This is a genomic window from Mesorhizobium sp. LNHC229A00 (genome assembly GCF_000502415.1).
Classification (GTDB): Bacteria; Pseudomonadota; Alphaproteobacteria; order Rhizobiales; family Rhizobiaceae; genus Mesorhizobium.
Genome location: NZ_AYWQ01000007.1, coordinates 115,344 through 230,686 on the forward strand (window position 1 = coordinate 115,344; position 115,343 = coordinate 230,686).

96 protein-coding genes, 3 tRNA genes and 2 pseudogenes (2 of these 101 cut by a window edge) are annotated in these 115,343 nt (G+C 61.7%); 55 read left to right on the top strand and 46 right to left on the bottom strand.

Features of this window, described 5'->3' with window-relative positions:
- Positions 1-172, top strand: the final stretch of a protein-coding gene (gene ugpC / locus X742_RS153015; protein WP_023772768.1) for a sn-glycerol-3-phosphate ABC transporter ATP-binding protein UgpC. Its footprint begins 908 nt before the window's first position; the window shows 172 of its 1,080 coding nt (coding positions 909-1,080); the start codon falls outside the window, past its left edge; the stop codon is at positions 170-172.
- Between the two features lie 36 nt (positions 173-208).
- Positions 209-2,236: an aldo/keto reductase gene (locus X742_RS153010; RefSeq protein ID WP_023772769.1), complete on the top strand. Its 2,028-nt coding sequence runs from the start codon at positions 209-211 to the stop codon at positions 2,234-2,236.
- Positions 2,237-2,253: 17 nt separating this feature from the next.
- Here the strand turns inward: X742_RS153010 and X742_RS153005 are convergent, their stop codons facing one another.
- Entirely contained in the window at positions 2,254-3,129 is an 876-nt protein-coding gene (locus X742_RS153005; RefSeq protein ID WP_084056461.1) for an AraC family transcriptional regulator, read from the bottom strand.
- 249 nt (positions 3,130-3,378) lie between these two features.
- Between X742_RS153005 and X742_RS153000 the strand changes: the two genes are divergently transcribed.
- From X742_RS153000 to X742_RS152975, 6 genes are all read left to right on the top strand, one after another.
- A complete protein-coding gene (locus tag X742_RS153000) occupies positions 3,379-4,845 on the top strand; it encodes an alpha-glucosidase/alpha-galactosidase (protein WP_023772771.1) in 1,467 nt (488 codons plus the stop codon).
- A gap of 103 nt (positions 4,846-4,948) precedes the next feature.
- Positions 4,949-7,030, top strand: coding sequence for an ABC transporter substrate-binding protein (locus X742_RS152995; protein WP_023772772.1), 2,082 nt, complete (start codon positions 4,949-4,951; stop codon positions 7,028-7,030).
- A 133-nt stretch (positions 7,031-7,163) separates the two neighbouring features.
- Complete coding sequence (locus tag X742_RS152990) at positions 7,164-8,171, top strand: ABC transporter permease (RefSeq protein ID WP_023772773.1); 1,008 nt, start codon at positions 7,164-7,166, stop codon at positions 8,169-8,171.
- Positions 8,172-9,308 (top strand): ABC transporter permease, encoded by a 1,137-nt coding sequence (locus X742_RS152985; protein WP_023772774.1) that lies wholly within the window; start codon positions 8,172-8,174, stop codon positions 9,306-9,308.
- A gap of 9 nt (positions 9,309-9,317) precedes the next feature.
- Positions 9,318-10,985 carry an ABC transporter ATP-binding protein gene (locus X742_RS152980; RefSeq protein ID WP_023772775.1) on the top strand — a complete coding sequence of 556 codons (1,668 nt, stop codon included), beginning with the start codon at positions 9,318-9,320 and terminating at the stop codon, positions 10,983-10,985.
- Between the two features lie 19 nt (positions 10,986-11,004).
- On the top strand, positions 11,005-12,375 hold the full coding sequence (locus X742_RS152975; protein ID WP_023772776.1) for an alpha-glucosidase/alpha-galactosidase: 1,371 nt from the start codon (positions 11,005-11,007) through the stop codon (positions 12,373-12,375).
- An 11-nt stretch (positions 12,376-12,386) separates the two neighbouring features.
- Here X742_RS152975 and yacG read toward each other — a convergent pair whose 3' ends face one another.
- From yacG to X742_RS0137155, 9 genes are all read right to left on the bottom strand, one after another.
- Positions 12,387-12,584: a DNA gyrase inhibitor YacG gene (yacG, locus tag X742_RS152970; RefSeq protein WP_023772777.1), complete on the bottom strand. Its 198-nt coding sequence runs from the start codon at positions 12,582-12,584 to the stop codon at positions 12,387-12,389.
- Positions 12,581-13,207, bottom strand: coding sequence for a Maf-like protein (locus tag X742_RS152965; RefSeq protein WP_015316264.1), 627 nt, complete (start codon positions 13,205-13,207; stop codon positions 12,581-12,583). The genes yacG and X742_RS152965 overlap by 4 nt, the downstream gene beginning before the upstream one ends.
- A gap of 24 nt (positions 13,208-13,231) precedes the next feature.
- Entirely contained in the window at positions 13,232-13,450 is a 219-nt protein-coding gene (infA, locus tag X742_RS152960; protein ID WP_006329283.1) for a translation initiation factor IF-1, read from the bottom strand.
- Between the two features lie 87 nt (positions 13,451-13,537).
- On the bottom strand, positions 13,538-13,999 hold the full coding sequence (locus X742_RS152955; RefSeq protein WP_084056455.1) for a low molecular weight phosphatase family protein: 462 nt from the start codon (positions 13,997-13,999) through the stop codon (positions 13,538-13,540).
- Positions 13,987-14,472 carry a UPF0262 family protein gene (locus X742_RS152950; RefSeq protein ID WP_023772779.1) on the bottom strand — a complete coding sequence of 162 codons (486 nt, stop codon included), beginning with the start codon at positions 14,470-14,472 and terminating at the stop codon, positions 13,987-13,989. Before X742_RS152950 ends, X742_RS152955 begins: the two co-directional genes overlap by 13 nt.
- A gap of 6 nt (positions 14,473-14,478) precedes the next feature.
- Entirely contained in the window at positions 14,479-15,771 is a 1,293-nt protein-coding gene (gene hisD / locus X742_RS152945) for a histidinol dehydrogenase (protein WP_023772780.1), read from the bottom strand.
- A gap of 7 nt (positions 15,772-15,778) precedes the next feature.
- Positions 15,779-16,213, bottom strand: a complete 435-nt coding sequence (locus X742_RS152940) for a DUF2948 family protein (protein WP_023772781.1) — start codon at positions 16,211-16,213, stop codon at positions 15,779-15,781.
- A 167-nt stretch (positions 16,214-16,380) separates the two neighbouring features.
- Positions 16,381-17,673: a UDP-N-acetylglucosamine 1-carboxyvinyltransferase gene (gene murA / locus X742_RS152935; protein WP_023772782.1), complete on the bottom strand. Its 1,293-nt coding sequence runs from the start codon at positions 17,671-17,673 to the stop codon at positions 16,381-16,383.
- 130 nt (positions 17,674-17,803) lie between these two features.
- On the bottom strand, positions 17,804-17,980 hold the full coding sequence (locus tag X742_RS0137155) for a hypothetical protein (RefSeq protein WP_023772783.1): 177 nt from the start codon (positions 17,978-17,980) through the stop codon (positions 17,804-17,806).
- Positions 17,981-18,140: 160 nt separating this feature from the next.
- Between X742_RS0137155 and X742_RS152930 the strand changes: the two genes are divergently transcribed.
- Positions 18,141-18,215: transfer RNA gene (locus X742_RS152930), tRNA-Thr, on the top strand.
- Between the two features lie 311 nt (positions 18,216-18,526).
- A complete protein-coding gene (locus X742_RS152925; protein WP_156939390.1) occupies positions 18,527-19,285 on the top strand; it encodes a hypothetical protein in 759 nt (252 codons plus the stop codon).
- Between the two features lie 1,605 nt (positions 19,286-20,890).
- On the opposite strand, the gene X742_RS152915 is transcribed toward X742_RS152925, so the two are convergent.
- Positions 20,891-21,592 (bottom strand): hypothetical protein, encoded by a 702-nt coding sequence (locus X742_RS152915; RefSeq protein WP_156939391.1) that lies wholly within the window; start codon positions 21,590-21,592, stop codon positions 20,891-20,893.
- Positions 21,593-21,778: 186 nt separating this feature from the next.
- Between X742_RS152915 and X742_RS152910 the strand changes: the two genes are divergently transcribed.
- From X742_RS152910 to X742_RS152905, 3 genes are all read left to right on the top strand, one after another.
- Positions 21,779-22,855, top strand: a complete 1,077-nt coding sequence (locus tag X742_RS152910; protein WP_023772788.1) for a hypothetical protein — start codon at positions 21,779-21,781, stop codon at positions 22,853-22,855.
- 630 nt (positions 22,856-23,485) lie between these two features.
- A complete protein-coding gene (locus tag X742_RS1000000175730; protein WP_245275561.1) occupies positions 23,486-23,818 on the top strand; it encodes a tyrosine-type recombinase/integrase in 333 nt (110 codons plus the stop codon).
- 129 nt (positions 23,819-23,947) lie between these two features.
- Positions 23,948-24,454, top strand: a complete 507-nt coding sequence (locus X742_RS152905) for a hypothetical protein (protein WP_156939392.1) — start codon at positions 23,948-23,950, stop codon at positions 24,452-24,454.
- A gap of 229 nt (positions 24,455-24,683) precedes the next feature.
- Here the strand turns inward: X742_RS152905 and X742_RS152900 are convergent, their stop codons facing one another.
- Positions 24,684-25,535 (bottom strand): hypothetical protein, encoded by an 852-nt coding sequence (locus X742_RS152900; RefSeq protein WP_198019213.1) that lies wholly within the window; start codon positions 25,533-25,535, stop codon positions 24,684-24,686.
- A gap of 365 nt (positions 25,536-25,900) precedes the next feature.
- Here X742_RS152900 and X742_RS1000000172540 point away from each other — a divergent pair, with 365 nt between their 5' ends.
- The 6 genes from X742_RS1000000172540 to X742_RS152875 all read left to right on the top strand — a co-directional run bounded on the left by X742_RS1000000172540 (position 25,901) and on the right by X742_RS152875 (position 34,357).
- The gene (locus tag X742_RS1000000172540; protein WP_084569538.1) at positions 25,901-26,938 is read left to right on the top strand and encodes a protein phosphatase 2C domain-containing protein; all 1,038 of its coding nucleotides are present in this window, start codon (positions 25,901-25,903) and stop codon (positions 26,936-26,938) included.
- Positions 26,939-28,021, top strand: coding sequence for a serine/threonine-protein kinase (locus X742_RS152895; RefSeq protein ID WP_023772792.1), 1,083 nt, complete (start codon positions 26,939-26,941; stop codon positions 28,019-28,021).
- Positions 28,018-29,094 (top strand): protein kinase, encoded by a 1,077-nt coding sequence (locus tag X742_RS152890; RefSeq protein ID WP_023772793.1) that lies wholly within the window; start codon positions 28,018-28,020, stop codon positions 29,092-29,094. Before X742_RS152895 ends, X742_RS152890 begins: the two co-directional genes overlap by 4 nt.
- Positions 29,095-29,298: 204 nt before the next feature.
- A complete protein-coding gene (locus tag X742_RS152885) occupies positions 29,299-32,946 on the top strand; it encodes a DNA methyltransferase (RefSeq protein ID WP_023772794.1) in 3,648 nt (1,215 codons plus the stop codon).
- A 27-nt stretch (positions 32,947-32,973) separates the two neighbouring features.
- Positions 32,974-33,897: an HNH endonuclease gene (locus tag X742_RS152880; RefSeq protein WP_023772795.1), complete on the top strand. Its 924-nt coding sequence runs from the start codon at positions 32,974-32,976 to the stop codon at positions 33,895-33,897.
- Positions 33,898-33,955: 58 nt separating this feature from the next.
- A complete protein-coding gene (locus tag X742_RS152875; RefSeq protein WP_031248032.1) occupies positions 33,956-34,357 on the top strand; it encodes a hypothetical protein in 402 nt (133 codons plus the stop codon).
- A 29-nt stretch (positions 34,358-34,386) separates the two neighbouring features.
- On the opposite strand, the gene X742_RS152870 is transcribed toward X742_RS152875, so the two are convergent.
- Complete coding sequence (locus tag X742_RS152870; RefSeq protein ID WP_031248033.1) at positions 34,387-34,722, bottom strand: helix-turn-helix transcriptional regulator; 336 nt, start codon at positions 34,720-34,722, stop codon at positions 34,387-34,389.
- 156 nt (positions 34,723-34,878) lie between these two features.
- On the opposite strand from X742_RS152870, the gene X742_RS152865 reads away from it, so the two are divergent.
- Positions 34,879-35,508 carry a hypothetical protein gene (locus X742_RS152865; protein ID WP_156939394.1) on the top strand — a complete coding sequence of 210 codons (630 nt, stop codon included), beginning with the start codon at positions 34,879-34,881 and terminating at the stop codon, positions 35,506-35,508.
- Between the two features lie 159 nt (positions 35,509-35,667).
- Here the strand turns inward: X742_RS152865 and X742_RS152860 are convergent, their stop codons facing one another.
- Positions 35,668-36,006 carry a hypothetical protein gene (locus tag X742_RS152860; RefSeq protein ID WP_031248034.1) on the bottom strand — a complete coding sequence of 113 codons (339 nt, stop codon included), beginning with the start codon at positions 36,004-36,006 and terminating at the stop codon, positions 35,668-35,670.
- 108 nt (positions 36,007-36,114) lie between these two features.
- Here X742_RS152860 and X742_RS152855 point away from each other — a divergent pair, with 108 nt between their 5' ends.
- The 8 genes and pseudogenes from X742_RS152855 to X742_RS1000000175740 all read left to right on the top strand — a co-directional run.
- Positions 36,115-36,756 (top strand): DUF3102 domain-containing protein, encoded by a 642-nt coding sequence (locus tag X742_RS152855; protein WP_023772800.1) that lies wholly within the window; start codon positions 36,115-36,117, stop codon positions 36,754-36,756.
- 177 nt (positions 36,757-36,933) lie between these two features.
- Positions 36,934-38,022: a site-specific integrase gene (locus tag X742_RS152850; RefSeq protein WP_023772801.1), complete on the top strand. Its 1,089-nt coding sequence runs from the start codon at positions 36,934-36,936 to the stop codon at positions 38,020-38,022.
- Positions 38,023-38,025: 3 nt separating this feature from the next.
- Positions 38,026-38,097, top strand: a tRNA-Thr gene (locus X742_RS152845).
- 177 nt (positions 38,098-38,274) lie between these two features.
- Positions 38,275-38,820 carry a serine acetyltransferase gene (locus tag X742_RS152840; RefSeq protein ID WP_023772802.1) on the top strand — a complete coding sequence of 182 codons (546 nt, stop codon included), beginning with the start codon at positions 38,275-38,277 and terminating at the stop codon, positions 38,818-38,820.
- A 472-nt stretch (positions 38,821-39,292) separates the two neighbouring features.
- A complete protein-coding gene (locus X742_RS152835; RefSeq protein ID WP_023772804.1) occupies positions 39,293-40,687 on the top strand; it encodes a multicopper oxidase family protein in 1,395 nt (464 codons plus the stop codon).
- A gap of 337 nt (positions 40,688-41,024) precedes the next feature.
- Positions 41,025-42,359, top strand: a complete 1,335-nt coding sequence (locus tag X742_RS152825; protein WP_023772806.1) for an NAD(P)H-dependent oxidoreductase — start codon at positions 41,025-41,027, stop codon at positions 42,357-42,359.
- A 45-nt stretch (positions 42,360-42,404) separates the two neighbouring features.
- Positions 42,405-42,506, top strand: coding sequence for a type II toxin-antitoxin system VapB family antitoxin (locus X742_RS1000000175735; RefSeq protein WP_245275562.1), 102 nt, complete (start codon positions 42,405-42,407; stop codon positions 42,504-42,506).
- A 141-nt stretch (positions 42,507-42,647) separates the two neighbouring features.
- A pseudogene (locus X742_RS1000000175740) lies at positions 42,648-42,851 on the top strand (type II toxin-antitoxin system VapC family toxin); the annotation flags it as partial.
- Positions 42,852-43,054: 203 nt separating this feature from the next.
- Here X742_RS1000000175740 and proC read toward each other — a convergent pair.
- The 3 genes from proC to X742_RS152810 are packed head-to-tail and all read right to left on the bottom strand — an operon-like array spanning position 43,055 to position 46,226.
- The gene (proC, locus tag X742_RS152820; RefSeq protein ID WP_023772808.1) at positions 43,055-43,870 is read right to left on the bottom strand and encodes a pyrroline-5-carboxylate reductase; all 816 of its coding nucleotides are present in this window, start codon (positions 43,868-43,870) and stop codon (positions 43,055-43,057) included.
- Between the two features lie 60 nt (positions 43,871-43,930).
- Positions 43,931-45,259, bottom strand: coding sequence for an O-antigen ligase (locus tag X742_RS152815; RefSeq protein WP_023772809.1), 1,329 nt, complete (start codon positions 45,257-45,259; stop codon positions 43,931-43,933).
- Positions 45,228-46,226 (bottom strand): glycosyltransferase, encoded by a 999-nt coding sequence (locus X742_RS152810; protein WP_023772810.1) that lies wholly within the window; start codon positions 46,224-46,226, stop codon positions 45,228-45,230. The genes X742_RS152815 and X742_RS152810 overlap by 32 nt, the downstream gene beginning before the upstream one ends.
- Positions 46,227-46,397: 171 nt before the next feature.
- Between X742_RS152810 and X742_RS152805 the strand changes: the two genes are divergently transcribed.
- The 3 genes from X742_RS152805 to X742_RS152795 are packed head-to-tail and all read left to right on the top strand — an operon-like array spanning position 46,398 to position 49,296.
- Positions 46,398-47,570, top strand: coding sequence for a glycosyltransferase family 4 protein (locus tag X742_RS152805; protein ID WP_023772811.1), 1,173 nt, complete (start codon positions 46,398-46,400; stop codon positions 47,568-47,570).
- Positions 47,567-48,373 carry a WecB/TagA/CpsF family glycosyltransferase gene (locus X742_RS152800; protein ID WP_023772812.1) on the top strand — a complete coding sequence of 269 codons (807 nt, stop codon included), beginning with the start codon at positions 47,567-47,569 and terminating at the stop codon, positions 48,371-48,373. Before X742_RS152805 ends, X742_RS152800 begins: the two co-directional genes overlap by 4 nt.
- Positions 48,370-49,296 (top strand): DUF6492 family protein, encoded by a 927-nt coding sequence (locus tag X742_RS152795; RefSeq protein WP_023772813.1) that lies wholly within the window; start codon positions 48,370-48,372, stop codon positions 49,294-49,296. Before X742_RS152800 ends, X742_RS152795 begins: the two co-directional genes overlap by 4 nt.
- Before the next feature lie 5 nt (positions 49,297-49,301).
- Here the strand turns inward: X742_RS152795 and X742_RS152790 are convergent, their stop codons facing one another.
- Positions 49,302-50,597, bottom strand: coding sequence for a lipopolysaccharide biosynthesis protein (locus X742_RS152790; protein ID WP_023772814.1), 1,296 nt, complete (start codon positions 50,595-50,597; stop codon positions 49,302-49,304).
- Between the two features lie 200 nt (positions 50,598-50,797).
- On the opposite strand from X742_RS152790, the gene X742_RS152785 reads away from it, so the two are divergent.
- From X742_RS152785 to X742_RS152770, 4 genes are all read left to right on the top strand, one after another.
- Complete coding sequence (locus tag X742_RS152785; protein WP_023772815.1) at positions 50,798-53,455, top strand: GumC family protein; 2,658 nt, start codon at positions 50,798-50,800, stop codon at positions 53,453-53,455.
- A 179-nt stretch (positions 53,456-53,634) separates the two neighbouring features.
- Entirely contained in the window at positions 53,635-54,534 is a 900-nt protein-coding gene (folD, locus tag X742_RS152780) for a bifunctional methylenetetrahydrofolate dehydrogenase/methenyltetrahydrofolate cyclohydrolase FolD (protein WP_023772816.1), read from the top strand.
- Between the two features lie 28 nt (positions 54,535-54,562).
- Entirely contained in the window at positions 54,563-55,561 is a 999-nt protein-coding gene (locus tag X742_RS152775) for a GlxA family transcriptional regulator (RefSeq protein ID WP_032924849.1), read from the top strand.
- Positions 55,562-55,673: 112 nt separating this feature from the next.
- The gene (locus X742_RS152770; protein WP_023772818.1) at positions 55,674-57,338 is read left to right on the top strand and encodes a VWA domain-containing protein; all 1,665 of its coding nucleotides are present in this window, start codon (positions 55,674-55,676) and stop codon (positions 57,336-57,338) included.
- A gap of 69 nt (positions 57,339-57,407) precedes the next feature.
- Here X742_RS152770 and edd read toward each other — a convergent pair whose 3' ends face one another.
- From edd to zwf, 3 genes are all read right to left on the bottom strand, one after another.
- Positions 57,408-59,231, bottom strand: coding sequence for a phosphogluconate dehydratase (gene edd / locus X742_RS152765; RefSeq protein ID WP_023772819.1), 1,824 nt, complete (start codon positions 59,229-59,231; stop codon positions 57,408-57,410).
- A 73-nt stretch (positions 59,232-59,304) separates the two neighbouring features.
- Positions 59,305-60,021, bottom strand: a complete 717-nt coding sequence (gene pgl / locus X742_RS152760; protein WP_023772820.1) for a 6-phosphogluconolactonase — start codon at positions 60,019-60,021, stop codon at positions 59,305-59,307.
- Complete coding sequence (gene zwf, locus X742_RS152755) at positions 60,003-61,472, bottom strand: glucose-6-phosphate dehydrogenase (protein WP_023772821.1); 1,470 nt, start codon at positions 61,470-61,472, stop codon at positions 60,003-60,005. The genes pgl and zwf overlap by 19 nt, the downstream gene beginning before the upstream one ends.
- A 309-nt stretch (positions 61,473-61,781) precedes the next feature.
- Here zwf and X742_RS152750 point away from each other — a divergent pair, with 309 nt between their 5' ends.
- Both X742_RS152750 and X742_RS152745 read left to right on the top strand, forming a co-directional pair.
- Positions 61,782-62,528, top strand: coding sequence for an SDR family oxidoreductase (locus X742_RS152750; protein WP_031241153.1), 747 nt, complete (start codon positions 61,782-61,784; stop codon positions 62,526-62,528).
- 92 nt (positions 62,529-62,620) lie between these two features.
- A complete protein-coding gene (locus X742_RS152745; RefSeq protein WP_023772823.1) occupies positions 62,621-63,925 on the top strand; it encodes a Mur ligase family protein in 1,305 nt (434 codons plus the stop codon).
- 42 nt (positions 63,926-63,967) lie between these two features.
- Here X742_RS152745 and X742_RS152740 read toward each other — a convergent pair whose 3' ends face one another.
- The 3 genes from X742_RS152740 to X742_RS152730 all read right to left on the bottom strand — a co-directional run bounded on the left by X742_RS152740 (position 63,968) and on the right by X742_RS152730 (position 67,860).
- Complete coding sequence (locus X742_RS152740) at positions 63,968-64,846, bottom strand: SH3 domain-containing protein (protein WP_023772824.1); 879 nt, start codon at positions 64,844-64,846, stop codon at positions 63,968-63,970.
- A 284-nt stretch (positions 64,847-65,130) separates the two neighbouring features.
- Positions 65,131-66,417 (bottom strand): FAD-binding oxidoreductase, encoded by a 1,287-nt coding sequence (locus X742_RS152735; RefSeq protein ID WP_023772825.1) that lies wholly within the window; start codon positions 66,415-66,417, stop codon positions 65,131-65,133.
- A 6-nt stretch (positions 66,418-66,423) separates the two neighbouring features.
- Positions 66,424-67,860 carry a glutamine synthetase family protein gene (locus tag X742_RS152730; RefSeq protein WP_023772826.1) on the bottom strand — a complete coding sequence of 479 codons (1,437 nt, stop codon included), beginning with the start codon at positions 67,858-67,860 and terminating at the stop codon, positions 66,424-66,426.
- 148 nt (positions 67,861-68,008) lie between these two features.
- On the opposite strand from X742_RS152730, the gene X742_RS152725 reads away from it, so the two are divergent.
- Positions 68,009-68,725, top strand: coding sequence for an HAD family hydrolase (locus X742_RS152725; protein WP_023772827.1), 717 nt, complete (start codon positions 68,009-68,011; stop codon positions 68,723-68,725).
- 70 nt (positions 68,726-68,795) lie between these two features.
- Here X742_RS152725 and X742_RS0137170 read toward each other — a convergent pair whose 3' ends face one another.
- The 3 genes from X742_RS0137170 to aceA all read right to left on the bottom strand — a co-directional run bounded on the left by X742_RS0137170 (position 68,796) and on the right by aceA (position 71,068).
- Entirely contained in the window at positions 68,796-69,239 is a 444-nt protein-coding gene (locus tag X742_RS0137170) for a response regulator (protein ID WP_031241151.1), read from the bottom strand.
- 239 nt (positions 69,240-69,478) lie between these two features.
- Positions 69,479-69,721 (bottom strand): hypothetical protein, encoded by a 243-nt coding sequence (locus X742_RS152720; RefSeq protein ID WP_006202762.1) that lies wholly within the window; start codon positions 69,719-69,721, stop codon positions 69,479-69,481.
- A 57-nt stretch (positions 69,722-69,778) separates the two neighbouring features.
- Positions 69,779-71,068, bottom strand: a complete 1,290-nt coding sequence (aceA, locus tag X742_RS152715) for an isocitrate lyase (RefSeq protein WP_023772829.1) — start codon at positions 71,066-71,068, stop codon at positions 69,779-69,781.
- 227 nt (positions 71,069-71,295) lie between these two features.
- Here aceA and X742_RS152710 point away from each other — a divergent pair, with 227 nt between their 5' ends.
- The 6 genes from X742_RS152710 (at position 71,296) to X742_RS152685 (ending at position 78,288) form a co-directional block, all read left to right on the top strand.
- Complete coding sequence (locus X742_RS152710) at positions 71,296-72,744, top strand: helix-turn-helix domain-containing protein (RefSeq protein ID WP_023772830.1); 1,449 nt, start codon at positions 71,296-71,298, stop codon at positions 72,742-72,744.
- A gap of 136 nt (positions 72,745-72,880) precedes the next feature.
- Positions 72,881-73,852, top strand: coding sequence for a DMT family transporter (locus tag X742_RS152705; protein WP_023772831.1), 972 nt, complete (start codon positions 72,881-72,883; stop codon positions 73,850-73,852).
- A 328-nt stretch (positions 73,853-74,180) separates the two neighbouring features.
- Positions 74,181-75,278, top strand: a complete 1,098-nt coding sequence (locus tag X742_RS152700; RefSeq protein ID WP_023772832.1) for a polyamine ABC transporter substrate-binding protein — start codon at positions 74,181-74,183, stop codon at positions 75,276-75,278.
- 74 nt (positions 75,279-75,352) lie between these two features.
- Entirely contained in the window at positions 75,353-76,495 is a 1,143-nt protein-coding gene (locus X742_RS152695) for an ABC transporter ATP-binding protein (RefSeq protein ID WP_023772833.1), read from the top strand.
- 9 nt (positions 76,496-76,504) lie between these two features.
- Positions 76,505-77,473 carry an ABC transporter permease subunit gene (locus X742_RS152690; protein ID WP_015316314.1) on the top strand — a complete coding sequence of 323 codons (969 nt, stop codon included), beginning with the start codon at positions 76,505-76,507 and terminating at the stop codon, positions 77,471-77,473.
- Positions 77,470-78,288 (top strand): ABC transporter permease subunit, encoded by an 819-nt coding sequence (locus X742_RS152685; RefSeq protein ID WP_023772835.1) that lies wholly within the window; start codon positions 77,470-77,472, stop codon positions 78,286-78,288. The genes X742_RS152690 and X742_RS152685 overlap by 4 nt, the downstream gene beginning before the upstream one ends.
- A 25-nt stretch (positions 78,289-78,313) precedes the next feature.
- On the opposite strand, the gene X742_RS152680 is transcribed toward X742_RS152685, so the two are convergent.
- Positions 78,314-80,167 carry an AsmA family protein gene (locus X742_RS152680; RefSeq protein WP_023772836.1) on the bottom strand — a complete coding sequence of 618 codons (1,854 nt, stop codon included), beginning with the start codon at positions 80,165-80,167 and terminating at the stop codon, positions 78,314-78,316.
- A 204-nt stretch (positions 80,168-80,371) separates the two neighbouring features.
- Between X742_RS152680 and X742_RS152675 the strand changes: the two genes are divergently transcribed.
- A complete protein-coding gene (locus X742_RS152675; RefSeq protein ID WP_023772837.1) occupies positions 80,372-82,330 on the top strand; it encodes an acetoacetate--CoA ligase in 1,959 nt (652 codons plus the stop codon).
- A gap of 245 nt (positions 82,331-82,575) precedes the next feature.
- Here X742_RS152675 and X742_RS152670 read toward each other — a convergent pair whose 3' ends face one another.
- Positions 82,576-86,472: a PAS domain S-box protein gene (locus X742_RS152670; RefSeq protein WP_023772838.1), complete on the bottom strand. Its 3,897-nt coding sequence runs from the start codon at positions 86,470-86,472 to the stop codon at positions 82,576-82,578.
- Positions 86,473-86,714: 242 nt separating this feature from the next.
- Here X742_RS152670 and X742_RS152665 point away from each other — a divergent pair, with 242 nt between their 5' ends.
- From X742_RS152665 to X742_RS152650, 5 genes are all read left to right on the top strand, one after another.
- Positions 86,715-87,173, top strand: a complete 459-nt coding sequence (locus X742_RS152665) for a phasin (protein ID WP_023772839.1) — start codon at positions 86,715-86,717, stop codon at positions 87,171-87,173.
- A 350-nt stretch (positions 87,174-87,523) separates the two neighbouring features.
- Positions 87,524-87,600 (top strand) — tRNA-His (locus X742_RS152660).
- A 173-nt stretch (positions 87,601-87,773) separates the two neighbouring features.
- Positions 87,774-87,941 carry a hypothetical protein gene (locus X742_RS1000000175745; RefSeq protein ID WP_023772840.1) on the top strand — a complete coding sequence of 56 codons (168 nt, stop codon included), beginning with the start codon at positions 87,774-87,776 and terminating at the stop codon, positions 87,939-87,941.
- Positions 87,942-87,968: 27 nt separating this feature from the next.
- Positions 87,969-89,048, top strand: coding sequence for an OmpA family protein (locus X742_RS152655; protein ID WP_023772841.1), 1,080 nt, complete (start codon positions 87,969-87,971; stop codon positions 89,046-89,048).
- A 7-nt stretch (positions 89,049-89,055) separates the two neighbouring features.
- Positions 89,056-90,300, top strand: coding sequence for a caspase domain-containing protein (locus tag X742_RS152650; RefSeq protein ID WP_023772842.1), 1,245 nt, complete (start codon positions 89,056-89,058; stop codon positions 90,298-90,300).
- A 6-nt stretch (positions 90,301-90,306) separates the two neighbouring features.
- On the opposite strand, the gene X742_RS152645 is transcribed toward X742_RS152650, so the two are convergent.
- On the bottom strand, positions 90,307-90,879 hold the full coding sequence (locus X742_RS152645) for a hypothetical protein (protein ID WP_031248036.1): 573 nt from the start codon (positions 90,877-90,879) through the stop codon (positions 90,307-90,309).
- 188 nt (positions 90,880-91,067) lie between these two features.
- Between X742_RS152645 and X742_RS152640 the strand changes: the two genes are divergently transcribed.
- The gene (locus X742_RS152640; protein ID WP_023772844.1) at positions 91,068-91,604 is read left to right on the top strand and encodes an OmpA family protein; all 537 of its coding nucleotides are present in this window, start codon (positions 91,068-91,070) and stop codon (positions 91,602-91,604) included.
- A gap of 10 nt (positions 91,605-91,614) precedes the next feature.
- On the opposite strand, the gene X742_RS152635 is transcribed toward X742_RS152640, so the two are convergent.
- The 3 genes from X742_RS152635 to X742_RS1000000175755 are packed head-to-tail and all read right to left on the bottom strand — an operon-like array spanning position 91,615 to position 92,614.
- Complete coding sequence (locus tag X742_RS152635; RefSeq protein ID WP_023772845.1) at positions 91,615-91,908, bottom strand: hypothetical protein; 294 nt, start codon at positions 91,906-91,908, stop codon at positions 91,615-91,617.
- 11 nt (positions 91,909-91,919) lie between these two features.
- On the bottom strand, positions 91,920-92,498 hold the full coding sequence (locus tag X742_RS1000000175750; RefSeq protein WP_348524175.1) for a caspase family protein: 579 nt from the start codon (positions 92,496-92,498) through the stop codon (positions 91,920-91,922).
- Positions 92,414-92,614, bottom strand: a complete 201-nt coding sequence (locus X742_RS1000000175755) for a hypothetical protein (protein WP_023772847.1) — start codon at positions 92,612-92,614, stop codon at positions 92,414-92,416. The genes X742_RS1000000175750 and X742_RS1000000175755 overlap by 85 nt, the downstream gene beginning before the upstream one ends.
- A gap of 253 nt (positions 92,615-92,867) precedes the next feature.
- Here X742_RS1000000175755 and X742_RS1000000175760 point away from each other — a divergent pair.
- Positions 92,868-93,023: pseudogene (locus tag X742_RS1000000175760) on the top strand (IS630 family transposase); the annotation flags it as partial.
- A gap of 164 nt (positions 93,024-93,187) precedes the next feature.
- Here X742_RS1000000175760 and X742_RS152625 read toward each other — a convergent pair.
- The 7 genes from X742_RS152625 to tagH all read right to left on the bottom strand — a co-directional run bounded on the left by X742_RS152625 (position 93,188) and on the right by tagH (position 106,046).
- Complete coding sequence (locus X742_RS152625; RefSeq protein WP_023772849.1) at positions 93,188-95,605, bottom strand: M23 family metallopeptidase; 2,418 nt, start codon at positions 95,603-95,605, stop codon at positions 93,188-93,190.
- Positions 95,602-96,012 carry a DUF1036 domain-containing protein gene (locus tag X742_RS152620; protein WP_023772850.1) on the bottom strand — a complete coding sequence of 137 codons (411 nt, stop codon included), beginning with the start codon at positions 96,010-96,012 and terminating at the stop codon, positions 95,602-95,604. The genes X742_RS152625 and X742_RS152620 overlap by 4 nt, the downstream gene beginning before the upstream one ends.
- Positions 96,013-96,120: 108 nt before the next feature.
- On the bottom strand, positions 96,121-98,694 hold the full coding sequence (locus X742_RS152615; protein ID WP_023772851.1) for a serine/threonine-protein kinase: 2,574 nt from the start codon (positions 98,692-98,694) through the stop codon (positions 96,121-96,123).
- Positions 98,681-99,436 carry a protein phosphatase 2C domain-containing protein gene (locus X742_RS152610; protein ID WP_245273969.1) on the bottom strand — a complete coding sequence of 252 codons (756 nt, stop codon included), beginning with the start codon at positions 99,434-99,436 and terminating at the stop codon, positions 98,681-98,683. Before X742_RS152610 ends, X742_RS152615 begins: the two co-directional genes overlap by 14 nt.
- A gap of 195 nt (positions 99,437-99,631) precedes the next feature.
- Positions 99,632-103,195, bottom strand: coding sequence for a type VI secretion system membrane subunit TssM (tssM, locus tag X742_RS152605; RefSeq protein WP_023772854.1), 3,564 nt, complete (start codon positions 103,193-103,195; stop codon positions 99,632-99,634).
- Between the two features lie 22 nt (positions 103,196-103,217).
- The gene (gene tssL / locus X742_RS152600; RefSeq protein WP_023772855.1) at positions 103,218-104,702 is read right to left on the bottom strand and encodes a type VI secretion system protein TssL, long form; all 1,485 of its coding nucleotides are present in this window, start codon (positions 104,700-104,702) and stop codon (positions 103,218-103,220) included.
- Positions 104,703-104,996: 294 nt separating this feature from the next.
- A complete protein-coding gene (gene tagH, locus X742_RS152595) occupies positions 104,997-106,046 on the bottom strand; it encodes a type VI secretion system-associated FHA domain protein TagH (RefSeq protein ID WP_023772856.1) in 1,050 nt (349 codons plus the stop codon).
- Between the two features lie 250 nt (positions 106,047-106,296).
- Between tagH and tssI the strand changes: the two genes are divergently transcribed.
- From tssI to X742_RS152580, 3 genes are read left to right on the top strand one after another with little or no spacing between them, the layout of a single operon-like run.
- Entirely contained in the window at positions 106,297-108,624 is a 2,328-nt protein-coding gene (gene tssI, locus X742_RS152590) for a type VI secretion system tip protein TssI/VgrG (protein ID WP_023772857.1), read from the top strand.
- 9 nt (positions 108,625-108,633) lie between these two features.
- A complete protein-coding gene (locus X742_RS152585) occupies positions 108,634-109,062 on the top strand; it encodes a DUF6484 domain-containing protein (RefSeq protein WP_023772858.1) in 429 nt (142 codons plus the stop codon).
- Positions 109,062-109,397, top strand: a complete 336-nt coding sequence (locus X742_RS152580) for a hypothetical protein (RefSeq protein WP_023772859.1) — start codon at positions 109,062-109,064, stop codon at positions 109,395-109,397. The genes X742_RS152585 and X742_RS152580 overlap by 1 nt, the downstream gene beginning before the upstream one ends.
- Before the next feature lie 66 nt (positions 109,398-109,463).
- On the opposite strand, the gene X742_RS152575 is transcribed toward X742_RS152580, so the two are convergent.
- The 6 genes in view from X742_RS152575 to tssM (X742_RS152555) are tightly spaced (at most 53 nt apart) and all read right to left on the bottom strand, a layout consistent with a single transcriptional unit that may run on beyond the window.
- On the bottom strand, positions 109,464-110,369 hold the full coding sequence (locus X742_RS152575; protein WP_023783688.1) for a hypothetical protein: 906 nt from the start codon (positions 110,367-110,369) through the stop codon (positions 109,464-109,466).
- Positions 110,370-110,422: 53 nt separating this feature from the next.
- Complete coding sequence (locus X742_RS1000000172560) at positions 110,423-111,490, bottom strand: PAAR-like domain-containing protein (RefSeq protein ID WP_023772861.1); 1,068 nt, start codon at positions 111,488-111,490, stop codon at positions 110,423-110,425.
- Positions 111,487-112,512, bottom strand: coding sequence for a beta-ketoacyl synthase N-terminal-like domain-containing protein (locus X742_RS152570; protein ID WP_023772862.1), 1,026 nt, complete (start codon positions 112,510-112,512; stop codon positions 111,487-111,489). Before X742_RS152570 ends, X742_RS1000000172560 begins: the two co-directional genes overlap by 4 nt.
- Complete coding sequence (locus X742_RS152565) at positions 112,509-113,606, bottom strand: DUF2169 domain-containing protein (RefSeq protein WP_023772863.1); 1,098 nt, start codon at positions 113,604-113,606, stop codon at positions 112,509-112,511. Before X742_RS152565 ends, X742_RS152570 begins: the two co-directional genes overlap by 4 nt.
- The gene (gene tagF / locus X742_RS152560) at positions 113,606-114,133 is read right to left on the bottom strand and encodes a type VI secretion system-associated protein TagF (protein ID WP_032924851.1); all 528 of its coding nucleotides are present in this window, start codon (positions 114,131-114,133) and stop codon (positions 113,606-113,608) included. The genes X742_RS152565 and tagF overlap by 1 nt, the downstream gene beginning before the upstream one ends.
- Positions 114,130-115,343, bottom strand: the 3' end of a protein-coding gene (gene tssM / locus X742_RS152555; RefSeq protein WP_023772865.1) for a type VI secretion system membrane subunit TssM. The gene runs 2,323 nt beyond the window's last position; only the last 1,214 of its 3,537 coding nucleotides appear in the window; its start codon lies off the right edge, out of view; the stop codon is at positions 114,130-114,132. The genes tagF and tssM (X742_RS152555) overlap by 4 nt, the downstream gene beginning before the upstream one ends.

Genomic DNA, 115,343 nt, shown 5'->3' on the forward strand with positions numbered 1-115,343 from the left:
CATCGACGTGGTCGAGCATTTGGGCGGCACGAGCTTCCTCTATGCCCGAACGACCCATGGCGAGGATGTGGTGATCCAGCGCGACGCGGCAAAGGTTCCCGACACCTCCGAGGTCACCGTTTCCATCCGCAAATCATACCTGTTCGACGAAAAGGGGCTGCGGCTGCGCTGACCGGCCGCCCCTTTCCAAGCCCGCAAGGAGAATGACATGACTGTATCAACGCCCATTCGCTGGGGGATTCTTGGGCCGGGCGGCATTGCCAAGGCCTTTGCCGATGGCGTCGCCGGTTCGCGCACCGGGAAAGTGGTTGCCATCGGCGCGCGCAACCCCGGCAAACCGGGTCTGGCCGAGAGCTTTCCCGGCGCCCGCATCCTCGACGGTTATGACGCTCTTCTCGCCGATCCGGAAATCGACGCGATCTATATCGCGGTTCCGCATCCCGGCCACGCGCAATGGGCGATCAGGGCGGCGGAAGCCGGAAAACACGTGCTTTGCGAAAAGCCGCTCGGGCTGACCGCGTTCGAGGCCGACGCCATGATGCATGCGGCGCGCAAGGCCGGCACCTTTCTCGGCGAAGCCTTCATGTACCGGCTGCATCCGCAGACGCTGCAACTGGTGGATCTGATCAAGTCTGGCGTCATCGGCGAGATCAGGATGATCAAGTCGAGCTTCGGCTTCGCCATGCCTGATTTCATGCCGGAGCACCGGCTCTACGCCAACGACCTCGCCGGCGGCGGCATCCTCGACGTCGGCGGCTATCCCGTGTCGATGGTGCGCCTCATTGCCGGCGCTGCCGCGGGAGAGCCATTCGCCGAACCCGACAAGGTGGTGGGCGCCGCCCACCTTGGCCAGTCCGGCGTCGACGAATGGGCCTCCGCTGTCCTGCATTTCCCCGGTGGCATCGTCGCCGAGGTTTCCTGCAGTATCTCGCTAAACCAGGACAACGTCCTGCGCATCTTCGGCACCAGGGGCCGCATCGAGGTGCCGGACTTCTGGTTCGCCGGCGGCGACCGCGATGTCGGCCTCGGGCGGATCAACGTGATCGGCGCCGACGACGCCGAAGAGACCATCAGCGTCAACGAGCAGCGCCATGTCTATTCCTTCGAGGTCGATGCCGCCGGTGAGGCGATCCGCGCCGGGCGGCAGGAATTCGCCTGGCCGGGCATGGGCTGGGCCGACAGCCTCGGCACCTTGCGCGTGCTCGACAGATGGCGCGCGGCGGTGGGGCTGGAGTACGAGATCGAGAAGGCCTCGCTGCGCACCGACACCATCTCCGGCCGACCTCTGCGGCACGGCGGCACCGCGATCGGCAAGCGCACCATTCCGGGCCTGCCGAAACCGACCTCCGTGGTGGCGCTCGGCTTCGAGGATTTCCGCACCTTCTCTTCCGGGTCTATCCTGCTCGATGCCTTTTTCGAGGCTGGCGGCAATCTGTTCGACACCGGCTACGTCTATGGCGGAGGCTACACCGAGACGTTGCTCGGCCAATGGCTGGGGAACCGTGGCGTGCGCGAGCAGTCGGTGATCATCGCCAAAGGCGCGCACTCGCCGCTCTGCTATCCCGACGTAATCGCAAAGCAGCTTGCTCAGTCGCTCGACCGCCTGCAGACCGACCATGTCGACATCTATTTCATGCATCGCGACAATCCGGACGTGCCGGTCGGCGAGTTCGTCGACGCCATGGACCGCGAGGTGAAGGCCGGGCGCATTCGCGGTCCCTTCGGCGGCTCCAACTGGACGATGCAGCGCATGGACGAGGCCATCGCCTATGCCGAGCGAACCGGCAAGCAGAAGCCCGGCGCGCTCTCCAACAATTTTTCGCTGGCCGAAATGCTGGAGCCGATCTGGGCCGGCTGCATCACCTCCTCCACCGACGACTGGAAAGCCTGGCTGACATCCAGGCAGATGCCGAACTTCGCCTGGTCGAGCCAGGGGCGCGGCTTCTTCACCGACCGCGCCGGGCGCGACAGGCTGGACAGCGAGGAACTGGTGCGGGTCTGGTACTCCGAGCGCAATTTCGGCCGCCGCGACCGGGCGATCGAACTCGCCGCCAGGCTGCGCAAGAGCCCGATCCATATTGCGCTGGCCTATGTCCTCAACCAGCCTTTCCCATCGGTCCCGTTGATCGGGCCGCGCACGCTGGGCGAACTGGACGACAGCCTGCGGGCGCTGGACATTGCGCTTTCGCCGGCCGAACTCGAGTGGCTGGACGGCGGCAGCCTGCACGCGGCCTGATTAGGTCTCAAGCGGCGTCAGGTCTCGTCGTCCGACACCCTGGCGCCGCGCCTGGCTGGCGTTCGCAAGCTGGCATACATGCCGGTGGTGCGGAACTGGCTGGGCGTCGTGCCATAGAGGCGGCGAAAGACCTTGGAAAAATAATTCGCGTCCTCGAAACCGCACAGGATGGCCACTTCCTTCACCGGCAGGAAGTCCGCCTTGGTCAGCAGTTTCGCCGCCCGCTGCAGCCGCTGCTGCAGAACGAACTCGGCGGGCGGCAAGCCTTCGCTTTCGGCGAAGCAGCGCGAAAAATGAGCCCGGCTCAGCCCGCTGATCTGGACCAGGTCCGCCACCGGCAGGGCTTTGTCGAGATTAGCGTTGATATGATTGATGACCGGCTGCATGGCGCTCTGTTTTTCGGCAAAGGCGTGCGAGCCGAACACATCGTCGTAGAGCGCCATCGCCGCCTCGTAGGCGATGGCCGAAGCAGCGCCTGGGGAAGCGGCCCCTTTGATAAGACGCAGACTGCAATCGGCGAGATGATCGATCGTCGCCGGCTGCAGCCGAAAGACCGGTCCGGACACGTCGAGGATCGACTTGTGGACGCGCAACGCCTCCTCGCCGTTCATCGAGATCCAGAAATATTCCCAGCGCTCGCCCCTGGCCAGCCAGTAGCGGTGGTTGTGCGGCACCAGCACCAGCAGCGTGTCGTTCGTCTGCAGGCGGTAATCGCGGTTTTCGTAGCGCAACCGGCCGGTACCGCCGATCGTATGCTGCAGGACGGTGAACGGTGTCTGACCGCGCTTTCGGCCGTCCCAATCATAGGTCACGTCCTCGCGCACCTCATAGCCCGTGCTCGTCGGCATGGCATGCAGGCGCTGGCGGCCGCGCGGCAGCGACACCGTCCGCATCGACTCTCCGTTGGCGATCAAATCCCGCAGCACAAAATTACCCCTGAAAGCATAATCCTTCTCTGGTCGCGCCCGCGAATAAGCGCATAATCGCGCCTGGAAGAACGCGAATAACCCGCGAACGAGGAGCGGGCGGGAGGAGAGAAAAGCCGGATTCCGGCTTGAACGGCATGCGCCCAAAAGGCGTGTGGCCAATTTTCTTCCCTTGCTGCTCCCTGCCTAGCATTCGATTGGACCGAGGTGAAGGTGATGAGTTTCAAAATCGCTATTATCGGCGCCGGCAGCGTCGGTTTCACCAAGAAGCTGTTCACTGACATTCTGTGCGTGCCGGAATTCAAGGGCATTGAATTCGCGCTGACCGATGTCAGCGAGCACAATCTTGCGATGATCAAGGCGATCCTCGACAGGATCGTCAAGGCGAACAAACTGCCAACGCGGGTGACCGCGACGACCGACCGCCGCGAGGCACTCGAGGGCGCGCGCTACATCATCAGCTGCGTGCGGGTCGGCGGCCTCGAAGCCTATGCCGATGATATCCGCATTCCCTTGAAATACGGCATCGACCAATGCGTCGGCGACACGATCTGCGCCGGCGGTATTCTTTATGGTCAGCGCAACATTCCGGTGATCCTGGATTTCTGCAAGGATATCCGCGAAGTCGCCGACACCAACGCCAAATTCCTCAACTATGCCAACCCGATGGCGATGAACACCTGGGCGGCGATCGAATACGGTAAGGTCGACACGGTCGGTCTCTGCCATGGCGTCCAGCACGGCGCCGAACAGATCGCCGAGGTGCTGGGCGCGAAATCGCCGCGGGAACTCGACTATGTCTGTTCCGGCATCAACCACCAGACCTGGTTTATCGATTTGCGGCTGAACGGCCGCAAGATCGATAGGGATGAGCTAATTGCCGCCTTCGAGGCACATCCGGTCTATTCCCAGCAGGAAAAGCTGCGCATCGATGTGCTGAAGCGCTTCGGCGTCTATTCGACCGAAAGCAACGGCCATCTCTCCGAATATCTGCCTTGGTACCGCAAGCGCCCCGACGAGATCACGCGCTGGATCGACATGTCCGACTGGATCCATGGCGAGACGGGCGGCTACCTCCGCTATTCCACGGAAACCCGCAACTGGTTCGAGACCGAGTATCCGCAATTCCTCGAAGCGGCGTCGAAACCGATCGACGCGTCAAAGCGCTCCAACGAGCATGCCAGCCACATATTGGAGGCGCTGGAAACCAACCGCGTCTATCGTGGCCACTTCAACGTCAGGAATGAGGGCGTGATCACCAATCTGCCACGGGACGCCATCATCGAGTCACCCGGTTTCGTCGACCGTTTCGGCATCAACATGGCCGCCGGCATCACCTTGCCGGAAGCCTGTGCCGCTACTTGCATGGCCTCGATCAACGTCCAGCGCATGTCGGTCCACGCCGCTATATCTGGCGACATCGATCTTCTGAAGCTTGCCGTGCTGCATGACCCGCTGGTCGGCGCGGTGTCGACGCCGGAGGAGGTCTGGCAGATGGTCGACGAAATGGTCGTCGCCCAGGCGCAATGGCTGCCGCAATATGCCCACGCGGTTCCGGCAGCCAAGGAGAGGCTGTCGAAATCCACCGTCAAGACGCGGGAATGGGCCGGTGCCGCTCGGCGAAGCGTGCGCTCGATCGAGGAACTGCGCGCCGAAAAAGCCGCGCTGAAACAGGCCGTCTGAGAACCGGGTGCGGCGGCGGATCCACGGGAGGCAGATCCACCGCAGTCTGCCGTCCAGGCAAGATACGAGCAGCAGCAAACGTCTGAACACGAGGGAGGAGATAATGAGGTACCTACGCAGCATTGGCATCGCCGCCGGACTGGCGCTGAGCGTGTCCGTTCCGGCGCTCAACGCTTTCGCTTCCGAGCCGACAGTCCCACCGGTTCCGGCGACGTTTCCGGCCGAGGGCAAGATCAAGTACGTGCCGCGCGACTCCATCCTGGAGTTCAAGGCGCTTCCCGACTATCACGAGCCCGATTGGGTCACGGAAAAATACGTCAAGGTCGGCAAGCTGCCGCCGGTGAAAGATCGGCTGCCGAAAGAGCCGCTTGTCTTCAAGACCGCCAACATGCCGGACGGCGTCGGCGTCTATGGCGATACGATGCGCCATGTCATCGGCGGAAGGCCCGAAGGCTGGAACTACGGCGCCGGCCAGACCCAGGGGTGGGGCGGCATCGACATCGGCCTTTCCGAGTGCCTGACGCGCACCGCGCCGCTGTTCCAGGTCGAGGCGAAGGACACCGAGCCGCTGCCCAATCTCGCCAAAAGCTGGGATTGGTCGGCCGATGGCCACAAGCTGACCATGCACCTCGTCGAAGGCGCCAAATGGTCCGACGGCGTGCCATTCAACGCCGACGACGTCATGTTCTACTGGGACGACGAGGTCATGGATCCCAACGTCTCGCCGCTCAATGGCGCCACTCAGGAAACCTTCGGCGTCGGCACGACGCTGAAGAAGATAGACGACTACACCGTCGAGTGGACCTTCAAGGACGCCTTCCCGAAGCAGCACCTCTACGCAATGGCCTATGGCACCTTCTGCCCCGGCCCCGCGCATATCTTGAAGCCGCGGCACCCGAAATATTCGAAGAACACCTACGACCAGTTCAAGAACGCCTTCCCGCCGGAATATATGAACATGCCTGTCATGGGCGCCTGGGTGCCGGTCGAATATCGGGCGGACGACATCATCGTCATGCGCCGCAATCCCTATTATTGGAAGGTGGACGAGAAGGGCAACCAACTGCCCTATCTCAACGAGCTGCATTACAAACTGTCGACCTGGGCCGACCGCGACGTTCAGGCGGTCGCAGGCGCGGGCGACTTCTCCAACCTCGAGCAGCCGGAAAACTTCGTCGCCTCGCTGAAGCGCGCGGCGGAGGCGAACGCGCCGGCGCGCCTGGCCTTCGGCCCGCGGCTGATAGGCTACAATCTGCGCCTGAACTTTTCCGCCAACGGCTGGGGCAACCCGGACGAGCGCGGCCAAGCGATCCGCGAACTGAACCGCAACGAGGATTTCCGCAAGGCCGTCACCATGGCGCTTGACCGCAAGGCGCTGGGCGATTCCCTCGTCAAGGGGCCGTTCACCGCGATCTATCCAGGCGGCCTCTCCTCGGGCACCAGCTTCTACGACCGTAAATCCACCGTCTACTATCCTTTCGACCTCGAGGGTGCCAAGGCCGAACTCGCCAAGGCCGGTTTGAAGGACACAGACGGTGACGGCATCGTCAACTTTCCTGCCGGTACCGCCGGTGGCAAGAACGTCGAAATCGTGATGCTGGTCAACAACGACTACACGACCGACAAGAGCCTTGCCGAAGGCGTGGTCGCGCAGATGGAAAAGCTTGGCCTCCGGATCGTGCTCAACGGGCTTAACGGCACCCAGCGCGATGCCACGCAATATTCAGGCCGCTTCGACTGGCTGATCCGGCGCAATGAGCAGGAGCTGACCTCCGTGGTGCAGAACACCGTGCAGCTCGCTCCGGTCGGCCCCAAGACCAGCTGGGATCACCGCGCGCCGGAAAGCGGCGAGGTCGATCTGATGCCTTTCGAGAAGGACCTCGTCGACATCGTCAACAAGTTCGTCTCGTCGGCGGATAACAACCAGCGCGCCAGTCTGATGCGGGACTTCCAGAAGATCTCGACCGAGCACGTCTACAATGTCGGCCTGACGGAATATCCCGGCGCCCTGATCGTCAGCAAACGCTTCTCCAACATCCCGCAAGGCACGCCGATCTTCATGTTCAACTGGGCGGAGGATTCGATTATCCGCGAACGGGTCTTCGTCGCGGCCGACAAACAGGCGAAATACGAATTGTTCCCCGAAGAGCTTCCCGGCAAGCCTGGAGACAAGGGTCCGATGTAAGTCTAAGGGCCGATGCAAGTTTACCTCCCCTGACTGAGAGAGACCCGGCCGCGTCGATGGCGCGGCCGGGACAAACCAACCCTCCGGGCGCCTTTAAAGCGAGCGTCCGGCGAGATGAGGAAGCGGACCGTCCATGCTGCGATTCCTGCTCATGCGCATAGCGTCGGCAATCCCGGTTCTCGCTATTTTGAGCCTCGTCACCTTTGCCATTATCCAGGCGCCGCCTGGCGATTATGCCGACTACATCCGCTCGCAGCTGATCAACCAGGGCGGAGCCTCCTTCGCGGAGGCCGACGCGCAGGCCCAGGCCTATCGCGTCGAACACGGCCTCGATAAGCCGCTGCCCGTCCAGTACCTCAACTGGATCGGCGGCATCGTCACCCGTGGCGATTTCGGCTACAGCCTCTATTACAACAAGCCAGTGGCCGAGGTCGTCGGCGAGCGGCTGCCGCGCACGCTGCTGCTCGCGCTGGTCTGCCATCTGCTCGCCTCGGTGCTCGGCATCACCTTCGGCATCTGGGCCGCGACCCGGCAATACACCTGGATCGATTCCACGCTGTCGGCCATCGCCTTCCTCGGCATGACGGTGCCGCGCTTCCTGATGGCGCTGATCATCGTCTATCTCCTGGTCTTCCAGTTCAACGTATCGGAGATCGGCTCGTTCTTCTCGCCGCAATATGGCGGCGCGCCATGGTCGTGGGCCAAATTCGTCGACCTGGTCAAGCATGTCTGGCCGGTGGTGGCGATCGCCACCTTCGGCGGTCTCGCCTACAATATGCGTGTCATGCGCGGCAATCTGCTCGACACGCTCAACGCGCAATATGTCGAGACAGCCAAGGCCAAGGGCCTGACGGGCAGCGCCGTCGTCATGCGCCACGCCGTGCCCAATGCCTTGCATCCGCTCGTCATGTATCAGGGCGTGGTGCTGCCCTACATGCTGACCGGCGAGATCGAGACGGCGATCATCTTCGCGCTGCCGACCGTCGGTCCGGCGATCGTCGGTTCGATGGCGGTCGGCGATGTCTATGTCACCGCCACCTTCATGATGGTGCTGTCGGCGACGCTGATCGTCGGCAACATCATTGCCGACATGCTGCTCGTCCTGCTCGATCCGCGCGTGCGTCAGTTCGGGGAGGGCTAGATGCTGGCTCGAGAGCCTTCACCACCGCCACTGCCGGCCGAGCGATCCACAGTGGCGCCCGCACGCGGCAATGAGAGCTACATGGCGCTGGTTTGGCGCCGGCTGAAGCGCTCCTGGACCGGAATGGCGGGGCTTTGGCTGGTCGTGCTGCTGCTGGTGATGGCCGTGTTCGCCGAATTCCTGGCGCCGATGGACCCGAAGGCGACCGATGTCGGCTTCGCCCCGCCGCAACTGCCGTCCTTCCACGACAAGGACGGCAATTTCGTCGCGCGGCCGAGGGTCTATGCACTGTCGGATTCGGCCGATCTCGATCCGGTCACCTTCCAGCCCATCGTCGGCCCCGACTACGACCACCCGAGGCTGCTTGGTTTTTTCGTCGAGGGCGCGCCTTACAAGCTCTTCGGGCTGATCCCGGCGGACCGGCACTTATTCGCCTCGACGGACGGCCAGCCCGTGCATTTCCTCGGCACCGACAAATTCGGGCGTGATGTGCTGTCGCGCGCTATCCATGGCTCGCGCGTCTCCCTGATGATCGCGCTGACGGTGGTCTTCATCATCACGGTCATCGGTACCACGGTGGGCATGGTATCGGGCTATTTCGGCGGCCGGTTCGACGTCTGGATGCAGCGCTTCGTCGAACTGGTGCTCGCCTTCCCGCAACTGCCGCTCTATCTGGCGTTGACGACGCTGATCCCTGTCACCGCGCCGACCAATGTGTTCCTCGGCTTTGTCATCATCGTCATGTCGGCGTTGGGCTGGGCGCAGATGTCGCGCGAAGTGCGCGGCAAGACACTGGCGCTTGCGCGCATCGAATATGTGCGCGCCGCCATGGCGGTCGGCGCCACCGACCGGCGCATCATCCTGCAGCACATCTTCCCCAATGTGATGAGCCACGTGATCGTCGCCGTGACGCTGGCGATCCCGACGGTGGTGCTGCTCGAATCCTTCCTCGGTTTCCTCGGTTTTGCCGTCAAGCCGCCGCTGATCTCCTGGGGGCTGATGCTTCAGGACACCGCGACCTATTCCGTCATCGGTACCTATCCCTGGATCCTGACGCCGGTCGGTTTCGTGCTGGTCACCGTCTTTGCCTTCAACGCGCTCGGCGACGGCCTGCGCGATGCCGTCGATCCATATTGAGGGACTGGGATGACCATCGTACTCGCCGAGCCCTTCGCACCAGCCTTCCGCCTCGATCATCATGGGCGCCAGGGAGAGCCCGTCATCGACGCCCGCAACATCGAGGTCGCGTTCAAGGTCGAGCACGGTGTCGTCGAGGCGGTCAAGGACATCTCATTCCAGCTCTATCGCGGCGAGACGATCGCGATCGTCGGCGAATCCGGTTCCGGCAAGTCGGTGACGGCGCGCACCGTCATGGGCCTGCTGTCGCGCCGCGCAACGGTGTCACCGAAATCGAGCGTCTGTTATGACGGACAGGACATTCTGAAATTCCCCGAGAGCGCCCGGCGCAAGCTGCGCGGCAACCGCATCTCCATGATCTTCCAGGAGCCGATGAGCTCACTCAACCCGATTTACACGGTCGGTAGCCAGATCGTCGAAGCAATCCGGGTGCATCGCAAGGTGAGCCGCAAGCAAGCCTGGGCGCGCGCTCTCGAGCTGCTGCGGCATGTCCAGATACCCGAGCCCGAGGCGCGGCTCAAACAATATCCGCACCAGCTGTCGGGTGGGCAACGGCAGCGCGTGATGATCGCCATGGCGCTCGCCAACGATCCGGACGTGCTGATCGCCGATGAGCCGACGACCGCGCTCGACGTCACGGTGCAGGCGCAGATCCTCAACCTGATCCGCAATCTGCAGAAAGAGCTGCGGATGGCGGTGATCCTGATCACCCACGACCTCACCGTGGTGCGCAAGTTTTCCGACTACGTATATGTGATGCAGCATGGCGAAATGTGCGAGCACAACGTCACCGAACGGCTGTTCGCCGATCCGCGGCATCCCTACACGCAGCGATTGCTTGCCTCCGAACCAAGAGGACGGCCGCAACCGTTGCCCGAGGGCTCTGGCACCATCCTCGAAGCGAATGGCGTGCGCGTCTGCTTCATGCTGCGCCACGGCACGTTCCTGAAGCCGGACTGGCGTGAACTGGTCGCCGTCGACGACCTCGACCTCAAGCTTTGCCGCCATGAGACGCTTGGGCTGGTCGGCGAATCCGGCTCCGGCAAGACCACGTTCGGCCAGGCGCTGCTCCGGCTGACCGACGCGAAACGCGGTGAGATCCGCTTCGATGGCCAGCCGATCCATGGCCTGTCGCGAGCGCAGATGCGGCCGCTGCGCTCGCGCATGCAGATCGTCTTCCAGGACCCGTTCTCCTCGCTCAACCCACGCATGACGATCGGCCAGATCATCGAGGAAGGGCTGGTCGTCAACAGCATTGGCGCGACACGGCGCGAGCGGGTCGAGCGGGTGCGCGAGGCGCTGGTCAGCGCGGGCATGCCGGGCGATATCCTGTCGCGGTTTCCGCATGAATTCTCCGGCGGCCAGCGGCAGCGCATCGCCATCGCCCGGGCCATCGCTCTGGAGCCCGAATTCATCCTGCTCGACGAGCCGACATCGGCGCTGGATCTCTCCGTCCAGGCGCAGATCATCGATCTGCTGCGCAAGCTGCAGGACGAGCGTGGTCTGAGCTATCTCTTCATCTCGCACGACCTCAAGGTGGTGCGGGCGCTGTGCCACCGCGTCATCGTCATGCAGCACGGCAAGATCGTCGAGCAAGGACCCGTCGACCAGGTCCTCACCAATCCCAAGACCGCCTACACCGAACGGCTCGTCAGGGCCGCTTTCGAGGTGGCCTGAATATATGCCGGAGGTTAACGTGGCAAGACATCCCAGGATCACTTTCATCGGCGCCGGCTCGACGGTGTTCATGAAGAACATCGTCGGCGACGTGCTGCAGCGCCCGGCGCTTTCGGGCGCAACGATCGCGCTGATGGACATCAATCCGCAGCGGCTGGAAGAAAGCGCCGTCGTCGTCAACAAACTGATCGCCACGCTCGGCGTCAAGGCGAGCGCCGAGACCTACACGGACCAGCGCAAGGCGCTGGCGGACGCCGATTTCGTCGTCGTCGCCTTCCAGATCGGCGGCTATGAGCCCTGCACCGTCACGGATTTCGAGGTGCCGAAGACATATGGCCTGCGCCAGACCATCGCCGATACGCTCGGCGTCGGCGGCATCATGCGCGGCCTCAGGACCGTGCCGCATCTGTGGAAGATTTGCGAGGACATGCTTGCCGTCTGCCCGCGGGCCATCATGCTGCAATATGTCAACCCGATGGCGATCAACACCTGGGCGATCTCGGAGAAATATCCCGAGATCAGGCAGGTCGGGCTGTGCCACTCGGTGCAAGGCACGGCGATGGAGCTGGCACACGATCTCGACCTTCCCTATGACGAGATCCGCTATCGCTCGGCTGGCATTAACCACATGGCCTTCTACCTGCAATTCGAGCATCGCCAGCCGGATGGATCCTATCGCGACCTCTATCCCGATCTCGTGCGTGCCTATCGCGAAGGCCGCGCGCCGAAACCCGGCTGGAATCCGCGCTGCCCGAACAAGGTGCGCTATGAGATGCTGACGCGGCTGGGCTATTTCGTCACCGAGAGCTCGGAACATTTCGCGGAATACACGCCCTATTTCATCAAGGACGGCCGCCCCGATTTGATCGAGAAATACGGCATTCCTCTCGACGAATACCCCAAGCGTTGCGTCGAGCAGATCGAGCGTTGGAAGGACCAGGCGCAGGCCTACCGCTCGGCCCAGCGCATCGAGGTCGAAGAGTCCAAGGAATATGCCTCCTCGATCATGAATTCGGTCTGGACCGGCGAACCGTCGGTCATCTACGGCAATGTGCGCAACAATGGCTGCATCACCTCGCTGCCGCGTGATTGCGCCGCCGAAGTGCCGTGCCTGGTCGATGCATCCGGCATCCAGCCAACCTATATAGGCGACCTGCCGCCGCAATTGACGGCGCTGATCCGCACCAACATCAACGTGCAGGAACTGACGGTGCGGGCGCTGATGAGCGAAAACCGCGAACACATCTATCACGCGGCGATGATGGATCCGCACACCGCGGCCGAACTCGATCTCGACCAGATCTGGTCACTGGTCGACGATCTCCTGGCCGCACATGGCGACTGGCTGCCGGCTTGGGCGCGCGTCAAACGCAAGAACGAAGCCGCCTGACCGGCGCTCGTCTACTTCGGCTCGTCGGCGTCCGGTTCTTCCTCGTCGTCGCGGGCCGAGATGACATACGCACCCTTCAGCCAGCGGTTGAGGTCGATGTCCTTGCAGCGCGTCGAGCAGAATGGATAGGTTTCGCGCGCCGATGGCTTGCCGCATTCCGGGCACGGGCGCTTGGGCCGCAGGGGCGTGACCTTGTCGTCGAGGCTCATGGTCGCGCGGACAACCAGTTTTGATGCGTCTTGAAACCTTCGCCCGACAGCAGCGCCACCGTCTCGTAGAGCGGCAGGCCGACAATGTTGGTATAGGAGCCGACGAGCTTGACGACGAAAGCGCCGGCCAGCCCTTGCACGGCATAGCCGCCGGCCTTTCCGCGCCATTCGCCGGACGCGACATAGGCGTCGATCTCCTCGCGCGGCAGCCGCTTGAAACGCACCCGCGTCTCGACCAGCCGCTGGCGCAGTTTGCCGCCCGGCGTGATCAGGCAGATGCCGGAATAGACCCGGTGCGAACGTCCGGACAACAGCCCGAGGCAGTTGGCGGCGTCGTCTAGCGTCTCGGCCTTGGGCAGGATGCGCCGCCCGACGGCGACCACCGTGTCGGCCGCCAGCACGAAGCTCGGCGCATGGTCCGTCTCGGACTTCAGCGATGCGAACGCCTTCTCGGCCTTTTCCTTCGACAGCCGTTTGGCCAGCGAGCGCGGATGCTCCGCACGCAGCGGCGTTTCGTCGATATCGGCTGGCAGGATGCGGTCCGGCTCGATGCCGGCCTGCTGCAAAAGTTCGATGCGGCGCGGCGAACCCGAGGCAAGCACCAGCTTTTGCAAAATGCTCATCGCTTTACCGGCCGGGTCTTGATCTTACTTGAAGCGGTAGGTGATGCGGCCCTTGGTCAGGTCGTATGGTGTCATCTCGACCAGAACCTTGTCGCCGGTCAGCACGCGGATGCGGTTCTTGCGCATGCGGCCGGCAGTATGGGCGATGATCTCGTGTTCGTTTTCGAGCTTCACCCTGAACATCGCGTTGGGCAACAATTCCGTGACGATACCCGGAAACTCGAGGACTTCTTCCTTCGGCATTCGATACCTTTGCTTGGATGGCGGTTCCAGCGCCCCGGCTGGAATTTCGGCGGAACCTATATGATAATCTGTCGCTTGTGAACACGCTTAATCGCCAGGCCTCGGAACGGTGAACCGGCTGTGGATCCGGGCTTTCAGCCGCTCGCGCACGTCGCGATAGCTGGCCATGATGTGTTCGCGCGTGCCGCCGGCATCGGCCGGATCCGGCGTCGGCCAGTATTCCACCTCGACGGCAAGCGCGCGCGTGAGTTCGAGCGCGGCATGGTGGGCCTCCGGCGCCAGTGTCACGATCAGGTCGAAATAGTCGTCCTCGAGATCGTTCAGCGTCCTTGGATGACGCTCGCCCAGCGACAGCCCGTCCTCGGCAAGCACGGCATCGACGAACGGGTCGCGCTCGCCGGCGCGCACGCCGGCCGAGGCGACGAAGACGGTGGCGGGCAGCATCCGGCGCGCCAGCTGCTCGGCCATCGGCGAGCGCACGGCATTCATGCCGCACAGGAACAGAACCGAGCGGGGCAGGGCGCCGGGGGCCAGGATCAGCCCCGCCAGTGCAGCACGCAGACCAGCGTGAACAGCCGCCGCGCCGTGTCGAAGTCGATGTCGATCTTGCCGGAGAGCCGATCCATCAGCGTCTGCGAGCCCTCATTGTGCAGGCCACGGCGGCCCATGTCGATCGCCTCGATATGACTCGGCGTCGAGGAGCGGATGGCGTCGTAATAGCTCTCGCAGATCATGTAGTAATCCTTGACGATACGCCTGAGCGGCGTCAGCGACAGGATGTGGGTGACGACGGCGGTGCCGTCCTCGCGTGCCACGGCAAAGACCAGGCGGGACTCGGCCAGCGACAGCTTCAGCCGGTAAGGACCTGCACCGCTGTCATTGACAGGCTGAAAACTATTCTCTTCGATCAGGTCGAAGATCGCCACCGCCCGCTCATGCTCGACATCGGGCGTCGAACGGCCGATCGACTCATCGAGTTCGACATCGATCAGTTTTGCGCGGGTTTGATCGGAGCCCGTCATACCGGCCTACATGTTCAGCCGTATGGCGACAGAGCGGCCATGCGCTTCAAGCCCTTCCGCCCGCGCTAGTGCGATCGCCGCCGGTGCCAGCACGCGCAACTGCTCCGGTCCGAGTTTGAGGACCGAGGTGCGCTTGACGAAGTCGAGCACGGACAGGCCCGACGAGAAGCGCGCCGAGCGCGCCGTCGGCAGCACGTGGTTGGAGCCGCCGACATAGTCGCCGATGACCTCGGGCGTGTGGCGGCCGAGAAAAACCGCGCCCGCGTTGCGCATCTTCGCCAGGAAGCCTTCGGCATCCTCGATGGCTAGCTCGACATGTTCGGCGGCGATGCGGTCGACCAGCGGCAGCGCGGCCTCGACCGTCGCAACCAGGATGACGGCGCCGAAATCGCGCCAGCTCTGGGCCGCCGTTTCCGCGCGCGGCAGGCTCCGCAGCTGGCGTTCGACCGCCCGTTCGACCGCCTTGCCGAATGCCGGGTCGTCGGTGATCAGGATCGACTGCGCCGACACGTCATGTTCGGCCTGGGCGAGCAGATCGGCGGCGATCCAGTCCGGATCGTTGTCGCCGTCCGCCACGACCAGCACTTCGGAAGGGCCGGCGATCATGTCGATGCCGACCGTGCCGAACACCTGCCGCTTGGCCGCGGCGACATAGGCATTGCCAGGACCGACGATCTTGGCGACGGGCTTTATCGTCTGCGTACCATAGGCGAGTGCCGCGATCGCCTGCGCGCCGCCGACGCGGTAGATTTCGGAGACACCCGATATATCCGCGGCCACCAGCACCAGCGGGTTGACGACGCCGTGCGGTGCCGGCACGACCATGACGATGCGCTCGACGCCGGCTACCTTGGCTGGCACCGCGTTCATCAGCACCGAGCTTGGATAGCTTGCCGTGCCGCCCGGCACATAGAGCCCGACCGCCTCGATCGCCGTCCAGCGCGAGCCGAGCTCGACGCCGGCGGCATCCGTGTAGCGTTCGTCCTGGGGCTTTTGCCGCTGGTGATGGGACCGGATGCGGTCGCGTGCGAATTTCAGCGCCTCGACCGTGGCCGGATCGGCCTCGGCATAGGCGCCGGCAATGTCTTCCGCCGAGACGGCAATGCCGAGCTTGGCGAGGTCGCCTCCGCCGAATTTCCGCGTGTAGTCGATCAGTGCCGCATCGCCCTCGGCACGCACGCGCGCGATGATGTCTCGCACCACGGCGTCGACATCGGCCGATACCTCGCGCTTGGTCGTGAGAAACGCGGCGAAACGCTGCTCGAAATCGGCGTCGGACTGGGCAAGCGTGATGGCCATCGTATGCTCAAGCCCTGTGTATGGGGCGCGACGTGGCTTCCCACGCGCCGCCAATATCGGCAAGGCGGGCCTCGATGCATTCGACATCGAGCATGATCGTGCCGCCGCCCGAAAAGATCAGTTCGACGATGCCCGCGGGCTTGCTGATCTCGATAAAGCTGATCGCCAGCAAGGAGAGAATTTCGGCCGGCTTGTCGCGGGCGATGCCGCTGGTCTTGGCGCCCAGCACCCGGTCGAAATGCAGCACTGCCTGCCGTCGTTCATTGTGCTGGCGAAACAGGCCGGATTTGGCCTCCCACACGAAGCGGTTCATGGTCAGCACGAACCGTTTGGCCTTGGGCAGGAATTCGAGATCCGAGACCTTCATCACGGCGTCCTGGAGATGGGCCGAGACGATGCCCAGATCCTGGTCGTCGAGCGCGATAAGCTTGAGGGCGGTCATCCGGATTTTCGACCTACAGGTTGGTTTCAGCCTCTGTTAGGCGGTCTTTCCGGTCGGTGCAACCACCCCACGACGTCCGCCCGAGGCATTGCCTCGGGTTTGCGGTGCGGGCGGACGGGCGGAGGCGCTACGAGCCGCCGTTGCTAGAAGCTGCTGCCGTCCGACCGTCAGGCGGAAATACGTTCGATCACCGCGCCGCAGTTGGACAGCTTTTCCTCCAACCGCTCGAAACCGCGGTCGAGATGGTAGACACGGTTGACCGTGGTTTCGCCTTCGGCCGCCAAGCCGGCGATGACCAGCGAGACGGAAGCGCGAAGATCGGTCGCCATGACTGGCGCGCCCTTCAGCTTCGCCACGCCGTCGACGATGGCCGTCTGCCCAGAAAGCGTGATGTGGGCGCCGAGCCGAGCCAGTTCCTGGACGTGCATGAAGCGGTTTTCGAAGATCGTCTCGGTGATGCGCGATTTGCCCTTGGCCATGGTCATCAGGCCCATGAACTGCGCCTGCAGATCGGTCGGGAAGGCCGGGAAGGGAGCCGTCGTCACGTCGACGGGTGAAATGCCGGCGCCATTGCGCTTCACGCGGATGCCGGAATTGGTCTGGGTGATCTCCGCGCCCGTCTGGGAAATCACGTCGAGCGCCGTCTGCAGCAGCTCCGGCCGTGCGCCTTCCAGCACGACGTCGCCGCCGGTCATCGCCACCGCCATGGCATAGGTGCCGGTCTCGATGCGGTCGGGGATGACACGCACGCGCGCGCCCGACAGCGCTTCGACGCCGTCGATGGTGACGGTCGGCGTGCCGGCGCCGGAAATTCTGGCGCCCATCGCGTTGAGGCATTCGGCGAGATTGACGATCTCGGGCTCGCAGGCGGCGTTTTCAAGCACCGTCTCGCCCTTGGCCAGCGACGCCGCCATCATCAACACATGGGTGGCGCCGACGGAGACTTTCGGGAAGACATAGCGGTTGCCGACGAGGCGGCCGTTCCGGGTCTTGGCGATGACATAGCCGGTATCGACATCGATGTCGGCGCCCAGTGCCTGCAGGCCTTCGAGGAACAGATCGACCGGGCGCGTGCCGATGGCGCAGCCGCCGGGCAGCGACACCTTGGCCTCGCCCATGCGGGCCAGCAGCGGGCCGATCACCCAGAACGAGGCGCGCATCTTCGACACCAGTTCGTAAGGCGCCGTCGTGTCGACGATGTTGCGGGCGGAGAAATTGATGGTGCGCGAATAGCCCTCATTCTGCTTCTCGCGGCGGCCGTTGACCGAATAGTCGACGCCATGATTGCCGAGGATGCGGATCAACTGCTCGACATCGGCCAGATGCGGCACGTTTTCCAGCGTCAGCGTGTCGTCGGTCAGAAGCGAGGCGATCATCAGCGGCAGGGCGGCGTTTTTCGCGCCCGAGATCGGAATGCTTCCGGCAAGCTTGTTGCCGCCGACAATTCTGATGCGATCCATTGGAGACTGTCCCTCTCGGCCAGAAAAGGGCCGGTTCAATCGTTTGAGTATCGGCCCGTCTAGACCATTGACCAATTTGGTTCAAGAAATAGGATTTCGCCCACTCCGGCCCAAGAGTGGCCGATTTGAGTTAATCTTTCTTCATTTCCTTGGCCGCGCCGAGCCCGTCGGGCCGCTGGTCGGCCTCACCTGTCCGGCGCGAACGCGACTGCGCCTTGCGCTTCTGCAGATTGGCGCGCAACTGCTCGGCGAGCCGGTTCTTGCGGGTTGTTCCGCTGTTCCTTGGTGGATTTGTCTTGTCGTTCATTGTCCCGCCACGGCTGGCGACCAGCCAACCCGCTTTCAGGGATAGCCAACATTGTGGCGCCGCCATGTCAATAAAAGCTATCCGGCAAAGCCATTCACAGAAGCGTTGTTCTTGGCCTTGCGCTTGCCGGTTCGATATGGCAGAAGCCCCGCCATCAGCGGCTGCGGTAGCTCAGTGGTAGAGCACTCCCTTGGTAAGGGAGAGGTCGAGAGTTCAATCCTCTCTCGCAGCACCAGTTTTCCCTTATTTATCAATTGGCTGGCAGTTGACCGCTCCCTTTTCCCCAGGGATCGGAAGACGAACATTCCCCGCCTTTTCCCCAACCATTGGGGGAAAATCGGGGGAGAGTGTTCATCAATCGTTCTGAACAACTCGGTCCGAGGGGACAGCGAAAGTTCGCAGCCTGACTTTCCCCCACAACTGAAATCATGTTCATAGGGGTAGGTCGTAATGACCCAAAGCCCAAATGTGATAGCCCTCAAAGAGCTGATTGCTTACAGCATAGCGAATGACCCATTTCAGTTTGACGGGTCCGTTTGGTGCAGAATGTCCCATCACGAACGAGGGCAGGCCATCGGCGTGGATGAGAGGACCATTCGCAGGCTGATAAAGCAGCCGCCGTTCGTGTTTGACACGACCCGCAACATAACTTTGGTTCGGATCGCGGAACCGGGAGAGAAACCGACGCCGCGTACGTATGCCAAGAAGATGGCTGCGTTCGTTCGCCGGTATCTTGCGAAGCATGTGGCCGAGCAGCGCGCCAAACTAGTCGCCGAAAAGAAGGCGCTCAGTGATGCCCTGGGCATCCCCGTAAACTCTGCCAAGTTGAACAAAGCGCTGAGCCTATCTCTTACCCCCGAAGTGCTTCACGACTTGCCAGACGACGAGAAGTCGGAGACGGCCAAGACCAGATTGCTCAAGGTGCTCAAATGGCTTTCCAATCTCCGGGAACGCGAAACCGAGCGTGATTTCGGTTGCCTAATCGGACTGGCGAAAGTCTGGCCCGACGGCGTGCAGGTGGAGATTTTGAAAATCGTCTTCGACGGATGGACGGAATTTATGAGCGGAGTGAAGCTGGTGCAGCACATCGAACGTGAAGCTAACCGAAAGGCTAAGAAGGCAGACCCAACGGCGCAAGTGACGGAGGTTCGGGCGCTGTTCTTCGACTATCCCCACATCCCGACCATACGAAAATACTGGAAGGTCGCGCTGGACATGATGACCACCCACTATCAGACCACCGAGAAGAACCCGCCGCCAAGCTTCAAGGCTCTCAATCCGGGCCTTTGGAAGCACTTAAAATGAGACCGGGCTGCCAATGTCCGTTTCTTTCTTCACCAGTATGTAGAATGGTTAAATAGGTAAATTAGATCATTACATATCATTCAGGGGACAAGAAAAAGAAACGGACATATGTGATGATCTAGGTTCCCGTATCGCGCAAGGCTCACGGAAACCAATCATCACCTGATCAAAACCCGGTTTCCGGAAGAAGGTCGCTACGCTCCCTGCCTCCCCGTTGGGTCGGCCTTCCTCACCCCCTAACCCCCTAGGTTTCGCTTTGAGGCAGCACAGCTGCCACCTCGCTGCACACCACCTCAAGGTGCTCATCCGACCAGCTTGCCCCATTTGCAAAATGCTGGCGGCGCAAGGGACGGAATGATGAACACTAAGGTCTTACCCACGATGGCCATTAATGTATCGCGCCCCGACAAGATGCTCTCTATGACCTAGCCAGGCCATCTATCCAAAGGTGTCCAACCGAACTCGCCCTCAATCCTTCGCCGGTAGGCGGTGTCTATCTGGCGGGGGGCGAGCCGAATATACCGTTCAGCGTTTTCACGGCTATTCCCGCTGAGTTCCCGGAGGTGAACCAGCACTTCATCGATTGTGGGCACCCTTCTATCCTCGCGCTGGTACTTGGAAGGTAGAGCCGTCCAGATGGCACTTTGCACACCGTGCGCATTCGCCCACTCTGCAAGATGGGGTATGGCCGATGGCGACGCTTCCCTGGTGGTCCAATGGGCTATGTGCTGTTGCTGAGGCTTGCCCTCTCTTTGCCGCAAAGCTTCTTTGGCGACAGTTAAGTCAGTGGTATCCATCACCGCCCATAGGGTGCGCACGGGCGCGGCGTTCTCTGTGATCACAAGCGTAATCCGGTCGTCACTGGACTGACGGGTGAACTCGACCTTCACAAAGGGGCCGTCGTCAAACCAGCGCCTTTGAATGGGCAATTCTCTCGGGTCCCAAATTAATGATCCCCAACCGAGACAAGCAATAGTCATTGGGTGCGTTCCCGCGAGTTCATCGGTTTACATTCTCTTCCCCGATAGCTCGTTTGGCCAGAGCGAGGTTGATTTCTGCAAGCCTTTTTGGAGAAATACCTTCTGATCGCTCAAATCCTTGGGTGGCCGCCGTCGAGGGGATGTAGCGGAGACATTGAAACGTCCCGAGGGTGGTTCTGGGGACATGTCAGCGAAAGCAGGTTTGACCTCACGGCGAATAGCAGCGACCCCAAACAGGTAAGGTAATCATCCCATCGGAGGTAACCGAACCGTCCTATGTCCCGGAGTGCATAATCGGAGGCAGCGATGCGAGGGACACTGAGGACAAACGCCATGTCGAATGAGATGGTCGTTGCAGTGTGAAATCAATTTCACACAATGATCACCGGCTCGGCCGAATTGCGCGGCTGATTTCCATACGTGCTCACTCCTCGCTTTCCGCGTCCACCAGAAGAAGCGCTCGGTTAAGTTCTCCGAGCGCGGCGCGCACGTCGGTTGCGTTGTCTCGGGCGAAGTCGTGGCGAGCAGCGGAGTGACGGCGCGGAGCATTCTTGGCCCGAAAAGTCTATGCCGGTAAGGATGATCAGACCGTTGGCAGATCAAGTGCGCGTGAGTATCGATGCAGTCAATCTGAGGGCCAGACCCCAAACCGCAGAAAGTCAATGTACTGATCGATTTCGCTCCTGCCATGGAGCCACGCATCTACCGATTGGGGGCGAGCCTCGGTGATGCTCAGCCTTCCCGAGGCGATGTGATCTTTGACCGTGCAGGATATAGAATTGGCCATTTTAACGAAGATATCCTTGTTTTCGAGGTCACGTCTAACGAATGACGCATAGCGCCTCGATTTGAGGCAGTTTGTAAATTTCTGCTTTGTCATCGGCACGTGCGCTTCTCTTAGGCGCTGCCTGACGATGCTCCAGGTGATGTCCAAAGCGCTCTCATCGAAAAGCGTATGCTCGGGATAACCCGCTGCTCTCTGTCTGTTGACGAAGGTAGCGTATTTGAGCGCGAACTCTCGGCCCTCGTGCGTTATCGATAATATCTTGCCAGTCGGGGGAGAAACTATTTCGGTGTAAGTGGAACGGTATATGCCGACGTCGTTGTCCATTCGATCCGTGGCGTTTTGCACGATCTGGTGGAACATCGGTGCCCCGCTTCGCGTGTCGCTTGGTCTTTGATCCTCGTCGCCCATCTTACGATAATCGGGGAAGCACTCCTTCAGTTCACTCGCGGTCATTTGTCCTTTCTTGGCCTCTAGCAATATCCTCACAATGACCAAGCGGGCTTCCTCCTCTCCCAGCTTGGGAATGTAAGCCCCGGACATCATATCCCCCACTAAACGAGGTCGCCTTCCACTTTACTCCAGCAAGCCACAAATCTTCGTATTTTGGAACTGCCGAATTTGGCGATGTTAGCGTGGTCGAATTTGTTTGCATGCTAGGCATATGTCCTACATGCCTGATGGTGGGCGGCAGGTTCTTTGCTCCTCTTTCAAAAAGGGGAGTTAGCCATGTTCCAGTCTCTATTCGACACAGCCGACCCGACGTTCCGGGTGCTTGCGTCCGATCACAATGTTCCATCCATCGAGCCGCTGCGCGTTTCACCATGGGTGGCGATGTCCGCCTTGCAGAAAGGCATCAGGCGCGGCGATGTCGATCTTGCCACCCGCGCCGCCGCTGCCCTCTTGAAGGACGATCCGGCGAAGCTGTGGCGCAGGCTCGCGGGAATGGTGGTCGAGGACGTTGGGCTGGCATCGGTCGAGACGATGCGCCTCGTCATGACAGCGACGTCGAGCAAGTCCTTGCGGAGGGAGTTTGGCGGCGAGTGGGCCGTGGCGTCACTGCTGGTCGAGCGCATGTCCGCCGCCCCGAAGTGCAGAGCAAGCGATGATCTGTTCTGGGCTGTCAGTCAACACCACGAGCTTAGCGAGCTACGAGCCTTATTGGCTGGCGCAAACATCACCGAGCACCTTTCCCGCATCCGGGAGCGCGGCGCGCTTCTGGGGGCCTCTCTGGCCGCGCTACATGCATCTGGTGTCAGGTGGACCGGGCAGGTTTCTGGTCGATGTGCCAATGCGGAGGCTTTATTCGCGGCGATGCGGCACGTGGGTATCAACCCCGACACGGTGGCGCTAGCCGAGCAGGGGTGGCGTCGGACGAGAGAAGCATTACCGGTGCTCTTGCCGCTCCTGACCCTCACCCTTCCATCCGGTGAGCTTTCCGTCGCAGATGACGATCTGCCTCCGGTTGTGACCGGACGTAGCGGTCTACCGACTTATGTCTACGATGCGTTCAGCCACGAGGGAAAAATGGCACTCGCTCGGTTCCTGAAACGGAGTACAACAACAGGGCGCTGGATGCGTCAGCATATGCCTGCTGAACGTCGTCTGGCGGTCCTCGCCGGTGGGATTTTCAGAATTGAAGGCGGGCTTGTGCGAAAGCGCCTCATATGGCCCTGCGCTGTAACGCTACGATGGCTGGCTGACGCCGGGTATCACGGCCTGCAGCTACCCGAACCTGCCGCCTTTCTCGACATGATCCGGAGCGACCTCCCCACGCTTGATCAGGAGCGTGTCGATGTTCGTTGATCAGCACACCGGTACCCAAGGCCTGCCGCGCATCTCCACGAGCCACGACGTATTGCCGGACGTGTTGCCTGTCGATGTGCAGCGCCTTATCAGCGCCTCGCTTTCCGAGGGGACGAAGCGCGGCTACCGGAAGGACATCGCCCATTTCGAGGCATGGGGAGGCTGCATCCCGGCTTCCCCTGAGACCATCGCCGCCTATCTTGCGGAATTGTCCGCCACCTACAAAACAGCGACCATCGTGCGGTTCGTAACGGCGCTATCGAAGGCACACGAAGCTGCCAGCGCAGCGAACCCGACGAAATCCGAGATCGTGCGAGCCACCATGCGCGGCATCAAGCGAACCCTCGGCACAGCGCACAAAGAAGCGAAGCCAGTTCTGCGGGAAGACCTGTTCCAGATGTTGGAGCGCATTGGCAATGGCCCCAAAGACATCCGCGATAAGGCGCTCCTTCTTCTCGGCTTCGCAGGGGCCTTTCGGCGGAGCGAGGTAGTTGGCCTCGACGTTGCCGACGTCGAGCACGTCCGGCAGGGCATTGTCGTCACCTTGCGCCGGTCCAAGACCGACCAGATCGGCGCGGGCCGTAAGATCGGCATTCCANCATTCCATTCGGTAGGTCAAGATGGTGTCCGGTGAAGCACCTGACAACTTGGCTTGATCATGCAAAGATTGAAACTGGCGCCCTGTTCCGCAGCGTCAATCGCCACAACCACGTTGCGGAACAGCGTCTGTCTGGTGAGGCTGTCTGCATTATAGTCAAGCAGAGAGCGGAAGCTGCGGGGTTCGATGCGGGCGGCTACTCGGGTCATTCCCTACGCGCCGGTCTGGCCACCAGCGCCGCTATGGCGGGTGCCAGCGCATGGAAGATACGCCAGCAAACGGGGCATGCTTCCGATGCCATGCTCTCGCGCTACATCCGTGACGGCGATCTCTTCACGAGCAACGCCGCAGGGGTAGTGCTGTAGCAGCCCTTCACATTCCCGGGGCCGGCAGCCTATATTGGCGCTATGAGAACAGGCTCAATTCCGTTTCAGTTCGACTTGCGAGAGTTACTTGGTAGGGCTCGCAGGCAAATGCGTGGCCGTGTCGGGGACGTGACCCTCAATCTGCCGTTTGTCAGCATATCCGTAAACCCACGAGATCGTGAGCGCCAGATTGCGCGGGAGGTTGTCATCCGGTTGAAAGATCGGAGGGTGCTATCCTCGTGCGAATGCTGCGACGGATGCATCGACAACGCGCTGGCATCCTTGCAGAAGGTCCGCACGACACTGGTGGACAAGCAGGTGGAGTTGTCCTCCGATGATGACGGCCCGTTGTTTCTTCTTTTGGAGGCCATGGCGCAGGGCATACGTCAGTTTCTGACGTATGAGGAACGCCTCCGCAGTTCAGAGCATCTGCCACTCCCCGAAGTGTCCAGAGAATTTTATCGTCCGCTCGATGTCCGGCAGGAGTATTTCGATGCGCTGGAACTCCTGCGGGGTCATCTCAGTCGCTGCCTAAGGCAGGTTGCCGCTATCGCTGGAATGGAGCTGCCCAAAGATGGGCTAATCCTGCACTATCAAGGCGAGTGGCAAACCGATGCCTATCTTCCTCTATTTTGAGCGGACGCAGGTGTTTCGACCGACAATGGACCCTGACCTCTGAAACACTTTATATTTAGTCCCTCAGAAAGTCCGTCTGTCAGCACTCCCGCCGTTCGTAGGCTTGGCGGATTTTCGAAGCTCCCAGCGATGCGCTCGCCAAGGCGCAGCGAGTAGCTGGGTGATTTTTAGAATTTTGTCTCTTGGCACGGCAGCTACAGCCCGGACGTGCTCGAAGCCATTGGGCGCTTTAGCTCCGATTATCATGTGCCCAATCTAGCAAGACCCTCAGCAATTCTTCCTTCGTCTCAATATCTCCTTTTGTCAGACGTATCCGATAGGTGCCACCGCAATCTCCGGGGTCATAACCCATCGCGTCCAGATCGTTGTCCTTAATCAAGGTTTCAACGTCTGTAGACAATGGCAGGCGAATGCCAAGTATAAGACTTCCCTTCTTTCTCGGCTTCATATATATAAAGTTATTCACGCGGTCGTTCTCAGCGATGCCGATGTAGAATTTGTTGTATTTTAGCTGTAGGTCGGGCTGGAACTGGTGGCAGATTTTCAAGATGTCGTCCGCCATCGCTACGGTCTCTCTTGAGCCCTGCTCATTTTCCCAGTAAGCGCGGTCGGCAGGAGCTGCTGCTGCGTCTTCGTCCTCGTCTATCAGGCCGCGCTTTAGCTCGTTGAGCACCGTAGTGAACAGCAGCAAGATGTCGGTTCCGACTTTCACGGCCTGCATCTTGATCGCTATAAGGGGAACAGTGCCATTGAAGAGCGCAAGGACGTTCCAAAATCGCGACGTTATGTCTTCGGCAACAATGACGGCGCAATGTTCATACTGTGGGTACCGCCTCCTTTCGATGTCCCAGTATTCGATAGTGCGGATAATATGGTTCTCGTCGGTCGCGCCCAGCTGCAACTCAACCTCATAGCGCCTCGAGCTGTCACGGTCTTGCAAGAGCAAGTCCAACCGTCCTGCTCTCGGCTGCCGTCGTTCTTGGTCCCGGAGGATAAGGTCCCCCAGACCCAGAATGGAGGGATCGTCCGCGATCCTTGCCTGCACCCATTTCTCCCCAAAAGCCGGGTGGGCTTTCAGCAAGATGTTTTCCCCTTTGACATATCTAAGCATGCGCCCCCCTTTTCGCGTCCGAACGGGCAGTTCTAGCAGCGAACGGAAGGCGGCATCTAGTGCAAGAAGCCTAGTTCGCCATGGCTTCCATTCGAATAGGCTCTCCCCCGATCCCTCAAACCGTCATAGCGTCGGCTGCGTTGGGAATACAGCCTTGAGCTACTCGACGCGGTTCCACGCGGGGAAGAACGCTGCTATGCTTGCAACTTGACCTACATTTCTTGGGTCAGCCTTCCCGAAAAAACGCCATTTAATGGCCCAGCTTCACGGTCTGACGCGAATTGAGCAATTCAGCTGATACTATACAAACTCGTTTAGGTGAATTTCTGCGTGACATGAAAGCACCTAGCGCGGCCTTGAGCCGTGCGAACGTGTCACTCGGGACAAGTATCGGAGTTTCCCGAGAGGAAAATCAGGACAGGACACTTTTTCTTATTTCGCAGTCATCCGATCCTGCCTGGCGTTTTGCGCTCGGAATGCTCTGCGACGGAATAGGCGGGATGGCGAAAGGCGAAGAAGCTGCGGTGCTTGCACTGACGACATTTGCCGCCCGAATATTACGGACCACTCGGCTCCGGCCAGAGCCAAGATTGAGGCATGCAGCTATCGATGCGAACAACGCCGTTTTTAGTAGGTACTCCGGTTCAAGCGGCGCAACTCTCTCGGCAGTCTTGGTCACTCAGAACGGACCCCCTGCTGGAGTAAATGTCGGCGATAGTCGGATTTACGGCATCACGCCTGATCGTAACTTGCGCCAACTATCAAAAGACGACACGTTGGCGGGTTATCTCGGTCAAGAGCGAGCTGTCGAGGATCATCACGCACGGCTTGTACAATACGTCGGTATGGGTGAGGGAGTAGAGCCGCATATTATCAATATCGATACTCGCGAGCACTCTCATATCCTATTAACCTCCGACGGCGTCCATTGGGTTCCAAGAGAGGCAATGGAACGGGCTGTTTCTGTCGCGGATGACCCCTCAAAGCTTGTGCGAAAACTTCTGACACTGACTTCCGTTCTCGGCGGTAGAGACAACGGAACCGCTCTCTCTATGAAATCCTCACCTTGGTGGGGACGAGACAACTTGAATGCCGAGTTGAATTTGATTTGCCTTAGTCCGGTGAACCAGCTTGAGATTTGGTCGCCCCGCGCATTCGATCAGGACAATGCCCCCCGAGAAGAGCGGGATGACAAGTCTCGTCCATTTGCCCCCGCAACAGATGATGGGGCTAACACCTTAGCAGCTGAAGAACCTGCGAGCCGAAAACCAAAGAAGGTAAAGAAGAAGCGTGTTGGCGGACAACCGCGCTTGCCCTTGGACGACAGCAAGCCAGAAGTGGATATAGTTTTTCCTAAGCGGGATGGTCGATAGATGAACGGCTTAACCGCACGTTATGTTGACCTTGGGAAGCGTTTCACTGCAGGGGGGATGTCTGAGGCCGCCCTTTATCAGGATGCGAACCTCGAACGGAACGTCGTGATAAAAAGACTAAAAGCGACGACGGAACAGAAGCGCCTCCTAGACGAGATCGCAGCTCTTCAGAATATGCGCTCTCAGTATGTAGTGCAGATATACGACATTGTGAAAGACCGTGTCGGCAACGTTGTCGGGCTTATCGAAGAATACGTCGATGGAAGCGATCTTCTTTCCCTCCCTCAGCCGACATCGCAGAATGAGTTCCTGATGTTGGCTTTTCCAATCGCTCGCGGGATAGCAGATATCCATCAACAGGGCCATGTTCATCGGGATATCAAGCCGGGAAACATGCGGATTGATCGCGAGGGCTGCCTAAAGATATTTGACTTCGGACTTTCAAAGGGTTTGGACAATAGTTTGAGCGCAACCACGATAGGCATGGTTGGCACTCCGGGCTTTATGGCACCAGAGTTGTTCAGGGCTTCCCCATCTGGGCAAGTGGCGTTTACGCCTGCGGTAGACACTTTTGCGTTCGGCGTCACCGTTCTTGGACTGATTAGGCGAGATTTGCCAGCGGGAATGAAGCATGTTCCTCCTCAGCTTCCATGCGTAGAGGCAGACTTTGCAAACTTGGATTTGCCGCTCGAAAGGGAAATACAGCGGGTGCTAAATCGATGCTTGGCGGTCGATCCCAATTTGCGACCTCAGATGTCCGAGGTTGCAGATATTTTGTCAGCCTACATTCTAAGGGGTCGTCATAAGGCCCTGATGGTGGGGAACGGGAGGCCATATGTGATCGACACCAATAATCCTTCGGCGAAGGTGTCAGTGAAGGGCTTGGGCGGTCTCGACATCGACTATGACGGGCTAAGATTTTTGATCTCTAACGTGTCTGGTAGCGTTTTCATAAACAATATGGCTGCCCGCAATAATGGTGCCCTGCCTGGTTCCTGCGTGATTGTGTTGGGCGCGCCGGAATTGGGTTCGGGCCGAATTGCTATCACCATCGACGTCTCGCATCCCGAGGTAGGGCGATGACCATTCTTAATGTCGGCGACGTAGTCGGGTCCCGTTATGAAATCTTGTCATATATTGATCGCGGCGGCATGCAGGAGGTCTATCGCGCGCGGGATGCTCTCTTAGACCGAGTTGTCGCGTTAAAGTCGCCCCAAAACAAGTCAGCAGAGAAACGTTTCAAACGAAGTGCGGTGGTGGCGGCACGTGTAAATCACGCGAACGTCGCAAAGACACTAGATTATGTTGAAGAAAATGGCCGAGCCTACCTAATAGAGGAAATAATCGAAGGGGCCGATTTCGGAAAGGTCTTTAAGGTATTTGGGGGTGTTATCGACCCTTACTCAGTCGCACGGATACTCCATCTGTTGGTGCGAGGTATATCAGCTTCGCATCACGCTGACGTCGTCCATCGCGATCTAAAGCCGAGCAACTTGATGTCGGTCGGTGGCGAGGTCATCATTGGCCTTAAAATAACAGACTTTGGGATTGCCAAGTTGGCCGAAGAAGAAATTGCCGAAGCTGTCGAGGGCGGCGAAGGGAGCTTAACGGCGTCTCAGACCGCTATTGGTGCCCTTCCCTATATGGCACCAGAGATGATCCAATCGATCAAGGATGCAGGTAAGCCGTCAGATATTTGGTCGGTAGGAGCGTTAGTGTACGAGTTTCTAACTGGCAAAAAACCGTTCGGTACCGGCCTCCGGGCAGTCCCCGCAATTCTTGCGGGTAAGTACGACGGTCTGCCAGCGCGTTGCAGAAAAGCGCAGTTCAGCAGTGTGGCAGCTGAGGTATTTGACATCGTAGGGCGCTGCTTGAATGTTGATCCAAAGGAGAGGCCAACTGCTGATGAGCTTGTAACCGCTTGTGGAGGTCTGTGCTACACCACTGGCTCGCGAGAGATTGGCGTTGTAAACAGGATAATGGATCATCGCGCCTTTGGCTTCATCTCGGCCCGGCGAGGCAAGGATGTATTCTTTCATCAGGCGTCGGTCTTTGCGGACCGGCCACTGCATGTCGGTGACAAAGTGGTGTTCGCGCGGCACCTCGGCGGTGGGAGCGATAGAGCGTTTCCGGTGTTGAAGGCCGCCGCCTCTTAGATTTGTGCGAACATACCTAGCGGATTTCGGAAGCCTCTGTTGACGTATTATCCAGCGTTGGGAAAATGTAGCCCTGCATGCCAGAACTTTTGTCCCCGGTTGAAGCTGGTCAAGCTGACGCACTGAATGCGCCCCACCTGGGCCTTTTCGAACGTCCAGTCTTTTGCATTGTCGTCTACGGATCACCGCGGCTAGTTTGCCGCCATGGGGGAAATTCAGATCGACACCGAAAAACTTGAAGCTCTGATCGCCGAGGCGCGTGCCTCTGGTGGGTCTGAGCTGGCCAACTATCAGCTCTTCATCGAGCGCCTATGCATCGCGCTTAACCTCCCGCGCCCCGCGATGGCGCAGGAACAGAACCAATTAAACGACTACGTGTTCGAACGGTGGGTGGATTTCAAGCATCCCGACGGAACGCGCTCTGCGGGTCGGATCGATTGCTACCGACGCGGAAGCTTCATCCTGGAAGCCAAACAATCCAGCAAGCGTCCTGGCCAAAAGGTTGATACAAGCCAGCACCTACTGATCCCGGAAGACGCCACCCAGCGCAAGCTCGGTCCGGCCAAGAGGGGCACGCGCGGTTGGGATCAAGTAATGCTCGCTGCCCGCAAGCAGGCCGAGGATTACGCGCGCGCATTGCCTGTCGAGCATGGCTATCCGCCATTTCTACTAGTGGTCGATGTCGGTCACACCATCGAGGTCTTTGCCGACTTCTCCGGTCAGGGAAAAAATTATGCCCACTTTCCCGACCGTCAAACTTTCCGCATTGGCATGGATGATCTTCGCGACATAAAAGTTCAGGCGCGGCTACGAGCAATTTGGACGGACCCGCTATCACTCGACCCGACCCGCATATCTGCGGAGGTCACCCGCGACATAGCAGAGCGGCTGGCAAAAATCGCGAAGCGGCTGGAGGGCAAGCACGACGCGAAGGACGTGGCCGAGTTCCTCATGCGCTGCCTTTTCACAATGTTCGCGGAGGACGTGAAGCTGATCCCGGAGAAAGGCTTTCAGAAGCTGCTGAGCCAGATGAAGGATACGCCCGAGCACTTCGTGGCCGCGCTGGAAGGGTTGTGGGCGGTGATGGACACGGGCGGCTACGCCCCGCATCTCAATACCGTGGTGAAGAAATTCAACGGTTCGCTGTTTAAGAAGCGTGCGGCCCTCCCGCTCGATAAGGACGACATCAACGAACTCTGCATCGCGGCAGGCAAAGACTGGTCAGACGTCGAGCCTGCCATCTTCGGCACGCTGCTAGAGCGGGCGCTTGATCCACGCGAACGGTCGAAGCTCGGCGCGCATTATACCCCGCGCGCATACGTCGAGCGGCTAGTCGTACCAACAATCATTGAACCGCTACGCGCTGACTGGGAACTGGTTCAGGGGCAGGTGAAGGAACTGCGCGACAAGGGTGACCACAAAGGGTCACTGGCTGCGGTCAAACGCTTCCACAGGGAACTTTGCACGACACGCGTGCTTGACCCTGCATGCGGAACTGGCAACTTTCTTTATGTCAGCCTTGAGCTGATGAAGAAGTTGGAAGGCGAGGTGCTGGACGCGATCACGGGGCTTGGCGGGCAACCAGATCGTTATAGTGACTTCCCTCATGAGGCAGGCAAGGACTTAGTTGGGCAGCGGTTGGCGAGAACCGGCGGACGGTTTACCGTCGATCCGCATCAGTTCTACGGTCTGGAGTTAAACCCGCGTGCCGTGCCCATTGCTGACCTAGTCCTATGGATTGGCTATCTAAAGTGGCAGCTCAAGACTTCGGGACTGAATTCGATCCAAGAGCCGGTCTTGGACGTCTACGGAACAATCAGGCAGGGGGATGCCATAATCACATATGATGATCGCACCTTAGCTCGTCATGATGACGGCAAGCCGATTACAGTGTGGGACGGAACAACTCACATCAGGTCGCCAACCTCTGGGCAACTCGTGCCCGACAAGTCCGCCCAACAAGAAACTTACTCCTATCAAAATCCAAGGCCCGCGCAGTGGCCAACCTGCGAGTTCATTGTGGGAAATCCACCCTTCATAGGCAACAAATTGCTTAGAAGGCGTCTGGGGGGCGGCTACGTTGACGCCCTTTTTCGTGCATATGGAGACCTGCCCAACTCTTTGGATTATGTCTGCTATTGGTGGTCGGTGGCGGCCAGCAAGCTGGCGGCTGGCAAAATTCGGCAATTCGGCTTCGTAACGACGAAGACCATTGCGCAAGTCAGCAATCGATCCGTTTTGTCAAAGTTGACTGAGAGTAGCAGGTACCAGCTTCACCTCGCGATACCCAATCATCCATGGGTTGATGACAGCAATGCGGCAGCCGTGCGAGTGGCATTCACCGTAGCTGGCGCGCGAAGTGGAGATGGGCAGCTTCTCGTCAGCGCGTCTGAAAGAAAGGCCGTCCGAGGTGAGCCCCCCTTTGTGGAACTTGTCAGTAAAAGGGGGGAAATCCATGCCGACCTGAGCGTCGGCGTGGACGTGACCACTGCAAGTACATTGTCCAGCAACGAGGGCCTTTCATTTCAGGGTTGCAAACTGGGGCACGACGATTTTCAAATCAAGCCAAGTCAACTCCACCACATTCAGGGACCGCACCAACTCGGTAGGCCGGTGCGCTACTACATTAGTGGTGATCAAATTAAAGACAATGCCGACCCCACCTATGTTATCGACCTTTTCGGGATAACAGAAGCTGAGGTTATAGCGAACTACCCAGCGGCCTATCAGCACCTTCTTGACCACGTAAAACCGTTCAAAGATGAAGTCCGGCGGTCGTCGCATCGTACTCGTTGGTGGGTATTTGGTGAGCCAAGACCTGAACTACGTTTAGCCCTGGCAGGTCAGAAACGCTACATCGCCACCGTTGAGGTCTCAAAGCATCGATACTTTGTCTTCCAACCGTGGCCGGAAGTTCTAATTGACGGGTCCGTCATCGGGCTGGCGGTCGACAGCAACATCCTATTCGCGATCCTCCATTCGCGAGTGCATTGCCAGTGGGCGCTGAGGCTCGGAGGGCGGATGGGGGTGGGCAACGATCCTCGCTATCAGAACACACTAGTTTTTGACAAATACCCTTTTCCAATTCAAAGCGAAGACGCCAGGAAGGTTGCATTGTTCGGGCGACTTGCCGAATTGGGCAAACGTTTGGATCGGTTTCGAGAAGAGCGGGTGGCCGAACACCCGCAGCTTACAATGACGGGGCTTTATAACGCGCTAGAGCGGCTGCGCGAACTTGAAAACGGATGTGACGTGCCTCCGCTCACGGACGTTGAGCGCGAGGTACATCAGGCTGGCCTGATCTCGTTGTTGAAGGAACTCCATGACGACATCGACCGGGCCGTGCTTGCCGCCTACGGCTGGGAAGACCTGATCCCGGCGCTGGTCGGAAAACCCGGTTCCACCCTCCCGTCGCAACACAAGACCGAAGCGCAGGAGTGGGCCGAAGAAGACATTCTCACTCGGCTGGTTGCGCTCAATCATGAACGGGCGGCGGAGGAAAAGCGCGGCATCGTTCGCTGGCTTCGCCCCAACTACCAGATACCGAAGCTGGGGGTGAAAGCGCAGAAGTTGGAAGGCGAGCACGTCGGCACGCTCGACATCGTACTGCCCGACATTGCGGACCGGCCGAAATGGCCTACTGACGGTCTAGAGCAAATTAGGCTTGTGCGCGCCCTACTCGCCAAGGCTCCAGCCCCAACGCCGCCCGAAACCATTGCTACGGTGTTCGATGGGAGGAACACCGTCAAACGTCGCGACAGGATCGAGGAGGTTCTGGAAACGCTGGTAGCGACAGGGCTTGCCCGAACAGGCGAACATCAGGGGCAACGAAGATACTTCCTACCAAGGTAGTAGCGAATAGGCAGCAAGGGAGGCAGCGTGGCCGTTAGGATCGTGGTGGCGGTAACCGATGACGGTTGGTTTGACCAGCTACGTCGCCAGCCCGATCTTGCGGAGGTAAATTTCTGGTCGCCATCGCCGAAGTCGTTCCGCGCCTTGCAACCCGGCGAGTTGTTCCTTTTCAAGCTTCACGCGCCGACCAACATGATCGTCGGTGGGGGTGTCTTTGCCTCCTCGACGATCATGCCCCTGTCGCTCGCATGGGAGGCGTTCGGAACGGCGAACGGCGTCAAAAGCCTCGCCGAAATGCGGTCCCGCATCCTGCGCTATCGGAAGGTGAACCCTGCTACCATTGGGCCGCTGGAAATCGGCTGCCGGATACTAACCCAGCCGTTCTTCCTCCCGGAAAGCCAGTGGTTTTCTCCCCCAGCATCGTGGTCACCGAACATCGTCAGCCTTCGTGGCTATGATACCTCGGAACCAGAAGGGAAAGCGCTGTGGGGGGCCGCACAGGCCGCTATGGCCCCTTCGGATGGTCCACACTCTCTTGCGGAGGAGCAAGCACGTTACGGCGAACCGACGTTGATCCGCCCGCGTCTTGGCCAAGGGGCGTTCCGGCTGGTCATTACAGACCTATATGGCAGGCGCTGCGCCATCACAAAGGAACGCACATTACCGGCCTTGGAAGCCGCCCATATACGCCCCTACGCGGACGGCGGAGAGCATTCCCCGAGCAATGGCATCCTCATGCGCCGAGATATCCACAGCCTCTTTGACCAGGGCTATGTAACCGTCACGCCCGACCACCGGTTCGAGGTCAGCCGCCGCATCCGGGAAGAGTTCGACAACGGGCGGCACTACTACGAACTGCATGGTTCAGCTATCACCTTGCCCACGACCCAAAATGCGAAACCGGATGTAGAAGCGCTGAGGTGGCACAATGAGAGCCGGTATCTTCGCTAGATGTCGCCCGATTTTCGGATGGCCTTGCCGCCTCGCTTGTCCCTCGAATGGCGGTTGGGTGCCTGCGAGCTATTTTTCTCTAAGCGCTGCGGTCGTCGTGGCCTTACTTGCAAATGCCCATGCTAATGCGAAGGAATGTCCGCCGGGACAGGCCGCGAACGAGCAGGAAGGCTGGGAGGGACTTGCCAATAACGCTCGCCAAAACGCCGACTGGTACGTGGTGGACCATGGGGCCCCCGAAGCTACGCCGACGCTAGGCGACGTTTCCGTACTCTATCAGGATGAAGGAGAATATGAGGGCCAATACCTCGTGATTATTAGACAGTTAAGTCACCCCAAATATCTCTTTATGGTGCTCAGGCCACGCTTCGATTTTTGCAGCGACATATCTTCGATTGACGATGGGAAGCCCGACCTTTTCGAAGTGATCTTCGCGAATATCGACAGTCGAAAATTCTGATTGGCAGCGGCTCGACCCGTGGGCACGGGCTAAGCCCCCTTCTTCAGTGCCGCCTCGATAACGCCTCTGATCCAGCGAAGCTCACTTTCGGACAGCCCTGCCAAGCGGGTTGTCAAATCGAGCAGCGGGCCGCGCCGCAATGCCCCGGAGGGGATTGCAGGGCTGAATAGCTCGGCCGGGTCAACCCCAAGAGCAACAGCGATCTTTTCGATCATCGGAAAGCGAGCGCCCGTCGCGCCGACCTCGATCTTGGATATTGTGTCGATACTGACACCTGCTCGTTCGGCCAGTTGCTCTTGCGTGTATCCGGCGCGCTTGCGGTGCGCCATCACCAACCGCCCGAACCGCTTGCGTAGATCGTCCATGCGCTTCTCCACACCATGGGTGTAGAGGGCGGCGGACACTCACTTTAGGGGTGATCACCCCCAGTTTTCGAAAACTTGCAATCCATTTGCAGAAACCCGCAAGTCAGCTACAATTTCCCAACGTTTCGGTAATCAACGTCTGAGGACGGCCCGTCATTGCTCAGCGGGATTTCCCGAGCGCCTCGCGTGGTGGGGCACGCCGATATGGGTCAGCTGGCGATTTGGCAATGCTTAGTCATCCTTATTCTTGTGGCGCTGCTGCTGGCTCTAGTGGTGCTCGCGATATTCAAACCAGATGCTTTCAGAAAACTAGTTATCGTAACTGCGATTGGCTCGGCAGCGCCTTTATCATTCGAAGCAGTTAATCTAATCGCTAAGCTCTCGCCCGCGAACCAACCCGTTTCGGATGCCGGCACGCCATCGAAGTCAGCCGATGTTTCTGGTCCAGCGTCAGGAAAGACCGTCCCGGTGTTGGTAGATCAACCCGCGCCAGTGAAACCGGTCCAGCCACATCCATCCAACCCGGACGCGAAGTTTGCCCAATACAGCGCTCCGGGCTGTCGATCGCCGGGCGACGTTGACAAATTCAACAACCTGCATGGGGCCAATCGCGACGATCTGGCACTCAAACTCGATTGCATCATCGTCCCTAAGGGCACAGAAGTTATCCTCCTCGATGCGCTTGGAGACCTAGGGCAATTTATCTGGGAAAAGGATGGAACGACGATCCAGTTTTGGTCTCGCGCAGGCAACTTCAGATATAACTTCACACGTATGAAGAATTGAAACGCGCCACCCTTACGTCATCCCGCACTCGCTTTTGCGTGCCTCGAATGGCGAAGCCTCCATTTCTGTTATTTCAAGACGGTCAGGAAAGGAGGAAGCAGGCAACCGCAAATGAAATCAATTTCACATCCCAAAACGACACTGTGTCGTATTCGAGGATTAGGCTTTTTTGCCTGTTCGTGGCATGCTTCTTTTTCTGGGAACCTTTGCGTGCATGATCCCGCAGTGTTCTTCCAGCCGTTTTAAACGGAACATGACTTCCCACAGCATTTCCTGATGATCGGAGCTTAGGTCTCCGACGTCGCGTATGCCCCGTTCGCTGCCTTCAAGCCGCGCCTCGATCCCGAGCATACTGATTTCGAGCCGGTACATGATTTCAGCCGTCAGGGACCGATTGTTTACACGAGCCAAATCCATCAATCGCTCTCGCAAGTCCGATCCTTCTGCGAAGCGGATTTGCATCTGATGCCCTGCTTGCTTGCGACGTTCTTCGGTCATTTGGATATACCTCTCAGGCATGATAGTGATGCATACCTAGCAGGTATATTGTAGGTCTATTTGGAAGGCAAGGTGACCGCCGCTAAGAGCGAGTAAGGAGTAAAAGGAATGTGGAAACTAAAGGTCAAAAAAATCGAGATCGAAGCGCCATCCAAAGGCGACCTACCGCTCCCCTCGTCTGGAACGCTTGTGACGGCAACGCAGCGCATCCATGAAAATATCAAGGCTATTGATGCACATGCTACTGCGATCAGGGAGCGGGCAATCCAGATCGGGCGCGACTTGATCACCGTGAGAACTTACAAGAAGCACGGTGACTTCCTCGACTACATCAACGTCGAGTTCCAAATGACGCCGCGAACCGCACAGCGCTACATGCGAGTTGCGGAGTTCACCGATTTGAACCCCGAGACCATCGACATGGAACTTCCGCTCAGCGCTCTTTATGCCCTGATGGAAGCAAACTTCGCCCCGGAAATCCTAGAGGATATCAGGCAAAAGGGCGCGCCCAAGACTGGGGTCGGGATCAAGAAGGCCATCGCTGCGAAGCATACCACCGACGATGTGGTGACGATGTTGCCAGTCGATCCAGCAGTGCAGAAGGTGCACGACAAGGCCGTCCATAACGCCGTAGCGCTGTTGCTGGAGCACCTTCCCGAAAGCGTCCTTGCGAAGCTTACTAAGCATTGCGTGGCAGCGGGATGGCAAGAATTGGCGTGCGTTTTGAAGGAGGCGGGACATGGCGCTTAGCTTCATCGTCAAGGGTCCGAAGTTCAGGACGGCCAAGCAGCTTGTGGCGGATGGGACGTTTCCCATCTCCCAAGCGACCCTTCTCAAACTGGCAAAGAAACACGGCATCGGGAGGCTAATGGGCCGAACAATCGTGTTTTCTGTCGAAGATCAAAACAAGCTCTATGAGGCAATGCCGTGCCCCTCAAACTCGTCCACCGCCCCAAGTCACCATACTGGATCATGCGCGGCACCGTCCGGGGCCAAAGCATTGAAGAAACTACAGGAACTTCTAACAAAGAAGCCGCCGAAGCCATCCGCATCCAACGGGAAACCGAAATCCTGACTGAAAGCGTCTATGGCAAGAAGGCCACCGTCACCTTTGCTGTCGCCGCGATAGATTATCTGGAGCACGGAAGCGGGGAGGGCCGCTTCCTGAAACCATTGGCGGATCACTTCGGCACGACACTCCTTCGGGAGATCGAGCAGCATGCCATAGACCTTGCTGGAAAGAAGCTCTACCCGAAGGCAGGTCCAGCCACGCTCAATAGGCAGGTTTATACGCCGATGGCGGCAATTCTTCGCCATGCTGCCCGCAAGGGATGGTGCCCGGTACCTACGCTGGCGCGCCCCAAACAGCCCAAGGGGAAGGTGCGATGGATGAAGTCCGAGGAAGCCGACAGGCTCATAGACGCTTGCGCACCGCACCTACGTCCGCTTGTCGTCTTCATGCTCTACACCGGGGCTAGGGCAGGCGAAGCCGTATGGTTGGATTGGTCCAATGTCGATCTCAACAAAGCGCGGGTGACGTTTCCAAAAACGAAGAACGGGGAGCCGCGCAGTGTCCCCTTGCATCCCCGCGTTGTGGAGGAACTACGCAAACCGAACCGCCGCAACGGAGCAGTGTTCGTCACCCACAAGGGCGTGCCCTACGAGCGCCCCGACCCTGACAACGATGTCGACACGTCCGCAGGAACGCGCATTGGCAGTGCCTTCTTCGGCGCATGCAAGCGAGCTGGCCTTGGCTGGACGCTCCCCGACAAGGGCGGGAGGTCGGTCTTCAAAACTGACATCACCCCGCACGTCTGCCGCCACACATGGGCGTCATGGCACTATCAGGCGAACCGGGACTTCACGAAACTGCAAGAGCTTGGTGGATGGAAGACCCTCGCGATGGTGATGCGCTACGCTCACACCAACGTGGAGACACATTCGGAGAGCATCAACGCGTTGCCTTGGGGAAAATCCGGGGACCAGACCGGCAACGAGCCGAAAAGGGCCGCGTGATGAATACGTTACTGGTAACCCCCGGTTCCCTTGGTAAGGGAGAGGTCGAGAGTTCAATCCTCTCTCGCAGCACCAGCCGCCCTACAAACAACGCAGCCTGTGACACGGTCTTTTCGTCTTTCCGGCACGGACAGGCGATGAAGCCACGGCATGCGCCGGAATCCGTGGATTGCCCACGGCGTTTGTTCCCTTTGCGCTACCGGGATGATCTAGTGCCCCTTCCCATTCCGGGCATGGGTGCCGAGGCCGTACATGCAGATATTCGAGGCCATCAAGAGCGATCTGTATCGCTATACGCGCAGCAGCGACATCGTGACGTTGTGCCGGCAATATCTCACGAATCGGGGCTTCAACTACATGGTCTGGCACCGGATCGCGCAGTCGGACAATTCCGTCGTGTGCCGGATAGCCCGTCTCTTCCTGTCGCTGAAGATGAGGAAATTCGGCATACAAATCCCCGTGGAGACCAGCATCGGGCTTGGCTTCTACATCGGCCATGGCGGCCCGTGCGTGGTCCATCATACGGCAACGATCGGCAACAACTGCAACATATCCCAGTATGTGACGATCGGGGCGACGCTTGGCAAATCCGCGTCGATAGGGGACGAGGTCTATATCGGCCCAAACGTGTGCATCGTAGAGGAGGTCACGATCGGCAGCCGCTCGCTTATCGGCGCGGGCGCCGTTGTTACCAGGGACATTCCGGCAGGGAGCACCGCGGTCGGCGTTCCGGCAAGGCCGATCGACAAGGCGCGGCAGCACAATTTCATCACCAATCGATGGCCGTCGGCAATGTGAACTGGCCTATGGCGCTTGCCGGTGGCGCGCCCTCATCGGTCGAACGCATGCTCGGCATGACACGATTCGTTAACCAAGATGCTGTTCTTCGACATGATGGTTTGTCGGACTGCTGCCTGTCCGCCTGGTCGACGAGCCTTTCGTGAACACCGATTTTGTCTCAGCGGTCAAGTTTTCCAACCTGTGGGAAGGCAAGGCGCATCTGCTCGACAAATCGGGCCATGCGCCGTTCTGGGATTCTTCGGACCGCTTCAACCCGATCTTCGCCCGGCTTCCTGGCAAGCGTGGATCAGACATAGACCCGCCGCAAGGCCACCGACCAGCCGCCATCGACCGGAATGAGTCCAGCCCTGCCGGCCGCGTTGCACTTGACAGGCGAGGAGGGCTGCGCGGCGTCGTTGGCAAACGCATGCCTGTGCGGCTATTACGGCAAAGATGCGGAGGGCAGTCAGCTTTTCCGTTGGAGTGCGACATGACCGTATTTACACGCCGCGGACTTCTGAAAACGGCAGCGTTTGCCGGCGTGAGCGGGCTCGGGCTTGCCGCCATGGGCAGGATTGGCGGCTGGGCCGCGGCCACGCCTGACCCAGTGATGCTGCGGACGGCGAAAATCCAGGCGAAGCTCATCGATGTCGGCCAGACCAACAATGTGCTGACGTACGGCAACGCGGGAATGCCGCCGGTGCTCAGGATGAAAAAGGGCGAACCCTTCGCCGCGCGCCTCGTCAACGCCATCGATGATCCGACGACCATCCACTGGCACGGCATTCGCCTGCCGAACAAGATGGATGGCGTGCCCTTCCTGGTGCAGCCTTACGTCTACACCGGCGATCATTTCGACTATGCCTTCACGCCGCCCGACGCCGGCACCTTCTGGTATCACCCGCACTGCAACACGCTGGAGCAGATGGGGCACGGCCTGACCGGCGTGATCGTGGTTGAAAACCCGAACGATCCGAAATTCGACGCCGAATTTGTCCTCAACCTGCGCGACTGGCGCCTTGGCGACGACGGCCAGTTCATCGATCAGTTCCGGCCGCGCGATGCGGCGAGAACCGGCACCTACGGCACGGTGCGTACCGCCAACTGGCTCGATCAGCCGCAATATGACGCTCCCGCCGGCGGGCTGGTGCGGCTACGCCTCGCCATTACCGATGTCACCCGCATCCATGCGTTTCGGGTCGACGGCGCCGAAGCGATCGTGATGGCGCTGGACGGCAATCCGGTGCCGGAGCGCTTTGCGCCCGATGCCTTGCTGCTTGGACCGGGACAACGCATGGAACTCGCCATCCGCATGCCCGACGATGAGGGCGCGATCGCCAGCCTGCGAGACGTCAGGGGCACCAAGCCCAAGGTGCTGGCGACGCTGCGCGCGACGGGCAACTCGCTCAAGCGGGACGTTCGCGACGTTGCCCCGCTGGAAGTGAATCCGGTGGCGGAAGTGGATCTCGGCTCGGCCCAGCATATCTCCCTGTCGCTCAGCGCCACGGCGCAGAACGTTCCGAGCGACAGCATCTGCGGTTCGCTCGGCTACAGTTTCTGGGCGATCAACAAGGTGCCGTGGCCGGGCGATACGCCCGATCCAACCGCGCCGCTGGCCGAGCTGAAGCTCGGCAGGAGCTATGTCATCGACATGGAGAACCTGACGCCGCAATCGCATCCGATGCATTTGCACGGCATGAGCTTCAAGGTTTTGTCATCCTCGACGCGGCCGGTGCGGCCGTTGATTTCGGACACCTATCTCATCCAGCCCAATGAGAAGGTGAGCCTTGGCTTCGTCGCCGACAATCCCGGCGACTGGCTGCTGCATTGCCACATCATCGAGCACCAGAAATCGGGCATGACGAGTTACGTCAGAGTGGTCTGAGCCGAGCCCACCGAAGGCCGCATTGTCAGCGACCTACTTGCGCTCGATGATTCGGTGTTGCTGTTGATGCGGAACGCGGTCCATGACCCAGTTCAGGATGTGGCGATCGGCAGGATTGCGCCGAGGCGAGATGCGGCACCGAAATGCCGGGAACGCCGAAGGATTGAGACTGTTCGCAACAATGTCAATTGGCAGGCCTTTGGGCCAATCGACCAAGGCCAAGACGCTTGTTTCGCGTCATTTTCGTTGGAAATCGCCGGTCGCGAGCGGTTTTGTTGGCACAGGGGACCGGTCCCTGCTAATTCGCCTCCAAACCAAGAAGCTGTGGACATCCCGCATGACCAATGTCGCCTTGACCGGGCTTGCCCGCGATCTCGCCAGACGTGCCGCCGAGGGCCGCCCGGTACGCATAGGCGTCATCGGCTCAGGCGAAATGGGCACTGACCTGGTCACGCAAGGCATGCTGATGCCCGGCATTGCGGTTTGCGCCGTCTCGACCCGGCGCCCGCACACCGCGCGTGACGCCATCCGCATCGCCTACGGTGACGAAGCGATGGCGGTCGAAGCCGACACCGCGTCGAAAGTCACCGCGGCCATCGAGGAAGGAAAAATAGCCATCACCTCGAACGAGCTGCTGGTCACCAACCCATTGATCGACGTCGTCATAGACGCCACCGGCAAGCCAGGCGTCGCCGCCGATTTCGACCTGATGGCGATGGAGCACGGCAAGCACCTGGTGATGATGAATGTCGAGGCCGACGTCACCATCGGCTGTTACCTCAAGCAGCAGGCCGACCGGCTTGGCGTGGTTTATTCGGTCGGCGCCGGCGACGAGCCGTCGAGTTGCATGGAACTGATCGAGTTCGCGTCCGCACTCGGCCTTACCATCGTCTCGGCCGGCAAGGGCAAGAACAACCCGCTCAACCACGATGCCGTGCCCGACGACTATCGCGAGGAAGCGACCCGCCGCAACATGAACCCGCGCATGCTGGTCGAGTTCGTCGACGGCTCCAAGACCATGGTCGAGATGTGCGCCATCGCCAACGCCACTGGGCTGGTGCCCGACGTGCCCGGCATGCATGGTCCCAAGGCCGACCGCGATGATCTCGTCAAGGTGCTGATCCCGCGCGAGGATGGTGGCCTCCTGCTGAAAAAAGGCGTCGTCGACTACACCATCGGCAAGGGTGTGGCGCCCGGTGTCTTCGTCATCGTCGAGGCGACGCATCCGCGCATCGTCGAACGCATGGACGACCTGCATATCGGCCGCGGTCCCTATTACAGCCTGTTCCGGCCGTACCATTTGACGTCACTGGAAGTGCCGCTGACCGCCGCTCGCATCGTGCTGTTCGGCAAGCCCGACATGGTCCCGCTGCCGCGGCCGGTTGCCGAGGTCTGCGCCGTCGCCAAGCGCGATCTCGCCGCCGGCGAAATCTTCGATGCGATCGGCGAGGCCTGCTATCGCTCCTGGACCATGACCGTCGGCGACGCGCGTGCCCAGCGCGCCGTGCCGGTCGGCCTGCTCGAGGGCGGCAAGGTGCTGAAGCCGGTCAGGAAAGGCGAACTGCTGACCGCCGACAATGCAACGCCAGACCGGACGACCAGTCTGTTCGCGCTGCGCCGCCTGCAAGACGAGATGCTGTACGGAAACAAGCCCGTTGTGGCGCTGTCATGACAGTTGCCCCATATTGCAATGGCAGATGACGCTGAGGATCGATCAATGAACCTCCAGATCAGGGACCCGCGTGCACGTGAACTGGCACAGGGGCTCGCCGCCAAACGCAAGATTTCGATGACCGAGGCGGTGATCGAAGGCTCTTGAGTCCGAACTGAAACGGGAAAGTGGACGCGCTCCTTTGGCGCGGCGGCTGGCTGCCATCGCCGATGAACTCAAAGCCAGAGCTGGCCAGGGCGGCCGGCCCGTACACAAGGATGAGATCTATGAGATATGGGGCCACTCCTGATGTTTGTCGACACCTCGGCGGTCGTCGCAATTCTTTCGCTAGAAGGAGATGCTGGCGAGTGGAGCAACCGCATCTCGGTAGCACCTCGCAAGATTACTTCCGCGCTGGTGGTGCTCGAGGCGGCTATGCGGCTTTCAACTATGCTGGCCGTCGAGTTGCTTGTCGCTGAAGTGGCGATAGAGGCTTTTCTGCGCGAGTGCGAAATCGAAATCGTTCCCATCGACGCCCGCGACGCCAAGCTCGCGGTCCAAGCTTTTCAGACTATGGAAGAGGACGCGGACATCGCGCCCAACTCAACCTGGCCGATTGCCTGTCCTATGCATGCGCAAAGAGCCGCGGCTCTGCTCTGCTCTACTCTACAAAGGCAACGACTTCTCGCATACCGATCTGGCCTAGGGAGTCTGCTCTATTTCCCTAGTTCGATCGACCGCAGCCGCGCCGCGTCCACCGCCTCGGTGAGCAGATTGATCAGCCGGTCTTCGTCCATCAGCACGCCAAGCGCCGCCGCCGTGGTGCCGTTGGGGCTGGTCACCTGCTTGCGCAGCACGGCCGGGTCCTCGCGGCTTTCGGCGGCGAGCGATGCGGCGCCGTAGACGGTCTGCATGGCGAGCAGCCTGGCGGTCGCCGCCGGCAGGCCGGCCTTCTCGGCGGCCACCGTCAGCGCCTCGATGAAATGGAAGATATAGGCCGGACCCGATCCGGACACGGCGGTCACCGCATCCATAAGGCCCTCGTCGTCTATAGTGGCCACTTCGCCGCTGGCCGACAGGAGGTCGGCGACGAAGCGCTTGGCGTCGGCGGAAACCAGGGGATTGGAAAACACCACCATCATGCCTTTGCCGATGGCCGCCGGCGTGTTGGGCATGCATCGCACAACGGGGGCACGGTTGCCGAGGATGCCCTCGAAGGTGGCGGACGGCGTGCCGGCGGCAATGCTTACGAAAGTAGTGCGTCCGTCGCCGAAGCGCTTGTAGGCGGCGGTGACGTCGCGGATCACCTGAGGTTTCACCGCGATGACGACCAGATCGGGCACGGCATCCGCCGGAATAGCTCCGGCATCCGCTGCCGCGCCGCAGCCAAGCGCCACGGCGCGATCGCGCAGCTCGGCATTGGGCTCGACCACGAAAACCGCCGAGGGTGCAAGCTTGCCGGACTTCAGCCAGCCCGAGAGCATGGCGTAACCCATATTGCCGCAACCGGCGAGAACAAGCCTGATCGTCATCGAGAGCCCTCCGAGGAAAGGCCATGACATAGACGCTCGCGTATCGGTGGGGAAGCCCTCTCAGGACCGCTGAACAGGCGTGCGCACCGCGATCGGTCGCAACGACACTTGCCTCAGGCCCAGCACGCCGAGCACGAAGAACAGCCAGACCGGATCGCCGCGATGGAAGAAGAAGCTCTCGAGAAAGGCGTTGAGTGCGGTGAACAGCACCACCATCATGAAGAAATCGCCGAGATAGATGTTCTCCTTGCGCGGCGGAATGCGCATATAGTCGCGCAATGGTGCGATGAGGAAAGTGTAGACCGCTACGCAAAGGGCAGGGATGCCCATCAGCACCGCGATGTCGAGATAGCCGTCATGGCCGTGCACGATGGTCCTGATGTCCCACGGGCGATCGAAGGGTTGGTCCTGGTTGAGCAGCAGCGGCGTGCCCCAGAAGCTCTCATAACCGTAGCCGGTCCACGGCTTCTTCGCCAGCATCGAGCCGGCGAACTCCCACAGCGTCGTCCGGCCGGTATAGGTGAGGTCGGGGAAGTAGATGGCCGCCAGATGCTTCACCGGCGACAGGAAGACGATGCCCAGCGTGCCGACCGCCGTGGCAATGATCGCCAGCATGAACAGGATCGGCGTACCGAGCCGCATGCCCATCAGGCTCGGAAACATCACGATCAGGATCGAGAACGGCACCAGCCCGGCGGTGGTCTTGGAGCCGGTGTGCAGCATGAAGATCATCGCCGCGCAGAAGATACCCGCGCCCCACCAGCGCTGGCCGCGTCGGTAGAGATAAAGCCCGGCGAAGCTGAAGCAGGCCATGATCGGGCCGGCGATGTTCTTGTGGGTGAACACGCCGCGCCATAGGCCGGCATGTTCGGGCTCCTGCGAGTCAGCCGTGTGCATCGCCTCGTGCGGAAAGACGATCAGGCCGAGATAGGACAGGCCCATGACCACGACCGCGGTGAAGATGATGACCCTGGAGAAGGACTCGGCGTCGCGGGGTAGCGCCAGGATCGTTGCCATCGTCAGGATGCCGATCATGGTGAAGGACGCCGCGCGCATTGCCGAGGGCGGATCGGTCGCCAGCACCACCGACAGGAAGAAAAAGCCCAGCATCAGTATCCAGGACGGGCTGAGCAGCGAGCGCACGACGCGCGGATCGGCGAAGGCCATCAGAGCGAAGATCGAAATCCCGCCGAGCGAGCCGAAGCCGAGCTGATTGACGATGTCGCCCCCTTCGCCGATGAGTTCGGCGCCGGCCGGCTGGAACGGGCGGAAGGACACCATGATGACGGTGAACAGCAGCGCGGCGATCGCGGTCGCCACACCCGCGCGCGTGAACGCGGCGCTGAGCGGGGCGCGATCAGTTCTTCTCAGGCTGGCGGTATTGCTCATTGGCGTATCCGAATTCGGCCAGCACGCGGCCGAGCGCCACATGGATGGGGTAGATGGCCACCGCCGGGGATCCCGTGCGCGCCAGCCGCATGATGCCGCGAAACGGCGAGGCGGCAAGCAGCGCCAGGCTTCTGGCGAATACCTTGGCGCCGGCGAACGGCATGCCGGCGCGCCTCTTCTTTTCCACCAGTGTCGAGATGACACCGTTGCGCAGGCTGCGGGCGCGGATCCAGTCGGTCTCGACGCGCCGGGCCGGAACGGTCTCCCGCACCTTGGCTTCGGCGCACCAGCCCAGCACGAAGCCGCGTTGCGCCGACCGGCTGAGAAAGTCGGAATCGCCGCCGCCCATGAAATTGAATTTGAGATCGAGGAACGGCGGCCCCATCGCGGTCAGCACGTTGCGCCCGACCAGAAGATTGCCGGACGAATAGAGCGCGGGCACTCGTCCCGTCTCCCGGTAGGGGGGCGCGAAGACGGGATGCTCGGCCCATTTGGCATGGGCGGGTTCGGCAAAAACGGGCATCTGCGGGCCGCCGACGACATCGGCGCCGAGCGTTTCGGCGGCGTGGCACATCCGCTCCAGCCATTGCGGATCGGCGATCTCGTCATCGTCGATGACCAGCAGGTGCTTGAAGTACGGGAACTGCAGGATCGCCGTCCGCCAGCCGGCATTGTAGGCGCTGCAATTGCCGCGCTCATGCGCGATGATGACCATGCCCGGTATCTCGCCGCGCTCGAACAGCGGCAGCACCGCCTTGGCGCCCTCCCGCGCCTCGGCCTCGTTCTCGATGACAATGACGGCAAAGCGCCTGTCGGTTTGCTGCGCGCGAAGCGACGCCAGTGTCTCCAGCACCTGCCGCGGCCGCTTGAAGGTCGGCAAGGTGACGATCGCTTCGACGGCCTCCACGTCGAGCAGGCGGGACCGTCCCGCGATCGATACCGAACCGTCCAATGGCAAAGGGATCATCCGTGTCCAGCCGCGTCGTGAGTCGCGTTCTGGTAGCACCACGATGATAAGGTTTCGTTAATCACCTTGCACGGAGAGGCCCGCCAGACATCGGATTTGGGGCGTTGATCGTGCTCGTTTAATCAAGGGTTCACCGCGCTTTGCTACCGGCTACAACACAGGATAGGTAAGATGCATCTGCTGTTCGCCACATCGATCGTGCCCGACGGTGCTCTCTCCTCGGGCTACGAGATAGCCAACGCCGCGATTATCGCCGCCCTGCGGCGCGCTGGCGCGCGCGTCACGGTCATTGGGTTCACCTGGCCCGGGAAAGCCGCGGCCGATCCCGAAAATACCGTGGTGCTGGGGGCGGTCGACGTGCGCACCGAAAGTGCTTCGCCGCTGCAACAGCTTGCATGGGTCGGCAAGGCGAATTTTTCAGGCCTGACCTTCGCGTCGGTCAAGTTGCGTGCGGTGTCCGGCCACGATGTTCAGGCCGCCCTCGAACGAGCCGGTCCGTTCGATGGTTATGTGCTGAATTCCGTGCAATTTGCCGGTGCTTTCGAACGGGTCTTCGAAGACCGACCTTCGATTTTCGTCGCCCACAATGTCGAGCACCTCTCGGCGCGGGAGAACGCCGTTGCCGCCCCCGGCATTTTCCAACGCCTGCTGTTTCGGCGCGAGGCAAGGCTGCTCAAGCTGGTCGAAGAGCGCCTCTGCCGCCGCGCGCGTTTTGTCTTCACGTTGGCCGAGGAGGATCGCGTGGCACTTGGCGTCGCCTCGGATGATCGTTCGGCGGTGCTGCCGCTGGTGACCGGCGCCACGGCGCCAGTCCGGAAAGGCCGGCGCGCGATCGACTGCGACGCGGCCCTGATCGGCACCTGGACCTGGCAGCCGAACCGCATCGGCCTCGACTGGTTCCTGGGCAAGGTGGTGCCGCATCTGCGGCCTGGTTTCCGCATCCGCATAGCGGGTCACATGCCTTCCGGCGTCACCTCCGCGCATCCGGGCGTCGAGTTTGTCGGCCGTGTCGCGGATGCCAGGGCTTTCGTGCGCGGCGCGGCCGTCATCCCGCTGATCAGCACCGCGGGGAGCGGCGTGCAGCTGAAGACCATCGAGACCTTCGAGCTTGGCCTGCCCTCGGTCGCCACCAGCCGGTCGCTGCGCGGCATCGACCATCGCCCCGACAATTGCGTCGTCACCGACGATCCGGCCGGCTTCGCCAAGGCCCTGGAGGCCGCCGCGGCCGACATTCACGATGTCGATGGCAGCACCTTCCATCGCCGGCAGGTCAAGGCGCTCGACGCCGCGGTTCGTGTCGGTCTCGAAAAAATCGGCGCCGTGCGGCAGGAGGTGCTTGCATGAACATGCACGCCGCCCGCGCCGCGTTCGGCTTTGACAGCCTGAAGGCAATCCTCGGCATCCCGGTGCTGGCGATCCGCTGGGACGATGCGATTGCCTTGCTGAACCGGTTGATCGCCGAGCGGCGCTTCACCAAGGTCAGTTTCCTTAACGCCCACAATGCCAATATCGCCCACACCGACCCGGTGTTCGCCGGGGCGCTCGACGATTTCCTCATCCTGCCGGACGGCATTGGCGTCGATCTCGCCGCGAAGCTTCTCTACGGCGCGCCGTTTCCCGACAATCTCAACGGCACCGATTTCGTGCCGGCCTTCTTGCAGGCTTCCAAGAGGCCGCTGACGGTGGGCCTGCTCGGTGCGACCCGCGTCAACGCCGAGGCGGCGTCCGTGAAGCTGGCGGCACTTGCCGTGCAGCACGACTTCGTGGTCATTCACGATGGTTATTTCTCCCCCGCGCAGGAGCCGGAGATCATCGACCGGATCGCAAAGCTACGGCCTGATATGCTGCTGGTCGCGATGGGCGTGCCGCGCCAGGAATTGTGGATTGAACGCCACATCGACGAACGCCATTGCACGCTGCCGATCGCGGTCGGCGCGCTGCTCGATTTCCTGAGCGGCTCGGTGCCGCGCGCGCCGCTGTGGATGCGCCGCGTGAGGCTGGAATGGCTGTTCCGTCTGGCGGTCGAGCCCGGCCGGCTCTGGCGCCGCTACGTGGTCGGCAACCCCCTGTTCCTGTGGCGGGTCGTCAAACAGAAATGGTCGCGCGGCGCCGAGGGCGTCGCGGATGCTCCAGGAGAGTTTCGTTGAACAAGCGGTTCGTCCCAGACCCGCTGGCCGGCCCAGGCCTGTTGCCGAAGACGCCGACGGCAGCGGTTGTGACGGCAAGCTACGCCCCGGATTTCGGACGCTGCCGACTGCTGTGCGAAACGCTTGACCGGCATGTCTCGGGTTCCGCGCACCACTACATTCTGGTCGAACATCGCGATCTTGCGCTTTTCCGCCAGTTGGAGACCAGCCGCCGTTCGATCGTCGACGAGCGGGATCTCCTGCCGCGCTGGCTGCGCGCCTTCGACGATCCGCTCAGCCTGTTTCGCCGCCGCGTCTGGCTCAGCCTGAAGACCCAGCCGCTGCGTGGCTGGCACGTGCAGCAACTGCGCCGTATCGCCATATCGGCGCACGCAGGGGAAGACGTGCTGATCTTCTGCGATTCCGACGTCGCTTTCCTGAAGGCCTTCGATTGCGGTGCCTTCTGGCGGGATGGCAAGGCGCGTTTGTTCCGCCGGGACGGCGTGCTCGCCGATGACGGCCATGACGAGCATCGCTTGTGGTCGCGCAATGCCGGAACGGCACTTGGCATCGATTCGTCCCGGACATCGGTCCATGATTATATCTCGACGCTGATCGCCTGGCGCCGCGACACGGTGCTTGCCATGTGCGGCCGGATCGAAAAGGTCCATGGCCGCGACTGGGCCGAGGTCATCGGCTCGGCCCGCAAATTCTCCGAATGCATGATCTACGGACGCTATGTCGACGATCTGCTGGACGGAGCCGGCCACGTTCACGGTTCGGAAGAATTCTGCCGCGTCCACTGGACGGGCGAGGCGCTGTCGGACGACGAGTTCCGCCGCTTCGTTGCCAGCATGGCGCCAGAGCAGGTGGCGATCGGCATGCAGTCATTCATCGGTACCGATGTCGGCCGGATCCGACGCCTGATCGGGGTTGATCGCTGATTGTCCTAGATTGCCTTGGCCGGTCTGCGCAGCGCCGAATAGGTCAGCAGCATGGACGCGAGATAGAGGAGCAGGAAGACGATGTTGAGCGACAGCACCAGATCAGATGTTTCGGAAATGGTGGTCAGCACATAGGTCAGCAGCAGCGCCTTGAGGGCGGCAAGCAGGCCGAGATTGAGCGCCCGCACCAGCGTCTGGCCGCGCGCGAAAAGAAGCTCGGCCTGGTATTCGACCAGGTTGCGCAGTCCAGGCACGCAGATCGCCAACGCCACCAGGGGTGCGGCCTCGGAAACATTCCTGCCGAGCGCGTTGGGAAAGAAATGCAGCACGATGCCAAGCGCTGCCAGCGCCAGCGTTGAAACGAGGAACACGCCGCCCTCGATGCCGCTCTTTACCGCAAGGCGCGACAGCAGCTCCGGCGCACGCATCATGCGCTGCACGAGCATCATCGAGAAGGTGCGAATGGGGATCGCCGTCAGGTCGACGAGCCGCATGATGATGGCATAGATGCCGGCCAGATGTGGGCCGCCGATCGCCAGCACCAGAAGCTTGTCGAATTCCGATTGCAGGTAGAACAACACCTCCGCGCCGGCCACATAGATGGAATCGGCGAGGCGCCGCAGATAGAGTTCGATGCGCAGCCGCAGCCGCTGGCGTGGATAGAACCAGCCGAAAGCCAAAAGCAGCGAGGCGGCGTTGGCCCCTATGTAGAACCACGACCACATCCAAATGCCATGCTGTGGCGAGACCATGAACAACACCGCGCCAAGCGCCCGCAGTGCGGTGGCCAGGATCGCCAGTACGGCTGCACGGCCGAATTTGCCCAGCCCGTTGTTGACGATCAGCGCCACTTCCACCGGCCGCCACAGCAGCGCCTCGGCAAAAACGATCGCCGTGAATACCGACAGCGGCACGGTGCCGGCAAAGAAGATCAGGTAGACGCCGAACGAGGCCACGCCCAAAAGCGGCAGCGAGGCGGCGCCGAGCAGCAGGAAACCCGCAGTGAACGTGCCGATCAGATTGGGGCGGATGGTGGCGGTGCGGTAGAGTGCCGAAATGAAACCGAAGGCGAGAAGTCTCGACAGCATGACGCCGGCCGCCGAGGCGGTGGCGAACATGCCGAACTCTGCGATCGACAGCGTATTGGCGAGCGCGATGAAATAGGCGAGTGAAAACACCAATCGCCCGCCGGCGCCGCTGATCGCCGAAAAATAGTCGCGCGCCAGCCCCCGCCGTTCGGCCATGAAGGTGCCGATCCGCGCGAAGGTCCGCCTTTGCGGTATGTCGCTGGCCTCAGTCATACGTCGAGGAAAATGCATAGGGTGGAAAGTTTAACGCGCCGTTCTGAAGCTTTCAGCTGTGTTGAGAATTGTTGCAACCATAACGTGAATACCGCGATCGTCTCCCGGAAATTAACCTTTTGTTTCCTATGCCTGTTTAGCGTGGCTTAACGAATGGCCGACCGCCGCTGCCAAGCGGCCAAGAGTAAAGCTCCACGACAATGGTCGACAGGGAAAACCGTGAAGACTGGAAGCGCGAGCGCTCCTTGCTGGCGCTTGGCGAAGCCGTGCGTGGCGAGGAGGATGCTTCGCTGGTATCGATAGGAGACCGCGCGGACCCCTCATGGCGCGAGGATGCCGCCANCGAGGAGGATGCTTCGCTGGTATCGATAGGAGACCGCGCGGACCCCTCATGGCGCGAGGATGCCGCCACGCGCCATCGCCTGGCCCGTTCCCGTCGCGAGACGAAGGCGAGCCCGCCTCGGTCGGCAGCCGATAACGCCGAACGGTCTCGCCTGGACGATGAGCAGCCGTTTGTATCCGAGGGCGCCTGGCTTTCGCGGGGTGAAACCGGCACCGGCGATTTGCCACCCGACATGCCGCCAGCAACGCCCGCCCCGGAGGAATCTTCGGGCACGGGTGGCGCCCATGAGGCAATCGGGTCCCGCGCTACGGGCGGAGCTGACCCGTCCTCCAATGGCGGGACCGACAGTCAGCAATGGAAGCCGCTGATCGATCCGATGCTGGTCGTTCGCGGCGTTGCCAGGTCGAAGCTGCTGATCGTTGTGACCACGATACTGGGCGCTGGACTTGGCGTCGCCATCGCCTTGTCGATGCCGAAGAAATACGAAGCCACGACCGAACTGATCATCGAGCCGGGTGACCTGAAGCTCTCCGATCGCGATCTTACCCAACCGGTAGGCCAGCCCGATGCCGCGCTGGCCGTCGTTGAAACCCGGATCAAGATGCTCACCTCGGGCACCGTTCTCGATCAGGTCGTCAAGAATCTCAACCTCGTCAACGATCCGGAATTCAATGGGCAAGGCTCCGGCGGCCTCGGCGTCATGTCGCTCATTCGCTCGATCGTGTCACGCAACGATGGGCCGGGCGGCGTCGATGAGGTTCGCCGCCAGGCGCTGGCTGTCGGCAATCTGGCCAAGAGCCTGTCGGTCGAACGCAGCGGCAAGACTTTTGTCATTTCCGTCAGCGCCGTAACCCAGAATGGCGACAAGTCGGCGCTCATTGCCAACACGACGAGGACCGTCTTCCAGCAGGAAGCCGCCAAGTACCAATCCGACATGGCCGGACGCGCGACGAACGAATTGACGTCCAAGCTCGATGATCTGCGCAAGGGGGTCGAGGCGGCCGAGCGCAAGGTCGAGGATTTCAGGGCCACGCATGGTCTGGTCGACGCGCAAGGCCATTTGATCAGCGACGATCAAATGCTGAAGCTCAACGAGCAGCTCTCGGTCGCCCGCGCCCGCACGCTGGAACTTAATGCCCGGGCGGCGTCGGCGCGTTCGCTGGACGTCAATTCCGTTCTGACCGGCACGTTGCCGGAAGAGATCAACTCCAACACCATGAGCGATCTGCGCTCGCAATATGCAACGCTGAAGCAGGAGGCCGATCGTGCCGCGGTCCGGCTGGGACCGCGTCATCCAGAACTCCAGGCCCTCGACGCCCAGATCGCGGGCGCGCGCGAGCGCATCGCGGCTGAACTGCGCCGCATCGCCTCTTCGCTGCAGGTCGACTTGAAGCGCGCGGTTCAGCTTGAACAGGACCTCGCTTCCCGGCTGGCCCAGGCGAAGGTCCAAAGCGGCGACGTCAACAGCGACCTGGTGGCCCTGCGGGAACTGGAGCGTGAGGCCACCGCCAAGCGTTCCGTCTACGAACAATATCTCTTGCGCGCCAAGGAGACTGGTGAACAGACGGGCATCAACACGACCAACATCAATGTGATCACTCCCGCCCAGGCCCCCCTCGAGCCAAATGGACCCTCACGGGCCTTGGTGGCGCTCGCCGGCCTGCTGCTTGGCCTTGCCGCCGGCGTTGGCCTCGGCGCTCTGCGCGGTACCTATGATAGCCTGCGCGAGACGGCAAGCTCGCGCTCACGCCGCGAGCGCAAGGTGGACGAACGCAAGTTGGGTGACCAGAGAGCGCCTCGCGAGGAGCAGCCATTCCGGGCGGAGCCTCCGCCAGAGCCGCCCATGTCGGCAACGCCTGTGCCGCCGCCGCCCGCGCCGCCGCCGCCGGTCACGCGGACCGAGGTCGCTCGCGCCGAAAGCTCCGGCAGGATCGGCGCACTCGTGTCGAGACTGCGCAAGGCCATGTCCCGCAAGCCGTCGGCCGAAGCCGACGACGACATCTCCCGCGGGTTAGGCCTACCCGCCTTCGCCGACAACGGCCGGCCTGTCAACGCTCCGCTATTTCCTGGCCATCCGGAGTCCGGTTTCGGGCCTCGGCAGGCGGCCGGCCTGGATTATTCGCAGTCACCCTTCCAGCCGGGCGCCGACGCCGGGTATGGGCAGCGGATGACCTTGCCTTCGCGCTCGCCGCTGATGCCGCAACAGGCAACGTACCCGGCTCCGCCGTTGCCGTCCTCTCCCTATGCACAGCCGTTGGGCTATCTTCAGGCGCAGCCCTGGTCGCCGGCGGGGCATCCCTCCATTCCAGCGGCGGCGGGACCCTATGCGGCCCAGATACCGTATCCGCCGCCCCCCGCTCCGACGCAGCCCTCGGCCGCTCCGCCCGCGGGGCCGATCCAAGTCGAGGAGGGTGGCGAACAAGCATCGGTCGAAGAGATTCGCGCCAGCCTGCGTGAATTCCGCGAAGCGGTCCGTGAACTCACGGAAAACCGCACCCGTCGCCGCTACTTCTGAGCCACCAGATAGGGGGCGGAGGCCGAACAAAACCGTGCCGGTTTCGCGTAAACGGCATGGGAAGGCGCTTTGACGGGATTGCGAGCTTGTATTTTCGTGACAATGCCGCGCTGCAGATTGCCTGCGCCGCGGCATTATGTTCTCGAAGCGGCGTGGGGCGGAACGATGTTGAGGGTGGCATGGCCGAAGTGATTGACGGAAAAAGCGTTGCCGAAGACGTGGTGCGGATGGTCAAGGCGCTGACCGCCGAGCTGGTCGCCAAGGGCAAGGCCAAGCCAGGCCTGGCCGTGGTCATCGTCGGCGAGGATCCTGCGAGCCAGGTCTATGTCGCCTCCAAATCCCGCACCGCCAAGGAATGCGGCTTTCATTCGCTTCAGCATACGCTGCCGGCGGAAACGTCCCAAGAGGCGCTGCTCAAGCTCATCGCCGAACTCAACGCCGATCCCGAAATCAACGGCATCCTGGTCCAGCTTCCGCTGCCCGCCCATGTCGATGCCGGCAAGATCATCCAGGCCATCGCGCCGCAAAAGGACGTCGATGGGTTCCATTTCATCAATGTCGGCAAGCTCGGCACCGGTGAACTCGATACCGCCTTTGTTCCCTGCACGCCCGCCGGCTCGATGCTTTTGATCGAGCGCGTGCGCGGCAAGGATCTGTCCGGCCTCTACGCCGTCGTCGTCGGCCGCTCCAACATCGTCGGCAAGCCGATGGCCAATCTGCTGCTTGCCGCCAACTGCACCGTCACCATCGCGCATAGCCGCACCAAGGACCTGCCGGCGCTTGCCCGCACGGCCGACATTCTTGTCGCCGCCGTCGGCAGGCCCGAGATGATCAGGGGTCACTGGGTCAAGCCTGGCGCCACCGTCATCGATGTCGGCATCAACCGCATTCCGGCGCCCGAGAAAGGCGAGGGCAAGTCGCGTCTCGTCGGCGATGTCGCCTATGCCGAAGCGGCAAAGGCGGCCGGCGCGATCACCCCGGTGCCCGGCGGTGTCGGGCCGATGACCATTGCCATGTTGATGGCCAATACGTTAGCTTCGGCCTACCTTGCGGCCGGATTGAAGCGGCCTTCCTTCTGAGCCCGGGTTGACCCTGAAAGCCGCAACTTTGCCGAACCCCACCATTTCCCCGGAACGGCCGGTCACGAATGATCCCGTTCAAGGCGGCAGGCAGTTCGCTTTCCTGCTGGTCGACAAGTTTTCCATGTTCTCGCTGGCCGCCGCGATCGATACGTTCCGGTCGGCGAACCGCCTGCTCGGCCGCGATTTCTACGGCTGGACCACTGTGTCGGCCGATGGTGATCCGGTGATGGCTTCCAACGGCCTGCCGCTCAAGATCGACTACGCCGTCGCAGACCTGCCGCCGGTCGATATTCTCTTCGTCTCGGTCGGCTTGACGACCGAATTTCCGGGCAAGAGCAAGGTTCTGGCGGCCTTGCGCAGCTGGGGCCGGCGCGGCAACGCGCTTGGTGCCTTGTCGGTCGGATCCTACCTGCTGGCCGAGGCCGGCCAGCTCGAAGGCTATCGCTGCACCATTCATTGGGAAAACCGCGCCGGCTTCGTCGAGCGCTTTCCTGACATCAACTGCACTGGCAACGTCTTCGAGATCGACCGCAAACGCTACACCTGCGCCGGCGGCACCACCTCGATCGATCTGATGCTGGAGATCATGCGTGGCGATTTCGGCTCCAACCTCGCCAATGGCGTCGCCAACCAGTTCCAGCACGAGCGCATCCGCTCCGCTGGAGACCGCCAGCGCGTCGGGCCGGAGCGTGACCTGACGGGCAAGTCGGAGAAGTTGCGACGCATCGTCGAACTGATGGCCGACCATCTCGACGAACCGCTGTCGGCGGTACAACTCGCCAAGTCGGCGGGCCTCTCGGTGCGCCAGGTGGAGCGGTTGTTCCTGCGCCATCTCAACGTCACGCCCGGACGCTACTATATGCGGCTGCGGCTGGAGCGGGCACGCGAATTGCTGCGCCAGACCAACATGCCGATCCTCGACGTGGCGATCGCTACCGGCTTCACCTCCCATTCCTATTTTGCCCAGAGCTATCGGCTGCAATTTGGCCGCCCGCCCTCGGAAGAGCGCCGCACGACATACTGAATTGGGTAGGCACGGGCCCTATGCGGGCTATCGTTGATAGCGGTGGCTTGTGTCCCGGCACGCGCTCAAATAGCTTCGGCCAGCGGACGGGGTGGCTACTCAGGAGATTTCGATGGCGATACTTGCGCGGAGCATCGCTGCGGCGATCCTCCTTTTGTCGACGACGACATTCGGCTTTGCCGCAAACAAGGTCATCATCATCCTCGACGCGTCGGGATCGATGTGGGCGCAGATCGACGACAAGCCCAAGCTGGAAATCGCTCGTGAATCGCTGAGGACCGTGCTTCAATCGGTTCCCGCCGACGACGAGATCGGCTTCATGGCCTATGGCCATCGCGAAAAAGGCAGCTGCGACGACATTCAGCTGATTGTGCCGCCCCAGGCGGGCTCGGCAAGCGCCATCTCGGCAGCCGCCGACAGCATGAAGTTTCTCGGCAAGACGCCGCTGACGGCAGCCGTCAAGCAGGCGGCCGAAGCGCTGAAATACACCGAGGACAAGGCAACTGTCGTTCTTATCACCGATGGGCTCGAAACCTGCGGCGGCGACCCTTGTGCGCTTGGCAAGGAACTCGAAGCCTCCGGTGTCGATTTCACCGCCGACGTCGTCGGCTTCGGCCTGACCGCCGACGAAGGCAAGCAGATTGCCTGCCTCGCCGACAACACCGGCGGCAAATACATCCAGGCTTCCGATGAGAAGGCGCTGCAGGAGGCGCTGGTCGAGACCGTCGCGGCGCCGGCACCGGCGCCCGAGCCAGCACCAGCCCCCGCTCCGGCGCCAGCGCCCGAGCCGGCCAAGTCCGAGTTCAATTTCATGCCGACCGTGGTGCTGGCCGAGGGCGGCGATCCTGTCATCGAAGGCAATGCCTGGGAAGTCTACAAGGCCAAATCAGACGGCACGCGCGGCGACAACGTCACCACCGAATACGGGGACTACAAAGCCAATCTGGAACCGGGCGACTACGTCGTCGTCGCGCGCGACGGCGAGGCCAAGACGGAGCAGAAGATCAAGATCGAGGCGGGCCAGGTCTACAAGCCGCTGTTCACCTTGAATGCCGGCACGCTCATCCTGCATCCGCGACCGAGCCAAGGTGCCGATGTGGCCAGCGGGGCCTCTGTCGTGATCGCCTATCCGGGCGTCGACAACCCTCCGACCTATTATGGAGACACGAAAGTCGTGTTGCCGGCCGGCGACGAGAAAGTGACCGTCACGATCGGGCAGGGCGTGGTCACCGAAACGATCCCGCTCGCCGCAGGCAGGGTGATCGACAAGGACATCATCGTGGGCGTGGGCCATGTCGTTGCCAACGCATACTATGTGGCCGGCGGCGACAAGGCTGACGGTTCAGGCACCGGCTTCAAGGTGCTCAAAGCCAAGAAGAAGATCGATGGGACCCGCGACGAGGTCACCTATGCCTATGGCCCCGACAGCAAGTTCGATCTGCCGCCCGATGACTATGTGCTGATCGCGACGGTCGATCTCGCCGTCGTGGAACAGCCTTTCAGCGTCAAGGTCGGCGAATTCCAGGACCTCAAGGTCGCCATGAATGCCGGCGTGCTGGCAATCACGGCGCCCGGCACCTCCAAGATCGAGATCTTCGAGACGAAGAAGGACATCAATGGCAATCGCAAGTCGATCGGCTATGCCTATGACGAGAAGTATCAGGCCGCGATAACGGCGGGCGATTACGCGGTGGTTTCGGAGAAGTCGGACAACAGCAAGAAGGAAGGCGCCGTGACCGTGAAGGCCGGAGAGCGGGTTGAACTGACGGTGCAATAAGGATTGCGATTTCGACCGGCATAAAAAAGGGCGGCCGCGTGCCGCCCTTTTTTATGCGGACAGAATGCGTCAGGCAGTGCCGAACGCGCTGGCACCGTGATCGGCGCGGCCCACCAATTGACGGAAGCCGGCGAACAACTCGCGTCCGAAGCCGAATTCATTGCCGATGAGATCGACTTCGGCCGTGCGGCGCAGCGCGAATTCGGTGCCTGGCACCAGCACTTCCAGCGTGCCGGCATCGGCGTCGAGGCGGATGATGTCGCCGTCATGGATCCGCGCGATCGGCCCGTCCTCGACCGCTTCCGGCGTCACATGGATTGCCGCCGGCACCTTGCCGGAGGCGCCCGACATGCGCCCGTCGGTGACCAGCGCCACGCGCTGGCCGCGATCCTGCAGGATGCCGAGCACGGTGGTCAGCTTGTGCAGTTCCGGCATGCCGTTGGCCCTCGGACCCTGGAAGCGGATGACGGCGATGAAGTCGCCGGTGAGTGTGCCCGCCTTGAAGGCGTCGTTCAGCCCCTGCTGGCTGTCGAACACCTTGGCCGGCGCTTCGATGACACGCCGCTCCGGTTTGACGGCTGATGTCTTGATGACGGCGTGGCCGAGATTGCCCGCCAGCACCTTCAGTCCGCCCGTCGCCTGGAAAGCCTTGTTGAACGGCGCCAGCACCTTTTCGTCGCCGCTTGCACGCGGCGAAGCCTCGCGCAGCACACCGCCATCGGCGCCGAGCTTTGCCTCGACCGCATAGGGCCGCAGGCCTTCGCCCCACACCGTCCGCACATCCTCGTGCAGCACCCCTTCGTCGAGCAGTTCGCGGATCAGGAAGCCGAGGCCGCCGGCGGCATGGAAATGGTTCACGTCGGCAAGTCCGTTCGGATAGACCCGTGCCAACAGAGGCACCGCTTCCGAGAGGTCGGAAATATCCTGCCAGGTCAGCGCGATGCCGGCGGCGGCCGCCATGGCGATCAGGTGGATGGTGTGGTTGGTCGAGCCGCCGGTGGCATGCAGGCCGACGACGCCGTTGACGAACGAACGTTCGTCGATCATCCGCCCGACCGGCGTATAGGCGTTGCCGAGCGCGGTGATCGCCAACGCCCGTTTCGTCGCTTCGCGGGTCAAGGCGTCGCGTAGCGGCGTGCCGGGATTGACGAAGGACGCGCCCGGCGTGTGCAGGCCCATGATCTCCATCAGCATCTGGTTGGAGTTCGCCGTGCCGTAGAAGGTGCAGGTGCCCGGCCCGTGATACGACTTGGACTCGGCTTCCAAGAGCTCGGCGCGGCCTGCCTTGCCCTCGGCATAGAGCTGGCGGACCTTGGCCTTCTCATCGTTGGGCAGGCCTGTCGTCATCGGGCCGGCAGGAATGAACACCGCCGGCAGATGGCCGAAGGTCAGTGCGGCGATCACCAGCCCCGGGACGATCTTGTCGCAGACGCCGAGATAGACGGCGGCGTCGAACATGTTGTGCGACAGGCCGATCGCGGCTGCCATGGCGATCACGTCTCGCGAAAACAGCGACAGCTCCATGCCGGGCTGCCCTTGGGTCACGCCGTCGCACATCGCCGGCACTCCTCCGGCCACCTGGGCGATGCCGCCCGCCTCGCGCGCGGCCTCCTTGATCAGGGCAGGGAAGGTTTCGAAGGGCTGATGCGCCGACAGCATGTCGTTGTAAGAGGTGATGATGCCGAGATTGGGCACCTTGTCGGCGCCGAGCGCCAGCTTTTCCGAGGGGCTGCAGACCGCAAAGCCATGGGCAAGGTTGCCGCAGGACAGCACCGACCGGTTGGCCGTCTGGTTCGACGCTTCGGCGATACGGCTGAGGTAGCGCTCCCGGCCCGGTTTGGAGCGCTGGCGTATCCGTTCGGTGATGGCTTCGATATCGCGTCTTGCGGTCATGGGATCAGGTCCTTTCAGGCGAGGTCCCGGAAACATCCTCCCGCCGTTGCCGGGACCACTTGTAAGATTGCAATCAGGGCGCCCAGAAAACCTCCACGGGCTTGGGCGATGCGTCGAGCACGGCACGGATCGGCTTTCGCGGCCCTGGCGCGGCCGCACCGTCGAAGGCGGTTCGCTTGTCCTCGCCCTCGATGTGCAGCGCGATGAAACCGGCGTCGATGATCCGCGCCAGGGTCAGGGTCAGCCGAGGCTCACCCGCACCTGCAGCATGAACCGGCAGGATGATCCTGTCCGAGGCGGGATCGAGCAGCTTCGGCAGATCGTCGGCATCGGGAAAGAAGGAGGCGGTATGGCCGTCAGGCCCCATGCCGAGGATCACGACATCAAGCGGCCAGGGCAGGGATCGCAGGGCCGCATCATCGGATGCCGCGGCATCCTCGATGCCGACCGCCTCGTGGTAGAGCGGAACGAAGCGGGCCGCCTTGGCCGCGTTCTGCAGCAGGTTGGCGGCAACCAGCCCGGCATTGGATCGCGGCGAGGAGGCCGGTACGAAACGTTCGTCGACCAGTGTCACGATCACCTTGTCCCAGGCGATCGGCGCCGCGGAGAGCGCGGCAAAGAATTTTGCCGGTGTCGTGCCGCCGGAGACCGCCAGCAGTGCCGTGCCGCGCCCGGTGATCGCCTTGGTCAGGGCATCGGCGACGCGGCCAGCCAGCGCCGAGGCCAGTTGCGAACGGTCGGGAAAAGCGTTCCAGTTGTAGCTGGCGCTGTTCAATTGCTCTCGTGCCATGTCCGCCCGTCACGTTCGATCAGCGCTATCGAGGCCGACGGCCCCCAGGTGCCCGCCGTATAGCCCTGCGCTTCCTGCTTGGCGCCTTCCCAGGCATTCTGGATCGGGTCGATCCATTTCCAGGCGGCTTCCACCTCGTCGCGGCGCATGAACAGCGTCTGGTTACCGCGGATGACATCCATGATCAGCCGTTCATAGGCGTCGGGCGCGCGGCCGTCGAACGATTGGGCGAAACTCATGTCGAGCGAGATCTGGCGCAGCCGCATGCCGCCCGGGCCTGGGTCCTTGATCATGATGAACTGCTTGACGCCTTCATCCGGCTGCAGCCGGATGACAAGTTGGTTGGCGAAGATCGGCCCGGCGCTGTCGCCGAAGATCGAATGCGGGATCGGCTTGAACTCGATGACGATTTCCGAAACCCGGGTCGCCAGCCGCTTGCCGGTCCTGAGGTAGAACGGCACGCCCGCCCAGCGCCAGGTGCCGATCTCGGCCTTGATGGCGACGAAGGTTTCGGTGTTGCTGTCCTTGCCGAGTTCCTCGACATACCCTTTCACCGGTCCCCCGGCCGAGGCGCCGGCGCGGTACTGGCCGCGCACGGTGTGCTTCGGCGCCTCGTTGCCGTTGATGCGCTTCAGCGCCCGCAGCACCTTGAGCTTCTCGTCGCGCACCGCGTCGGCGTCCATCGACGAGGGCGCTTCCATGGCGACGAGGCAAAGCAGCTGCAGCATGTGGTTCTGCACCATGTCGCGCAGTGCGCCGGCCTTGTCATAATAGGTGACGCGGTCTTCCAGGCCGACGGTCTCGGCGACCGTGATTTGCACATGGTCGATGTGGGCGGAATTCCACAGCGGCTCGTAGAGCGCATTGGCAAAGCGCAGCGCCATCAGGTTCTGCACCGTCTCCTTGCCGAGATAATGGTCGATGCGGAAAATCTGGCTTTCGTGGAAGTCGTCGCCGACCAAGTCGTTGAGCGCCCGCGCCGAGGCAAGATCGCGGCCGATCGGCTTCTCCAGCACGATGCGCGAATTCGGCGTGATCAGGTTATGCTCTTTTAGCTTGTGCGAGATGTCGCCGAACAGCGCCGGCGCCACGGCAAGGTAGAAGGCGCGGATGTGGTCGCTTTCGCCGATCGCCTTTTTCAGCTTGTCGAAACCGGCGCCGCTCGTTGCATCGGCCGGGACGTAGGAAAGCCGGGCGAGGAAGGTCTTCAACTCCTTGGCATCGATATCGGCCGGCTTGACATGGTCCGAAATCGCCTGCTTGGCGAAGGCTTGGAACTCCTCGTCGCTCATTTTCGAGCGCGACGTCCCGATGATGCGCGTCGGCTCGGAGAATTGATGGTCGCGCTGGCGATAGTAGAGCGACGGCAGCAGCTTGCGTTCCGACAGGTCGCCGGTACCGCCGAAAATGATGAAGTCGAAAGGATCGACGGGAATGATCTGGCTGGTCATGGTCTGTCCGCTTTGACGCCGGTCGCAAGTACGCGGCTGATATATTCTAATCGATTTAAATTTTCCAGTGCCATGGTGTCACATCGAGGACCAATCGCTGGATATTGATTGAGTCCACCTGTGCGCTTGACACTGGCGCCAGCCGGAGGCTTGTCGATGAACGAAGACTCCGGAAGCTTTCGCAGTTGCAGCATAGAACGTGAATGTGACGAAAGCTAAGGGAGAAATGGGCGCTTGTCTGTCGCGGCGTGGGCCACGGCCGTCGGCAGCCTTGTTGGTCGCGGGAAGATATCGATGAGCGGGGAAAGCATGCGTCTGGAAAACAAGGTCGCCATTATCACCGGGGCGGCATCGGGCTTCGGCGAAGGCATGGCCAAGCGCTTCGCGCAAGAGGGCGCCAGGGTCGTTATCGCCGATCTCAACGCCAAGGGTGCGAAACGCGTCGCCGATGAGATCGGCGAGGCGGCGATCTGGACGCAGACCGACGTTTCGTTGCGCTCCGAATTCGACGAAATGGTCTATGCCGCAAAAAGCGCCTTCGGGCACATCGACATCATGGTCAACAACGCCGGTTACACCCATCGCAACGGTGACATGCTCGAGGTCGATGAGGAGACCTTCGATTTGATCACCGCCGTCAACATGAAGGCGATCTATCATGCCGCCCTTGCCGTGGTGCCGATCATGGAGCGGCAAGGCGGTGGCGTCATCCTGACCACGGCCTCGACTGCCGGGCTGAGGCCACGACCCGGCCTTACCTGGTACAATGCCTCGAAAGGCTGGGCGATCACCGCCACCAAGTCGATGGCGGTGGAGCTCGCGCCGAAAAACATCCGCGTCAACTGCCTCTGCCCGGTCGCCGGCGAAACCGGCATGCTGGAGAAATTCATGGGCGCCGACACGCCCGAGATCCGCGAGGCGTTCCGCGCCTCGATCCCGCTCGGGCGGCTGTCGACCCCGCTCGATATCGCCAACGCGGCTTTATGGCTGGCCTCGGACGAGGCCGCTTTCATCACCGGGGTCGCGTTGGAGGTCGATGGCGGGCGCTGCATCTGAGGCAATCGCCGACTTGACCGCGACTCGGGCATCGACTTGACTTGAAGTTACGGGGCCTCAAGTTCTTTCCGGGGAACGGGATTGTTGGCGCGATGAAGTCGAAATTACGCAAAGCTTTCAAAGATCTGCGGTGGCGCGTCAGTGTCTACAGGGCGAAGCGTGCCCGCGCGAAAAGCAAGGCGACTTTCATCGGCGTCACCGGCAGCTCGGGAAAATCGACCGTCACGGCACTGCTTGGGCACATATTGGCCGCTCATCGACCAGTCTACACGCAGGTTCTGGCCAACACCATCCATTCGGTCGTCAGCACGCTCTACAGGCGCATGAAGCATGTGGAACAGGCCGACTATGTCGTAATGGAAACCGGGGCGTACGGCGTCGACACGATCCGGCCAATGGCGGAAATGCTGCAGCCGCATGTGGCTGTCGTCATCATGGTTCGTCTGGAGCACGTTGCCAGTTTCAGGACACTGGAAAACGTCGCCATCGAAAAGCGTGCATTGGTCGCGGCATTGCGTCCGGGGGGCCTTGTAGTCCTTAATGCCGACGATCCCTATGTCGCTGACATGGCTACCGGCGCCGGATGCCGCGTCGTCACCTTCGGCGCGGCACGGACGGCCGACTATCGTGTGACCGACATCCACGCCGCCTATCCGGACCGGCTAACCTTTTCGATCCATTGGCGAGGAGGGCTGCTGCAAATCCAGACGTCTTTTCCCGCCGAATATTTCTGGCTACCCACCGTTGCCGCCGTCGCTACGGCGCTCGAACTCGGTGTTCCTCCACACAAGGTTGTGGCCCAGGTGGCAACGTTCCAGCCAGTCGTGAATCGCTGTGCCGTGCTGATCACCGAAGGCGGTCCGCAATTCATCGTCGATGCCGCCAAGGCGCCCTGGCACTCGATCAATCTTGCCCTGGACATGATGGCCAAGGCTACTGCCAGCCGCAAGCGCATCGTAATTGGCCAGATTTCGGACTACACAGGCTCGTCCAGGAAATACGCTCACGCCTACCAAACCGCGCGGGAAATCGCCGATCAGGTGATCTATACCGGAGACAACGCACATCGCTCGCGTGCCAGTCAGAGCGATCGCGACAACGGCCAGTTTGTCGAGCTTCGGACGGTGAAGGAAGTCTCCGACCATATCAAACGGACGGCGGTGCCCGGCGAACTGATCCTCGTCAAAAGCTCATCCAACCTTCACCTGGAGCGCATCGCGCTCGCCTGGACGCATGACGTCAAATGCTGGATCCCAATCTGTGGCAAGAAGGAAGGCTGCCAAACCTGTGGTATGTATGAATTGCCCTACGAACAGCATCGCGCCCACGTCATGCTCCGCAGGCGCACCAGAATGTGGCGGCAGTTCCGCGGCATGTTCAGAGGCAGGTCGTCATAAGGCTGGGCCCGGCACCCAAGCCGGTCCAAACGCGCCCTCACATTACGTGCCGGGCTTGACGTAGCTCTTGTACACCCAGCCGTGCTTGCCGTTGTAGACGATCTCGCACCACTTCTTGCAGCCCATCAGTTGCACCGAGGTCCGGGCAGGGACCGTACCGATGGGGGTGGCACCCTTCTTTGGAGCACTGCGCATGGTCACCGCTCTCAGGATGCGTCCGTTGCCGGCCGCTGTCACCTTGCGCGGATTGGCCTTGGCCTTGCCGCCATCGTCATCGGTCGCCGCCGGCTGCTGTTCCGGTGCTTGCGGCTGCGTCTCCGGAATGGCGGCGGTCTGCGCGCCATCGGGATTGCTGCTATCGGCAGGCGGGCTCGGTGCGGCGACCTTGGCAAGTTCGTCGGTGGCATCGGTATCGGTAGACGATTGGGCGAATGCCGCCGCTGTTTTGTTTGGCGCCGGCTCGGGCTGCTTGGCTACCTGGCTGGGAGCCGCGGTTTGATCGGGATCAGTTGCCGCAGCCTTCGGCTGCGCCCCTGTCCAGCGCGGATCATTGGCCGCAAGCGCTGGTATGTTCACCGCCGCCGCTGCCGTGGTCGGTGACACCTGGCTGGACTTGCGCTCCGCCTGAGGCGTCACGGCAGCCGCCGTCACCGTCGTCCCCGAGGAGGGAACTTTCGTCGTTTTCACCGGAATGGTCGGAATGCTCTGCTCGGGACTGGCGGCTGCTTGCCTCTCGCCGGTCGGCAACGCCAGCCAGAGCGCCACTGCGGCAACGCCAAGCAGTGCCGCGGTGCCTATTGCCGCAATAACCAGGTGCGAGTTCGAACGGACGCCCTGCCAGAATGACGGGCGCATGTCATAGCCGAACTGCATGGCGAAGCGCCGACGTTCCGGAGCACCGAAACTGAAGGGCTCTATCACTCTTGCCACCTCCATAAGCGGGCCGGTGTTCTTTCGATCAAATATCGCAAGTCACGCGTTCGATCAGCATCGGTCCCAAAACGCGGGCGGGCCCGCAACATCTCCGAACAATCGCCCAGATGCGGACCTTTCGCCCGCGATTGTGGCGTCAGTACGCCATTACCAAGGGTTCTGCGCCTTTGCCGGCATTTCCGCAATGTGCCGCTGAGGCAACAAATGTTACAATGAATATACAATATCACATCAGGTCGTGACGGTTTGGGACCGTGGCGATCCGATGTCGCCTAGATTCTGTCGCGCAGTGCGAACCAGTTGAGCGCCAGGAAAAGCAGCGGCGCGCGGAAACGGCGGCCGCCGGGAAATGGCGGAATTTTCAGGTCCTCGATCAGCTTCAGCCGGTCGCGATTGCCGGCAATCGTTTCGGCATAGAGCTTGCCGAAGAAGTTCGACAGCATGACGCCATGGCCGGAATAGCCGCCGGCCGAGATCACATTCGGCATCACTTCGCGCACGAACGGTTTGCGCGGCACCGTGATGCCGACATAGCCGCCCCAGCCATGCGTGATCTCGACATCCTTCAATGCCGGATAGAGCTCCGCGATCTGACGGCGAATGTGGATGTGGATATCTTTGGGATCGTTGACGCCGTAGACCTCGCGTCCGCCGAACAGCAGCCGGCCATCCCTGGATTTGCGGAAATAGCGCACGACGAAGCGGGAATCGTCGACCGATTCGCTCCCCGGCAAGACGTTCGAATCCGGCCCCAGCGGCGCGGTCGCGCCGATGAAGGACCCGATCGGCATGATGTGCGCGGCACTCACCGGCTCGAGCGTGCCGCCATAGGCGTTGACCGCGATCAGGCATTTTTGCGCCGAGATCGTCCCTCTTGGCGTGGAGACCCTGACCTTGCCGCCCGCCGAGACGATGCCGGTCGATGGCGTCCCTTCGAACAAGTGGGCGCCGGCTTGTGCCGCCACCCGCGCCGTGCCGATCACCAGCTTCATCGGATGGATATGGCCGGTCCCGATATCGCGCGTGCCGCCGAAATAAGCGCTCGAGCCCAACCGATGCGCCGTCTCCTTCGCATCCATGAAGGAGATGTGCGGGTACGAGAAGCGGCGGGCCATGATTTCGGCATGCGCCTTGTAGTCGTCGACATAGCGCGGCTTGTGCGCGACCGAGAGCTGGCCCGGCATATAGTCGATATCGATCTGGTTTATGGCGGCGAAGTCGATGAGATGCGCCTTCGCCTCTTCGGCGAGATCGAACAGTGCCCTGGCGCGGGACAGACCGTATTCGGCCTCTAGGTCCTCGGCCCAGGCACGCTGCCCGGTGCCGAGCTGGCCGCCATTGCGCCCCGAAGCGCCGTCGCCAAAACGATATGCTTCGATCAGGACAACGTTGGTACCGGCCTTGGCCAAATGCGTCGCTGCCGACAGGCCGGTAAACCCGCCGCCGATAATAACGACGTCGCAGGTCCGATCACCGTCGAGCGTTGGATATTCGGGCCGCGGCCCAGCCGTGTCCTCATACCAGGATCGGCCGGGGGAAATGGGGGATTGGTAGTTCATGATTGGTCAGACGTTGAGCAGCAGATATTCCCGCTCCCACGGACTGATCACTTCCATGAACGTTTCGAATTCCGCCCGCTTGATCGCCGCATAGGTGGCGGCGAAGGACTTGCCCAGCAATGCGCAGAGTTCCTCGTCGCCCTCGAACAGGTCGACGGCTTCGAGCAGGCTGCGCGGCAGGTCGATCTCGTGTGCGTTGGCAGTGGTCAGCACGGGAGGCTCGGCCTTGATCTTCCCGGTGATGCCGATCAGCCCGCAGGCAAGCGAAGCCGCCAGCGCCAGATAGGGATTGGCATCGGAGGACGGGATGCGGTTTTCAACGCGCCGCGCCGCAGGGTCGGAACGCGGCACGCGGAACGCCGTGGTGCGGTTATCGTAGCCCCATTTGTTGTTGACCGGGGCAGAGGCCGCCTGCGTCAGCCGCCGGTAGGAATTGACGTAGGGCGCGAACATAACCAGCGCATTCGGCACGTGCTTCTGCATGCCGCCGATGAAATGGAAGAAGTCCTCGGTCTCCGAACCATCCTCGGCCGAAAAGATGTTCCTGCCCGTCTTCTTGTCGACGATCGACTGATGGATATGCATGGCGGAGCCCGGCTGGCCCTGAATCGGCTTGGCCATGAAGGTCGCGTAGATCTCATGCTTGAGCGCGGCTTCACGAATGGTGCGCTTGAACATGAATACCTGGTCGGCGAGCTCGATCGGGTCGCCGTGGCGCAGATTGATCTCGAGCTGGCCGGCGCCCTCTTCGTGGATGAGCGTGTCGATCTCCAGGCCCTGGCTTTCGGAGAAATGGTAGATGTCGTCGATCAGTTCGTCGAACTCGTTGACGCCGGCGATCGAATAGCCGGCGCCGCCGCCGATCGCGCGCCCCGAGCGGCCGACAGGCGGGGTCAGGGGATAGTCCGGGTCTGGATTCTTGCGCACCAGGTAGAACTCGATTTCGGGTGCCACGACCGGCTTCAGCCCAAGCTTGTCATAGGCCGCCAGCACGCGCTTCAGCACATTGCGCGGCGTGAACTCGACCGAGCGGCCGTCCTGGTGGACGAGGTCGCAGATGACGGCGGCCGTCGGGTCTTCTTCCCAGGGCACCACGGTCAATGTCGACAGGTCCGGCATCAGCTTGAGGTCGCCGTCGTCTTCCGGATAGTGAAAGCCGTTGCCGTCCTCCGGATAGCCGCCGGAAATCGTCGTCATGAAGACGGCCGAAGGCAGCGCCAGTGAGGTGTTGGAAGTGAATTTCTTCGAAGGCATCATCTTGCCGCGCGCCACGCCGGCCTGATCAGGCGTGATGCATTCGATATCCTCGATGCCGCGCCATTCCAGCCAATCGCTGACCTCCTTCCAGTTCTTCACACCTCGCAGGTTTTTCACGAAGGCAGGTGTGCGCGTTCGTCCTCCGCGGCTCGACGGACGGACTTCCTTTTTTGCAGGCGGCATCATTCACCAGTTTGGGTTGCGGATTTTCAAGTATAGCCGTGCCGTGCGATGGAAGGGAAGGGGAGCCGCCGCTGGCATTTGCCGTCTCGGGTTGAAAACCGCTTGCCGGTCGGCATAGGTTTGGCGTCTTTCCGCACTCGAGAAGCCGGCGATGAGACCCAGCAGCGAACTGACCACGATCGGCTTCGATGCCGACGACACGCTTTGGCAGAACGAACGGTTCTTCCGAATGACGGAAAGGCGCTTTGCCGCCATGCTGGCCGATCATGGCGAGGGCGAGCAGATCTCGGCTCGACTGTTGGAAGCCGAGAGGCGCAATCTCGCGATCTACGGCTTCGGCATCAAGGGATTTACGCTCTCGATGATCGAGACGGCGATAGAAATTACCGACGGGCGCGTGCCGGCTTCCGTCATATCGGAGATTCTCGACGCCGGCCGCGAGATGCTGGGCCATCCGATCGAGCCCTTGCCGCATGCACGCGAGACGGTCGAGAAGCTCGCCGGCACTTTCCGCCTCGTGCTGATCACCAAGGGCGATCTGTTCGATCAGGAGCGCAAGCTGGCCGGCTCCGGGCTGGGCGAGTTGTTCGATGCAGTCGAGATCGTCAGCGACAAGACCGCCGCGACCTATGCGCGCCTGTTCAACCGCCATGGCGATGGCCCGGCAAGGGGCATGATGGTCGGCAATTCGCTGAAGTCGGATGTGGTGCCCGCCATCGAGGCTGGCGGCTGGGGTGTCCATGTGCCACACGAATTGACTTGGGTGCTCGAACATGTCGAGGCGCCGGTTGCCGAGCCGCGTTTCCGCCAGATATCGGATCTCAGCCAATTGCCCGCGCTGGTCGAAAGCATCAAAAACAGAGTTTGATCGTTGACCTCCGGCTGATTTTTCGCGCAGTCCTGGATGGAAAAACGGTTCTCGCCTTTTTGGAATCGTTTTAGCGGCCGGTCAGGCGATCGATGACCGGTTGCAACCGTTCGGGCGTGATCGGCTTGGCCACCACCACGTCGACGACATGCGCCAGGCCCAGGCTCTCCGGCGTGTCATTCTTGGTTGAAAGCAGGATCACGGGAGGAAGTGCCTTGCCCGTGGCTCGCCGCAACGTGTCGATGCTGGACATCAGCGTGTCGCAGTCTTTGTTGTCGGGGCCACCATCGAGGACAACCGCCCCGGGGATAAGCGAACGCAAGGTCTTCACCGCCATTTCAGGCGATTCCGAGAGTGGCTTGAGCCCGGAACGCTCAACGATTTTAGACACCACGACGCGATTGATCGGCGACTTCCCGACAACAAGCACCCGCGAGGAATCTCGGATCGTCTCAATGTTTGACCCCCGAGTCGCCAGATTCAGATGTGTTGTACTCTTCCCCTTGTCACTCACTGGGCACCCAAGTCGGCCAAGAATCTCGCCCCTATTTCAATGCAGAGTTGAATCTGGGGGCAATTGGCGTGAGATCGCGCCCTATGTCAAGTTGAAATAAAGGACTTCTGAAAGCATGTCCTACACAGTGGGTTCAAGCAACAGCACTGTACTGCCCTGTACATAGCTTGGTTACATAAAAATAAAATTCACCTGCGCATGCGCGGCGCGGGCAAATGGCCGGTTGTAGCGCTTCCGGGTCAGCCATGGCTTTGTTGCGTAACGATCACCGGGATCAGCAGGTCGCCCCAATTGCCGTCGCCGCCATGGTGCCTCGCGGAGCGCACGAGCTCCACCGAGACGCCCGCCTCGACCGCCTTCATCACCGACTGGTTGAGCCTGTGCAGGTCGTTGGCCAGCATGCGGATTGTCGCCTGCTGGTCGACGCTCATCGTGGTCGATTGCTCTTCGGCCCGTTCCTTGACGCGACTTATCGATGCCATTGGTCTTCTCCTATGTCTGAGGCCCTGTTGGGCGTTTCTTCGGTATTCCCCTGGTCGCTATTCCGCGGCCGGCTTGAACTGCGCGTGCTCGGTTGATTCATGCATGGCCGTGGTCGACGACCGGCCGCCGGTAATCGCCATCGAGACGGCGTCGAAATAGCCGGTGCCGACCTCACGTTGGTGCTTGGTCGCGGTATAGCCATTGGCTTCCGCCGCGAATTCCGCTTCCTGCAGCTCGGAATAAGCCGCCATCTGCCGCGCCTTGTAGCCGCGGGCGAGTTCGAACATGCCGTAGTTGAGCTGGTGGAAGCCGGCCAGCGTGATGAATTGGAACTTGTAGCCCATGGCGCCCAGTTCCCTCTGGAACTTGGCGATCGTCGCGTCGTCGAGATTCTTCTTCCAGTTGAACGACGGCGAGCAATTGTAGGCGAGCAGCTTGCCCGGATGGTGCCTGCGCACCCCCTCGGCGAATTTCTTGGCCTGCGCCAGGTCGGGCTTCGAGGTCTCGCACCAGATCAGGTCGGCGTGCGGCGCATAGGCAATGGCCCGCGCGATGCAAGGCTCGATGCCGTTCCGGACCTGGTAGAAGCCTTCCACCGTGCGGCCGGCATCATAGTCGACGAAGGGCTGGTCGCGCTCATCGATATCGGAGGTCAGCAGCTTTGCAGCTTCCGCGTCCGTGCGTGCCACCACCAAGGTTGGCGTGGCCATCACGTCGGCCGCGAGCCTCGCCGCGTTGAGGTTGCGGATATGCGCCGCGGTCGGGATCAGGACCTTGCCGCCGAGATGGCCGCACTTCTTCTCCGACGCCAACTGGTCCTCATAGTGGACGCCAGCGGCACCGGCTTCGATGAACGCCTTCATGATCTCGAAGGCGTTGAGCGGACCGCCGAAGCCGGCTTCCGCGTCGGCAACGATCGGCGCGAACCAGGTCTCGACAGAAAGCCCCTTGCCTTCGGAGGTTTCGATCTGGTCGGCGCGCTGCAGCGTGCGGTTGATGCGCTTGACCAGTTCGGGCGCCGCGTTGGCCGGATAGAGCGACTGGTCCGGATACATCGCCGAGGCGGTGTTTGCGTCGGCGGCAACCTGCCAGCCCGACAGGTAGATCGCCTTCAGCCCGGCGCGCACCTGCTGCATCGCCTGGTTGCCGGACATGGCGCCGAGCGCGTTGACGAAGTCCTCCTCGTGGATGAGCTTCCACAGCCGGTTGGCACCCATTTCGGCAAGGCTCTGGCGAATCTGCACCGAACCGCGCAGCCGCTTCACGTCCTCCGGCGAATAGGGACGCTCAATGCCGTCGAAGCGACCTTCAGGCGCCGAGGGGACAAGGTTGTAAAAATCGGTCATTAGTCACTCCGAAGGTTTCTGCACAGCCAATTCTCGGGGCCGCTTCTATGTGACTGGATTTACATAATGCCGCAGCATGAGCCAGAACAATCAGGAAAACTGGACGCATATAAGAGAAAACCTGTGTTGTGTTTGACAGAAGGGCACTGTAAATTTGTCAATCCTGTCAAGCGAAGAGGGGGCGGGGATGCAGCGAACGGTTTGTAATTTTCTGTCAAGGATTGGCGATGGCTGACCAGAAGATTTTCGCTGGGCCGCGCATCCGCCGCATCCGCGGCGCCAAGGGTCTGACCCAGACGGCGATGGCCGAGGGGCTCGGCATCTCGCCGTCCTACCTCAACCTGATCGAGCGCAACCAGCGACCGCTGACGGTGCAACTGATCCTGAAGCTCGCCTCGGTCTACAAGGTCGATCCGCATGAGCTTCAGGGCGAGGCAAGGGGATCGGTCGCTGCCCTCAAGGAGGTGTTTACCGATCCGCTGCTGGTCGGCGAACTGCCGGGAGATCAGGAACTGATCGAGTTTGCCGAGGCGGCGCCCAATGCCTCCGCCGCGGTGATAAAACTGTTCCGAGCCTATCGCGAGCAAGCCGAGCGGCTATCCGATCTCAACCAGCTTCTGGCCCGCGAGGGCCGGGCGACCGCCCTCTCCGGCGCCCGCCTGCCGATCGACGAGGTGCACGAGATTTTCGAGCGGCGCCCGAACCATTTCGCCTCGCTCGAGGAAGAGGCCGAGGCGTTCACGTCGGTGCTCGATCCCGGCGACGACTTGTTTGGCGCCTTGAAGGCATGGCTGAAGCGCGAATACGGCATCGTGGTGAAGGTTCTGCCGGTCGCCACCATGCCGAACTGGCGCCGCCGCTACGACCGCCACTCGCAGCGCCTGTTCCTATCCGAGCGTCTGTCGCCGTTCGACCAGTTGCGTGAAGTCGCAATGGAGGCCTGCCTGATCCGTATGACGGTTGCGGTCGCCGGCGAGATCGAGGCGCTGAGGCTGACCACGGATGAGGCGCGCCGCCTTGCCCGCTTCGAACTCGGCCGCTACGCCGCCCATGCGCTGATGATGCCCTATCAGCCCTTTCACGCGGCGGCCGTTCGCTCACGCTACGACATCGATGTCCTGCGCTCGCGCTTCGGCGTCTCCTTCGAGCAGGCGGCAAACCGGCTGACCATGCTGCAGCGGCCAGGTGCTTCCGGCGTGCCCTTCTTCATGCTGGAGATCGACAATGCGGGAAACCGCTTCCGCAAGGCCGGCAGCCAGGGCTTTCCGCAAAGCCGCTTTGGCGGTGGCTGTCCCAAGCTTCCCGTGCATGTCACCTTCACCCAGCCGGGTCAGATATTCGTCGAGGCGGTGGAAATGCCCGACGGCGCCGAATTCCTGTGCATCGCCCGCACGCTGGAGGGGCCGCAAGGCGCATTCTCCGAACGACCGCGCCGCACGGCACTGCTGCTCGGCTGCGACATCGGCTTACGCGACGACATCGTCTATGGCACGGTGCTGCCTGGCTCGGCGGCCGGCGCGAAGATGGGGGCGGGCACCGTCGTGGCGACGCCTGTCGGCCCCGCCTGCCGGCTTTGCGAGCGCGTTGGCTGCCTGGCGCGCGCCGAGCCGCCGGTGACGCGACCGCTCGGCCTCGACGAGATGGTGACCGGCTTGAGTGCCTTCGACTTCCAGTAACGCCGCAGCAAAGGTGCCACAATCGTCGCCGGTCTCTGGATCACCCACGTCTTAAGTCTTTGCGTTACGCGAACACAGCAGTTTTTTGTCGTCTCTTGCGCATCGTCCCGTCAACAAAAGCTCGACAGCCGCGCCCATGACAGCCACAGCATCATCGCCGGGCCTTGTTGCGTCGACCGGCCTCGCTACCTCGACAGTCTCGCCGCGCGAGGAACGCGTCGGCATGCTCCTGGTCTTCCTGTCGGCGCTGATGTGGAGTTTCGGCGGCACCATCGCCCGCTTCATCAGCGTCGGTGACAGCTGGACGGTCATTTTCTGGCGCTCTGCCTGGGCTGCCGCCTTCCTGCTCTGCTACATGGTCTGGCGTGATGGCTGGCGCGGCATGGTGAAGTCATTCCGGGAAATGGGCCTGCCGGGCATTGCGGTGGGGTTCTGCTTCGCCATTGCGTCGACCTCGTTCGTGGTGGCGCTTGCTTATACGACCGTCGCCAATATCCTTTTGATGCAAGCCGGCGTGCCGCTTCTGGCGGCTCTGTTTGCCTGGGCGCTGTTCCGCGAAAAGGTAACCGTCGCGACCTGGATAGCGATCGCCGCCGTCATCGCCGGCGTCGCCATCATGGTGTCTGAATCCCTTGACGGCGCCGTCTCGCCCATAGGCGATGGACTGGCGCTGCTGATCGCGTTCATGTTCTCGATCGCCACCGTCATCACCCGGCGCTTCTCCAGCGTGCGCATGACGCCGGCGACCTGTCTCGGCACGATCCTGGCGGCGGGCTTCGCCGCCTCGCAGGCTTCGACCTTCGCGGTATCGGCCGGCGACATGGGCTTCCTCTTCGTCTTCGGCGTGGTCAATCTCGGCCTTGGCCTTGCTTTCTTCGCCACTGGTGCGCGCTTGATCCCGGCGGCGATCGCGGCGTTGCTCGGCACGTTCGAGCCGATCCTGGGGCCGATATGGGTCTGGCTCATCCATTCCGAGGTGCCGTCCGGGCGCACCATCGTCGGCGGCGCGGTGGTGGTTACGGCGCTGCTTGTCCATATCGGGCTCGAATTCAAGCGCCAGGCGCGGCCGCAGCGGGCTGGGGTCACCGGAGTGCCTTCGCCTAATTGATGCGGGCGCCGAAGCTTTGCCCATTGACAATGTCGCTGCCGCCCGGGCAGGCTGGGACCACGGCAACAACAAGACAGGCGTATCTTGCCAAGTCTCCCCGGCGGCCCGATCGAGACCGGACCACATTCTAGTATCCCTGACCGCACGGTGGCGAAAGCTTCTGACGGCATCGCAATTCCTTCCCGCCCCGACCGAGTGGGTGGCCTTCGGTGGTATGCCGAATGGCGGCCGTCGACCTCTGGAAAGCTCAACAGTCTAAACCAAATGCCCGGCCGCGCGAGCATGTCGCGACGCGCCGGCAATGGAACACTCACCAAAGGAGAATAGCATGATCCGCAAAGCACTCTGGCTTTCGGCAACCTCGGTATTTCTGGCGCTTTTGACGCCCGCCGGTCACGCCGCGGACCGCGTCGTCAACGTCTTCAACTGGTCGGATTACATCGACAGTTCGATCATCGATGATTTCACCAAGAAAACCGGCATCAAGGTCGTTTACGATACGTTCGATTCCAACGAGATCCTCGAAACCAAGCTGCTCGCCGGCGGCAGCGGCTACGACGTCGTGGTGCCGAGCGGCAATTTCCTGGCCCGCCAGATCCAGGCCGGTGTGTTCCAGAAGCTCGACAAGTCGAAGCTGCCGAACCTCTCCAACATGTGGGACACGGTTACCGAGCGCACCGCCAAATACGATCCCGGCAACGAATACTCGGTCAATTACATGTGGGGCACGGTCGGCATCGGCTACAATACCAAGAAAGTGCAGGCAGCGCTCGGCACCGACAAGATCGACAGCTGGGATACGTTCTTCAACCCCGATAGCCTGGCCAAATTGAAGGATTGCGGCGTCTATGTGCTGGATTCTCCATCCGACATCCTGCCGGCGGCGTTGAAGTACCTCGGTCTCGACCCCAACAGCACCTCGCCCGACGACATTGCCAAGGCCGAGGAAGCTCTTCTCAAGGTCCGTCCCTATATCAGGAAGTTCCACTCGTCCGAATACATCAACGCACTTGCCAATGGCGACATCTGCCTGGCGGTCGGCTGGTCGGGTGACGTGTTCCAGGCTCGCAACCGCGCGGTCGAGGCCAAGCAAGGCGTGGAAATCGGCTATTCCGTGCCGAAGGAAGGCGCCCAGATGTGGTTCGATCAGATGGCAATCCCCGCCGACGCGCCACACGTCGCCGAGGCGCTTGAATTCATCAACTACATGATGACGCCGGAAGTGATCGCCAAGTCGTCGAACTATGTCCTTTATGCCAACGGCAACAAGGCATCGCAGCAATTCGTGGACAAGGCGCTGCTCGACGACCCCTCGGTCTATCCGGACGCCGCGACCTTGCAGAAGCTCTATACCACCCAGCCTTACGATCCCAAGACCCAGCGCATCGTCACGCGCAGCTGGACCAAGATCGTCACCGGCCAGTAGGCAATCCGACGCGGCCCGGCAGCCAACTGCCGGGGTTGATTCTTTTGGGGAATAAAAAAGCACGGAGTGGGGATATGAAATCGCTTGGCAGCATCCGCAGGGACTTCGCGCCATGGAACGACCCGAACGCCAAGCCATATATCCAGTTCGACAAAGTCACCAAGAAATTCGGTGACTTTACCGCCGTCAACAATCTGTCGCTGACCATTTTCGAGCGTGAATTCTTCGCTTTGCTTGGCGCATCGGGTTGCGGAAAGTCGACGCTGCTCAGGATGCTTGCCGGCTTCGAGGAGCCGACGGCCGGACGCATCCTGCTCGACGGCCAGGATCTGCGCGGCATTCCACCCTATCGCCGGCCGGTCAACATGATGTTCCAGTCCTATGCCCTGTTCCCGCATATGACGGTCGAGAAGAACATCGCCTTCGGCCTCAAGCAGGAAGGCATGCCGAAGCCCGATATCGAAAAGCGCGTCGCCGACATGCTGAAGCTGGTCAAGCTCGAGCAGTTCGCCAAGCGCAAGCCGCATCAGCTCTCCGGCGGTCAGCGCCAGCGCGTCGCGCTTGCCCGCTCGGTCGCCAAGCGACCGAAGGTGCTGCTGCTCGACGAGCCGCTCGGCGCGCTCGACAAGAAATTGCGCGAGGAAACTCAGTTCGAACTGATGGATCTGCAGCAGGAGCTTGGTCTCACCTTCGTCGTCGTCACCCATGATCAGGAAGAGGCGATGACGATGGCCGACCGCATCGCCATCATGGACAAGGGCGAGGTCATGCAGGTGGCGACGCCGCCGGAAGTCTATGAGGCCCCGACGTCGCGCTTCGTCGCTCATTTCGTCGGCAACGTGAACATGTTCGAGGGCAAGGTTGCCGAACAGGCAGCCAACACGACGCGTATTACAGGTCCAAGCGGAGCTCAGATCGTCGTCGAGAATGGCGGCGCGGCTGCAAAGGCCAATGCGGATATCGTCTTCGCCGTCAGGCCGGAGAAGATCAGGGTCTCGTCTAAGAAGCCGGCCGATGCCGTCAACGCGCTGGAGGGTGAGGTTTACGACATAGCCTATCTCGGCGACATGACTGTCTATCACGTCAGGCTGGACGACGGGCAGATCGTGCGGGCAAGCGCCTTGAATGCGGCCCGTGTGACCGAGGATCCACTGACCTGGAACGACCGCGCCTGGGTGTCTTTCCGGCCCGACGCCGGCGTCGTGCTGGCACGGTAGGGGACGGCCATGTCCAACATCGCCGTTACCGATGCCGCCGCGCCACCCACTGCCGCCAATCCGTTCCTGACGCGGCTCGGTGCCGGCTTCGTCAGCCGGCTCGTCATCATCGTTCCCTATCTCTGGCTGCTGTTCTTCTTTCTTGTTCCCTTCGTCATCGTCTTCAAGATCTCGCTGTCGCAGACCGCTATCGCCATGCCGCCCTATACGCCGGTGCTCGATTTCAGGGACGGCGTTTCCGGTTTCTTCGCCGGCTTTCGCGACCTCAACTTCGACAATTATGTCTGGCTGACGCAGGACGCGCTCTATTTTAAGGCCTATCTCACCAGCGTCGTCATCGCAGCCATCTCGACGGTGCTGACCCTGCTGGTTGGCTATCCCATCGCCTATGGCATGGCCCGCGCTCCGGCGACAATCCGCCCGACATTGCTGATGCTGGTCATCCTGCCGTTCTGGACGTCGTTCCTGATCCGCGTCTATGCCTGGATCGGCATCCTCAAGCCCGAGGGACTGCTCAACCAGTTGCTCTTGTCGCTGCACATCATCAACCAGCCGCTGGTGATCCTCAACACCTACACGGCCATCTTCATCGGCATCGTCTATTCCTACCTGCCGTTTATGGTGCTGCCGCTTTACTCGTCGCTGGAAAAAATGGACTATTCGCTGATCGAGGCAGCCAAGGACCTCGGCTGCCCGCCGACGTCAGCCTTCTGGAAGATCACTTTTCCGCTGTCGCTGCCCGGCGTCATAGCCGGCTGCCTGCTGGTGTTCATCCCTGCCGTCGGCGAGTTCGTCATCCCCGATTTGCTCGGCGGCTCGCAGACGCTGATGATCGGCAAGACACTGTGGAACGAGTTTTTCGCCAATCGTGACTGGCCGGTGTCGTCGGCCGTCGCCGTCATCCTGCTGCTGCTGCTGATCGTACCGATCGTGTTGTTCCAGCATGCCCAGGCCCGCGCGCAGGAGCAGGACAAGTGAATACCACCTGGAGCCGCTTCAACATCACCTCGATCACGCTCGGTTTTGCCTTTCTCTATTTGCCGATCGTGCTGCTCGTCGTCTTCTCCTTCAACGAGTCCAAGCTCGTCACCGTCTGGGGCGGCTTTTCCACCAAATGGTACGTATCGCTGTTCCACAATCAGGGCCTGATGGACGCCGCATGGGTGACCATCCGCGTCGGTCTGATTTCAGCGACCGTGGCCACCGTTCTCGGCACAATGGGGGCCTTGGCGCTGACCCGCTACACACGCTTCCGGGGCAGGGTCCTGTTCTCCGGCATGATCTTCGCACCATTGGTCATGCCTGACGTCATTACCGGCCTGTCGCTGCTCCTGCTGTTTGTCGCCATCGGCATGGATCGCGGCATGACGACCGTGATCCTCGCGCATATCACCTTCACGATGTGCTTTGTCGCTGTTGTCGTGCAGTCGCGGCTTGTCAGCTTCGATCGCTCGCTGGAAGAAGCCGCCATGGATCTTGGCGCGCCGCCCGTGAAGACCTTTTTCCAGATCACCCTGCCAGTCATTCTGCCGGCGATCGTGTCCGGCTGGATGCTGGCCTTCACGCTGTCGCTGGACGACCTTGTCATCGCCAGCTTTGCTTCGGGCCCCGGCGCCACCACGCTGCCGATGAAGATCTACAGCCAGGTCCGCCTCGGTGTGACGCCGGAGATCAATGCCGCCTGCACCCTCCTGATCGCGATCGTCACGATTGGCGTCATCATCGCTTCGGTCGCCAATAAGCGGCGCGAGGTGCAGCGGCAGCTTGACGAGCGGGCCGCGCAGCGCGGTTAGAGCGTTTCAACTGAGCGGCCAGGCCTTATTCGCCCGAAACGCCGCGGCTGATGGGTGAAATGAACGGCGTGCTCCACGTGCCGCCGACGAAAAACGACGACTGGTTGGGTCCCTGCTGGCCGCTCTTCTGGGTTGCTGGCTGATCCGGCTGGATAACACCGCCCGACAGCGCCAGTCCGCGTCCTGCGTAGGATGCGATGCCGGAAAGCCAGATCTTGTATTTCGCCGAATTGGCCTCGGCCTTGTCCAGTCTGGCCACGCCTCGCGAAATGGTTGCCTTCACTTCGGCGCCATCGATGGGCAGCGTCCCGTCCGAGACATCGTCGAGCGCGAAGAAGCCGCCTTGTTCGGTATGCTTGAGAAAGGCCGGCAGGTTGAATTTGCTGAGCGCGCCAGGGCCAAAGGTCGCCGAGACCGAGCCGTCGGCGTTCTCAAAAACCGAATCCCAAGTCCTTCCTGGTCCCTTGAGGATGACCGAAACGGTGCCCGTGCCGACCGGCACCAGCCGGGTCATCCCGGCCGCGGTGCCGAACGCGCCGCCATCGACATCGGAAGCCAGCAGCCGGATCTCGACCTGGGTGCCCTCTGGCTTGCGGTCGAAGCGAAGGCTGGTCTGGATGTTGCCGCCGAAGGCGGAGGCGTCGGAGATGTCGAAGACGGAAAGGCCGTCCTTGACCTGCGCGGTGGCCGCGACATCGGCAAGCTGGATGCTCCCTGCCGTGGCATGCGCTGCCGACAGCCTGAGATCGAGGTTGACCCGGTCGGCGAAACTTGTGTCGATCTGACCTGGCTCGCCGCTGTTCGCCGGTCCCAGCGACGTGAAGGCGGATAGAAACGACCTGAGGTCGAGCGTGTCGAAGGCCAGCGTGCCCGAGATCACCGGCTGTGCCTCGCCAAGCGACACGTCCAGCGCACCCATGCCCGGATTGTTGTCTAGCGCCAGCGCCGTGTTCTCGAACTTGACGCGTCCGGCCGATGCCGTGACCTTGCTCGAGATGCTGACCGAGCCGATCGCGGCGCTCGGCGCGATGCCGGCCTGCGACCATTCCAGTACGCGGCGCAGCGAGGGGGCCGCGAATTTTACCTGGCCGTCGAAATAGGCGTTTTCGGACATGCTGGCCGTGCCGTCGAAGGAGAAGGTGGCCGGCGCCGCCTTGAAGGACAGGGTCAGCGGCGCCATGCCCCCGGCAAACAGCACCAGCGGCCTCGGCGAGGCGGCGTCCACGGTCACGCTTTCGCCACGCCAGATCCCGGTCGCGGACAGTGTCGCATTGCTGTTCATCGCCGCCCAGGTGGCCTGGCCGCTAAGACTGCTCAGGATCTCTTCATCCTTGCCGTTGACGGACGCCACCATGCGACCGTCCCTGAACTCCACGGTGCCGAAAGTGTCGGCCGGCAGCTTGTCGAGGTCGGGCTTGGCGGGGTCGGCGTTGACCAGGCCGCGAGCCGCGTCGATGGAGCGCGCGATGCGCCCGCCGGTCGGCGCCGTGGGCAGGAACAGACCGTCCGCCGTGCGCTGGACCCGGATCGTCGGCCGCACCAGCCGTGCCGTCGAAAACACCACGTCACCCTGCAATGCCGCCATGGCCGAGAGGTCGACCTCGACCCGTTCGGCTTCGACGACCGGCGGCGCATCGCCTTCGGTCCACTTCGACAGCGTCACATCGGTCAGGATCGCGCGGAATTTTGGCCAGACCTCGATGCGTGGCGATCCCTCGATGGCAACCCGAAAGCCGCTCCAGGCGCTCAATTCCCACGCGATGCGGTCACGCACGATCCGCGTCGAAGCGATCAGCGGCAGCGCCGCGATCACCAGAGCGATGACGATCGCGGCAGCGCCGATCGCCCATACTCCGCGGCGGATCAAGGATGATGGCATATAGCCCCGTATGCTTCCATTCCGACAAAACGAGCGTCCGACGGGTGTAACCCCCTGCCGTCACTACGACTTAGGGCCGACGCATTTCAAGTCATTATGGCCCGGCGATGGCATTTGCGCACACCTGACCGCATCGGCCCAACAAAATCTTGCTCTGCTGCGCCGCGATATGCATAAGCGATGGCGACCGTGGGAGGATCGATCATGGCTGGCGAAGTACCGCTCTGGACCCCGACACAAGACCAGATTGATGCCTCGCCGTTGACCGCTTTCATGAAGGCCGCGGCAGCAAGTACCGGCAGTCCATTCTCGTCCTATGCCGACCTCCACCGCTGGTCGGTCGAGAACCGGGAGGCGTTCTGGGATCTCGTCTGGGATTTCTGCGGTCTTGAAGGCGACAAGGGTGAACGACTGCTGCTCGACGGCGAGAAGATGCCCGGCGCCTCCTTCTTTCCGGACGCGTCGTTGAATTTCGCCGAAAACCTTCTGAAAAAGACCGGCGCCGGCGAGGCCATCGTCTTTCGCGGCGAGGACAAGGTCGAGAGGCGGCTGTCGTGGAATGAACTGCATGGCCTGGTCTCACGCCTGCAGCAGCTTTTCCTGTCGCTCAAGGTGAAGAAGGGTGACCGTATAGCGGCGATGATGCCCAACATGCCCGAGGCCGTCGCCGCCATGCTGGCCGCGGCCTCGATCGGGGCGGTGTGGTCATCCTGTTCTCCCGATTTCGGCGAGCAGGGCGTGCTCGATCGGTTCGGCCAGATCGAGCCCGTCATCTTCATCGCGCCGGACGGCTATTGGTACAATGGCAAGGCGATCGAGGTCGCCGACAAGGTCAAGGCGGTCGCGGCCAGGCTCGGCGGCGTCCGCAAAGTCCTGCTCGTCGACTATCTCGGCACCTCCGCCGACGTGGCTGATACCATCGACAAGGCGGTGGCGATGGAAGAGGCCCTGTCGCCCTTTGCCGCCAGGCCCGTCATCTTCGAGCGGCTGCCGTTTTCGCATCCGCTCTACATCCTGTTTTCGTCCGGTACCACCGGCGTTCCCAAATGCATCGTCCATTCCGCCGGCGGCACGCTCATTCAGCATGTCAAGGAACATCGGTTGCATGCCGGCCTCGGCGATGGCGATCGATTCTTCTATTTCACCACCTGCGGCTGGATGATGTGGAACTGGCTGGTTTCGGGCCTCGCGTCCGGCGCCACGTTGCTGCTCTACGACGGTTCTCCCTTCTATCCTGACGGCAATGTGCTGTTCGATTTCGCCGATGCCGAGAAGATGACCTTTCTCGGTACCTCGGCCAAGTTCATCGATTCCGTGCGCAAGGCCTGTCTCAAGCCGATCCGCAGCCATGATCTGTCGACGATACGGGCCATATCCTCCACCGGATCGCCGCTTTCCCCCGAGGATTTCCGCTTCGTCTATGATGGCATCAAGAAGGACGTGCACCTGGCCTCGGTGTCCGGCGGCACCGATATCGTCTCGTGCTTCGTGCTCGGCGTGCCGACCCAGCCGGTCTGGACCGGGGAGATCCAGGGGCCGGGCCTAGGCCTCGCCGTAGACGTCTGGGACGATGACGGCAAGCCGGTCCGGCAAGAGAAGGGGGAACTGGTATGCACCAGGGCGTTTCCGTCCATGCCGATCGGCTTCTGGAACGATCCCGACGGCAAGAAATACCAGGCGGCCTATTTCGAGCGTTTCGACAATGTCTGGTGCCATGGCGATTTCGCCGAATGGACCGATCATGGCGGCATGGTCATCCATGGCCGCTCCGACGCGACGCTCAACCCCGGCGGTGTGCGCATCGGCACCGCCGAGATCTACAACCAGGTCGAGCAGATGCCGGAAATCCTGGAGGCGCTGTGCATCGGCCAGGATTTCGACAATGATGTGCGCGTCGTGCTGTTCGTGCGGCTTGCCGCCGGTGTCAAGCTCGACGACGATCTCGAAAAGCGCATCCGGGCCAAGATCCGCGGCGGCGCCAGCCCACGCCATGTTCCGGCCAGGATCCTCGCCGTCTCCGACATCCCCCGCACCAAGTCGGGCAAGATCACCGAGCTTGCGGTGCGCGACGTGGTCCACGGCCGCGCCATCAAGAACAAGGAAGCGCTGGCCAACCCGGAAGCGCTGGAGCTGTTCCGCGACTTGCCGCAGCTCGCGCAATGAACGCGACCGGCATGGTTAACGAAATATGCCGCACGAATTTACCTAGATTTCATGAGTGGTACACATTCGTAAATTTTTTGCCGACCCGGTAAGGACTTGTTAAGGCCCGGCGTCGATAGTCGCACGTAACTTGAGGGAGAAATCCCGTTCCTCAGCCCCGAGGATCTGAATTCAGCTCAAGCCCCCGTTGTGACAGCAATCTCATTTCCTAAGGCGTCCTATTGGGCGCCTTTTTTCTTGGCTTGCTATTCCGCCAGCACCCGGGTCGAGGGGAACGCAACCTCCACCAGCGTGCCTTCGCCGGGCGTCGAATTGATGGTGAAGCGGGCGCGGTTGGCCTCCACCATCGCCTTGGTCAGCGGCAGGCCAAGGCCGGTGCCGTCGCCGCGCCCGCGCTTCAGCGCGTTGATCTGCTTGAACGGCTTCAGCGCCTGCTCGATCTCGGCCTGACTCATGCCGATGCCGGTGTCGCGCACCCGCATGACGACGTCGCCCGAGGTCTCGTAGGCGGTCGAGACGATCACCTGACCGCCAGCCTGGGTATAGCGCACGGCGTTGGACAGGATGTTGAGCGCGATCTGGCGCACGCTGCGCAGGTCGGCCACCACTTCCGGCAGCCGCGAGGCGAAGCTGGAGCGGATGATGACGCGTTCGCGGTTGGCCTGGGGCTGCATCATCGCCACGGTTTCGGCCAGCGTATCGTTGAGCGACACCGCCTCATAAGCCATTTCCTGCTGGCCGGCCTCGATCTTCGAGATATCCAGGAGGTCGTTGACCAGATCGAGCACGTGGTTGCCCGAGCGGTTGATATCGCGCAGATAATCGCGATAGCGGTCATTGGCCACCGGCCCGAACTTCTCGTCCACCATCAGTTCGGAAAAGCCGATGATGGCGTTGAGCGGCGTGCGGATCTCGTGGCTGATGCGGGCGAGGAAATCTGTCTTCTGCGAGGAGGCGCGTTCGGCCACCGCACGCGCCTGGGTGAGATCCTCTTCGGCCCGTTTCCACTGCGTTATGTCGCGCACCACGGCACAGAAGCCGCTGTCATTGGGCAATCGGCCGATGGTCATGAACAGCGGGATGAAGCGTCCCTGTGCTTCGCGGCCGATCACCTCGCGGCCGTCATTCAAGACGCTCGCCACACCAGGCTCCGACAGGCCGGTGAGATAGTCGCGCGCCGCGCGCTGGCTCTCGATGGCAAACAGCGAGGCGAACGGCTTGCCGGTCACCTCGTCGCTGTCGAAACCGAACAGCGCCTCGGCCGGGCGGCTGATCGAACGGATGGTGCCGTCGCTGCCGATCAGCACGACCCCGTCGGTGGCGGTGTCGATGATGGTGCGCATCTCGGCGATGCGTGCCTTGAGTTCGGAAATGTCGGGCTGCGTCGGCTCCTGGCCGATCGCGTGCGCCGCCGCCGGCGCATCATCCTCGCCGGAACGGCGAACGACCAGCATCAGGGCCTTGCCGTCGCGCCAGGGCACGGAGCGCAGGATGGCGTCGATCGGGAACTCCTGTCCGTCGCGCGTCTTCAGCCGCAGCGCCCGGTCGCTGCCGTCGGAGGCGCCGTCATCGGCATAGGGATCGGCAAACAAAGCGCCGAGGCCGCCCGCATCCTCCAGGTCCTCCAGCGTCGCGTACCCGGTCAGGTCGAGGAATTCCTCGTTGGCATAGTGCAACTGGTCGCCCGAATGGATGATCAGCGGCACCGGCAGCTTGCCAAGCAGCGATGTGTCGGGCGTCTTGTTTTCTGTGCCGACGGAAAAAGCCGACGGCATGAACCCTTCGGTCTTGAGCGGCGGTACGTGCAGGCGCGGCTGCTGGATGGGCGTCTCGGCCGCATGATGCGTTCTCTCGGTGGCCGCAACAGCATGATCGGCGGATGCAGTTGCTGCGTCGCCGCTCCAATCCTCGTCATCCTCAGCGTCGCGAAAATCGTCTGACGTCATGCTGTCGTCATCCGCCGGTGCCTGGGCAGGTTCTGCCTGCGCCACCGCCTCGCCATTCTCGGTCGTCGCCGCCTCTTTGTCGCTGTCGTCGGCGGCATAGTCCAGCAGGGAGCCCGAGGCCTGTGGCGGCGGGGATCCGGAGGCAGGCGCCTGTTGTTCTGCCTGGTCCGGTTGCGCACCGTCGAGCCGCGCCAGATCCCTCCGATCCTCGGCGTCGCTTGGGGAAAATTCGCCCGCATCCGGCTCGTCTTCCGCATCGGGCGCCGACATCTCATGCGCCGGGTCGCTCGCCGGTTCCTGGTTCGAATCTGCTGGCCCGGCATTCGGTTTGGCGATATCCGCCCGCGGCTTCGCATCGGTCTCCGGCTTGGCCGCGTCGTGCGGCCCGGGCAAAGACCCTGTTCCGGCACCTTGTTCCGCCTGCCTTGCCGGCTCGGCTGCTGCCGGCGGCTCCGCCGTGGAACTGTCTTTCTTCAGCCGCTCGCCGATCTCGCGGAATGCGCTGCGTTCCAGCGAGGACAGCCCCTTGTCGTTGGCAGGCTGCCGGTGTTCGGCCAACCGGATGACCTTGTCGGCAAAGCGCCGCTCCGGCTTCGGGACGATGGTCAGCGCCGGCACTTCGCCCTTGAACGGATCCGATGCCTTTGGCTCTTCGGCCTTCGAGTCTTCCGGCACTGTCTCCATGGCTTCCGGCTTGGGTGCCGCCGGCATTTCGCCATTCGGCACCAATGCCATGCCGATCGCCTCGGGATCGACGACCGCATCCCCGGTTCGCGCGACGCCGAAGCCGCGGAAGCCTTCGAAGGCGCGGCCGCGGCCATAGACAGGCAATGCCGCGAGGTCGACAGGGATCTTCAGGTCGGTACCGACGACCGGCCACAGCACCGAGCGGCCGGACCAGGTGTCGCGCCGCTCCAGCAGGCCGGCGATCTCACCGGATGCATCAAGGCCGAAGGCCGCCGCCACATCCCGGAAGCGCCGGCCGATCACGTCGGCGGCTGGATGGCCGACGAGATCGGCGAATTCTGGAGACAGGGCGCTAAACTTGCCCTCGGCGTCGGTCCGCCAGACAAAACGCATCGGTGCGGCCGAACGGTCTATGGTCCGGGTGGCCATGGTCGCGGTCGGTACTACGGGCGAGGTGGCCTGGTCCTGCTTTACGCTGTGCGCCGCAGCTTCGGTGCCGACCGCCTCTGTCACCCGTTTCGGTTCTGGCAAGGCTGGCGCGTCGTCTTCTCCGGCATTGAAATACCAATGATCGTGCTGGCCCGGCGTGCCCGCAACCGGCTGATCATTGTCGGCGGCAACGGGTGTAGACCCGGCCGGCTCCTCGATTTCCTGCGCTGTCGGTTCCGGCATATCGCCAGCCATTGGCTCGGAAGGGACGTGTTCGTGCTCGGTCGCGGCAGCTGTCGCCCCATTGTCCTGCCGAGGATCGGATCCTGTCGCGGCGGTTGCCGCCATCCGAACGCCAATCTCCTCGGCGCGGCTTTCCGTTGTCGCCGGCGAGCCGTCTGCCGGAGCCGCGCTGTCCTCGAGTTGGTCCTCGTCGATCACCACCAGCAGATGCCGCTCCGGCGTCAGCCGGGCGAGGCCGGCGGGGTAGGAGTTCATGCCGCCCCGAACGAGGCGCTTGACGATGCGCTCGCCCTGGGCCGCGACGTCGGCCACCAGGGCCGCCAATGTCGCGGGCTGGATGTCGAGCGCCGAAAACCCCTCCGAGGCGGCCTCGACATTGCCCTTGCCATCAATGAAGGCGATGAAATGGCCGTCTTCGGTAAAGCCGCTGATTGCCCGGCCGGCGATCTCGGCGGCACTGCGCGAGCCGGTCCGCGCGACCGGTACCGCCAGCATGATGGCATTCTCGCCATCGGGCAGCGTCACGGCACTGGCGAGAAAGCCGACGGCGCGACTGGTCATGCCGGTCGCAAGGCGCACGGTGATCGATCGATCGACGCCGATCTTGGGAAAACCGCTGGTCGCCATGATCTGGCGGCGTGCGATCAGCGGCAGCCGCGCCGAGGCCCCGATGATCGCTTCGATATCGGGATAGCCAAACATGGCGGCGCCTGGCCCGTTGGCCCAGATCACCTGCTCGAGGTCCACCGACAGGATCGCGATCGCGTCGCCGGCGGCAAACCGCAGGCGGACCCCGTCGAGCACGGCGACGTCGAGGAAGGAATATTCGGACGGCATGCGCTTGGCGAACCCTCACGGAGCGGCGAATTTGCAGTTAACGCTTTGTTAATAAAAGCCGCAGCCACGAAGGTCCACAAGCCAGAACGTGCAACGGCTGAATTTTGGCCGTTTGGTTAACGTCCGAAAACATTTTTTGTGCACTGCAACAAAGATATTGCAATGCACAAGATTTGCCTTTATATTGCCATCATACATGAACGAGACGGCTTTCTGTCAAAGCCGCTGCCAAAGGATGGAAAATGTCCAGGACCAAGACCGCCGAGACGATCGAAAACGTTGAATTCCCGAGCTTCGACGCTTCCAAGGCCACCGACCAGATGCGCGCTTTCGCCGAAAAGGGCGTTGAGCAGTCGAAGGAAGCCTACGCCAAGCTCAAGACCGGTGCCGAGGAGACCCAGAAGGCCCTGGAGTCGACCTATGAAACCGCCAAGGCTGTTTCCAGCGACCTGTCGCTCAAGACCATCACCGCGCTGCGCGCCAATGCCGAGGCCGGCTTCTCGCATCTCGAAGCTCTGATCGGCGCGAAGTCGCTGTCGGAAGTCGTCGAGCTGCAGACCGCGTTCCTGCGTAAGCGCGTCGAACTGACCGTCGAGCAGGCCAAGGACTTCCAGGCCGTTGCCTCGAAGGCGGCCGAGGACGTCTCGAAGCCGATCAAGACCGCCTTCGAGAAGGCGATCAAGGAAATCAAGGCCGCCTAATAGCGCATCGTCCGCGGATGCAACAAAAGGTCGCATTTTGTCGGACAAATAGATGTGAGATAGTGGCGATCAAGCGAGAATACCCGGCGAGTGGAACCTCCTCCCTCTGCTCTTCGGGGTGACCAGCCAGCACCTCCTCCCGCTGGCTCGTAACAGGAAAAGGCCGGCACCTCCTCCCGCCGGCCTTTTTCTTTGCCCGGCGAAAGGTGCGCCGCTGTAGGGAAGTGGCCTTTGCTTTGCAAAAGCCTTGAATTAGAATTGATAAGCCCGTAAGGACGCATCGCCGAACGAAAGAGCGGACCGCGGAGAGTGAACCTTCCACCCCGGTCCTCCTACTAACGTTAAGACGTGCCGTTGTAGCTCAGATGGTTAGAGCGCCGGATTGTGGATCCGGAGGTCGCTGGTTCGATCCCAGCCAACGGTACCACTGGTTTTCCATTAAACTATTGAATTATTGTGAAATTTTACCTTTGGCGGCAGGATTTGTATTAAATAGATATCGCAATTGGGACCCTTGCGGTCAGCCTGAAACTCGCGAGCTATCCAGCGACGGGAACCCTGTCCCTGCCGGATCGTGCCCTGTCGCCGGAGTCGAGCCTGATGGCGGATGAGGTCGACCAGCTGCGCTACGAACCCCGGATCGGTGCCGCCCAGCCGGCCGAGGTCGGCTTCGAGATCCGGGCCGACAGCAATTCATCCAGACCCGCCACGATGAAGCTGTCGCCAAGCAGTCGCAAGTGCTCTATGCTCCCGCTTGGTGTCGTGTAGATACGGTGGTCTGGGCAGGGGCGTTCCATGTTCAAAGTCGTCGCATTCTGGTGGAAAACCACAAACGCTCTTGGCGTGATCGTCGCGCTATCCAGCCTATTGCTCGGATCGCAAGTTGCCAGCGCCGCGCCGAACTGGACGCTCGATCCCGCCGCTTCGGTGATCACCTATCAGTCGGTCAAGAAGAACACGATTGTCGAAACCAACAAGATCAGGAACATCACCGGCACGCTTAGCGCGGCGGGCGATGCCAAGGTCAAGTTCGACCTCAATTCGGTCGATACCGGCGTCGACCTGCGCAATGTGCGCATGCGCTTCCTGTTCTTCGAGACATTCAAGTACCCGACCGCCGAGCTGACGGCGAAAGTGGATCCCGCCGCATTCGCCGATCTCGCGACAAAGCGCAGGGTGAAGGCAACCTTGCCGTTCCGTCTCAATCTGCACGGCGTCGACAAGGACCTCGAGGCCAGCGTCGTCGTCACCATGATTAGCGACGCTATGGTGTCGGTCGCTTCGGAGGCTCCGGTCGCTGTCCATGTCGAGGATTTTGGCCTGTTGCCGAACGTCGACAAGCTGCAGCAGGCCGCCAATGTCACTAACATCGTGCCCACCGCGTCGGTGTCGTTCGATTTCGTCTTCACCGCCGACGGCAGCCAGCCGGCCGCCACCCAGGCCGCCGCGGCGAGTTCGGCCGATGTAGGTCCGGTTGCTACGGATGCCGCCAAGGCGAACTTCAGCGACGAGGAATGCCTGAACAGGTTCGCCGTGCTTTCGCGCACCGGCGCCATCTACTTCCGGCCGGCCAGCGCGCGGCTCGATGCGAAAAGCCGTCCCTTGCTGACCGAGGTCGAAGGTGTCGTCGGAAAATGCCCAAGCCTGAAAGTCGAAGTCTCCGGTTATACCGATTCCGACGGCTCGCCGGACGCAAACAAACAGCTGTCGGAGCGGCGGGCCCAGGCTGTTGCTGACGCCGTCGTCGCCGCGGGCATCCCTCGCACGCAGATCACGGCGACCGGCTATGGCGAGGAACGGCCGGTTGCCGCCAACGATACGCCCAAGAACAAGGCTCTCAATCGGCGGATCGAGTTTTCCGCCACCAAGCTCTGAGGTTGCGGTGAGTCCCGACCTGATCGCCCGTTGCGGTGGCCTCTTTCGCGCCGCCGGGCTCGCGGCGCTCGCCCTGCTGTTGACTTTGACCGCCGCCAGCGCCGAGCGCCGCGTCGCACTTGTCCTAGGCAACGCGCAGTACCAGCACGCGGCGCCGCTCACCAATCCGGTGCGCGACGCCCAGGCCATGGCCGAACGCCTAAAGAAGCTCGACTTCGAGGTAGTTTCCGGCTTCGACCTGACCAAGCCGCAGACGCAGGCGACGATCGCCCAGTTCGCAAAACAGGTGCGCGGTGCCGATATCGCGCTGTTCTTCTACGCCGGCCACGGCTTGCAGGTCTCGGGCAAGAACTATCTGCTCCCGGTAGACGCCGCGCTGGAGGACGAGACCTCCCTCGACTTCGAGGCCGTGTCGGTTGATTTCGTTCTGCGCCAGATGTCACGGGAGACCAGCATCAGGCTGGTGTTTCTCGATGCTTGCCGCGACAATCCCCTTGCCGAGGTGCTGGCCAAGACCGCGGGCGTCCAGGGCGCGAGCAGTGGCCTGGCTGAGATCACGATCGAGAATGGTGGCGCCGGCACGCTCGTCGCATTCGCCGCCAGTCCCAATCAACTCGCCTATGACGGGTCGAGTGAACATTCGCCTTTCACCGCCGCACTGCTTCAGCACATTGGCGAATCCAACATCTCCATCACCGAGGCGATGAACAGGGTGACCGGCGACGTCTTCAAGGCAACCGCCGGCAAGCAGCGCCCCTGGATCAACGTTTCGCTGACCACGGAAGTCGTTCTGCACAAGGTCGATCTCAATGCGCCGTTGATCGTGGGCGAGGCAAGCAAACCTCAGACCGAAGGCGGCTCCGATGCCCGCAACACCGGCGCGGCAAGTGCATCAGGCCAAGGTGGCGACCAGCTTGCGCTCGATGTGCTGCGCCAGAAAATCCCCAAGCTGGCGTCGGACGCCCCGATCCTTTTTGACCATCCCATCGATTTCGGCGATGCGGCAATCGACGGCAAGAGCATCGCAGAGCTGATCAAGGGCAAGCCCCTGTTCAGTCCGGTGGAGGGATTGGACAAGTCGATCTGGGAGGGCAAGCATTGCGACGGCTGCCATGAATGGAACGAGGCCCGGCTGTGCGATCAGGCGAAGAATTTCGCCGCCAATGATGTCTCTGTTTTGCGCCTGCAACATCCCCTGGGAACACGCTTCAAGGTGGCGCTTGCCAGATGGGCGCAAGGCGGCTGCAAGTAGGCGGCCCTAATATGCATCCGCCGATTGCCGCAGCGCCTCGATCTCGGCCATCTGGATGCCCATTTCGACAAACGCCGAAAGAACGGCAAACCGGTCCGCGAGAGCGACACGGGCCAGTCCGGCCAGAATCCCGGCATTGACCGCATGTGCAGCAGGAAATGGTTGCAAGGCCGGTGCCATCATCGTGGCCGTGGCCGAACCATCGTCTGGCCATACCGCAGCCAGCGCAATCCAGCCGACCGGCGATGGGGTCGCAGCAGCTGTGCTTAGGACTGCCCGATGGCGGGGATTGTCCGGCTCACCAACCCAGTCGCGAACATGCGCAAGCAGTTCTTGATCGGTTCCATCGAACAGGTCGGTCAGATGGCTGAGGCATTCATGGGCCCACCAGACCCCGGCCCGCTCGGGAAGCAGGTAGGCACAGAAGGTAATCGCTTCCTCGGGAACGCGCCCAGCGAGGAGGACGCGGCAAAACGCGATCGAGTTTTGTTCGGTTGGAAGGGTTCCCATGTCCCGGGCAATAGCGGGACAAGCCGTGAAAAGATCCCGTGCCGTTTTGAATCGGAGCCCATTGGCCATGACCGCCACGCTTTCATCGAGAAGCTCAGGCCACTCAAGCCTCGGGCGCGGCGCGGGTCAAGTCTCAACCGGTGACGCGGCAACAACGGGCGGCACTATCGTGCCCCAGCGTTTATCGACAGACAACTGCCTTGGAATTTGGTATGACAATGTCATTGGAATTGGATGCTCAAAAGGGAGTAGCCGCTATGCAGTGGGGCAGTTCAGCCTTTGTGTTGGCGGTCGTGTTTTTCTCGACCCACGCTTCCGCCGACCCCGTTCAGAAATCAGAAGACATCGTGAAGTTTTTTGCCGGCGCGGCCGATCTCGGCAAGTCGCGAGGAATTTGTGTCGGCACCGAGGAGGAGTGCAAGAGCAAGACCAAGGCAAATGACGCGCCGGGAGAAAAATCAAGCCTCGATATGCTGATCAATTTCGGTCTGGATTCGGCTGCACTCGACACCACCGCACGCGCTGAACTCGACGAGTTCGCCAAGGCGCTGAAGGACAGCCGGCTGAGCACATTCAGCTTCGTCGTGGAAGGCTACACCGACGCCACCGGCACGGTGCATTACAACGAAGGCCTGTCGCAACGGCGAGCGCAATCGGTGGCAGCCTTCCTGACGGCCAGCGGCGTAGAGGCTTCCCGCATCAACGCGATCGGCATGGGCGAAAAGAATCCGCGCAGCCCCAACCCGTACGATCCGCTTAACCGCCGCGTGGAAATGCGGATAAAGACGCAGTAGCGCGGGGCTCTCACTGCTTGAGTACGCTACCCACGGCCACACCGGCGCCGAAGATTAGCGCCTTGGCGAGGAAGCTGTTGTCGTCGCGCGGCGGCGGTCGATCATCCTGCTGCACTATGATCTCGCGGTCGCGCCACTTGTGGGCGATCTGCCGCTGTTTGCCGGGTTTCAGTGCCACCGGCCCCAGCGAGCGGACCTTCTGCACCACCTGCTGTTTTGGCTGCGCCGCCCGGGCTTGATCGGCAGCATATCTGGCACGCACGGCCTCCATCATCGGATCTGTCTGGATCACGAGGAACGCCAACTGCTCGCGCGTCAGATAGGTGGTTTGCGGCAGACCGCTCTTGGCTTGCCAGATACCGATCGCCTGACGGGTCTGGGAGCCTCGCCGTCGAAGGCGATGGCGCCCGGATCCGTAGCATAGGCAATCAGCAGGCCGCCCGTACCGACGCCGTCCGATTTTGCTTCGACCGGCGCCAGGCCGGCGCCTAGTGAGGTGGAGCGGCTTTTCGGCAGCGAGGCCGCCAGCGTCCTTGCCAGCGGATTGTCGCGGCAGGCATCGAGGATGATGACGCCAATCGCCGGGTCGGGCGGTAACGCAGCCATGAAATCGTCGATCTGGATGGTCCGGGTCTTGAGATAGGCCGGCGACGTCAAATCGGCGTCGATCGGTATCAGGTAGTTCTTGCCGTCGACCTGCATGCCATGACCAGCATAGAAAATGACCGCGAGGTCCGCATCGTAGGCTTGCTCGGTAAACCGGCTGATGAGGCTGTGCATTCCAGCATTGTCCTGGTCGACCCCTTCGATCACCTCGAACCCGGCATTGTGCAGCGTCGATGCGATGAGGTGGGCACCGTTGGCGGGATTGGGCAGGCAACCGCATTGATATATTTGCTGTTGCCGATCACCAGCGCGACGCGCTTGGCGTCAGGCGCGGCGGCCTCGGCGCCGAAGGCGGCAAGGAAGAACAGGATAATCCCGCTCAGAAAAACCGCGAACGCTTTCATGGACCAGCCCTCTATCCGCCAGGGTGCAGTGTTGATGTCTGCGCAGCTAGAGCATAATCTGACCTGATGGAATCGCGAGGGATTCCCATCGGGGAGAATATCTGATTCATCATGTCGGCTGGGTATGGAGGCCAGCAGGCATGGTTAGAGCCATATCGGAAGATCGGAAGAGCGTCGTGNCCTTTGCTCGGGACGACAACATCCCAACTATGGCGCAATGCTACGCCGGGAGCAGGAGCCATCCACACCATCAATCGAGAATGCCTTCTCCAAGCTGAAGTCGATCCTCAGGAAAGCCGCCGCACGCAACATCCCCGAGCCTTGGGACGCAATCCGCGACGCCTTGCCACGCTTCACCGCCGAGGAGTGCTCAAACTACTTCTGCGCCGCAGGATACGAGCCTGAGTGATCAGATTCTGCTCTAGGTTTCGTCAGCGACTGCGTCGCCTGTGCCAAAATTAGCTCCTGAGCGTATGTGATCTTGACCGCGGTTTTGGTTCACAAAAGTCCCCAAAAAAGCTGGCATAGGCAACACCAAAAGTGGCTGACAGACTGATGTCGTGACGGGCAGGTTCAAAGCGTGGTCTGAATCGAGCTGATGAGGGCGGTGACGGCCTGCTTGTATTTCTGGAACTCCGCCGATGTCTGACGGATCTCCGTGGTCGCTGGTGGCGGGGTGGCGTCGGTGGCCACACGGCTCAGCTTCTGGCCCATCTTCCTTTCGGCCCAGTCCACCACATAACTGGCTGTCTTGCCGGTGAGAAACGGGTTGGCCTGGATGACGGCCGACCCCAGCACGGCGCTTAGTTGCGCCGAACCCGACGCCGACAGCACCTGATGCGCGCCTTCCATGCCCAGGAAATGGCAGAGATAGAGCCGGCCGGCAGTGATCTGGTGACCGCGCGCCCGCAGATAGGCTTCGCCTTCGCGCGCCAGATTGCGCACCATCTCACGCGAGATCGTGGCGTCGTAGCGCAAAGCCAAGAGGTCGGCGGTCGACAGTGTGCGCGCAAGCTCCGGACGGTAGGTATTCATCATCCGGATCCAGGTCTTGGTTATGAACTGGCCAGCGCCGGTCGCTGAAGAATTCGGGTTCTTGGCGCGGGCGCTGCCGCCACTTTCGACATGAACGATACGCTCAGTCAGCGTTTCGACGGCAACATCGCCGGAATCGCCAGAATTGCCAGTATCATAGGTGGCGACCGTGGTGACCGTCCCCAGCGGATCGATCGCCTCGCCGTTCTGGTAGAGTTCGAAATGCAGGTGTGGGCCGGTCGAAAGCCCGGTGGTGCCGATATAACCAATGACGTCGCCGGCCCTCACCTTGGTGCCGACGCCGCTCGCGATGGAGAATTTTTGCATATGCGCGTAGCGCGTCTCGCGCCCGTTCGCATGCGAAATCTTCACCAGATTGCCATAGCTGCCGCCATCGCCTTGGAAGCTGATCTCGCCGTCGAAGGCCGCCATGATCGGCGTGCCGACAGGGGCTGCCCAGTCGACACCCTTGTGGATACGAACGACGCCGAGGATCGGGTGCTTGCGTGGGCCGAAGGTCGAGGTCATGACCCCGTTCACCGGCGTGACCATGCCGTTGGCGACAGTCAGCGAACGCACCTCGTCATTGCCGGTGACGCAGGCGAACTGGCCGTCGCTCTGCTGGAAGACGAAACAGTCGATGGTCTTCTCACCGCCCTGGACGCCAACATAAAGGACCCGCCCGGCCGTCTCGTCCTTGCCGCGCGGCGTCTGCGAGTAGATCAGCACCAGGCGCTGGTCCTCGCTGGCGAAAGCGTCGAGGTCCTGTCCTCGCGATAGGTACATGATCGCCTCGCCGATGACGCCGGTTGGAACCTTGTTGCGCGCAGCCGTCGAATAGATCGCGTCGAGCAGGCGGTATTGCCGCTTGGGCCCGCCTTGATCGGTGCCGGAATAGTTGAACAGGTCCTCGCGAACCCAGGGATCGACACCCGACACGAACGCGCCCGCGGCGTTGCGCGTCAGCGTGCCGACAAAGACGTTCTTGGCGTAGATCGACACCTGCATGAGCGACATCGTCGTCGTCTCGCGGTTCGGCCGGAATCCGCGCATGGCAATGACATAACCCGGTTCCAGACCGTCCCGGTTGAAGAGCGTCTTCAGCGCTTCACCGGCCAGCTTGGCGTCGTCGGCGGAGAAATGCGCGTCGACGGCGACGCTGTCCAGGCTGCGGTCGTTGAGGATCTTCACGAATGTGTCTTCGGTCGCCTCGAAGCGCTGGTACTCGCTGGTCTCGGTCGTGACGGTCGTATTGTTCTCTATCTGGGTCTTCTTGAAGGCGGGCAGCGCTGCCTCGCCCTGATCGATGGTCTCTCCCCATCCTGCCTCCGGGTCGTCGGCATCCGGCTTGGGCATCGAGCCGGCCGGGGCTTCGCTCGCATCGGGTGCCGCCAGGTCATTATCCAGGTCGCCCTGCTGGTCGTCCGGTGCCGCCGCCGGGGCAGGCGGAGCGGTCTGGTCAGTGGGTGCGGCGGCCGCCGGAGATGTCGGAGCGGTGCGCCGCTGTGCCTGAAAGAACGCGAAGTCCTCCTGCGTCGACGGGATCGTCGTCATGAACTTTTCGCTGGCACTCAGCATCACGTCGGAGCGGATCTCGATCTGCGGCGAGGCGCCGGAACTGTCGAGCTCGGCCGGGCGCACTACTGCATGGCCCTTGCTTGCCGTGTCGGCATCGGGCGCAAGCGTGATCCACATCGGGTCTCCCGCCAGATCGATAATGGCCGGCACATAGACGGATGCATCGGCCGGCACGTCGTCCGCGCCTTCGACCGCGTGCAACTCCTCGTCTTCGTCGCCGAACGACCAATAGTCCGCCGTGAGGTAGAAACCGGCGGCGATCGAAAGCAGGACAATTACAGCGAAACCGGCAATGAGCCTGCGCCAAAGCGTGCGCCTGCGCAGCGCGGCGCGCGCCTGCTTTTTCTCTCTGAAGCTGGTGTCGATACTGTGCGTCACGGATTGCTTCCGGTCAGAAAGAAGGTCCACCGCACCTGTTCAAGCGTATCGACTTCGAGAAATTGCGCCGCGATATGGCCGCGCTGCCAGCATTCGTCGATGCCGCGGATCGAAAAACGCCGCCGCTCGATGCACATCTCGGTCGACCCGGTGAGGATCGCATGGCCAAAGACGTCCGTCGCGTAGATGTAGATGTAGCGGTTTGTCAGTTCCTCGCGGATGACGTTCACGCATTGATTTGCGCCAATAGTCCACCAGCCGTCGGTCTGGTCGGCATTGTCGACCTTCTGGCCGACGGTGAGATTGACGACATCGAGTGTCTGGTTGCAGACCGTGAATTCGGCGTGTGCTTCGCTGGACGCCAGCACGGCCAGCAATGCCGCTCCCGCTATGACGGCAAGCTTCATCCGGCCTGTCAGGGCGAGCAGGGCTCGAGCTGGATCGCGCTGCCTTACGGGCAAGCCGGCAGACGAGTGAGGCAAACGCGCGTGGCGGAGTTCCATCGGGCGCTCATGCTATCCGCCGAGCCGAAAGTACTTGGCAGTGGCTGAAAATTGCGATCCGTCGGTTTCGATCTCTTCGAGAATTTTGGGCAGCAGCACCGCAGCCGGCGTCGGCGTCGAGAACGCTGCCGCCTGGATATCCTGTGGCCCCGTGATCACCATGATGATCTGCGGCACGGCCTTCCCGGCGACCTTGTCGGCGGCGCCGAGGCCAATCGGGATGCTGAAGGTAGCCTTGTCGGATTGTGCGACGATGCGGTCGTCGAGATTGAACACCATGCCCTTGTGATCGATCAGCAGCACGCTGGAAATCAGCCCCCCGTGCGTCACTAGCGTGCCGCTGATCGGCGTACCATCGGGCACCGATGTCCGGTCGAGAACAAGCTGCGGCTTGTCGGCCGCGGTCTGCCCCAGAAAGCGCAGAAAGTTAGTGACTTCGCATTGGCTCGGCTCGATGAGGCGGACGCTGATGTCCGGCTCGACATGGAATTTAGCCTGGAAATCACCCAGCATCCGTTCGAATGGCTGGACCGCCGGACCAAAACCTTCGATCGCGGCGGCCTTGTCGGTTGACGACGTCATGTTGGCGTAGAAACAGTCGCCGCCGCCGAAGTCGCGAACCCAGGAGACACGTTGCGCGATGTCGTCGACGACCGGGGGTATCGCCGGTTTGGGCACGTTCAAGGCGACGACGGCCTGGTCCGGCTTTTTGGCCGGCGGTGACGAGGCGTTTTGGCCTTCGGCGTTCGCGGCATCCGCCTGGCTCGCAGAGGGCGTTGGTACGACCGCCTTGGGCACCGCCGGCTGGTTGATCCGCGGCTCGGGCTTTACGGCCTCCACAGTCTTCGGCTGGGTCGGCGGCGGCGTTGAGACCTTCTCGGCTGGCGGGGTCGGAGCTGTCGCCTCAGGTGCCGGAGCCAACGTTTGATTGTTGCTGGCCATCGTATCCGGCTGGGTTGCCGGCGCTGTCTTTTCCGAAGGCTGCGCGTCCGTTGCGGAAGGCTTCAGGGGGGCCTGGGTTTGCGAGGGAGCAATGGGCTTCGCTGGCTCGGGCGCTCGTACCGGCTTTGCATCTGCCTGGCTTTCAGCCGGCGGCGCGCTCCCCTCTGTTTGCGGTTGCGCTTCCATTGCCGGCGGCTTCGGGGGTTCCGAGGCCGGCGAGGGGGCTTCGGCGGGCTTGGCCGGCCGCGGCTTTTGAGCTGCCTCTGCTGCTGGTTGATTTTCGGCCGGCGCTACGTTGGCTTCCGGCTGCTCTGGCGGAACCGGCCTTGCCGGCTGCAGGTCGTTCGCGACTTTGTCCGCCGCGATAGGCTTTGACGTTTCCGCTGCAGGATTTGGTGGTTCGGGTGAAGGCGATGTCTTGCCGGCGGACGGCGTCGCCGGCGTCATGAAGCCGCTCAGATAAAGGCCCGCACCTGAGGCGACAGTCAACGCCGCCAAGACAGCGATCGCGATGGTTCGGGCCTTCATGGATTTTCCAGGTAGATCCGCCGCGACGCGCGCACGCGACGGCTGGGCGACCGGCGAAGGCTGCGGTTCGGACAAATGCGCGGGCCGGACATGCGGGACGAAGCGTTGCTCGCCCGGGCCCGTTGCCACAGGCGCGCTCTGTCCGGCGACATTGAATGGCTGGGGCTGTGCCCGGGGATCAGGAACAAGGGTATGTCCCGCCGCTGGCAAAGCCGGCCGGTCGCGAGGTATCCTGGATGGCGGCGGCGTTGTTGCTTCGTCTTCGTCGCGCGTCATCCTGGCGATATCAGCCATGCTGACCGGCCGGTCTTGCGGATCCGGCTGCAGCATGGCTTCGACAGTGTCGCGAAAATCGTCGTCGATGTCTGAGAGATCAGGAACGGTGCGGCGCTTTTCGATGATCTCGTACTGCGATCCGCTCATGTCGATCGGCTTTCCGCGCAGAGCGGCAGCCAGCACCAGCCCAAGGCTGTAGATGTCGGACTGTTCACTGACGTCGCCGCTGTACAGCCCCAGCTGTTCGGGCGAAACATAGTTGTATTTTCCGGCGAACTTTCCGCCGATCAGCGTCTCCCCGCCTACGGTCGCAGATCGCGCTATACCGAAATCGATGATCTTTGCGCGGTCGACCCGGCCCCCCGGAAGGATAATATTGTCGGGCGAGAGGTCGCGATGGATTGCTCCCGCTTGATGCACGGCGCTCAGGCCGGATGCGAGGCGATGGCAGAGCTTGCGCACCTCTTCCGTCGGCATCGGCCCACGCCGCATGATGTCGTACAGCGACTCGCCGTCAACGAATTCCATGGCAAGGTAGGGACGGCCGATTCCGGGATCGATGGTGAAGACGTGGTATCGCACCACCGCGTCATGCGACAAATGGTTGAGGATCGAGGCCTCCTTGCGGAACAAGGACAAGATCGTCTGGTCACGGGCAAACTCGGGCAGGACGATCTTGATCGCGACATGGTCGCCGGTCTGGATGTTGTGGCCGCGATAGACCTCGCCCATGCCGCCGAATGCGATCCGCTCGTCAAGTTCGTAGATGCCGCTGAGCTGCGTACCGACGGCGGTGTTGGCCACCTGCGGCGATATTCGCGTCTTGTCATCGGCGCTCATCAGCCTCGGCCCTCCGCTCTGGACAGATCAGGGTGGATGATTGTCCATTGCGCCCGTTTCCGATCTTTACCAGCACAATGGTGACATTGTCCGTTCCGCCTCGCGCCAGAACCGTTTCCAGCAGGTTTTCTCCGGCCGCCTGAGGTGTTGCCGACACCACAGCGGCCTCGATCTCGGCGTCGGTGACATGTGCCGTCAGCCCATCGGTGGCCAGCACGAAAATGTCTCCCGGCTTCAGTTCGCCCTGCTGGAAATCGATGACGAAGTCGTCACTGACGCCGACCGCATGCGTGATGACATTGCGGCGTGGCCAGGTGAGCGCCTCGGCCGCGCTGATCATGCCTCGATCCAAGAGTTCCTGCACTTCGGTGTGGTCCTTCGAAATCTGTGAGATCGCGGCGTTGCGGATCAGATAAACCCGGCTGTCGCCCGCCCACAGGCAGGCAAACCGTCCGTCCATCGCCAGCAGGGCGGCGACCGTCGAGCCGATGGTTATGCCGCGCGATTCCGATATGCTGCGGATTTCGGCATTTGCCCGGCTCAGCCTGTCCTCGAAACGCGCCCGAAGGTCCGGAGCCGAGCTTGCGATGCCGATCGTGGCTAGATGGTCGACAATGCTGGCTGAGGCGACCTCTCCGGCCTCATGCCCTCCCATTCCGTCGGCCACCACCCAAAGGCCGGTACGTGGCTCAAGCAGATAGCTGTCCTCATTGTGCTCGCGCACACAGCCTTTGTGGCTCACGCCGAAACTCTCAAAGGGAAGGGCGACATCGCTCAACTTGCCACCAAGCGCTTCTTAGGCGTCCTCTGCGGCGCGCTCCCAGGCACTCGCTCGCGCCACTTTGCCACAGGCTCGGCCATTAGAGTATCGAAATTAAGGTCTGGGCGCCCGCGGCTCATAAAGGGTGTCACCGCGCTGAAGAGTTCGAAGCCCATCTCAAAATGCCTTCGGACAGCTGAATCCGGAAAGTGCGGCAAGCAAGAAGGGGTTGGGGCCGGAACCAGTCTGGATCGTATAGGCGACGTCCCGGCCGCCGATTACGAAGCGTGCTTCGACATTGCTGTCGTTGCCGGTGACGGTTGCCTTGTCCAGCAGCCGCTTCAGCGCCCACGGCCCCTCGAACTTGATGGCGGATTCGCGGCCCGGCATTTCCGGCGTCAGGCTCAAGCTGGCGGACCCTGAGGCCGTGCCGCTCGGCCAGGTCACGGTGCTTGGGGCGTTGCCCGCTTGGCTGCTCTGGACGGTCTGACCATCGACGTCGAGCACTGCCGCATCGGCATCGCCATGCAGTGAGAACGGCGTGAAGGTGATGCTGATCGCGGGCGCCGAACCGCCCTGGGGAAAGAACGCGCTGCGGATTTCGGCCGCCTGCTGGAAGCTTTTCAGCGTCGATTTCGACAGGTCGCGGCCGAAGCGCGCATCCTGCTTCCAGCTCCAGTCCTGACTGCTCATGTCGATCAGCGATGCGAGATTTTGCGCGAAGAACCGGTCCATCAGCCCGCCCGGAGCGAACAATTTCGCGAAATCCGCCATCGCCATGTCCTCGGCGCCATTACCGGAGAACGGATAGCGGCCGTTGACGACGGCCTCGCACGGAGCCGTGACCGTCTGGTCGAGCATCTGGTTCAAATTGGCCACCGACGTCTCGGCGACGTTGCCTTCGAACTCGTCCGCCGTCGCATTGACCATTCTGGCGAGTGGTTTGGGCAGTCGCGAGGAATTGGCACGAAGGGTGGCGATCTGCAGCTGCAGATTGGCGTTGACGCGTTCCGTCTGCGAAGGCACGTCGGCAGCCAGTTGCAGGCTCTGGTAGATGTCGCGGAAATTCTGGGTCAAGGCATCGATCGGGCGGCGTCCGGCAGGGCCGCTCACCAGGGCCTGGAACGACCTGAACTGCGCTTCGATGTTGGCCCCGGGGCTCTGGTTTTGCGCTGCTGCCGATCCCGTGCCGGCACGGCTTTGCGATTTTCCGGTGGTGATTTGTATGCCGATGCGAGCCAGACCCTTGGCCATCCTTGCTGCGTCTGGAGACTGGCCCTGAACCGTGCCTCCTTCAACCCCGGTGCTCGTGTCTTGTCCGGAAGCAGCGTCGCGCGTCAGCGCTGTTTCGTCGGCGATCGCCGTAAACAGCTGTTCGATCGGCGAGGTGGGCGAGGCGACGGCGGAAAGCACGACATAGTGCGGCTTGTCCTTCAGCATCGCTTTGAATTTCAACCCGTCGAGAACGCTGTTCCACGCTAGCGCGAACTCCTTGCCGTAACGATCGAGAAGTTCGGGGCCGAGCTTGAGCAACTCCTGATCGATGCCGCCTTGCTCACCGCCGCCGCCAAGCACCCATTGGTCGTCGACGAGCATCTGCGCAATGTGTGAGAGCTGTCCGAGATAAAAATGGTTGAAGCCGTTCCAGCTATAGAGGCCGGGAACACGCAGGCCCGACAGATCGCCGCCATCGACACGCTCGAACAGCAGCCGCGCTTCCGGGCCGCCTTTGACGGAAACGGAAAAATCATCCAGCGCTGCCGAATAAACCGCGGACTTGATCAATGCGGAGGCGCGGTCGGTAAGGCTCATGCGCCCGAGCGAGCGCTGAGCGGCTTCGATGAGCGGCTGGTTGAGTTCGAAAACCGGATCATAGGCGTCGTCAAGAGCAAGCATGGCCCGCAAATGCTTTTCGAGCTGCTCGCGTCCTTCTCGGTTGTTTTCGCCTGGATAGCGGTTTTGTTCCCAATCCTGCTTCATCCACGAAACGATCAACGCGTCGTCGACCTTCGGTGCCTTGCCGCCAAGCATCAGATAGATTTTCAACGGCTCGTAGAGCGCGGCGGGATCGGCCATCTTGGCTTGGATCGTCCGCTCGGCCTGGATCAGCAGGCGTGATCGCAACATGCGTTCCAGGGCCTGCCGGTAGGCTGTCTTCGATGCCGAAAGCAGTCGCTCCCGCTGGCTGAGGCCGAGTGTCTCCTCGATCGGTGTCGGCGCGTCGCCAGTTTCGAACCCGGCCGGAAGATTGCGCAGCTGATCGAGCGGGCCAATGACGTTTTCGAGATCGACATCGGTCACCTCCGTGCTTTTGAGCAGTGTGTCCGCCGTCGTACGATACTGGCCCATGGCCTGCGTGGTGGAGGCGATCAGCGACCGGTTGGCGGTGAAGCTCAGGGCGAGCGTTCCGAGAGCCGCCGCGGCGATCAACGCGATGACGCCAAGTCCGGCAAACCGGGCGATCGCCACACGCCTTACCGCCAATTTGTCGTACGAAACCCATCCGGATTCGGCAAAAATGACGCCCGTCAGCAGATCATGCAAAAAGAAGCTTTTGCCGCTTCCCGACAGATGGGCGCGGGAATTGCTGCCGAAGCTCCGGCCGATCGCACCCAACACCTGATCGATGGGCGTTCCCTCTTGGGTGCCTGACGAGAAATAGAGCCCACGCAGGCTGGCATTCACCTGGCTGCGGGTCGGATCGAACAGGCTGTCGATAAAACTCGCAATTCGGCCCTTCAGCGCGCCAAACTGCGCCGGAAAGCCAAAGACCGATATGCGCGCGACTGGATCAGCCTCTTCCTGAAGGCGGTCGGGCATCTCATCGACCAAGCGTTTTGCCAGCGCATCGAATTCGGCCGGGGTCTCGGCGGCCATGTTCTTTGTGCGATCGGCGGTCTGGAATGTCGCGCCCCAGACCTTGCGCCGGCGTGGCTCGTCGAAACCGCCGAAATAGTCCATGAACCCGGCAACAAGATCAGCCTTGGTGAAAAGCAGATACACCGGAAACTGGATTTTCAGCGTCTCATGGATTTCCCGCAGACGGCTGCGTATCTCGACGACGTGGGCGTCAAGCTGCTGGTCGTCGAGGCCAATGAGATCGGCAAGGCTGATCGCCAAGATGACGCCGTTTATCGGTTGGCGTGTGCGGTATTTCTTCAGCAGCGACAGGAAGGCGAGCCAGCTTTTGCTGTCGCTCTTGGCATTGGAATCCTGCGTCGTGTAGCGTCCGGCGGTGTCGATCAGCACGGCCCGGTCGGTAAACCACCAGTCGCAGGTGCGTGTTCCGCCAACGCCAGCGACCGGCTGGGTGTCACCCGAACCGGCCAGCGGAAAATTCAGGCCCGAATTGACCAGTGCCGTTGTCTTGCCTGCGCCGGGCGGACCGATGATGATGTACCAAGGGATTTCATGGAGGAAGTTGCGCTTGCCGCTCGACCGTTTGAGCGCGGTGATCGCCTCGTTCATCCGCGTCTCGAGCAACCGCGAATCGTCATCCCTGTCGTCGTTGCGGGCAACGGCCGTCTCCAGCGCCTTTTGCGCCTTGCGCATCCGCCAGAAACGCAATCCATAGAAGAGCGCCAGGGCCGCGACGATCACGCCGATGATTGTCGCGCGCAGCCACGCAGGCCCGAGAGGACGGCTGTCGGCGAAGCGGACCAAAGGTCCGGCAAACCACACTGCCGCCGAAAAACCGGCCAGCGCGATCATGCTGAATATCCGCGGCAGCCAACGCGTCATCGGCGCTTCCAACCGACCTTGCTCACAATGTTTCCTCCTTGGCGATCATCACATCGACACGGCGGTTCCTGGCGCGGCCTTCCGGCGTCGCATTGTCGGCGATCGGCTCGTCCTCGCCCTTGCCGTCGACGGTCAGTCGCGAGGGATCGCGGAATTTCGGAGCCATCATCGTTTCGACGGCCTTCGCCCTTGCGACGGACAGGTCGAAGTTGGACTTGAACGGGCTCGATTTTCGCGGCTTCACGTTGTCCGTATGGCCGACGATCCTGATCGGTCCGCGCTCGGGTTCCAGGGCGGCTGCGATATCAGCGGCTATGGGCTGGAACTCTGGTTTCGCATCGGCCCGGCCGGACTGGAACAGCACGAGATTGTTGATTTCAAGGACGATGAAGTTGCCCTTCGTGCCGACGGTCAGCCCGCCGGCTTCGACGTCCTTGGCCAGTGCCGAGCGGATGCGGTCGATCTGCGTGGTTGTGGCTGCGGGAGGGGTGACCTTCACCGATTCCTCCAACGGCGCCACGCTGGCGCGCTCGATGGCGATCGGAGTCGATGGGTTGAGGGCCAGCAACTCGCCAGCGGTGGCATCGCCCTCATTGGTGATGAAGACCCGTAACGTGAAGAACGCCGCCGTCAGCAGTGCCGACGCCGCTGCCGCGACGGCCCAGAGCGGCAGGCGTGTCGAAGACTGCGTCATCGTCGCCGCCAAGCCCTGCCAGCGGGGCGAAATGTCCTCGTCGGCGCGAGGTTTGAAATAGCGAAGCGTTTCGTAGACGTCGCGCCGAACGCGTTCGAGATTGGTGTCTTCGCGCGTCAGGCCTCGATATTGGCCCTCATACCCCAGCGACAGGCAAACATACATCAATTCGAGCAGATCGTAGTGCGCCTCCGGGCTGGCCAGGATCTTGTTCAGCACTTCGAAAAAGCCCGTGCCGTTGGGCTCGACGTGGAAGAACTGCGACAACATGCTGTGCTGCACCCAGGCGTCTTTGGTTGGCCAGGGCAAGTTACCGATGAGATCGTCGGCTGTTTCGCAGAGGACAAATTTCGCAATCCGCGCATCCTCTTCGGCAACACCTGCTCTCTCCAGTGCCCTGTCAAACGTGTCGATCGCCTCAGTGACATGTTCGGCCAGCGGCCTCGCCTGTCTCTCGACAGGGACAAGCCTGAACTGGCCGAACAGCATCAGCAACGGTGCGGCCGCGGCAAGGATCGGGTTTGCCGCGGAATATCGGACACTGTCGGTGACATTGAGCAGAACCTCCTGCCGCACAGCCGACGTCGGCGCCGCCGCGGGAGTTCCCTGATAAAGCATGGTCCCGGATGTCCAACCCGGCGGTGTATGCCGGCCGACGCCGGGATCGAACACGGTCGATTCCTTGATCGGCGAGGGTTGCCCACCATCCGTGACGGGCTCCTCGGAGACGGGCGCCGGCTTTCGCTCACGCCGTGGCGTGGCGCGAATGACGGTCTTGCCCGCCGGGCCGAAAGGATCGTCCTTCGAGCTCATCGTCGGTCGTCCGTCCGCGCGTGGCGCCCGCGATCTCGCCGGACAGGCGCAGAGCGGTTCGCGGTCAGGTAAAGCAGGGGCAGGCCCTGCCGGTCAGGGCAGTGTCTTGAAGACGGTCGGCTACTCGTTACTATCCCGCCGTAAGATGACATTTGCCCCAGACCCCCAGGTCGATCAGCCTTACCCGCTTGGCCAATTGTCGTATGCGATCGTAATCCCGGAAACTCTTGATTGGAACTGGATACCGCGCGCCGAAGAGGTATCTTCGTCGGCTGCAACGCTTCCCCGAAGCGCCTATTTCTGCTTGTCGGCCTTGGCATAGGCTTCGCTGAAATAGGCCAGGAATATATCCAGCATGCCGTTCTCGTGGGCTTCCTCCATGGTTCGCCAGGTCGCGACAAAAGCATCCCAGGCCTGGCTTTTTTTCGACGAGAACGACGTCGGCGCAAGCTTTCTTCCGATCGCTTCGGGAGACAGGTCGTCAAGCAGCCGCGACAGCGCCGCCTGCATGGCGGCATAGGTGGCGAATTCGTGCGTCTTGAGATCGCGGAAGGCATCTTCGATGCTGCGCCTGGCATCGAGATAGCCGGCACGGCGCCGTGCGAACATGATTTCGAGGATATCGTCGGTTCCCGGAACGAATTTCAGCGGGTTGTTGTCGGCGGCGCTGATCATCGTTCGCTGCGTGCTCTTGGCCAGCATTTTCGCCGCCGCGCGCGCTTTCAGCAGCAAGGTCAGTTCCTCGACCACCGTGCGCAGCACCGCGCCGATTTCGGCGGCAACTTCATGCGGATCGCGCGATTGAAGCAATTCCGGTGAAATGCCGGCTCCGATCGCGATCTCCCGCAGCACTTCGTCCTTGGTCGAGGGGAGAGGCGCGGGTTGCGACGAGAACGCCGGAGCAGGAACCCGCTGCCCGGACTGTCGCTCCACCGGAGCGAAGAACGGCTCGGCGGCGAGCGGCCGGCCTGTCGCGGCCGGCATTTCTCGCTGAGTCGCGCCGCGACTGGGGTGACCTGTCGCGGCGCGCTCCTCGTCGATCGACACGAAGATGACATAACGGCCGATCAGCATCCGGTCGCCATGGCCCAGTTGATGCGGGCCGGTCATGCGTTGGTTTGATCCGTTGATGTAGGTTCCATTGCGCGAGACATCGTGGAGCCAGAACGCGCCTGCCTCGTATCGAACCTCGCAATGTCGGCCCGAGATGAACTTGTCGGGATCCGGCAAGGTCCAGTCACAAGCCTCGCGTCCGATTTCGAAGCTGCGATCCCGCGCCGCGTAGCCGGTCGAAATGCCAGCTGGCAGCGCGTCGACATTATTGACTTGCAGACTAATGTACATCCAGGATCGCCATCGAACGACTGATCGACACTCCAACATCCTAGCAGCTTGCGCGCAAAACAGGACAGCGGCGTTTCGAGCCGATGCATCGACGGGGCAAGCTCCAATCACTGTCGCCCTCTTGGGTCGGCGGGACAACATGTGGTACGCTCAAAATGGCCTGGTGCGGCGGGTCCGAAAAGTTTCCGGAGAGATACCGGGAACTTCAAATCCACCGTGCCGGCGGCCGCGTCCAGGAGGGGCACGACCCATGCCGAACGAACGTGCCACCGTTGTCCAGACACCGGTTGGCTCTGAACTGTTGACCTTCACCCATCTTGTCGGACGCGATGAGATCAGCCGCTGTTTTGCTTACACGGTCGGGTTCGTGAGCACGGATCACGATATCGATCCGCTGAAGATGCTGGGCGGTATGGTTTCGGTCGAAGGTGAATCCGATCCGAAGCGTTGGTTCAGCGGCCTGGTGTCGGAATTTCGCCTGACCCGCATCGAGGACCGGTTGGCCTACTACGAAACGGTCGTCAGGCCGTGGCTCTGGTTTCTGGGAAATGCGACCGATTGCCGGATATTTCAGAACATGACCGCTGTCGAGATCGTCGAAAAGATCTTCTTGAAATACGGCACGGCGAAGTTCGAGAAGCGGCTGCAAGGGTCGTACCCCTCGCGCGAATACTGCGTGCAGTACGACGAGAGCGATCTGGATTTCGTGCAGCGCCTGCTCGAGCACGAAGGCATCTTCTATTTCTTCGAGCACGACGAGGGCAAGCACACGCTCGTGCTGTGCGACGCGATGAGCAAGCTGAAGCCGGCGCCGGGCTACGAGAAGATACCTTACAATTTCGAGGGACATGCCTCTCGGCGCGATGTCGAATACATCACCGAATGGATTCCGGGCAGTTCGGTGCGGCCGGGGGCCTATGCCCATACCGACTATGATTTCCAGAAGCCCGGCGCCGATCTGATGGCGAAGTCGGCCCAGCCGTTCAGCCACAAGGAAGCTTCCGGCGAGAATTATCGCCAGCCTGGGGCGCATCTTGATGTCGGGCGCGGCGACACCCTGGCCGGTATCCGGCGCGAGGAACTCCAGGCCGTGCACCAGCGCATCACGGCGGTCGGAACCGTGCGCGGCCTCCATTCCGGCTGTACGTTCAAGCTGGAAAGTTTTCCGCGCGATGACCAGAACCAGGAATATCTGGTGGTCAGCGCCGAATACAGGTTGTTCGACCCGGGCTACAGAACCCAGAACGAGGCCCACAGCGAGAATTTCAAACTCGTGCTGGGTGTCGCACCGACTGCCTTGCCCTATCGCGCGCCGCGGATCACGCCGCGGCCGATCATGCGCGGGCCGCAGACGGCGACGGTGGTCGGCCCTTCCGGCGAGGAGATATTCACCGACAAATATGCCCGGGTGAAGGTGCAGTTCCACTGGGACCGCCTGGGCAAGAAGAACGAAAACAGTTCCTGCTTCGTCCGTGTTTCGCAGACCTGGGCCGGCAGCGGCTGGGGCTTCATCCAGATACCGCGCATCGGCCAGGAGGTGATCGTCGACTTCCTCGAAGGCGACCCTGATCTGCCGATAATCACCGGCAGAGTCTACAACGCCTCGCAGATGCCGCCCTACGGCTTGCCCGGCAACGCAACGCAATCGGGCTGGAAATCCAACTCTTCGAAAGGCGGCGGCGGCTACAATGAGCTGATGTTCGAGGACAAGGCCGGCTCCGAACTGGTCAATTTCCAGGCGCAGAAGGACCACCACCTTCTGATCAAGCACGACCGCACCAAGCTCGTCCAGCACGACCAGTCCGACCGCATCGACCACGACGCCAAGCACTCCGTCGGCCACAACCTCGATGAGGACGTCGGCAACAACAAGACGGTCAAGGTCGGCGTCGACCAGACCACGAATATCGGCAACAACGACACCGAGACAGTGGGCAAGAACCGGTCGCTGACGGTGGGGTCGAACGAGACGATAGGCATCGGTTCGAACTCGACGGAGACGATCGGCTCCAACCACTCGCAGACCGTGGGGATTGTCCAGACGGTGACTGTTGGCGCTGCCCGCATCGATACGGTCGGGGCGTCCGAGACACGAAGCGTTGGCGGGCCGCAAACGAACACCATTGGCGCGACACGATCGGTGACCGTAGGCGCAGCGCAGAGCCATGACATCGGTGCGTCCGATAGTTGGAATATAGGTGCGGCGCAGAGTGTGAATGTCGGCGCAGACCAGAGTTTTGCGATTGCCGGGAGCCAGGTTTCTCAGATCGGCAAGGATCGCAACACCAAGATCGCGAGCAACGAAGTCACCGAAATTGGCGCGGCCCATGAGCTCAAGGTCGCAAAAGGCAGCATGGTCCGGGTCGGCGAGGACGCGACCATAAATGTAGGCAAGACGTTTGTGCTCGAGGCCGGCGATTCCATTGCCCTGAAATGCGGTTCCGCGACGATCACGATGAAGAAAGACGGCACGATCACCATCGAGGGTAAAGACATTTCCGTCAAAGGCTCAGGCAAGATCAATATGAAGGCCTCGAGCGACATCACCATGAAGGGCTCGGAAATCAAGCAGAATTGAAGGCAGGCGATGACACGAGTTGTAGAGCGAATCGAAGGCGTTGTGATCGGCATATTCCTGGGTTTCGGGGAGGACGCGCCACTGGTCGTATTTCCTGGAAATCCGCAGGAAACAGCGATCCCGGCGCGTAGCCTGACCGAGCTGACATCGGCCATGATCGGCGCCGAGGTGGCGCTGCTTTTCCAAGAGGGCGATCCGAACCGACCACTCATCGTCGGCCGGATTGTCGAGCCGTCGCGCAAGTCTGCCGGCGCCGCCCAGGTGATACGCGACGGAGAGCGCGTAACCATAACGGGTGACGAGCGCGTGGAGCTTCGCTGTGGCAAGGCGACGATCATCATGGAGAAGGACGGCCGCATCACCATTCGCGGCACCTATGTGACGAGCCATGCCAGCGCCACGAACCGTATCCGGGGCGGGTCGGTGAACCTAAACTGATGCCGAAGGTCGTTCTGCGTGAGATTGTGCGACAGCATGCGGAAATGGCGGCATTTCTCTGGACCGTCTACGACCACCATTTGCTGCACCCTGACGAAAATCCCGATATGGACGAGGAGCGGCTCGCGCGCCTCGTCGAAAGGCTGGACGCTCATCTCGATGGCCTTCGGGTCGCTGGCCGGGTGGGGCAGGAGATTGCCGAACTGCTCTATGCCGAATATCCGGAGGCAGGTGAAATGTTCGTGCTCCGCATGCTGGTGAAGGGCGCGCCGGAGCGGATCGCCGAACTCGACCTCGCCAAGGTGCGGGCGTATCTATCGGAGAACGGGCATTAGCAATAATCGGCTCACCGTCCGGCAATTTGCGGGTATCGGACTGATTCTGCGCTCAACCCGGCCGGGTCACGTCAGCCGAAGGCCTTCGTCATAGACTAGAGTAAGCGTTTTCCACTTACGGCCGTCGAAGCGCCAGGCTGTGTCGATGCCGGCTACATAGAGGAATTCGCCATCGGTGCGCAGGTCCGACGCGATACCGGTGTCCTCGAATGGTTCAAGCGCGCCTCCCACCTCGATGTTGAGGCCAGCTTCGTCGCCCCAGTAGGCCTTGCCCTTGAAATTGCGCACGGCGAGATAGGTCATGTCGGCTGCAGCCTCGATCTGGGTCACTTCCTCATCCGCGATGCGCAGGCAGACACCGTGGTCGCCCGCGACCCTAATCTTGCCGTCCGGCGCAATGTCGATGCCGCGAAACCGATCGTGCCGATGCACATCCAGCTGGCGCCAGCCTGTGCCCACCAGCTGGTGAATGGTGCCCAACTCGCCACAGGCGTAGATGCCATGTTTGGGGTGCCCATGAACATCGAGATACTCGTTGGATCCAAGCGGGGTGAAGGGCTGCCACAGCGAGCCGGCTAGCCGGTAAGCCACGCCGTCCGTGCCAACGGCAATCGGTCCGCCGGAATCTTCGGCCCAGACTTGCCTGAGGCTCTTCTCGCTGACCTTGTCACGCGTCCAGTTGGCATCGGCATTGCGCCAGATCCAGGTGGTGGCTTCCAGCGCGAACAGCTCGCCTGAAGGCGAAGCCGAAAGCGACATCAGCCATTCGGAGGTCACCAGGAAGCCCCGTGCCGTCTTGGGGTTGAAGTCATCGACGATGAAGATCACCGAGACCGTCGTGACATAGTCGGCATCGCTGAGCAGGAACAGAATGGCCGCCTTGCCTCCACCCAGGGGCGCGATCTGAAGGCATTCGATGTCCGTATCGCTGTCGGTGGCAAATCCCTCGAGGTCTTCCTTGTCCATTTTCATCCGCTTCATGCTCCTGAGATGTGGCTGCGGTTCCCCGAGACCCGGCCGGTCGGCTAACAGGACACTTTCGAGGGAGCGACGTCCGCCGCCGTCACGACCACGGACTCTCCCCCGGCCGCTTTCTTCAAGCGTTTTTTCGCAACCTGCACGAGGCGAGCCTGATCCTTCGCCTTCGGACAATTCCCATGGCAGGCCTTCTTGTCTTTGACCTCCTGCTCGGACTTGTTCATGCTCTTCTTCATATATTCCATGTTGGCGGTCTTCAGGCACTCCGTGGCGGCGGCCTGCACGGCTGGCGGAATTTTTGGGTCATCCAGGTTCTTGACCGTGCTGTTCACACAGGTGTCTGTAAAATCACCGAGCTTGCCGGCCGAATTGTTGCTCAGCCAGTTGCGGGCATCCGCCGACTTGAAGTTGTGCGGGGTTTTGCGTTTCTTGCCGAGTATCTTTTTGGTCGGCACGCCGGCTGCCTTGGCCTTTGCACCTTCGCCGGCCAGCCATTTCGCCTTCATGCAGATGCAGGGCGCTTCCTTGTCGTCATAGGCCTTGCAGCAATCCAGCGTCAGGTCGCGAACGCCTTCGGCGGTGAAGAACTGGACCTCGACTGTGTGCTCCTTCTCGTAGCCGTCCGGGCATTCCAGCTCCTTGTAAGGCTTGATTTCGAGGTCGGAGCATTTGAACGTCGCCACCGTGGCCGTGGCGACCTTGGGCATTGGCGGTCCGCCGGCGGTAGGGGAGGCATGATCGTTCGACGAAATGTCGCTGAAACGGCTGATCGGCTCACCATCCATTTTGACGTTGCCCGACCAAGCATGGGCGTATTCCTTGCCCGTGTTCACGGAGGTGATGATGTTCTTCTTGGGCGCACAGCCGGCCTCGTTGCCGGTGCATTTGGTGTAATAGGATTTGTCCTTCTGAGTGACCGTCTTGCCGCCGATCTTGACAGTGCCGGTGCCGCTGTCGGTGTCGCTGTCCATCCCAAAGGTCGGATAGGGAACCGGAACGCCGGGTGGGGTTGCTGGCGTTTGCGGCGGCGTGAAGCAGACGTAGGGAAAAGCCGCAATAACCTGGTTCGCTTGCGCTTTGCACGCAACCTCGAGCCCATTGGCATACACCGTCATGCCGTTCTCCCGTAAGCGAACACCGCGGCGCCGCAGGCACCGGCATCGGACGACGCCTCGATGAGAACCGGATTGCCGGCGGCATATCCTTTGCCGGCCGCAGTCCACGCCATGCCGACCATTGTCGGAACAGCTGCGGCCCCGATGTTGCCCAGCGACTCCGCCGGTGACCACAGGGCCTGGAACTCGTGGCGCCCACGCAAGAGGCGGATCGAGGCCAGCGCGGTCTGCTTGAACCAATACTGCTCGCCGATCAGGTCGGCGATGCGATAGCCGAGCCGGTTCATCTCGATCCCGGTCTCATGGAATGCCGCATCGTAGGCGGCTGTCATACCATCGGCGCGCAACGGCAAATCCTGTCCGTTGTAGATCGAAGCCGCCTCGCGCGAAAGACCGAGCCCGAAGAGCCTGAAACCACCATTGCGCGGGCGGGTGCACAGAACTGCCGCTGCAGCTTCGCCTGGAATGAAGCCGTTCGAATTGTCTGCCGTCAGCAGGCGGCCCTTGCTGAGATAGTGGGAAATCGTTGGTGCCGTTAGATAGCTGTCGACACCCGCGATCATGACATAGGGAGCTTCGCCCGATGCAATCAGTCTGCGCGCCTGATTGAACGCGACGTGTCCGGACGGACGGCCAAAAGCCACGATGCGAGAGCGCAGATGCGGTTCTATTTCAACGATCTCGCTGATCCGGCGCAGCAGTGCAAGATTGTCCCGCACCGGCCGGCCGGGCCGATCTTCTTCCGCAAGGCAAAGGATCAGCGCCGTCTGCCCTCGCGCTTGCGGGTGATTGTCGTAAGCCTCCGCTATGGCCCCGGCCGCCAGGTGGGCCATTCGTTTCTCGCCGATCCAGTTGCGTGGCAGCGGCACGGGTGCACCCGTAAGCCATCCCGCGGGTGAGCCCGTGAAACGCGTTTCCTGGAAGCCATCGAGCCGGGCGCGCATCGCCGCGCAGGCGGAGGGTGCGTCGAGGCCAACGGCCGTCACCATGCCAACCGAAACGATCTCGATCGGGGAGGTCATGCGTCTTCCTCTTCCGGCGCGGTGCCGTTGGCACGGATATAGGTACGACCTGTCGCGCGCGCCCTCAGCATGGCCGGCGTTGGCGGCCCGACCCAACCTTCCGTGAAGTCGAGGATGGTTCGCTCGATCCTCTGCGACACGCGCCAGACTAGTGAGAACCGTCGGTTCTCGGGGTCGAACAGGATTGTATCCGGATGGATTTCGCCCTCGAATGACTTGGCACGGCCTTTGAACAGGGTGATAGACAGCGCGGTTTTCGGCAGCCGAAAACTCTCTCGGCCTTGCGGCGTCAAGTTCACCAGTTGCACTTCCTCGCCACCTCTCGGCAGATCGATCTGCTGGTCGGACGGCGCCATCTGGAAATAGCGCTCGTCGAAGTCCGGCGGCAGGAACGGAAAGATGTTCTTGGTCCAGTTGTCGTCGTAGGTGCCGCCATATTCGATGCGGCCCGGCCAGCCGCGGCCCATCGGCCCGAAACTCATCGGCTTGTAGTCGCCGAATGGCGAGCGGATCTCTTCACCGACGGCTTGCGTGTTCGGTAGCCGCAGGCCGGGGATGAGGCGCTGGTTCTTGGTCCGGGACCAGCCGGTTCCAACCGGGTTGTATTTGTAGCTGGCGGGGAGCTTGTCCTCCGGATCCAGCCTGTCGACACCACCCCAGGCGACGTCATAGGAGATGGGCAGTTTCAGGAAGGGCTGTGGCGATGTGGCGGTAAAAACCGGGCCGATGGAGCGCCATTCGCGGTGGCCGACGACCTCGAACAGTTTCGACCAATTGCCGACCTTGATGCCGACCGGCACGCGCTCGGCCGGGCGCCCGCCCGGCGCGTAGGCGCAACCATTGGCGATCACGTCGCAGCGCTGTTTGCGGAAGGCGAAGTCGGTCTCCCACAGCGTGGCCGAGTAGCCAGGCGCGCCGGTTTGTGTGTCGGCCATCACCAGCGGGGCCTGCTCCGCCGATTTTTGCACCAGTCCGCCCGGCGTGGCGGGGAAATCGAACGTGCCTTTGACGACCACGACGATCCACTCATGCCCGGCCTTGTCCATGCCCATGGTGAATTGGTGTGCATAGCCCGTCTGGTTCCAGATTTGCATCAGCTGGTCTCCCAACTGGCAGCGAGGATCTGCTCCAGAGTCATTTGCGGCGACTGCGGATCGATGTCGAAAATGTCCGAACGGGCCGTCCACATCACCATGCCGCTGATGACCTCTTCACCCGGCTCGACAGGCGGCGCCGGCAGTCCGGCCAGCGCGACATCCAGCTCGTCGGGCGTCAGCTCGCCGTTTTGAGCTGCGATGGCCGCTTCTTCGATCTGGGAAAACCACGCCTCGGCGTCAGCGAGCTGAATTGGAGCTTCGACCAACTGCGCGACGACGCTCAAAGGGAATTTCCTGCCGACCCTGTCGGCGCTTTTCACAATGATGCCCGCCGATGAGCCGAAGGAGGCCGGGCCAGCCAGAAAGCGCAGCGCGGTTGTGCTTGGCCAAATTTCCGAGCCAAACAGCGGGACGAGATGCTGCGCCAGCCAGCGGTCCCAGCCGCGAACAAAGTCGCCCGACAGCCGCCGCGTCACGAAATCGCCGGTGGCGGGCATTTTGCCGTAAAAGCCGGGCAAGGTCATATCTGCGGTGGACATGAAAATTTCTTGAACATTTGCAGATTGTAGGGATTTTCGACGCTGGCGGCCTTGAGTTCGAAATCGGCCCACATTCCCTTCGTTCCCAGGCGCAGGCTGTAGACATCGGACAGTGACGTGCCGGCGAAACGGCCGTTGCGCAGCATCCTCAGCCACGCCCAGCTGCCGGTTTCGTTGAGCATGATCTCGGGCGATCCGTCGATCGGCTGGAAGGCGAGCGAGATGACCCCGGTGCCGTCCTTGCCGGGCCACGTCATCGGTTGTGGCCGCGTCGCATTGTTGAAATAGACGAGGGTCTGGCCATCGAGATTGAGCGTCACGCGCGTGACGTTGGGAGACAGGTCTTTCGGTTCGAGCGTGAAGCTCATCACCGGCCCGGTGCCACCCGGAAAGAGATCGTCGCGGATATGCCTGGCCTGCTCGAACGCCGCCAGCGCCGAAGGATCGAGGCCGAAATCGGCGCGCCATTTCCACGGCTGGCTGGTGGTGTCGACATAGTTGATCAGGTGGTCGTTGATGAAACCGTCGATCAGTCCGGCCGGCCCGAACAGGCGGGCGAAATCACGCACATTGACGTCCACCGCGCTGTCGGGGCTGAACGGATAGCGGTCGTTGAGCGCCGCCTGGCAGAAAGGCAATATGTCCGCCCGCCAGATGGCGTTGAGCTCCGAAGTGACCGCTTTCTGCGTCAAATTACTGGTGTCACCGGCAATGCCTCCCAGCCAGGCGTTGATGGGGTCGGGCAGGATCTGTGCTTGCCTGGCGACCGCGCCCGTCAGCTCGGCAAGGCCGCCCTGCTTCTTGATGGCATCTTGCGGATTGGGGTTCGCGGTGACCGTCTGCAGGACGTTCGACAGCGCGGTCAGCGCGACAACGGCGGCGTCCAGCGCCGGCGGCTGGCCGTCGACCTCGGCAATGGTGCTCTTCAGCGGCTTGAAATGTTCGGCCACCAGATTGCCGGTCAGATCCACCTCGCTGGCTGACCCGGCGCGGGGAAGCAGCTTCGCACCTGATGTCGCCAGCTTGCCGAGCTTGCCAAGCTTGCCGAGCAGTTTCGAGGCGCCCTTGGCCGCTGCCTTGTTGTCGGCGGATGCGTCGTCGGAGCGCGTCAGTTCGGTCTCCTGGACGACCGCCGTCAGCAGCCGCTTCAGCGCTGAATCGGCACTCGACAGATCCTTCAGATTTTCGCTGGCGA

Coding starts and splice junctions, on each gene's coding strand:
- X742_RS153010 (WP_023772769.1), top strand. CDS start 209: ATGACTGTATCAACGCCCATTCGCTGGGGGATTCTTGGGCCGGGCGGC.
- X742_RS153005 (WP_084056461.1), bottom strand. CDS start 3,129: ATGCGGACGGTGTCGCTGCCGCGCGGCCGCCAGCGCCTGCATGCCATG.
- X742_RS153000 (WP_023772771.1), top strand. CDS start 3,379: ATGAGTTTCAAAATCGCTATTATCGGCGCCGGCAGCGTCGGTTTCACC.
- X742_RS152995 (WP_023772772.1), top strand. CDS start 4,949: ATGAGGTACCTACGCAGCATTGGCATCGCCGCCGGACTGGCGCTGAGC.
- X742_RS152990 (WP_023772773.1), top strand. CDS start 7,164: ATGCTGCGATTCCTGCTCATGCGCATAGCGTCGGCAATCCCGGTTCTC.
- X742_RS152985 (WP_023772774.1), top strand. CDS start 8,172: ATGCTGGCTCGAGAGCCTTCACCACCGCCACTGCCGGCCGAGCGATCC.
- X742_RS152980 (WP_023772775.1), top strand. CDS start 9,318: ATGACCATCGTACTCGCCGAGCCCTTCGCACCAGCCTTCCGCCTCGAT.
- yacG (WP_023772777.1), bottom strand. CDS start 12,584: ATGAGCCTCGACGACAAGGTCACGCCCCTGCGGCCCAAGCGCCCGTGC.
- X742_RS152965 (WP_015316264.1), bottom strand. CDS start 13,207: ATGAGCATTTTGCAAAAGCTGGTGCTTGCCTCGGGTTCGCCGCGCCGC.
- infA (WP_006329283.1), bottom strand. CDS start 13,450: ATGCCGAAGGAAGAAGTCCTCGAGTTTCCGGGTATCGTCACGGAATTG.
- X742_RS152950 (WP_023772779.1), bottom strand. CDS start 14,472: ATGACGGGCTCCGATCAAACCCGCGCAAAACTGATCGATGTCGAACTC.
- hisD (WP_023772780.1), bottom strand. CDS start 15,771: ATGGCCATCACGCTTGCCCAGTCCGACGCCGATTTCGAGCAGCGTTTC.
- X742_RS152940 (WP_023772781.1), bottom strand. CDS start 16,213: ATGACCGCCCTCAAGCTTATCGCGCTCGACGACCAGGATCTGGGCATC.
- murA (WP_023772782.1), bottom strand. CDS start 17,673: ATGGATCGCATCAGAATTGTCGGCGGCAACAAGCTTGCCGGAAGCATT.
- X742_RS0137155 (WP_023772783.1), bottom strand. CDS start 17,980: ATGAACGACAAGACAAATCCACCAAGGAACAGCGGAACAACCCGCAAG.
- X742_RS152925 (WP_156939390.1), top strand. CDS start 18,527: ATGTCCCATCACGAACGAGGGCAGGCCATCGGCGTGGATGAGAGGACC.
- X742_RS152915 (WP_156939391.1), bottom strand. CDS start 21,592: ATGTCCGGGGCTTACATTCCCAAGCTGGGAGAGGAGGAAGCCCGCTTG.
- X742_RS152910 (WP_023772788.1), top strand. CDS start 21,779: ATGTTCCAGTCTCTATTCGACACAGCCGACCCGACGTTCCGGGTGCTT.
- X742_RS1000000172540 (WP_084569538.1), top strand. CDS start 25,901: ATGAAAGCACCTAGCGCGGCCTTGAGCCGTGCGAACGTGTCACTCGGG.
- X742_RS152895 (WP_023772792.1), top strand. CDS start 26,939: ATGAACGGCTTAACCGCACGTTATGTTGACCTTGGGAAGCGTTTCACT.
- X742_RS152890 (WP_023772793.1), top strand. CDS start 28,018: ATGACCATTCTTAATGTCGGCGACGTAGTCGGGTCCCGTTATGAAATC.
- X742_RS152885 (WP_023772794.1), top strand. CDS start 29,299: ATGGGGGAAATTCAGATCGACACCGAAAAACTTGAAGCTCTGATCGCC.
- X742_RS152870 (WP_031248033.1), bottom strand. CDS start 34,722: ATGGACGATCTACGCAAGCGGTTCGGGCGGTTGGTGATGGCGCACCGC.
- X742_RS152860 (WP_031248034.1), bottom strand. CDS start 36,006: ATGACCGAAGAACGTCGCAAGCAAGCAGGGCATCAGATGCAAATCCGC.
- X742_RS152855 (WP_023772800.1), top strand. CDS start 36,115: ATGTGGAAACTAAAGGTCAAAAAAATCGAGATCGAAGCGCCATCCAAA.
- X742_RS152840 (WP_023772802.1), top strand. CDS start 38,275: ATGCAGATATTCGAGGCCATCAAGAGCGATCTGTATCGCTATACGCGC.
- X742_RS152835 (WP_023772804.1), top strand. CDS start 39,293: ATGACCGTATTTACACGCCGCGGACTTCTGAAAACGGCAGCGTTTGCC.
- X742_RS152825 (WP_023772806.1), top strand. CDS start 41,025: ATGACCAATGTCGCCTTGACCGGGCTTGCCCGCGATCTCGCCAGACGT.
- X742_RS1000000175735 (WP_245275562.1), top strand. CDS start 42,405: ATGAACCTCCAGATCAGGGACCCGCGTGCACGTGAACTGGCACAGGGG.
- proC (WP_023772808.1), bottom strand. CDS start 43,870: ATGACGATCAGGCTTGTTCTCGCCGGTTGCGGCAATATGGGTTACGCC.
- X742_RS152815 (WP_023772809.1), bottom strand. CDS start 45,259: ATGAGCAATACCGCCAGCCTGAGAAGAACTGATCGCGCCCCGCTCAGC.
- X742_RS152810 (WP_023772810.1), bottom strand. CDS start 46,226: ATGATCCCTTTGCCATTGGACGGTTCGGTATCGATCGCGGGACGGTCC.
- X742_RS152805 (WP_023772811.1), top strand. CDS start 46,398: ATGCATCTGCTGTTCGCCACATCGATCGTGCCCGACGGTGCTCTCTCC.
- X742_RS152800 (WP_023772812.1), top strand. CDS start 47,567: ATGAACATGCACGCCGCCCGCGCCGCGTTCGGCTTTGACAGCCTGAAG.
- X742_RS152790 (WP_023772814.1), bottom strand. CDS start 50,597: ATGACTGAGGCCAGCGACATACCGCAAAGGCGGACCTTCGCGCGGATC.
- folD (WP_023772816.1), top strand. CDS start 53,635: ATGGCCGAAGTGATTGACGGAAAAAGCGTTGCCGAAGACGTGGTGCGG.
- X742_RS152770 (WP_023772818.1), top strand. CDS start 55,674: ATGGCGATACTTGCGCGGAGCATCGCTGCGGCGATCCTCCTTTTGTCG.
- edd (WP_023772819.1), bottom strand. CDS start 59,231: ATGACCGCAAGACGCGATATCGAAGCCATCACCGAACGGATACGCCAG.
- pgl (WP_023772820.1), bottom strand. CDS start 60,021: ATGGCACGAGAGCAATTGAACAGCGCCAGCTACAACTGGAACGCTTTT.
- zwf (WP_023772821.1), bottom strand. CDS start 61,472: ATGACCAGCCAGATCATTCCCGTCGATCCTTTCGACTTCATCATTTTC.
- X742_RS152750 (WP_031241153.1), top strand. CDS start 61,782: ATGCGTCTGGAAAACAAGGTCGCCATTATCACCGGGGCGGCATCGGGC.
- X742_RS152745 (WP_023772823.1), top strand. CDS start 62,621: ATGAAGTCGAAATTACGCAAAGCTTTCAAAGATCTGCGGTGGCGCGTC.
- X742_RS152735 (WP_023772825.1), bottom strand. CDS start 66,417: ATGAACTACCAATCCCCCATTTCCCCCGGCCGATCCTGGTATGAGGAC.
- X742_RS152730 (WP_023772826.1), bottom strand. CDS start 67,860: ATGATGCCGCCTGCAAAAAAGGAAGTCCGTCCGTCGAGCCGCGGAGGA.
- X742_RS152725 (WP_023772827.1), top strand. CDS start 68,009: ATGAGACCCAGCAGCGAACTGACCACGATCGGCTTCGATGCCGACGAC.
- X742_RS152720 (WP_006202762.1), bottom strand. CDS start 69,721: ATGGCATCGATAAGTCGCGTCAAGGAACGGGCCGAAGAGCAATCGACC.
- aceA (WP_023772829.1), bottom strand. CDS start 71,068: ATGACCGATTTTTACAACCTTGTCCCCTCGGCGCCTGAAGGTCGCTTC.
- X742_RS152710 (WP_023772830.1), top strand. CDS start 71,296: ATGGCTGACCAGAAGATTTTCGCTGGGCCGCGCATCCGCCGCATCCGC.
- X742_RS152705 (WP_023772831.1), top strand. CDS start 72,881: ATGACAGCCACAGCATCATCGCCGGGCCTTGTTGCGTCGACCGGCCTC.
- X742_RS152700 (WP_023772832.1), top strand. CDS start 74,181: ATGATCCGCAAAGCACTCTGGCTTTCGGCAACCTCGGTATTTCTGGCG.
- X742_RS152695 (WP_023772833.1), top strand. CDS start 75,353: ATGAAATCGCTTGGCAGCATCCGCAGGGACTTCGCGCCATGGAACGAC.
- X742_RS152690 (WP_015316314.1), top strand. CDS start 76,505: ATGTCCAACATCGCCGTTACCGATGCCGCCGCGCCACCCACTGCCGCC.
- X742_RS152680 (WP_023772836.1), bottom strand. CDS start 80,167: ATGCCATCATCCTTGATCCGCCGCGGAGTATGGGCGATCGGCGCTGCC.
- X742_RS152675 (WP_023772837.1), top strand. CDS start 80,372: ATGGCTGGCGAAGTACCGCTCTGGACCCCGACACAAGACCAGATTGAT.
- X742_RS152670 (WP_023772838.1), bottom strand. CDS start 86,472: ATGCCGTCCGAATATTCCTTCCTCGACGTCGCCGTGCTCGACGGGGTC.
- X742_RS152665 (WP_023772839.1), top strand. CDS start 86,715: ATGTCCAGGACCAAGACCGCCGAGACGATCGAAAACGTTGAATTCCCG.
- X742_RS1000000175745 (WP_023772840.1), top strand. CDS start 87,774: ATGGCGGATGAGGTCGACCAGCTGCGCTACGAACCCCGGATCGGTGCC.
- X742_RS152655 (WP_023772841.1), top strand. CDS start 87,969: ATGTTCAAAGTCGTCGCATTCTGGTGGAAAACCACAAACGCTCTTGGC.
- X742_RS152645 (WP_031248036.1), bottom strand. CDS start 90,879: ATGGCCAATGGGCTCCGATTCAAAACGGCACGGGATCTTTTCACGGCT.
- X742_RS152640 (WP_023772844.1), top strand. CDS start 91,068: ATGCAGTGGGGCAGTTCAGCCTTTGTGTTGGCGGTCGTGTTTTTCTCG.
- X742_RS1000000175755 (WP_023772847.1), bottom strand. CDS start 92,614: ATGAAAGCGTTCGCGGTTTTTCTGAGCGGGATTATCCTGTTCTTCCTT.
- X742_RS152620 (WP_023772850.1), bottom strand. CDS start 96,012: ATGAAGCTTGCCGTCATAGCGGGAGCGGCATTGCTGGCCGTGCTGGCG.
- X742_RS152615 (WP_023772851.1), bottom strand. CDS start 98,694: ATGAGCGCCGATGACAAGACGCGAATATCGCCGCAGGTGGCCAACACC.
- tssM (WP_023772854.1), bottom strand. CDS start 103,195: ATGACGCGTTGGCTGCCGCGGATATTCAGCATGATCGCGCTGGCCGGT.
- tssL (WP_023772855.1), bottom strand. CDS start 104,702: ATGAGCTCGAAGGACGATCCTTTCGGCCCGGCGGGCAAGACCGTCATT.
- tagH (WP_023772856.1), bottom strand. CDS start 106,046: ATGTACATTAGTCTGCAAGTCAATAATGTCGACGCGCTGCCAGCTGGC.
- tssI (WP_023772857.1), top strand. CDS start 106,297: ATGCCGAACGAACGTGCCACCGTTGTCCAGACACCGGTTGGCTCTGAA.
- X742_RS152585 (WP_023772858.1), top strand. CDS start 108,634: ATGACACGAGTTGTAGAGCGAATCGAAGGCGTTGTGATCGGCATATTC.
- X742_RS152580 (WP_023772859.1), top strand. CDS start 109,062: ATGCCGAAGGTCGTTCTGCGTGAGATTGTGCGACAGCATGCGGAAATG.
- X742_RS152575 (WP_023783688.1), bottom strand. CDS start 110,369: ATGAAAATGGACAAGGAAGACCTCGAGGGATTTGCCACCGACAGCGAT.
- X742_RS1000000172560 (WP_023772861.1), bottom strand. CDS start 111,490: ATGACGGTGTATGCCAATGGGCTCGAGGTTGCGTGCAAAGCGCAAGCG.
- X742_RS152570 (WP_023772862.1), bottom strand. CDS start 112,512: ATGACCTCCCCGATCGAGATCGTTTCGGTTGGCATGGTGACGGCCGTT.
- X742_RS152565 (WP_023772863.1), bottom strand. CDS start 113,606: ATGCAAATCTGGAACCAGACGGGCTATGCACACCAATTCACCATGGGC.
- tagF (WP_032924851.1), bottom strand. CDS start 114,133: ATGACCTTGCCCGGCTTTTACGGCAAAATGCCCGCCACCGGCGATTTC.